Origin of the sequence: Paraniabella hibiscisoli, assembly GCF_022512515.1 — a bacterium.
In the GTDB taxonomy this organism is placed as follows: Bacteria; Bacteroidota; Bacteroidia; order Chitinophagales; family Chitinophagaceae; genus Niabella; species Niabella hibiscisoli.
In genome coordinates this window covers 227201-341919 of the sequence record NZ_JAKWBK010000003.1, presented here as the reverse complement: position 1 = coordinate 341919, position 114719 = coordinate 227201, and the positions used below count along the sequence as shown (strand labels likewise).

129 protein-coding genes and 12 pseudogenes (2 of these 141 running past the window's edge) are annotated in these 114719 nt (G+C 41.7%); 94 read left to right on the top strand and 47 right to left on the bottom strand.

Features of this window, described 5'->3' with window-relative positions:
• From MKP07_RS40400 to MKP07_RS43315, 4 genes and pseudogenes are all read left to right on the top strand, one after another.
• Window positions 1-150, top strand: the end of a protein-coding gene (locus MKP07_RS40400) for an alpha/beta fold hydrolase (RefSeq protein WP_262920111.1). It extends 258 nt beyond the left edge of the window; 150 of the gene's 408 nt are visible here — the last part of the coding sequence; the start codon falls outside the window, past its left edge; it ends in the stop codon at window positions 148-150.
• A gap of 44 nt (window positions 151-194) precedes the next feature.
• Window positions 195-407, top strand: a complete 213-nt coding sequence (locus MKP07_RS32980; RefSeq protein WP_240852311.1) for a hypothetical protein — start codon at window positions 195-197, stop codon at window positions 405-407.
• The gene (locus tag MKP07_RS32975; protein ID WP_240852759.1) at window positions 311-1450 is read left to right on the top strand and encodes a homoserine dehydrogenase; all 1140 of its coding nucleotides are present in this window, start codon (window positions 311-313) and stop codon (window positions 1448-1450) included. Before MKP07_RS32980 ends, MKP07_RS32975 begins: the two co-directional genes overlap by 97 nt.
• Window positions 1451-1648: 198 nt before the next feature.
• Window positions 1649-2877, top strand: a pseudogene (locus MKP07_RS43315) (proline dehydrogenase family protein).
• On the opposite strand, the gene MKP07_RS32960 reads toward MKP07_RS43315, so the two are convergent.
• On the bottom strand, window positions 2874-3314 hold the full coding sequence (locus MKP07_RS32960) for a DUF6526 family protein (protein WP_240852308.1): 441 nt from the start codon (window positions 3312-3314) through the stop codon (window positions 2874-2876). The pseudogene MKP07_RS43315 and the gene MKP07_RS32960 overlap by 4 nt on opposite strands.
• Window positions 3315-3518: 204 nt before the next feature.
• Between MKP07_RS32960 and MKP07_RS32955 the strand changes: the two are divergent.
• The 35 genes and pseudogenes from MKP07_RS32955 (at window position 3519) to MKP07_RS32795 (ending at window position 34058) form a co-directional block, all read left to right on the top strand.
• Window positions 3519-4312: pseudogene (locus MKP07_RS32955) on the top strand (thymidylate synthase).
• Window positions 4313-4347: 35 nt separating this feature from the next.
• Window positions 4348-4728, top strand: a complete 381-nt coding sequence (locus tag MKP07_RS32950; RefSeq protein WP_240852307.1) for a four helix bundle protein — start codon at window positions 4348-4350, stop codon at window positions 4726-4728.
• A 44-nt stretch (window positions 4729-4772) separates the two neighbouring features.
• On the top strand, window positions 4773-5192 hold the full coding sequence (locus MKP07_RS32945) for a dihydrofolate reductase (protein WP_240852306.1): 420 nt from the start codon (window positions 4773-4775) through the stop codon (window positions 5190-5192).
• A gap of 214 nt (window positions 5193-5406) precedes the next feature.
• A complete protein-coding gene (locus MKP07_RS32940; protein ID WP_240852305.1) occupies window positions 5407-6129 on the top strand; it encodes an O-methyltransferase in 723 nt (240 codons plus the stop codon).
• Window positions 6130-6224: 95 nt separating this feature from the next.
• Entirely contained in the window at window positions 6225-7604 is a 1380-nt protein-coding gene (locus MKP07_RS32935) for a methyltransferase RsmF C-terminal domain-like protein (protein ID WP_240852304.1), read from the top strand.
• A gap of 239 nt (window positions 7605-7843) precedes the next feature.
• Window positions 7844-8383, top strand: a complete 540-nt coding sequence (locus tag MKP07_RS32930) for a TonB-dependent receptor (protein ID WP_240852303.1) — start codon at window positions 7844-7846, stop codon at window positions 8381-8383.
• Window positions 8374-8736 (top strand): hypothetical protein, encoded by a 363-nt coding sequence (locus MKP07_RS32925; protein WP_240852302.1) that lies wholly within the window; start codon window positions 8374-8376, stop codon window positions 8734-8736. Before MKP07_RS32930 ends, MKP07_RS32925 begins: the two co-directional genes overlap by 10 nt.
• Before the next feature lie 86 nt (window positions 8737-8822).
• The gene (locus MKP07_RS32920; RefSeq protein WP_240852301.1) at window positions 8823-9239 is read left to right on the top strand and encodes a hypothetical protein; all 417 of its coding nucleotides are present in this window, start codon (window positions 8823-8825) and stop codon (window positions 9237-9239) included.
• Window positions 9240-9458: 219 nt separating this feature from the next.
• Window positions 9459-10388, top strand: coding sequence for a SusC/RagA family TonB-linked outer membrane protein (locus tag MKP07_RS32915; RefSeq protein WP_240852300.1), 930 nt, complete (start codon window positions 9459-9461; stop codon window positions 10386-10388).
• Between the two features lie 56 nt (window positions 10389-10444).
• Window positions 10445-10807, top strand: coding sequence for a hypothetical protein (locus MKP07_RS32910; RefSeq protein WP_240852299.1), 363 nt, complete (start codon window positions 10445-10447; stop codon window positions 10805-10807).
• 46 nt (window positions 10808-10853) lie between these two features.
• The gene (locus MKP07_RS32905) at window positions 10854-12401 is read left to right on the top strand and encodes a RagB/SusD family nutrient uptake outer membrane protein (protein WP_240852298.1); all 1548 of its coding nucleotides are present in this window, start codon (window positions 10854-10856) and stop codon (window positions 12399-12401) included.
• Between the two features lie 37 nt (window positions 12402-12438).
• Window positions 12439-13143, top strand: coding sequence for a fasciclin domain-containing protein (locus tag MKP07_RS32900; protein ID WP_240852297.1), 705 nt, complete (start codon window positions 12439-12441; stop codon window positions 13141-13143).
• Between the two features lie 44 nt (window positions 13144-13187).
• Window positions 13188-14222, top strand: coding sequence for a DUF5007 domain-containing protein (locus MKP07_RS32895; RefSeq protein WP_240852296.1), 1035 nt, complete (start codon window positions 13188-13190; stop codon window positions 14220-14222).
• 39 nt (window positions 14223-14261) lie between these two features.
• Window positions 14262-16217 (top strand): TonB-dependent receptor plug domain-containing protein, encoded by a 1956-nt coding sequence (locus MKP07_RS32890; protein WP_240852295.1) that lies wholly within the window; start codon window positions 14262-14264, stop codon window positions 16215-16217.
• A 71-nt stretch (window positions 16218-16288) separates the two neighbouring features.
• The gene (locus tag MKP07_RS32885; RefSeq protein WP_240852294.1) at window positions 16289-17359 is read left to right on the top strand and encodes a SusC/RagA family TonB-linked outer membrane protein; all 1071 of its coding nucleotides are present in this window, start codon (window positions 16289-16291) and stop codon (window positions 17357-17359) included.
• 86 nt (window positions 17360-17445) lie between these two features.
• Window positions 17446-18675 (top strand): RagB/SusD family nutrient uptake outer membrane protein, encoded by a 1230-nt coding sequence (locus tag MKP07_RS32880; protein ID WP_240852293.1) that lies wholly within the window; start codon window positions 17446-17448, stop codon window positions 18673-18675.
• The gene (locus MKP07_RS32875; RefSeq protein ID WP_240852292.1) at window positions 18675-19004 is read left to right on the top strand and encodes a RagB/SusD family nutrient uptake outer membrane protein; all 330 of its coding nucleotides are present in this window, start codon (window positions 18675-18677) and stop codon (window positions 19002-19004) included. The genes MKP07_RS32880 and MKP07_RS32875 overlap by 1 nt, the downstream gene beginning before the upstream one ends.
• A 109-nt stretch (window positions 19005-19113) precedes the next feature.
• Window positions 19114-19248 (top strand): hypothetical protein, encoded by a 135-nt coding sequence (locus MKP07_RS40390; protein WP_262920110.1) that lies wholly within the window; start codon window positions 19114-19116, stop codon window positions 19246-19248.
• Between the two features lie 221 nt (window positions 19249-19469).
• Window positions 19470-19823, top strand: coding sequence for a hypothetical protein (locus MKP07_RS32870; protein WP_240852291.1), 354 nt, complete (start codon window positions 19470-19472; stop codon window positions 19821-19823).
• Between the two features lie 30 nt (window positions 19824-19853).
• Window positions 19854-21497: a DUF5008 domain-containing protein gene (locus tag MKP07_RS32865; protein WP_240852290.1), complete on the top strand. Its 1644-nt coding sequence runs from the start codon at window positions 19854-19856 to the stop codon at window positions 21495-21497.
• A 54-nt stretch (window positions 21498-21551) separates the two neighbouring features.
• Window positions 21552-22436 (top strand): alkaline phosphatase family protein, encoded by an 885-nt coding sequence (locus MKP07_RS32860; RefSeq protein ID WP_240852289.1) that lies wholly within the window; start codon window positions 21552-21554, stop codon window positions 22434-22436.
• 50 nt (window positions 22437-22486) lie between these two features.
• A complete protein-coding gene (locus MKP07_RS32855; RefSeq protein WP_240852288.1) occupies window positions 22487-23290 on the top strand; it encodes a LamG-like jellyroll fold domain-containing protein in 804 nt (267 codons plus the stop codon).
• A 71-nt stretch (window positions 23291-23361) separates the two neighbouring features.
• On the top strand, window positions 23362-24912 hold the full coding sequence (locus MKP07_RS32850) for a M60 family metallopeptidase (protein ID WP_240852287.1): 1551 nt from the start codon (window positions 23362-23364) through the stop codon (window positions 24910-24912).
• A 30-nt stretch (window positions 24913-24942) separates the two neighbouring features.
• Complete coding sequence (locus MKP07_RS32845; protein ID WP_240852286.1) at window positions 24943-25389, top strand: discoidin domain-containing protein; 447 nt, start codon at window positions 24943-24945, stop codon at window positions 25387-25389.
• A 64-nt stretch (window positions 25390-25453) separates the two neighbouring features.
• Window positions 25454-26905: an alkaline phosphatase family protein gene (locus tag MKP07_RS32840; RefSeq protein ID WP_240852285.1), complete on the top strand. Its 1452-nt coding sequence runs from the start codon at window positions 25454-25456 to the stop codon at window positions 26903-26905.
• On the top strand, window positions 26902-27198 hold the full coding sequence (locus tag MKP07_RS32835) for a DUF4983 domain-containing protein (RefSeq protein WP_240852284.1): 297 nt from the start codon (window positions 26902-26904) through the stop codon (window positions 27196-27198). The genes MKP07_RS32840 and MKP07_RS32835 overlap by 4 nt, the downstream gene beginning before the upstream one ends.
• A gap of 122 nt (window positions 27199-27320) precedes the next feature.
• Window positions 27321-27719, top strand: coding sequence for a cysteine peptidase family C39 domain-containing protein (locus MKP07_RS32830; protein WP_240852283.1), 399 nt, complete (start codon window positions 27321-27323; stop codon window positions 27717-27719).
• A gap of 133 nt (window positions 27720-27852) precedes the next feature.
• Window positions 27853-28400, top strand: a pseudogene (locus tag MKP07_RS43310) (ABC transporter transmembrane domain-containing protein).
• The gene (locus tag MKP07_RS32825) at window positions 28339-28569 is read left to right on the top strand and encodes a 6TM ABC transporter family protein (RefSeq protein WP_240852282.1); all 231 of its coding nucleotides are present in this window, start codon (window positions 28339-28341) and stop codon (window positions 28567-28569) included. Before MKP07_RS43310 ends, MKP07_RS32825 begins: the two are co-directional and overlap by 62 nt.
• A gap of 26 nt (window positions 28570-28595) precedes the next feature.
• A complete protein-coding gene (locus MKP07_RS32820) occupies window positions 28596-29606 on the top strand; it encodes a peptidase domain-containing ABC transporter (RefSeq protein ID WP_240852281.1) in 1011 nt (336 codons plus the stop codon).
• Complete coding sequence (locus tag MKP07_RS32815; protein WP_240852280.1) at window positions 29606-30931, top strand: HlyD family secretion protein; 1326 nt, start codon at window positions 29606-29608, stop codon at window positions 30929-30931. Before MKP07_RS32820 ends, MKP07_RS32815 begins: the two co-directional genes overlap by 1 nt.
• Before the next feature lie 85 nt (window positions 30932-31016).
• Window positions 31017-31415: a hypothetical protein gene (locus MKP07_RS32810; protein WP_240852279.1), complete on the top strand. Its 399-nt coding sequence runs from the start codon at window positions 31017-31019 to the stop codon at window positions 31413-31415.
• Window positions 31416-31567: 152 nt separating this feature from the next.
• Complete coding sequence (locus tag MKP07_RS32805) at window positions 31568-31882, top strand: hypothetical protein (RefSeq protein WP_240852278.1); 315 nt, start codon at window positions 31568-31570, stop codon at window positions 31880-31882.
• Between the two features lie 209 nt (window positions 31883-32091).
• Entirely contained in the window at window positions 32092-32805 is a 714-nt protein-coding gene (locus tag MKP07_RS32800) for a hypothetical protein (protein WP_240852277.1), read from the top strand.
• Window positions 32806-33065: 260 nt separating this feature from the next.
• Window positions 33066-34058: a glycosyltransferase family 4 protein gene (locus tag MKP07_RS32795; RefSeq protein WP_240852276.1), complete on the top strand. Its 993-nt coding sequence runs from the start codon at window positions 33066-33068 to the stop codon at window positions 34056-34058.
• 118 nt (window positions 34059-34176) lie between these two features.
• Here MKP07_RS32795 and MKP07_RS32790 read toward each other — a convergent pair whose 3' ends face one another.
• Window positions 34177-35031 (bottom strand): type 1 glutamine amidotransferase, encoded by an 855-nt coding sequence (locus MKP07_RS32790; protein ID WP_240852275.1) that lies wholly within the window; start codon window positions 35029-35031, stop codon window positions 34177-34179.
• Between the two features lie 81 nt (window positions 35032-35112).
• Window positions 35113-35634, bottom strand: coding sequence for a DUF4251 domain-containing protein (locus MKP07_RS32785; protein WP_240852274.1), 522 nt, complete (start codon window positions 35632-35634; stop codon window positions 35113-35115).
• A 122-nt stretch (window positions 35635-35756) separates the two neighbouring features.
• On the opposite strand from MKP07_RS32785, the gene MKP07_RS32780 reads away from it, so the two are divergent.
• Together MKP07_RS32780 and MKP07_RS32775 are read left to right on the top strand one after the other, a co-directional pair.
• Complete coding sequence (locus tag MKP07_RS32780) at window positions 35757-36212, top strand: nuclear transport factor 2 family protein (RefSeq protein WP_240852273.1); 456 nt, start codon at window positions 35757-35759, stop codon at window positions 36210-36212.
• Between the two features lie 32 nt (window positions 36213-36244).
• Window positions 36245-36694 carry a hypothetical protein gene (locus MKP07_RS32775; protein WP_240852272.1) on the top strand — a complete coding sequence of 150 codons (450 nt, stop codon included), beginning with the start codon at window positions 36245-36247 and terminating at the stop codon, window positions 36692-36694.
• Between the two features lies 1 nt (window position 36695).
• On the opposite strand, the gene MKP07_RS32770 is transcribed toward MKP07_RS32775, so the two are convergent.
• The 6 genes from MKP07_RS32770 to ahcY all read right to left on the bottom strand — a co-directional run bounded on the left by MKP07_RS32770 (window position 36696) and on the right by ahcY (window position 40257).
• On the bottom strand, window positions 36696-37082 hold the full coding sequence (locus tag MKP07_RS32770) for a hypothetical protein (protein WP_240852271.1): 387 nt from the start codon (window positions 37080-37082) through the stop codon (window positions 36696-36698).
• A gap of 144 nt (window positions 37083-37226) precedes the next feature.
• Window positions 37227-37589, bottom strand: a complete 363-nt coding sequence (locus MKP07_RS32765) for a hypothetical protein (protein ID WP_240852270.1) — start codon at window positions 37587-37589, stop codon at window positions 37227-37229.
• Between the two features lie 139 nt (window positions 37590-37728).
• Window positions 37729-38028, bottom strand: coding sequence for a hypothetical protein (locus MKP07_RS32760; RefSeq protein WP_240852269.1), 300 nt, complete (start codon window positions 38026-38028; stop codon window positions 37729-37731).
• A 333-nt stretch (window positions 38029-38361) separates the two neighbouring features.
• Window positions 38362-38604, bottom strand: coding sequence for a hypothetical protein (locus tag MKP07_RS32755; protein ID WP_240852268.1), 243 nt, complete (start codon window positions 38602-38604; stop codon window positions 38362-38364).
• Window positions 38605-38627: 23 nt separating this feature from the next.
• Entirely contained in the window at window positions 38628-38822 is a 195-nt protein-coding gene (locus tag MKP07_RS32750) for a hypothetical protein (protein ID WP_240852267.1), read from the bottom strand.
• A 106-nt stretch (window positions 38823-38928) separates the two neighbouring features.
• Window positions 38929-40257 (bottom strand): adenosylhomocysteinase, encoded by a 1329-nt coding sequence (ahcY, locus tag MKP07_RS32745; RefSeq protein WP_240852266.1) that lies wholly within the window; start codon window positions 40255-40257, stop codon window positions 38929-38931.
• A gap of 164 nt (window positions 40258-40421) precedes the next feature.
• On the opposite strand from ahcY, the gene MKP07_RS32740 reads away from it, so the two are divergent.
• Window positions 40422-40898 (top strand): Lrp/AsnC family transcriptional regulator, encoded by a 477-nt coding sequence (locus MKP07_RS32740; protein ID WP_240852265.1) that lies wholly within the window; start codon window positions 40422-40424, stop codon window positions 40896-40898.
• A 410-nt stretch (window positions 40899-41308) separates the two neighbouring features.
• Here the strand turns inward: MKP07_RS32740 and MKP07_RS32735 are convergent, their stop codons facing one another.
• The 4 genes from MKP07_RS32735 to MKP07_RS32720 form a co-directional block, all read right to left on the bottom strand.
• Complete coding sequence (locus MKP07_RS32735; protein ID WP_240852264.1) at window positions 41309-41971, bottom strand: hypothetical protein; 663 nt, start codon at window positions 41969-41971, stop codon at window positions 41309-41311.
• A gap of 14 nt (window positions 41972-41985) precedes the next feature.
• Window positions 41986-42423: an SH3 domain-containing protein gene (locus tag MKP07_RS32730; RefSeq protein ID WP_240852263.1), complete on the bottom strand. Its 438-nt coding sequence runs from the start codon at window positions 42421-42423 to the stop codon at window positions 41986-41988.
• A 203-nt stretch (window positions 42424-42626) separates the two neighbouring features.
• Complete coding sequence (locus MKP07_RS32725) at window positions 42627-43370, bottom strand: polysaccharide deacetylase family protein (RefSeq protein WP_240852262.1); 744 nt, start codon at window positions 43368-43370, stop codon at window positions 42627-42629.
• Window positions 43371-43845: 475 nt separating this feature from the next.
• Window positions 43846-44601, bottom strand: a complete 756-nt coding sequence (locus MKP07_RS32720; protein WP_240852261.1) for an FKBP-type peptidyl-prolyl cis-trans isomerase — start codon at window positions 44599-44601, stop codon at window positions 43846-43848.
• A 148-nt stretch (window positions 44602-44749) separates the two neighbouring features.
• On the opposite strand from MKP07_RS32720, the gene MKP07_RS32715 reads away from it, so the two are divergent.
• From MKP07_RS32715 to ypfJ, 3 genes are all read left to right on the top strand, one after another.
• The gene (locus tag MKP07_RS32715) at window positions 44750-45190 is read left to right on the top strand and encodes an acyl-CoA thioesterase (protein ID WP_240852260.1); all 441 of its coding nucleotides are present in this window, start codon (window positions 44750-44752) and stop codon (window positions 45188-45190) included.
• Window positions 45191-45193: 3 nt separating this feature from the next.
• A complete protein-coding gene (locus tag MKP07_RS32710) occupies window positions 45194-45877 on the top strand; it encodes an endonuclease/exonuclease/phosphatase family protein (protein WP_240852259.1) in 684 nt (227 codons plus the stop codon).
• Between the two features lie 231 nt (window positions 45878-46108).
• Window positions 46109-47011 (top strand): KPN_02809 family neutral zinc metallopeptidase, encoded by a 903-nt coding sequence (gene ypfJ / locus MKP07_RS32705; protein WP_317236195.1) that lies wholly within the window; start codon window positions 46109-46111, stop codon window positions 47009-47011.
• Between the two features lie 118 nt (window positions 47012-47129).
• Here ypfJ and MKP07_RS32700 read toward each other — a convergent pair whose 3' ends face one another.
• The 13 genes from MKP07_RS32700 to MKP07_RS40375 form a co-directional block, all read right to left on the bottom strand.
• Window positions 47130-47783 carry a hypothetical protein gene (locus tag MKP07_RS32700; RefSeq protein WP_240852258.1) on the bottom strand — a complete coding sequence of 218 codons (654 nt, stop codon included), beginning with the start codon at window positions 47781-47783 and terminating at the stop codon, window positions 47130-47132.
• Window positions 47784-47796: 13 nt separating this feature from the next.
• Window positions 47797-48432: an AAA family ATPase gene (locus tag MKP07_RS32695; RefSeq protein ID WP_240852257.1), complete on the bottom strand. Its 636-nt coding sequence runs from the start codon at window positions 48430-48432 to the stop codon at window positions 47797-47799.
• 177 nt (window positions 48433-48609) lie between these two features.
• Complete coding sequence (locus MKP07_RS32690; protein ID WP_240852256.1) at window positions 48610-49017, bottom strand: GxxExxY protein; 408 nt, start codon at window positions 49015-49017, stop codon at window positions 48610-48612.
• 86 nt (window positions 49018-49103) lie between these two features.
• Window positions 49104-49394, bottom strand: coding sequence for a vWA domain-containing protein (locus MKP07_RS32685; protein ID WP_240852255.1), 291 nt, complete (start codon window positions 49392-49394; stop codon window positions 49104-49106).
• A complete protein-coding gene (locus tag MKP07_RS32680) occupies window positions 49391-49798 on the bottom strand; it encodes a vWA domain-containing protein (RefSeq protein WP_240852254.1) in 408 nt (135 codons plus the stop codon). Before MKP07_RS32680 ends, MKP07_RS32685 begins: the two co-directional genes overlap by 4 nt.
• A complete protein-coding gene (locus MKP07_RS32675) occupies window positions 49738-50199 on the bottom strand; it encodes a vWA domain-containing protein (RefSeq protein WP_240852253.1) in 462 nt (153 codons plus the stop codon). Before MKP07_RS32675 ends, MKP07_RS32680 begins: the two co-directional genes overlap by 61 nt.
• Window positions 50200-50360: 161 nt before the next feature.
• Window positions 50361-52667, bottom strand: a complete 2307-nt coding sequence (locus MKP07_RS32670) for a hypothetical protein (RefSeq protein ID WP_240852252.1) — start codon at window positions 52665-52667, stop codon at window positions 50361-50363.
• Window positions 52642-53898 carry a glycosyltransferase family 117 protein gene (locus MKP07_RS32665; protein ID WP_240852251.1) on the bottom strand — a complete coding sequence of 419 codons (1257 nt, stop codon included), beginning with the start codon at window positions 53896-53898 and terminating at the stop codon, window positions 52642-52644. The genes MKP07_RS32670 and MKP07_RS32665 overlap by 26 nt, the downstream gene beginning before the upstream one ends.
• A gap of 180 nt (window positions 53899-54078) precedes the next feature.
• Window positions 54079-54279: a hypothetical protein gene (locus MKP07_RS32660; protein ID WP_240852250.1), complete on the bottom strand. Its 201-nt coding sequence runs from the start codon at window positions 54277-54279 to the stop codon at window positions 54079-54081.
• Window positions 54195-54506: a DUF4294 domain-containing protein gene (locus MKP07_RS32655; protein WP_240852758.1), complete on the bottom strand. Its 312-nt coding sequence runs from the start codon at window positions 54504-54506 to the stop codon at window positions 54195-54197. The genes MKP07_RS32660 and MKP07_RS32655 overlap by 85 nt, the downstream gene beginning before the upstream one ends.
• A 16-nt stretch (window positions 54507-54522) precedes the next feature.
• Entirely contained in the window at window positions 54523-54801 is a 279-nt protein-coding gene (locus MKP07_RS32650) for a hypothetical protein (RefSeq protein WP_240852249.1), read from the bottom strand.
• Between the two features lie 127 nt (window positions 54802-54928).
• Window positions 54929-55330 carry a DUF92 domain-containing protein gene (locus MKP07_RS40380; RefSeq protein WP_262920184.1) on the bottom strand — a complete coding sequence of 134 codons (402 nt, stop codon included), beginning with the start codon at window positions 55328-55330 and terminating at the stop codon, window positions 54929-54931.
• A 20-nt stretch (window positions 55331-55350) separates the two neighbouring features.
• Complete coding sequence (locus MKP07_RS40375; RefSeq protein ID WP_262920109.1) at window positions 55351-55641, bottom strand: DUF92 domain-containing protein; 291 nt, start codon at window positions 55639-55641, stop codon at window positions 55351-55353.
• A 315-nt stretch (window positions 55642-55956) separates the two neighbouring features.
• Between MKP07_RS40375 and MKP07_RS32640 the strand changes: the two genes are divergently transcribed.
• The 13 genes and pseudogenes from MKP07_RS32640 to bshC all read left to right on the top strand — a co-directional run bounded on the left by MKP07_RS32640 (window position 55957) and on the right by bshC (window position 65940).
• Window positions 55957-56838 (top strand): prephenate dehydratase, encoded by an 882-nt coding sequence (locus MKP07_RS32640; protein ID WP_240852248.1) that lies wholly within the window; start codon window positions 55957-55959, stop codon window positions 56836-56838.
• Window positions 56829-57983, top strand: a complete 1155-nt coding sequence (locus MKP07_RS32635; RefSeq protein ID WP_240852247.1) for a pyridoxal phosphate-dependent aminotransferase — start codon at window positions 56829-56831, stop codon at window positions 57981-57983. Before MKP07_RS32640 ends, MKP07_RS32635 begins: the two co-directional genes overlap by 10 nt.
• Window positions 57984-58118: 135 nt before the next feature.
• Entirely contained in the window at window positions 58119-58868 is a 750-nt protein-coding gene (locus MKP07_RS32630; RefSeq protein WP_240852757.1) for a prephenate dehydrogenase, read from the top strand.
• Between the two features lie 119 nt (window positions 58869-58987).
• Window positions 58988-60073: a chorismate mutase gene (locus MKP07_RS32625; protein WP_240852246.1), complete on the top strand. Its 1086-nt coding sequence runs from the start codon at window positions 58988-58990 to the stop codon at window positions 60071-60073.
• 141 nt (window positions 60074-60214) lie between these two features.
• Window positions 60215-60580, top strand: coding sequence for a hypothetical protein (locus MKP07_RS32620; protein ID WP_240852245.1), 366 nt, complete (start codon window positions 60215-60217; stop codon window positions 60578-60580).
• Complete coding sequence (locus MKP07_RS32615; protein WP_240852756.1) at window positions 60489-61229, top strand: 3-dehydroquinate synthase; 741 nt, start codon at window positions 60489-60491, stop codon at window positions 61227-61229. Before MKP07_RS32620 ends, MKP07_RS32615 begins: the two co-directional genes overlap by 92 nt.
• Before the next feature lie 114 nt (window positions 61230-61343).
• Window positions 61344-62123, top strand: a complete 780-nt coding sequence (locus tag MKP07_RS40370; RefSeq protein WP_262920106.1) for a 3-phosphoshikimate 1-carboxyvinyltransferase — start codon at window positions 61344-61346, stop codon at window positions 62121-62123.
• A 14-nt stretch (window positions 62124-62137) separates the two neighbouring features.
• Complete coding sequence (locus tag MKP07_RS40365) at window positions 62138-62686, top strand: 3-phosphoshikimate 1-carboxyvinyltransferase (protein ID WP_317236194.1); 549 nt, start codon at window positions 62138-62140, stop codon at window positions 62684-62686.
• Window positions 62687-62759: 73 nt separating this feature from the next.
• The gene (locus MKP07_RS40360; protein ID WP_262920105.1) at window positions 62760-62999 is read left to right on the top strand and encodes a chorismate synthase; all 240 of its coding nucleotides are present in this window, start codon (window positions 62760-62762) and stop codon (window positions 62997-62999) included.
• A gap of 61 nt (window positions 63000-63060) precedes the next feature.
• Window positions 63061-63309 (top strand): annotated as a pseudogene (locus MKP07_RS40350) (chorismate synthase); the annotation flags it as partial.
• A pseudogene (locus tag MKP07_RS43300) lies at window positions 63306-63748 on the top strand (chorismate synthase). The pseudogenes MKP07_RS40350 and MKP07_RS43300, both read left to right, overlap by 4 nt.
• Before the next feature lie 112 nt (window positions 63749-63860).
• The gene (locus MKP07_RS32590) at window positions 63861-64121 is read left to right on the top strand and encodes a GlsB/YeaQ/YmgE family stress response membrane protein (protein WP_240852243.1); all 261 of its coding nucleotides are present in this window, start codon (window positions 63861-63863) and stop codon (window positions 64119-64121) included.
• A gap of 215 nt (window positions 64122-64336) precedes the next feature.
• Window positions 64337-65940: pseudogene (bshC, locus tag MKP07_RS43295) on the top strand (bacillithiol biosynthesis cysteine-adding enzyme BshC).
• On the opposite strand, the pseudogene purE reads toward bshC, so the two are convergent.
• A pseudogene (gene purE, locus MKP07_RS32575) lies at window positions 65937-66397 on the bottom strand (5-(carboxyamino)imidazole ribonucleotide mutase). The pseudogenes bshC and purE overlap by 4 nt on opposite strands.
• A gap of 282 nt (window positions 66398-66679) precedes the next feature.
• Here purE and MKP07_RS32570 point away from each other — a divergent pair.
• The 10 genes and pseudogenes from MKP07_RS32570 to MKP07_RS32530 all read left to right on the top strand — a co-directional run bounded on the left by MKP07_RS32570 (window position 66680) and on the right by MKP07_RS32530 (window position 72235).
• Window positions 66680-67417, top strand: a complete 738-nt coding sequence (locus tag MKP07_RS32570) for a murein L,D-transpeptidase catalytic domain family protein (protein ID WP_240852241.1) — start codon at window positions 66680-66682, stop codon at window positions 67415-67417.
• A gap of 343 nt (window positions 67418-67760) precedes the next feature.
• Window positions 67761-68156 (top strand): hypothetical protein, encoded by a 396-nt coding sequence (locus MKP07_RS32565; RefSeq protein ID WP_240852240.1) that lies wholly within the window; start codon window positions 67761-67763, stop codon window positions 68154-68156.
• Window positions 68156-68413, top strand: a complete 258-nt coding sequence (locus MKP07_RS32560; protein ID WP_240852239.1) for a hypothetical protein — start codon at window positions 68156-68158, stop codon at window positions 68411-68413. Before MKP07_RS32565 ends, MKP07_RS32560 begins: the two co-directional genes overlap by 1 nt.
• On the top strand, window positions 68404-69138 hold the full coding sequence (locus MKP07_RS32555) for an anthranilate synthase component I family protein (RefSeq protein ID WP_240852753.1): 735 nt from the start codon (window positions 68404-68406) through the stop codon (window positions 69136-69138). Before MKP07_RS32560 ends, MKP07_RS32555 begins: the two co-directional genes overlap by 10 nt.
• Before the next feature lie 43 nt (window positions 69139-69181).
• On the top strand, window positions 69182-69541 hold the full coding sequence (locus MKP07_RS43290; protein WP_394803742.1) for an anthranilate synthase component II: 360 nt from the start codon (window positions 69182-69184) through the stop codon (window positions 69539-69541).
• Window positions 69542-69555: 14 nt separating this feature from the next.
• A complete protein-coding gene (locus MKP07_RS43285; protein ID WP_394803741.1) occupies window positions 69556-69750 on the top strand; it encodes a glutamine amidotransferase-related protein in 195 nt (64 codons plus the stop codon).
• A gap of 11 nt (window positions 69751-69761) precedes the next feature.
• Window positions 69762-70519 (top strand): annotated as a pseudogene (gene trpD / locus MKP07_RS32545) (anthranilate phosphoribosyltransferase).
• Complete coding sequence (locus MKP07_RS40340; protein WP_262920103.1) at window positions 70501-70770, top strand: hypothetical protein; 270 nt, start codon at window positions 70501-70503, stop codon at window positions 70768-70770. Before trpD ends, MKP07_RS40340 begins: the two are co-directional and overlap by 19 nt.
• A gap of 51 nt (window positions 70771-70821) precedes the next feature.
• On the top strand, window positions 70822-71610 hold the full coding sequence (gene trpC, locus MKP07_RS32535; protein ID WP_240852237.1) for an indole-3-glycerol phosphate synthase TrpC: 789 nt from the start codon (window positions 70822-70824) through the stop codon (window positions 71608-71610).
• Window positions 71607-72235, top strand: a pseudogene (locus MKP07_RS32530) (phosphoribosylanthranilate isomerase). The gene trpC and the pseudogene MKP07_RS32530 overlap by 4 nt, the downstream one beginning before the upstream one ends.
• 51 nt (window positions 72236-72286) lie before the next feature.
• Here MKP07_RS32530 and MKP07_RS41670 read toward each other — a convergent pair.
• Both MKP07_RS41670 and MKP07_RS41665 read right to left on the bottom strand, forming a co-directional pair.
• Window positions 72287-72835, bottom strand: coding sequence for an AMP-binding enzyme (locus MKP07_RS41670; RefSeq protein ID WP_394803757.1), 549 nt, complete (start codon window positions 72833-72835; stop codon window positions 72287-72289).
• Between the two features lie 57 nt (window positions 72836-72892).
• Window positions 72893-74127 (bottom strand): annotated as a pseudogene (locus MKP07_RS41665) (AMP-binding protein); the annotation flags it as partial.
• A 307-nt stretch (window positions 74128-74434) separates the two neighbouring features.
• Between MKP07_RS41665 and MKP07_RS32515 the strand changes: the two are divergent.
• Entirely contained in the window at window positions 74435-75298 is an 864-nt protein-coding gene (locus tag MKP07_RS32515; protein ID WP_240852236.1) for a glycoside hydrolase family 78 protein, read from the top strand.
• Window positions 75298-77226 carry a family 78 glycoside hydrolase catalytic domain gene (locus MKP07_RS32510; RefSeq protein ID WP_240852235.1) on the top strand — a complete coding sequence of 643 codons (1929 nt, stop codon included), beginning with the start codon at window positions 75298-75300 and terminating at the stop codon, window positions 77224-77226. The genes MKP07_RS32515 and MKP07_RS32510 overlap by 1 nt, the downstream gene beginning before the upstream one ends.
• 56 nt (window positions 77227-77282) lie before the next feature.
• Here MKP07_RS32510 and MKP07_RS32505 read toward each other — a convergent pair whose 3' ends face one another.
• From MKP07_RS32505 to MKP07_RS32470, 8 genes and pseudogenes are all read right to left on the bottom strand, one after another.
• Complete coding sequence (locus MKP07_RS32505; RefSeq protein ID WP_240852234.1) at window positions 77283-77738, bottom strand: hypothetical protein; 456 nt, start codon at window positions 77736-77738, stop codon at window positions 77283-77285.
• A gap of 92 nt (window positions 77739-77830) precedes the next feature.
• Window positions 77831-78394: a cob(I)yrinic acid a,c-diamide adenosyltransferase gene (locus MKP07_RS32500; protein ID WP_240852233.1), complete on the bottom strand. Its 564-nt coding sequence runs from the start codon at window positions 78392-78394 to the stop codon at window positions 77831-77833.
• A gap of 123 nt (window positions 78395-78517) precedes the next feature.
• Window positions 78518-79179, bottom strand: a pseudogene (locus MKP07_RS43280) (ABC transporter ATP-binding protein).
• 102 nt (window positions 79180-79281) lie between these two features.
• On the bottom strand, window positions 79282-79473 hold the full coding sequence (gatC, locus tag MKP07_RS32490; RefSeq protein ID WP_240852232.1) for an Asp-tRNA(Asn)/Glu-tRNA(Gln) amidotransferase subunit GatC: 192 nt from the start codon (window positions 79471-79473) through the stop codon (window positions 79282-79284).
• Between the two features lie 137 nt (window positions 79474-79610).
• Window positions 79611-79967: a helix-turn-helix domain-containing protein gene (locus MKP07_RS32485; protein ID WP_240852231.1), complete on the bottom strand. Its 357-nt coding sequence runs from the start codon at window positions 79965-79967 to the stop codon at window positions 79611-79613.
• Between the two features lie 12 nt (window positions 79968-79979).
• The gene (locus MKP07_RS32480) at window positions 79980-80318 is read right to left on the bottom strand and encodes a type II toxin-antitoxin system HigB family toxin (RefSeq protein ID WP_240852230.1); all 339 of its coding nucleotides are present in this window, start codon (window positions 80316-80318) and stop codon (window positions 79980-79982) included.
• 39 nt (window positions 80319-80357) lie between these two features.
• A complete protein-coding gene (locus tag MKP07_RS32475) occupies window positions 80358-80720 on the bottom strand; it encodes a riboflavin kinase (protein WP_240852229.1) in 363 nt (120 codons plus the stop codon).
• Window positions 80666-81298: an adenylyltransferase/cytidyltransferase family protein gene (locus MKP07_RS32470; RefSeq protein ID WP_240852228.1), complete on the bottom strand. Its 633-nt coding sequence runs from the start codon at window positions 81296-81298 to the stop codon at window positions 80666-80668. The genes MKP07_RS32475 and MKP07_RS32470 overlap by 55 nt, the downstream gene beginning before the upstream one ends.
• Window positions 81299-81463: 165 nt before the next feature.
• On the opposite strand from MKP07_RS32470, the gene MKP07_RS32465 reads away from it, so the two are divergent.
• The 4 genes from MKP07_RS32465 (at window position 81464) to MKP07_RS32450 (ending at window position 84962) form a co-directional block, all read left to right on the top strand.
• On the top strand, window positions 81464-81871 hold the full coding sequence (locus MKP07_RS32465) for an AIR synthase related protein (RefSeq protein WP_240852227.1): 408 nt from the start codon (window positions 81464-81466) through the stop codon (window positions 81869-81871).
• Window positions 81872-81882: 11 nt separating this feature from the next.
• Window positions 81883-82632, top strand: coding sequence for an AIR synthase-related protein (locus MKP07_RS32460; protein WP_240852226.1), 750 nt, complete (start codon window positions 81883-81885; stop codon window positions 82630-82632).
• 162 nt (window positions 82633-82794) lie between these two features.
• Entirely contained in the window at window positions 82795-84162 is a 1368-nt protein-coding gene (locus MKP07_RS32455) for a PAS domain-containing protein (RefSeq protein WP_240852225.1), read from the top strand.
• Window positions 84153-84962, top strand: a complete 810-nt coding sequence (locus tag MKP07_RS32450; protein ID WP_240852224.1) for a sensor histidine kinase — start codon at window positions 84153-84155, stop codon at window positions 84960-84962. Before MKP07_RS32455 ends, MKP07_RS32450 begins: the two co-directional genes overlap by 10 nt.
• Before the next feature lie 8 nt (window positions 84963-84970).
• On the opposite strand, the gene MKP07_RS32445 is transcribed toward MKP07_RS32450, so the two are convergent.
• The 4 genes from MKP07_RS32445 to MKP07_RS32430 all read right to left on the bottom strand — a co-directional run bounded on the left by MKP07_RS32445 (window position 84971) and on the right by MKP07_RS32430 (window position 88895).
• Window positions 84971-85744, bottom strand: a complete 774-nt coding sequence (locus MKP07_RS32445) for a response regulator transcription factor (protein WP_240852223.1) — start codon at window positions 85742-85744, stop codon at window positions 84971-84973.
• Between the two features lie 130 nt (window positions 85745-85874).
• Window positions 85875-86702: an ATP-binding protein gene (locus tag MKP07_RS32440; protein WP_240852222.1), complete on the bottom strand. Its 828-nt coding sequence runs from the start codon at window positions 86700-86702 to the stop codon at window positions 85875-85877.
• A 157-nt stretch (window positions 86703-86859) separates the two neighbouring features.
• Entirely contained in the window at window positions 86860-88332 is a 1473-nt protein-coding gene (locus tag MKP07_RS32435) for a ligand-binding sensor domain-containing protein (protein ID WP_240852221.1), read from the bottom strand.
• Between the two features lie 77 nt (window positions 88333-88409).
• Window positions 88410-88895 (bottom strand): ligand-binding sensor domain-containing protein, encoded by a 486-nt coding sequence (locus tag MKP07_RS32430; RefSeq protein ID WP_240852220.1) that lies wholly within the window; start codon window positions 88893-88895, stop codon window positions 88410-88412.
• Window positions 88896-89102: 207 nt separating this feature from the next.
• Here MKP07_RS32430 and MKP07_RS32425 point away from each other — a divergent pair, with 207 nt between their 5' ends.
• From MKP07_RS32425 to MKP07_RS32335, 18 genes and pseudogenes are all read left to right on the top strand, one after another.
• Complete coding sequence (locus MKP07_RS32425; RefSeq protein ID WP_240852219.1) at window positions 89103-92288, top strand: SusC/RagA family TonB-linked outer membrane protein; 3186 nt, start codon at window positions 89103-89105, stop codon at window positions 92286-92288.
• Window positions 92289-92323: 35 nt separating this feature from the next.
• Window positions 92324-94141, top strand: coding sequence for a RagB/SusD family nutrient uptake outer membrane protein (locus MKP07_RS32420; RefSeq protein WP_240852218.1), 1818 nt, complete (start codon window positions 92324-92326; stop codon window positions 94139-94141).
• A 33-nt stretch (window positions 94142-94174) separates the two neighbouring features.
• Window positions 94175-95277, top strand: a pseudogene (locus MKP07_RS32410) (family 43 glycosylhydrolase).
• 165 nt (window positions 95278-95442) lie between these two features.
• The gene (locus MKP07_RS32405; protein ID WP_240852215.1) at window positions 95443-96597 is read left to right on the top strand and encodes a glycoside hydrolase family 2 protein; all 1155 of its coding nucleotides are present in this window, start codon (window positions 95443-95445) and stop codon (window positions 96595-96597) included.
• Window positions 96560-97285, top strand: a complete 726-nt coding sequence (locus MKP07_RS32400; protein ID WP_240852214.1) for a glycoside hydrolase family 2 TIM barrel-domain containing protein — start codon at window positions 96560-96562, stop codon at window positions 97283-97285. The genes MKP07_RS32405 and MKP07_RS32400 overlap by 38 nt, the downstream gene beginning before the upstream one ends.
• A gap of 23 nt (window positions 97286-97308) precedes the next feature.
• Window positions 97309-99240, top strand: coding sequence for a beta-L-arabinofuranosidase domain-containing protein (locus tag MKP07_RS32395; RefSeq protein WP_240852213.1), 1932 nt, complete (start codon window positions 97309-97311; stop codon window positions 99238-99240).
• A complete protein-coding gene (locus MKP07_RS32390) occupies window positions 99237-99386 on the top strand; it encodes a hypothetical protein (RefSeq protein ID WP_240852212.1) in 150 nt (49 codons plus the stop codon). Before MKP07_RS32395 ends, MKP07_RS32390 begins: the two co-directional genes overlap by 4 nt.
• Window positions 99387-99601: 215 nt before the next feature.
• Window positions 99602-99883 carry a hypothetical protein gene (locus tag MKP07_RS32385; protein ID WP_240852211.1) on the top strand — a complete coding sequence of 94 codons (282 nt, stop codon included), beginning with the start codon at window positions 99602-99604 and terminating at the stop codon, window positions 99881-99883.
• 76 nt (window positions 99884-99959) lie between these two features.
• Entirely contained in the window at window positions 99960-100730 is a 771-nt protein-coding gene (locus MKP07_RS32380) for a cellulase family glycosylhydrolase (RefSeq protein ID WP_240852210.1), read from the top strand.
• Window positions 100731-100774: 44 nt separating this feature from the next.
• Window positions 100775-101251 (top strand): family 43 glycosylhydrolase, encoded by a 477-nt coding sequence (locus MKP07_RS32375; protein WP_240852209.1) that lies wholly within the window; start codon window positions 100775-100777, stop codon window positions 101249-101251.
• Window positions 101212-101703, top strand: coding sequence for a family 43 glycosylhydrolase (locus MKP07_RS32370; protein WP_240852208.1), 492 nt, complete (start codon window positions 101212-101214; stop codon window positions 101701-101703). The genes MKP07_RS32375 and MKP07_RS32370 overlap by 40 nt, the downstream gene beginning before the upstream one ends.
• A 69-nt stretch (window positions 101704-101772) precedes the next feature.
• Complete coding sequence (locus MKP07_RS32365; RefSeq protein ID WP_240852207.1) at window positions 101773-102780, top strand: glycoside hydrolase family 43 protein; 1008 nt, start codon at window positions 101773-101775, stop codon at window positions 102778-102780.
• 511 nt (window positions 102781-103291) lie between these two features.
• A complete protein-coding gene (locus tag MKP07_RS32360) occupies window positions 103292-103699 on the top strand; it encodes a carboxypeptidase-like regulatory domain-containing protein (protein WP_240852206.1) in 408 nt (135 codons plus the stop codon).
• On the top strand, window positions 103687-103938 hold the full coding sequence (locus tag MKP07_RS32355; RefSeq protein ID WP_240852205.1) for a TonB-dependent receptor plug domain-containing protein: 252 nt from the start codon (window positions 103687-103689) through the stop codon (window positions 103936-103938). The genes MKP07_RS32360 and MKP07_RS32355 overlap by 13 nt, the downstream gene beginning before the upstream one ends.
• Window positions 103892-104458, top strand: a complete 567-nt coding sequence (locus MKP07_RS32350; RefSeq protein WP_240852204.1) for a hypothetical protein — start codon at window positions 103892-103894, stop codon at window positions 104456-104458. The genes MKP07_RS32355 and MKP07_RS32350 overlap by 47 nt, the downstream gene beginning before the upstream one ends.
• A 166-nt stretch (window positions 104459-104624) precedes the next feature.
• Window positions 104625-105950 (top strand): TonB-dependent receptor domain-containing protein, encoded by a 1326-nt coding sequence (locus MKP07_RS32345; RefSeq protein ID WP_317236226.1) that lies wholly within the window; start codon window positions 104625-104627, stop codon window positions 105948-105950.
• A 38-nt stretch (window positions 105951-105988) separates the two neighbouring features.
• Window positions 105989-106213, top strand: coding sequence for a hypothetical protein (locus tag MKP07_RS32340; protein ID WP_240852203.1), 225 nt, complete (start codon window positions 105989-105991; stop codon window positions 106211-106213).
• A 42-nt stretch (window positions 106214-106255) separates the two neighbouring features.
• A complete protein-coding gene (locus tag MKP07_RS32335; RefSeq protein ID WP_240852202.1) occupies window positions 106256-107923 on the top strand; it encodes a RagB/SusD family nutrient uptake outer membrane protein in 1668 nt (555 codons plus the stop codon).
• Between the two features lie 66 nt (window positions 107924-107989).
• Here MKP07_RS32335 and MKP07_RS32330 read toward each other — a convergent pair whose 3' ends face one another.
• The 5 genes from MKP07_RS32330 to MKP07_RS32310 form a co-directional block, all read right to left on the bottom strand.
• Window positions 107990-109243 carry a Glu/Leu/Phe/Val family dehydrogenase gene (locus tag MKP07_RS32330; protein WP_240852750.1) on the bottom strand — a complete coding sequence of 418 codons (1254 nt, stop codon included), beginning with the start codon at window positions 109241-109243 and terminating at the stop codon, window positions 107990-107992.
• A 410-nt stretch (window positions 109244-109653) separates the two neighbouring features.
• Window positions 109654-109818, bottom strand: coding sequence for a CcmD family protein (locus MKP07_RS32325; RefSeq protein ID WP_240852201.1), 165 nt, complete (start codon window positions 109816-109818; stop codon window positions 109654-109656).
• Window positions 109819-109826: 8 nt separating this feature from the next.
• On the bottom strand, window positions 109827-110519 hold the full coding sequence (locus tag MKP07_RS32320) for an ABC transporter permease (protein ID WP_240852200.1): 693 nt from the start codon (window positions 110517-110519) through the stop codon (window positions 109827-109829).
• 132 nt (window positions 110520-110651) lie between these two features.
• On the bottom strand, window positions 110652-111215 hold the full coding sequence (locus MKP07_RS32315) for a heme exporter protein CcmB (protein ID WP_240852199.1): 564 nt from the start codon (window positions 111213-111215) through the stop codon (window positions 110652-110654).
• Between the two features lie 84 nt (window positions 111216-111299).
• Window positions 111300-111875 (bottom strand): thymidine kinase, encoded by a 576-nt coding sequence (locus MKP07_RS32310; protein WP_240852198.1) that lies wholly within the window; start codon window positions 111873-111875, stop codon window positions 111300-111302.
• Between the two features lie 311 nt (window positions 111876-112186).
• Between MKP07_RS32310 and MKP07_RS32305 the strand changes: the two genes are divergently transcribed.
• Window positions 112187-112918, top strand: coding sequence for a hypothetical protein (locus MKP07_RS32305; protein WP_240852197.1), 732 nt, complete (start codon window positions 112187-112189; stop codon window positions 112916-112918).
• Here MKP07_RS32305 and MKP07_RS32300 read toward each other — a convergent pair.
• Window positions 112899-114146: a 3-deoxy-D-manno-octulosonic acid transferase gene (locus MKP07_RS32300; RefSeq protein WP_240852196.1), complete on the bottom strand. Its 1248-nt coding sequence runs from the start codon at window positions 114144-114146 to the stop codon at window positions 112899-112901. The genes MKP07_RS32305 and MKP07_RS32300 overlap by 20 nt on opposite strands.
• Before the next feature lie 82 nt (window positions 114147-114228).
• On the opposite strand from MKP07_RS32300, the gene MKP07_RS32295 reads away from it, so the two are divergent.
• On the top strand, window positions 114229-114719 hold the beginning of the coding sequence (locus MKP07_RS32295; protein ID WP_240852195.1) for a DegT/DnrJ/EryC1/StrS family aminotransferase. It continues 640 nt past the right edge of the window; the window shows 491 of its 1131 coding nt (coding positions 1-491); it begins with the start codon at window positions 114229-114231; the stop codon falls past the right edge of the window.

Below are 114719 nucleotides of genomic sequence, written 5' to 3'. Positions count from 1 at the left end.
GAATTTATAGCCAGCCATATTCCTGATGCGCATGTGAAGTTGATCCTGTCCGATTACGGACATGATGGGTTTTTATTGGAGTTTGAGCAATTGACAGAAGCGATCAGTCATTTTTTGACGAAAGAGCAGGTCGTGATGAGCAATGAGTAAGGACCGGGATAAAAGATTATTTTGAAATTTACAATAATAATATAATGAGCAAACATAGACAATTGGTAATAGGGATGTTTGGTTTTGGTGTGGTAGGAGAAGGGCTTTACAAAGTATTGAAGCAAACACCATCTTTAAGCGCTTCTATAAAAAAGTATGTATCAAGAATCCGGGGAAAAAGCGAAATGCCCCGGAAGAACTTTTTACTACTGATAAAAATGATCTCCTGGAAGATAAGGATATCAATGTTATCGTAGAAGTGATTGATGACTCGGTTGCTGCTTTTGAGATCGTAAAGACAGCCCTCAAGAATAAAAAAGAAGTAGTCAGCTCCAGCAAAAAGATGATCGCTGAGCACTTGCAGGAACTGTTGGATCTGCAGCAAAAAACCGGTCGTTCGTTTTTGTATGAATCTTCTGCCTGTGCCTCTATCCCTGCCATCCGCAACCTGGAAGAATATTATGATAATGATCTGCTGCATAGCATACGCGCAATCGTAAACGGCAGTACCAACTTCATTCTAACAAAAATGTTTGATGAGAATTTGGGTTTTAAAGAAGCGCTGCTGCTGGCACAACAGTTAGGTTTTGCTGAGAGCAATCCCACCTTAGACGTAGAAGGATTTGATGCATTGAATAAATGGGCTATTTTCCTTTGCCATGCCTACGGAATTGTGGCTACGCCCGACCAGATATTGTTTACAGGCATTCAGAATATTCACAAGTCGGATGCCGCTGTTGCAAAAGCGCGCGGACAACAGATACGTTTGGTAGCCCAGGCTAAAAAACTAACCGATGGAGGTGTTGGTGCTTTTGTATTGCCGCAGTTTGTTACCGCTGATAATCCGTTATCATTTGTAAAAAATGAGTATAATGGGGTTGTAATTGAAAGTGGCTTTGCAGACCAGCAGTTTTTTTACGGGAAGGGCGCCGGAAGTTTTCCTACTGCTTCTGCCGTTTTGAGTGACTTGTCTGCTTTAAGATATGGTTATAAGTATGAGTATAAAAAGCTATACCACCATGAGCCTAATCAATTGAATGATGATATCTATTTGAAGGTTTATGTGAGTTTTAATGATGTGAAGAACGTGCCTACAGAAGATTTTGAATGGGTTGAACAATGGCATGCTCAGGAAGACCGGAAGTACCTGTCTGGTGTGATAGCGCTACAAAAGTTGAAGAATAGTAGCTGGTGGAAAGAGAACGGTACTTCATTGATATTGGAGCCTGATCCAATACTCGAAAGTATTGAAGAGCGGAAACTAAGAAAGAAAAGCCTGGAGTTAGCAGGTTTGTTATAATAAGAGCGTATCTGTTTTATTTGTTTTATTGCCATGTGTAAAAGCATGGCATTTTTTGTTGCCGTTTATATAAAAGGGTTGCCGCACATCAGCAAAATGCTGCGTCAGTGGCTACAGAAGGGGCGATGGGGGATATGATCAAACGTTTGTGCAAATAATTGCTTTAAAAATAAAAAGCTTCATACTATTTTTGTCGCCATGAGCGTACCCGGAATTTCATTTAACAATACAGAATTTGCTTTTCAATATAAATCTAATAAGGAGCTGAAAGCGGCCCGTACCTTATTTGGTTTAATGGGCAATCCTTTACTGGTTCAATTAGGTACGCGACTTACGCCATGGGCCATTAAGGCAAAATTGCCGGTGAAAGGTTTAATACGTGGAACGATCTTCAAACAATTTGCAGGCGGCGAAACGCTGCAGCAAACAGCAAGTGTGGCGCAGACTTTGGGTAAGTATCATGTGGATGTGATACTCGACTATGGTGTAGAAGGTGGCGAAGGAGGTGATGCTGAATATGATCAGGCTGCCACAGAGTTTATCAAAGTGATCGATTATGCGGCAACTCAGCCCAATATTCCTTTCATGAGTGTGAAAGTGACGGGACTCACCCGTTTTGCTTTGCTGGAAAAATTAGATGAGCTTATGCACCAGAAGCATGGGTCGCTCATTAAAAAATACCTGGCAGCTCTTGAAGACCTAAGTACAGAAGAACGTGAAGAATGGCATCAGGTTCGATTAAGAATGATGCGCGTTTGTGAAAAGGCAGCCGAGAGCAATATTGGTATGCTGGTAGATGCAGAAGAAACATGGATCCAGGACCCGGTAGATGCATTGGTGATGTTGATGATGGATTCGTTTAATAAGGAGCGCGTAGTAATTTATAATACGGTGCAGCACTACAGGCACGACCGGTTACAGTTTTTAAAAGATTGTATTGATGCAGCCAAAGAAAGAGGGTTTGTGCTGGGGTGAAACTGGTGCGTGGCGCATATATGGAAAAAGAAAGAAAACGTGCGGAGGAGAAGGGTTACCCGTCACCTATTCAGCCCGATAAAGCCAGCAGCGACCGTGATTTTGATGCAGGCGTATCGCTTTGTATTGAAAATTTAGATAAGGTAAGCTTGCTGGTAGCTTCTCATAATGAACACAGCAATATGCTGGCAGTGGACAAGCTTAAGGAGTTAAACATCCCACTCAATCACTCCCATGTGAATTTTAGTCAATTATATGGAATGAGTGATAATATTACTTTTAACCTGGCTGAAGCAGGGTGTAATGTAAGCAAATACCTTCCCTTTGGACCCATCGAAGATGTAATTCCCTACCTGATGCGCCGTGCGCAGGAAAATACTTCAGTAAAAGGTCAAACCGGCCGCGAACTGGGATTGATTCAAAAAGAACTCGAACGTCGCAAACATTCTTAAACCCTTCTTTCGTCTGCCTTCCAGTTAATAATGCTTTCTTTTATAGTTTTGGGTGAGAGATTTTCCTTAACCGTTTTTACTACTAAAGGAACTAATTCGTCATCTGAGGCAAAACGCAAGGCTGCAATCTGGCCAAAGGATAATTTTGATTCCATAGGTTCAAAGTCTTTACCGGTAAGCATGGAGTACTTGTGACGCATTTCCAGTCGAACCAGGCGGTTTTGCAACGTTAAAGCATAATGCTGGCGCAGTAGAAATGACACCCAGATAATAAGGACCAATATCAGTGTAATAAATAACCAAACAGATTGGAGCTCGCCTTCAGCCTTAATAGATTTGTACCCGGCTAAAAAGGTCAATACAAGCGCTACCGGGTAAAATACAAAATGATGTGCAGGATAATACCGTACGTGATTTTTATAATTCTGAGATTTCATTATAGTTGATTTCTTTCTGTGGTGAAGGTATAAAAGTTGTAATTGCAATGATAATCAATGTTGTTATAAAGATAACAAGACCCAGGTTTTTTACGGGAAGTTAATATATGAATAAAGCAAGTTTCAGGCCCTTTTTAAATTCACGTGTTTCGCACATCCTGTGCCGTTGATTTTTATGGAAACGATTATTGCCTATCTTGCACTATGCAACAGTATTTAGATCTACTTCAACATATCCTCGATAACGGTACACAAAAAACGGATCGTACCGGCACCGGTACCATCAGTACTTTCGGGCATCAGCTTCGCTTCAATCTGCAAAAGGGATTTCCCCTGGTGACTACTAAGAAAGTGCACCTAAAAAGTATTATTCATGAGCTGCTTTGGTTTTTAAAGGGCGAGACCAATATCGCTTATTTAAAAGAGCATAATGTGCGTATTTGGGATGAGTGGGCAAATGAAGACGGAGAGCTCGGCCCTGTGTATGGTAAGCAATGGCGTAGCTGGGAAGGAAAAGACGGGAAAGTGATTGATCAGATTGCTGACCTGATCAGCCAGATCAAAAAACACCGGATAGCCGCCGGCTGATTGTTAGTGCCTGGAATGTTGGTGAATTGCCTGAGATGGCCTTAATGCCTTGTCACACATTATTCCAGTTTTATGTAGCTGACGGGAAGCTCAGTTGCCAGTTATATCAACGGAGTGCCGATGTATTTCTCGGTGTTCCATTCAATATAGCATCTTATGCATTATTGACCATGATGGTAGCGCAGGTTTGTGACTTAGAACCCGGAGATTTTATACATACTTTTGGCGATGTGCATATTTACAATAATCATATTGATCAGGTAAATCTTCAGCTCAGTCGTGAACCGTTTCCGTTACCGGTGATGAAGATCAACCCTAATGTGAAAGATATTTTTGGTTTTCAATTTGATGATTTTAAGCTGGAGGATTATCAAAGCCATCCGGCTATTAAAGCGCCTGTTGCAGTTTAAATAATAAATGTAAAATTTCCAATCTTAAATATCGAATGGAAACGTCGCGGAAATATGATTTGGAGGACAGATTGGTGAAATTTGCAGTTATGGCACTTAATGTTTGTGATATACTTCCCAATACCAGAACTGGTGGGAATTTAGAGCATCAATTATCAAAAAGTGGTACTGCGCCTGCATTAATGTATGGAGAAGTACAAGCTGCCGAATCGCAGGCAGATTTTATTCATAAAATGAAATGTGCCTTAAAGGAACTGCGAGAGACAAGAGCCAACTTGAGGATAATAAAAGAGAAACCAGTTATTGTGCATGATAGTATTGAAGTGGCTTTAAAAGAATGCAATGAACTAATTGCAATTTTTACAGCTAGTGTTGCCACAGCGAAGAAAAATCAAACTCTGGCAGGGCGCAAATAGAATTTTGCATTTATCATTTTTTAATTTATCATTTTTAATTTTCTATGATCATATCTCTTGTAGTTGCAGCATCTAACAATAATATAATCGGCAAAGACAATCGCCTGGTATGGAGCTTACCCGATGATATGAAGCATTTTAAAAATGTAACCTGGGGTATGCCCGTAGTAATGGGGCGTAAAACTTTTGAAAGCTTTAAACGACCATTACCAGGGAGAAAGAACATCGTGTTGAGTAATCAAAAAGGTTTGAAGATTGATGGTGCTATTGTATTAAATAGTGTGAAGGATGTTGCCTTTATGGTGAAAGAGGCTGATGTAAAAGAGTTGATGGTAATAGGTGGGGGCGAAATATATAAAATGTATTATCCTAAAGCCAACAGGATTTATATGACACGCGTGGATACAGTGATTGAAGGGGATACACATTTTCCTGTGATCGAAGAAAAGAGTGGAAACTGGTAAGCTCTATAAAAAACAAAGCTGATGAAAAACACGCATTTGATTATACTTACGAAGTTTGGGAAAGAAAGTGAATAGCTAATAGTGATTTGAAACGTTCATAATCAACCATCCTGTATTCTGCATCTAAAATCTTTTCTATGGTTTATTCTCCTTTACAAGCTGCTGCCAAGTATTTTAAATATATGTTCATGCTGCCAACAGTAAGGGGCATGGTATGCATTCTCCCTTCGTATATGAGTTCATCACCAAGGTGATGAATGATTTTACAAAGTATGAAGATTATGAAAAAGTAGAGCAACTAAGAAAGCAATTGCTGGGCGACTCTGCCGAATTGCTGATTGAAGATATGGGTGCAGGATCAGCGACTACCTCTTCCAATAAAAGAACGATTGCCTCCATAGCAAAAAATGCTGCTAAGCCGAAAAAGTTCGGGCAGCTATTATACCGGATGGCGAAATTTTATCAACCTCAAACTATAGTTGAACTAGGTACTTCATTGGGTATTACCAGCAGTTACCTCGCTTTGGGCAACCCTTCGGCCAAAGTGATTACGATGGAGGGCGCATCCAGTGTAGCAGATAAAGCCCGGGAAAATTTTCAGCAATTAAATATTCGTAATGTAGAAATAGTCAGAGGTAATTTCGACTCTACGCTGGCTGACGTACTAATGGCTAATCCTCTTATTGATCTGGCTTTTATAGATGGTAATCACCGGCAGGAACCTACGGAGAGATATTTTCAACAGCTGCTGCCGCATATACATAACGATAGTTTATTAATATTTGATGATATACACTGGAGTAAAGAAATGGAAGCTGCCTGGAAAAATATTGTTCAGCATGAAGCCGTGACCTGCGATATTGATCTGTTTTATATTGGTATTATTAGCTTCAGAAAAGAGTTTAAAGAAAAACAGAGCTTTAGCGTAAGGGTATAGCTATTGACAGAAAGATAGCTTATTTTTTACGCTGATAAATTACAGAACCCTTCATTAAACAAGGTTTTTCATGGAGCTTTGTTTATTTTTGCAAGGTGCAATTACCTTCGTCTTTATTACAATCTTTACAAGGCCTGGCCGGCTTTGATGAACAGCGTTTTGTAAATATACACAACTCCAACACATCTGTTACGTCTATAAGATTAAACCCGGCAAAATCAGAAACGGTGCTTAGGTCCTTTGGGGAACGAAATGTTGATTGCACTCCCATACCCTGGACCCGTAATGGATACTATTTATCCGAACGTCCTTCCTTTACTTTCGATCCTTTATTTCACGCAGGTTGTTATTACGTGCAGGAAGCCAGTAGTATGTTCCTGGAGCAGGTTTTGAAGCAAAGTGTAGCTTTGGATCAACCTCTGAAAATTTTAGATCTATGCGCTGCGCCGGGAGGTAAGTCCACACACTTACAATCATTGATATCTCCGGACAGCCTGTTAGTGAGCAATGAAGTGATCCGGCAACGGGTTAACATACTCAAGGATAATATGGTGAAGTGGGGAAGTAGCAATGTAGTAGTTACCAATAATGATCCCAAAGATTTTTCAAAGCTAAAGGGCTACTTCGACGTAATAGTAGTGGATGCTCCTTGCAGTGGCAGTGGCTTGTTTCGAAGAGATGAAGCGGCTATCAGTGAATGGAGTGAGAATAATGTAGTGCTCTGTAGTCAGCGCCAGCAAAGGATTTTGGCGGATATACTACCCACACTTAAGGATGGTGGTGTATTAGTCTATTCAACCTGTTCTTATTCTCGACAAGAGGATGAAGATATTGCTGATTGGTTGACAACAACTTTTCCGTTATCCAACATTCCGCTAAATGTCAATGCAGACTGGAAGATAATAGAGGCAGTCACTACTTCAGGAAATAAAGGTTATCGTTTTTGGCCACATCTTGCTAAAGGGGAAGGTTTCTTTTTGGCAGCTTTTAAATTGAATGACGGCGATACTTACAAGAATAAAAGCAAGTCAGCCGTAAAGCCTCTAACTAAGCAATTGTTACCGCTGGTATCTTCCTGGGCTGCATTAGCTAACAGTGAGTTAATACAAGTGAATGATAAAGTGTATGCCTGGCCTTCAGTTTTATTGGATGATTTTGATGTGTTACTACAACATTTAAAATTAATATACTCAGGTACTTTACTGGGCGAGCTCGCACATAAAAAACTAATTCCTGATCACGCTTTAGCTATGAGCAAAAAAGTTGCAGAAAGCATTGTCTGTGCGGATTTAGGGCTACCTGAAGCAATAGCCTATCTGCAAAAAAATACCATTGAAAATACCGGCTTATCAACGGGTTGGCAGCTTGCACGCTACAATAAACAAGTTCTGGGATGGATGAATGTATTATCCAATAGAATTAACAATTATTACCCCAAGGAGTTACGGATTTTAAAGCAAAAAATTAACAACTGAATCGTTTTTGCTTAACCTATCGTTATTATCCCAATATTAAATTGCTAAATCTTGCGCATACGGTTGCGCATCAATTTCCGCATTTTTAGTCTATAAATTTACACTGTGACCAGGAAAGGTTAGCATTTGCTGTACAGTACCTAACGATGTTCGAATTACCTTCTTTGCAAATGTTAAAAATAACTGGCCCATAAAATTTAACAACTCTTCGAAAAGAGGAAAACTAAAATTTTAACTTGATGAGACTAGTTAATAGCCTGAAGTTATTACGAAATTGTGTTTTACAACTAACCTGCTTGGTATCGTCGCTTTTTGCAGCTGCGCAGGATATTGATACAGCACAAAGTGTCGAAGATACTCTATTGGCTCCTGCAACGAATGGTGTAACCCTTATGAGAGTAGGAGACAAATTTAAAGGAAGCTCAATTAATGAAGTTCCTTTAAACTATGTAATACGTCAGCCCTACATTTCAGTGCAACAGTATTTGAAGGGGAATGCAGCAGGTGTGTATGTTCAGGAAACATCGGGAGAGCCGGGAACAGAACAAAATATGTTTATCCGTGGTATTTCGGCTCCGTTGTTAAGCAAAAGAGAGTTGTTTGATCAACAGCCAACTGTCTTTGTCAATGGCGTTCCCTTAACACAGGATAATCCATTTGCTTATGAAATTCAGAAATATGACTTCAATCGCATTGGGCCAGCAACCAACCTGTTGGCTGCTTACAACCAGGATAATATAGAATCTATAGAAGTAATTAAGGGGATCCTGTGGCTTTAGCTTCTTTGGGTTCAATGGCGGCGAATGGCGCTATCTGGATTACCACAAAAAATGCTAAGTCGGGCTTTAGAGAAATTACTATCAATTCTTATTTCGGATATGCGGCTAAACCTAATACTTATGCTACTAATGCTGCATTTGAAGATAAGTTCAGGCAGCCATTTTATAACCGTTACGGTACTGTAAATGATCGGTTGAATTATCCGCCGTACTTACGTGATTCTACAAATGTCGATTATTATGGCCCATCTAACTGGACCGACCTGTACTATAAATATTCGCCTACTTATAATGTGGATGCAAGCATCAGTGGAGGGTCAGATCGTGCTAACTTCCGTTTTTTGCAGGTCTGACGGAAAATGCTAACCCGGCAGATGCCACAGCTTTTACCAGATACAACGGCTCTTTTTACATCAATGTTGCTCCTGTAAAATGGATCATGGTTTCGAGCATGATTGGATATACTCGTCAGGAAAGAGATCGGAACAGAAATGTGCGGGACAGGTTGGCAGAGCAACGCTATATTCCTGATCTTACGAATCCCCTCACTCCCAATAAAAATTTATATAGCAACTATTTGTTGCAATTTGACAAAGATTATGCAACCGGTGCTATAGATGATAACGTTAATAATTTAATACAAGGGTACCTTGCTATTACTGCTAACCCCTATAAAAAGTTGAACTATATCGGTCGCATAGGTTTTGATTACAACGAAGGCATCAGGGATGTATTCTGGCCCAGAACACTCTTGGAGAACAATAACTTTGTTTCCAACTATTTTGGTTATAACCAGCGATTGGTGGTAACAAATAGTATTGATATGATCTTGACCTGGGCGAAAAAGGAAATCTGAATATTCGCGGTGGCCAAAATTTTATTTCCGATGTATATAAATATGCATATGCTTATGCTAATAATACGCCAAACGATTTTATTAAAATAAATGTGGTAAACGGTAATGCTAACGATGCAGATTATCTTACGCCAAGAGGGTTCCTGGTGAATTATTTCCCGGTAAAATGGATACCCGCTTACTTTCTTTTTTGGAAACGCAGTATACACATATGATGAAGTGTTGAAGTTAAGCGCAGTTGTAAGCAGGGAAGGTTCTTCTAACATGCAGGCAGATAACCGTTGGTTTACCAATTATTCTGGTGGTCTTGAGTATGATTTTAAAAGAATGTTAGAGGGGGCCAAAACCTTAAGTTCTTTTTCAACCAGTCTTTCTTATGCTCACATGGGTAAGTTGCTGAGCGATGACCGCTTTAATGCCGGACCTTCTTACCGTGTAGATCTGGGATTTACAGGTGAGCCAACTTTAGGTTCTTACTCAGGCGTCGGCGGGTTAACAAGACCTTACAGTTCTGGCTGGGTGGGTTACGGTATTCCATGGGCATATTCTGATCAGGTAAATCTTGGTGTACGTTTTGGTTTGTTAGAAGATCGTTTGCGATTTGCCATCGATGGTTACAGGAAGGCAGATAAAGATATGCTGTTACCTGTTCCTGTAGCTGCGGAGTGGGGTTATACAGGGGCCTACAAAAATGGCCTGGAAGTAAATAATACCGGTGTGGATGTTTCTTTGGCTGCGCAGATACTACCTGCGGCCAGGCAAAAGCTTAGCTGGTTGTTTACAGCCAACCTTAACTATAATAAAAATAAACTGGTTGCACTACCTGATGGCTTAGATAACGTGGAAATAGGCACTACCAAATTGGAGGTAGGTAAATCAATAGATGCGTTCTGGATATTAAAGAACAATGGCATTTATAATAGTGATGCCGAAGTGCCTGTTAATCCCGCTACTAATAAACCTGTTACTTATAAAGGTGTGGCTCTTAAAGCGGGCGACCCACGGTGGGCAGACGTGAACGGAGATTATGTTATTAACGATAACGACAAAGAGTTGGAAGGGAACTATATGCCGAGGATAAGCGGTGGCTTTGGAAGCAGCCTTAATTACCAAGGATTTTCACTTGATTTCAATTTTATTTTGCCCTGAAAAGAAATGCTTTAAATCAATATGCGTCATCAAGACTGGATTTCATCAATACTGAAGTGAATAATAACATCAATTCGGTTAAAGAAATTACTTTCTGGGAAAGAAAACAAGATTTAGCTGATTACCCAGTTTATAATCCCTGGAGTCCTGTAGTTCCTTACAGGTTAGAACAGGATTTGTTCCTGGATAATGCATCCTACTTAAAGTTGCGTTCAGTGTCCTTAGCTTACGATTTAAGCCGCGGTGGTACCAGAACCGCATTTAGAAACTGCACGCTCTATATAACAGGTACCAACTTATTAACTATTTCTCCATTTAAAGGCGACGATCCTGAGCTGGTTAATTATAACGGTATTTACAATGGTTATGGTTTGTTGAATCCGAAATCTTTAATTCTTGGAATTAGACTCGGTTTCTAACTCGAACGAGGACATCTTTTAAAAATACTATCATCTAAGAATTGTTATGAAAAAATATTTCTACAAATGGCCTGTTGCTGTTATTGTATTTGTCGTGGCTATTATTTCCAGCTCGTGCAATAAGCAATTAGATGTTTCTTCAACACGCCAGGCATCGGAGGAAGGACATTGGACAAAGTATGAAGATGCAAGAGCCGGGTTAATAGGTATGTACGGTCTATTTCGAGCAGCACTGGCAGACAATAATGCTTATTGGATTTTGGGTGAATTACGAGGTGGCGATTTTCAGGCAGTAAGCCGTCCCGATCTGAAGGCTGTGATAGACGGCAATCTGAATGCATCCTTTCCATTAATCAATGAGGTAACTAACTGGCGCAGGTTTTATGCTATTATTAATGCCTGCAATGTTTTCATAGAAAGGGCAGAAGGCTGCCTGGCAGATCCGCGCTATACACAATCTTACTATAAACTGGATATTGCACAGGCGCGTGCTATTAGAGCCTTTGCTTACTATATGCTGGTGAGAACCTGGGGTGATGTTCCCTTAATTACGGCCACCGGTGAGGGTAATTTTGAAAACCTGAGCCGCACCAATAAAGATGCAGTACTTGGTTTTGCAAAGAACGAGTTAATGGATGTAGCCAATCGTTTACCCTACCAGTATTCTACGGTTGATGCTGATTTAGTATATCCTCCCAACTATTATGGAAAGGCTGCTGCAGACTGGAAAAATACTTTGTTGGGCAGACTGTCTGCTTATGCCATCTTAGCACATATTGCTGCTTTACAGGGCGATTATATTAACGTAGCTGTGTACAGCCAGTTTGTTTTGGACAATGCAGCGCGTGCCCGTTTAACAACGGTAACTACTGCACAATTGATTGGCGAGTTGTTCCTTTTTAATACCTCCAACGTAAGCTGGAACCAAATGATTGGGTTCAATTTTATTTACGAACGTGGGGAGTCTACAACATCTGGTCATATAGAGCAGTTGACGTTGGCAAACACTACGGCTTATCCTATGTCCAGGCAGCTACCTGATATGTATGTTAACAAAGATAGCATCGCAGTATTGTTTCCGCGTAACAATGGAAATGACCAGCGTTTTGGGTTTAACCCGTTAAATGGGCTGGCCACTGAGGCCTATTTTGAAAACTACTCCTCCGCAATTCCCGTATTTAAAAAGATAAGAGTAGTTGATGGGGGTGGAGGCGACGGAACCTTTGCGAAGTACAATTCTTCAATAGTTTTCACCAGGTTAGAAGAACTGACACTTTTAAATGCGGAAGCTCTAACGGTATTGGGTCGTGGCGAAGAAGCTATTCAAAAGTTAAATGCAATGCGTTCTAACCGTGGTATTTCGGGACTTAATTATACACCAACTCTGGATTTGCTTAAGGAGATTTTTGCTGAAAGAAGAAGAGAATTATTGGGCGAAGGCTGGCGCTGGTTTGATCTGGTACGATATAACAAACTGAAAAGAGACAATCCCGCTTTCAATGATCTGATTAGCAGAGAGGGTATTTACTGGCCCATTGCGCAGGATGTACTTAACAGAAACCCGAGCATTCAGCAAAACAGCTATTGGAAATAGTCATTCACAAAGTTAGCATCAATAAGATTACTATATTATGAGAAATAAATTTGGTACAAAGAATTTGCTTATACAGTTTATCATGCTGTTAAGTATAGTAGCGGTTCTTCAGGCATGTGAAAAAGATGATAGTCCTTATGTAGATTATAAGAATAACGCTGCAATTTATAACGGAGACGCTTTATCTTATTTACAATCTAAACCTGGCCTGTATGATTCCATGCTGCTGGTAATTAACAGAATACCTGGCGCAGCAGATTCTTTAAGGACGGGTAAGTACACAGTATTTGCCACCAGCAATCGTTCGTATAGCATCGCCTTGCAAAATATTAATAATGCACGCAAGGATTCTGTGCCAAGCCTTCCGCCGGTTTCTTTCAGTACTATGAACTTAAATGTGCTGGATACTTTCTTTAGTAAATACATTATTCCTGGGCAAATCACCACACAGGATTTGGCAAGCAGGGCTGATGGTTTAAAATTCCCTTCAATGAAATATGGGTATGATATGCATCTGCAATATGAAACAACCAATGCTTCCGGCTATTTAGGCGGCGGTCCTAAAGCGATTTTATTTAGTGATACTCGTGGGTCGGTATTCACTGTAAACTGGATCAGGGTATATACTAATACGGTGGATATTAAAACAACCAATGCCGTTGTACACGTTTTAGACGCGGGACACAACTTCGGCTTCGGTAACGATCTTATCAGAGCATTGAACAGGTCTGTCACTAATTAAATCCTACTGTTATTAACTATCACATGAATAATTATACTAAAAATATGAACCGTATTTTCAGCAGAAAAGCTTGCTATGTGCTTGTTTTATTGGTTGCATCGGCAATTGCCTGCAAAAAATACCTGCCACAGGAGCGTAATACCATAGGCGCCGATTCTCAGTTTACCATTGACCTGTACGAACCATACCTGGGACGTACGACCTACTTTACTAATAATTTTTTTAAGGGTAGCACGACCTTTCCTGCGGATTTTAAAATTGTAAATGTGCGCAGGGTTACAGGTGAGGATGCTCCTGAACTCACAGAATCATTCCCGGTAAAGGTTTGGAAAGCATCTTATACCGGTCTCGAAACTTCTTTGGCAGAAATAGAAGCAAAAAGAGTAATAGAATACCATCCTATTCTCGAAATGAGCCCTCATACAGGTAATATTACTTTTTGGGCAGCAGGCAAGTCTAATTTTATACAACCGCAACCTGATTCAGGTTATTTATTTGATGTTGAACTAAGCAATTCAGGGGGACGTAGATTTTTTAGAAATTTGAAATTAAAGCCTCTTCGTGAAAGTCCGACCATTCCTACCAATATTAATGCTTTAACAGGTCAGCCTACCAGGGAAAATTTCGGAATTTCTGAAATAAGCAACATTGTGGGTGCTAAGGACGATCGTCGTAGCCTTGGGTCTGGAGATGTGGATGTTTATATCAGGAAGATACAGCCTTCAACAGGCAATACATTGACTTTCCGGTTTCTTGATACCTTGTTTCGCCCATTAAATCCTGCAATTTTCAATACTACAGATTGGGTCAATCTGGTGCACGGCTTTGATATGCAGAAAACCGATACTTATGTTAAGTATAATGTGGCTTATCCCATTCCTCTTACTAATACACCAACCAAATATACAGCAAGTGGTGCCAATACAGCAGCCGTTAGATTTACCTATTCCCGCATAGGTTTTGGAGGCGCCAGGATTAACTCTGTGTTCGGGTTGAATTTTGCCATATTCGATCCGGGCGACTGGGAAATAGTATTTGCTTTTAAAACCGATGTGCCTAAAACCTCTGATGATATTTAAAAAAGGGCTATGAATTTATTAAAGTCAAAATTGAGTGAAATGAGATTACCTTATCTGACATTTTTATTTATATTGGTTGCAGGCCTGTGGAGTAATGCCGGAGCTCAGGATAGCGTTCGCGTTAGGCTAAAAGGACGTGTATTAGATAAAGACCTTCATACCGGTAAAACTAATGTTACCATATCTTCGGGCAAACCACCAAAGGCTATTGGGATAACCGATGAAAACGGTAATTTCAATTTTAACGTAGCTTTAGGAAGTAACCTGGTGTTTAGCCATACCGGTTATACCGCTTATACTCATATTGTAACAGCTGCTGACAGCACATTGGAGATTTTGCTTGAGCAAAGTGGAGGCGGGTCTATGCAGGAGATAAGAGTAGAAGGTTATCGTAATAAAACCAGGGATGTGGCTACAGGTTCCAGTGCGTCTGTTAGTGGTAAAGCTTTACAGGATGTACCGGTATCCAACGTTGTAGAATTATTACAAGGTAAAGTGGCTGGTTTGGATGTACAGAATAATAATGGTTCGCCAGGCGGTATGGGTACCATAAACCTGCGTGGTTCTTCCAGTATTAATGTAAGTGCAGATGGATTTTTAACGCCAACTTCTCCTTTATTTGTTGTGGATGGTGTACCTATTGATGTAAACTCCGGATATGACTATGGTTTTCAGAGCAGCGGTCCCGGTATAAGCCCAATAGCCTTAATACCACCGGAAGATATCCAGAAAATAGATGTATTACGCGACGCATCGGCAACAGCCCAATATGGTTCCCGTGCTGCTTATGGTGTGATCATTATTACCACAAAACGAGGACTCTCTAAAATACCAATCGTACAATACAGCGGCCAGTTTTTCTTAAACACGCCTCCTAAGTTGCGTGACGTAGTGGGAGGTTTGGAAGAACGGATGAGACGTGTAAACGCCATCCTGCAATATGACTCTTCTTTAGCTTCAGCTATGGCCTTGATCAATATCAATACCCCGTTATCTGATAGTTTAAACCCTTATTATAATAATTCGACCAACTGGCAGGATTTATTTTACCGCACTACGTTCAACCAAACACATACTGTACAGGTATACGGAGGAGATAGAAACTTTAATTACAAAACGAACCTGAACTATTATTCCCAGGATGGTATTATACAAAACACAGGATTTAAGCGCTATACTTTAAGTATGAATGCACTGTATCAGCCATCTGAATCTTTTAGGGCATTGATTAATTTGCAGGGTGCGTTGGGGCAAAGGCAGGCAGGTAGTGGCGCCAATTTAACGCAGGATGAACTGAATAGTGCTGTTAGGTCTTCTTCTTTGTTGCCAGCTTCCATTTATTCCGGTGCCGGATCTGTGTTTAATTTTGATGCAATACGAAGTAATAATAAGTCGGCTAATATATTAGGATCGCTCGATATCCAGTGGCAATTTGTAAAGGGCCTGACTGCCAGGAATAACTTTAGCTATAATTTTAATTCGGGTACAGAAGATGTGTATGTTCCTTCTTATATTAATAATAATAATGCCGAAGGCACCACACAATACGACCGGCGCTATGTATTAAATAACCGCTCCAGCCTTGATTTCGTACAAATGATAAAAGAGGTGTTCCAGATTTCTGCGGGTGGGTTCAGTGAGATAAGTGCAGAAGGACTTCGGGCCAATCGTAGCGTTTTATCCGGTTTTCCGAATGATGATATAGAAGGCCCCATCGGTTATAATCCACAATTATCAAGAGGTGGAGTGTTAAACAATTTGTTTGACAAAAGATTACATGGCTTTGGCGGTTATGCTACTTTTAACTGGGACACGAAATATGTTTTAGACTTTAACTACAGGAGGGACGCTACTTCTACCAATGGTGCCAATGCAGGGTATACGGTAAATCCGGCTATCAGCGCCCGTTGGAACTTTGCCCGTGAAAAGTTCATCGCCAATAACCTCGGGTTTATTAAATTCGGTGCCTTCAGGGGAAGCTGGGGAAAAATATAACACCTACCGGCAGTATTTTCGATGTATATGGTCGTTACGTAGTAGGGCAACAGTATAATAATAATCCTACTGTGTTTATTGATCTGGACAGGGTTCCCAACACTAATTTTCTTCCTTATACTAAAACGTCCACCAATTTTGGGGTAGAGCTGGGATTGTTTGATCAGAACAGGGTAGAAATCAACTATGATACTTATTATGAAACCAATGATAATGAACCTCAGATCATTCCGCTACCGAATACCAGCGGTTTCAGAAACCTGGCATCCAACGAAGTAAGTACTGCTAAATACGGACATGAGCTTACATTAACGGTAAGGGTATTTAAAAGTGAAAATCCGGTGCAATGGACATTGATAGGTACCGGTGCATTAAACCGTAGGGTAGTTACCCGCCTTCCCGGTGGTGTGCGCGAATATATATTTAACGTAACAGATAATGGAACGAGTATTCCTGTGGTTTATAGAATTGGTCGCGACCTGTCACCTTTACTATATTATAACCGCGGTGTATATGCCAGCTCAGCTGATGTTCCGGTTAACCCGGCAACAGGTTTGCGTCAGCAATTGGGCAACCAGAGCTTTTATTTCCAGGGTGGGGATCCTAAATGGGTAGATGTAAATGGAGACTACGTTATTGATGACCGTGATATGTTACCGTTGGGTAATCCTTTCCCAAGAGCAACGGGTGGTATTGTATCCAACGTGCAATGGAACGGCTTTATGCTGATTACGCAGGTAAATTATACATTAGTTAGGGACGTGTTGAATGCAGCTTCGGCAAGCGATCTGGCAAACTTTAGTAATAATATTTTTGGTGGTACAGCCTTACCTCCTATTGAAAATTATAACTATTGGAAACCCGATGCCGTTGGAAGTTATAATGGTACAGTAGGTGCGGTATATCCTAATCCTTTTGATTTCAGAAGAGCAGGAGTATTGCAACCCTTCCGTACCAATCAATCTTTGTTCCTGGAGGATGGATCTTATTGGAAAATAGGTCAGATAACGCTTTCTTATAATTTCCAAAAAGAACTGATAAAGAGGTTCGGCATGAGTCAGGCGCGCCTGGCATTGACAGCGGCCAACGTATATATTTCTCGCGATATACCGGCCCTGACCCAGAGTTGGTTTCCGCATTAGGTCGTGATAATTCGAATGGTTATCCTAATGCCCGCACCTTCTCTATGTCACTTAATGTTCAATTCTAAAAACTAATGATGTACATCATGAAACAGATATTTTATTTCTTCATAGCAGTTTTTATTGTTACATCTGTAACCGGATGTAAGAAGTTTCTGAATGTGGATCCACCTAGTGACCTGTCGGGTAACAATTTCTGGCAAACCAGACAGGATGTGGAGAATTTTACCAATGGCAACTACGAACTGTTCCGTCAGTCAACCACACGCCCCAATATGCAGGCCGGTGCCGGTACTGCAGAGTATCCGTATCTGCCTTTTGCCGGGGAGCTCAGGGGCGGTATGGTTAAGGAAAATACAGAGTTAGGATGGGGCAGGGGCTATATCGCTGACCTGGCTAACAACAATATCCGCCGTTTCGTAGATTTCATTTATACGGGGAACAACTGGCGTGCGCTTTTCAATCACGTTCGCTTTACCCAATGGGACCGTTATTACAGGTGTATAGCCGCCGCTAATATAGCGGTAGACCGAATTCCTGGAGTACCAGATCCTGCTATGACGCCGGCTTTAAAAGCGGCCTACCTGGGCGAAGCGGTTTTTATCAGGAACATGGCCTATTTCTTTATGGTGCGCCAGTTTGGAGATGTAGCTTACTATACTCAACCCTATTTTTCTGATCCGCTGAAAAGAATGCCAATGATTGAGGTGCTGAAAAACTGCATTGCAGATATGAAGGCTCATTATAAAGGGATGGCATGGACTTATGATGATCCCTTTTATGTAGGTATACGGGGTATGAGAGGCGGTGCTATTGCCCTGATGATGGAAATGAATATGTGGCTGGCAGGTTTTGATACACCTAATCGCGAAATCTATTTCAAGGAGGTGATTGCCCTGGGAGATGAAGCAAGAAATGAAAACGGTGGCGCTTATGAATTACTTCCTATCGAGAATTATATTGAAATATTTAAAGGAAGAAGCAAGGAGAATCTTTTTGGGATTCCTCAAAATCGTAACTACGGTGAGCGTTTTGGCTGGAGCGATTTTTTCGACCAGGTAAAGTACGATCCACTCAATCCTACAACAGCGAGTATCCCGTATATGAGTTATACGGCTGATTTTATGAGGGCTTTATACCCTGAGGGAGAAGCCGATCAACGTTTGCAGTTATGGTTCAATCCGGCTACTGTTTATAATGCTAACAGAACTTTCCAAATGAAAAAGTTCCTGGTGACGGCTGATCCTAATTCAATTGACTTTAATGATCGTAACGATGCTACGCAATGTATTTACAGGTACCCCGATATTTTTTAATGCAGGCAGAAGCGTATGCCGAATTAGGCAATGAAGGCGCGGCAAAAACAGCAGTAGGAGTTGTAAGAGAGCGTGCCAAAGCTGCCCCACTTACTCAAACAGGAAATGAATTAAAAGAGCAGATATTTTTAGAACGTTCCCGCGAATTTATAGGAGAGGGGCATTACTGGTTCGATTGTGTTAGAAGCCGCAGGATTATTGATATTAGTTATAAATATTGCTATCATTCTACAGTAGAGCAATTTAGAGCCGGAGCATGGACCTGGCCTATAGATCGCTCAGCTTTGATAAATAATCCTGAAATGACTTTGAATAACTATTGGGAATAATTAAAATTTAGCCGGGAAGATAGTTGAATGAGACAAAGCATAATATAGTTAAAAAATAAGATTGTTGACATAGCTTTTACTTCTACAAAAAGCAATAAAAAATATACGGATGAAAAAGAGAATTAAAATATTAACCTTGCCCCTGGTGTTGCTGCTATTGCTGATGGGCGCTTGTAAAAAGATTATTTTACAGATACAGGTGTACAGCAAGGCGAATTTAACGGCACCGTGTTGGATTACCTGAAGTCTAAGCCGCAGTACTTTGATTCACTGGTAAAGATTATAGATTACGCAGGTATGACGAATACCTTTCAAAATGAAGAAATTACTTTTTTGCTCCTGCCGACTCCAGTTTAAGAAGTACATACTTGTTGTGTAATACTATTCTCAACCAACTGGGCCGTGCGCCTATTACCCGCTTTCAGCAAATAAAACCTTCGGTTTGGCGGGAAGCACTATCCAGGTATGTGTTTAAGGGGGCGATCTCTAACAGATTTTCCCCAGATCGATTTTGCCAATATTGCAGCTTACCCGGGACAGATTTACAACTCTTATGACGAACTGATCATGAATGTAGGTGCCATATATAACTCCGGAGGAGGTGTTCCGTATGCAGGTTACCGGCAACTGGTACTTTCTTATATCCCTTCTCCTTCATCAGCCAGGGATTACCAGACATGGACAACAGCCACTGTTTCTTCTGTAAATATAAAACCAACCAATGGGTATGTACATGTTCTAAGATACCCTACACATTACTTTGGTTTTGATCCGATTAAGTTCCTGGAAACAGCGATTATAGCAGGAATAGAGAATTAATGATCATTTATTATAATTATTTTAATTAGTATGATACATATTAAAAATAAGTTAGCCGGTTATTGTTTGCTTTTGGCGTTTCTTTCAACAACGATAGTATCCTGTACGAAAGATATGGTGAGTGAAGAACCGCTTTATTCGGCTTCTCCTAAAGGACTGATTGATTTTGAAGATGTACCACCTACACCAGCTATTGCGGCAGAAGGATCTATTGTTACAATTAAGGTAAATGGATTAGGCGGTAAACAGGGACAATTTCGCTTTTACATTAACCAAACACCTGCTGACGTCGTTTCAGTTACAGATACTGAAGTGCGTATCCGTATCCCTATAACAGCCAGCACCGGAACCTGTGCAGTAGAGATTAACGGTCAATTTTATTTTGGTCCTATTATCGATATCAGGGGTAAGCTGAATATAGATGCCACTTTTAATACCACAACAAATATTGCGACAGGAGAAATATTGGGAATAGATCCAAGGCCGCTGGGAGGGTATCTTATTTACGGATCTTTCAGGAATTATCAGAACCAGTCCAGCGCAGTGGCGGCAATTACAGGTCTGGCATTTATTGACAATAATGGTGCCTTACAAACCACTGGTAGTGGTTCTAGCCTAAGGCCAGCATTTAATATTGGTATTACGGGGATGAATGGTACCATAAATACGGCCGTTTTTACATCAGATAATAAAGTAATAGCAGGTGGAACGTTCAGTGCTGTCAATGCAAGAGGTAATATCAGTAACATTACAAGATTTAATGCAGCAGGTTCGCTGGATACCCTCACCTATGATATAGCTGGTGGCGGCTCACTTCCCCAGACGGTAGGTCCGGCTTTTAATGGTGGTTTTACCGGCGTCGTTACAAAGTTATTCAATACAGCCGCAGGTATAGTCGCTGTAGGTAATTTCTCTGACTATAATAGTATTCTTTATGAGCGATCAACGGCTGACGCTCCTTATGTAGATAAGATCAGAATCAGCCAGATTGCAAGGATAAATATTGACGGCGTAATCGACTCATCTTTTAATATTAACCGAGGCATCAGGCCTATAGAAGGATACACTTCTGCGAACGGATTTATTTACGACGGTGTGGAAATGCCCAATAATAAACTGTTGTTGGTTGGTAATTTTACGGTTTTCGAAAACCAGCAGGCTTTGCGTATCGTACGTATAGATTTGGCTACAGGTAGAAGAGATCCTTCTTTTGTTGCCGGCGGAGCTAATGGTGCCATTACTAAAATAACCTATAACAGCACCACTCGAAAGTTATTGATTACCGGGCAATTTACTTCTTATAATGGTCAACCTGCTAACGGTATTGTGATGTTGGATGAAAACGGGAATAACGATAATTCTTTCAGGTTCAGACCCGTTGAAGGCGGTATACCCAACTTCGCAGGTCAGCTGAAGGATGGAAAGGTGATGGTTTCGGGTACTTTTAATAAGTATGATGGCATAGTAAGAGCAGGCTTTATGATGCTGAATGCTGATGGCTCATTAGCAGTAGGCTATAATAATATCGGGTTTTTTAATGGTCGCGTAAATGACTTTGTTGAGTATCCTAGCGATACAGACCCTTCCATCACCTATGTAATGTTGGTTGGAACGTTTACCCGGTTCGATAGTAAAACAGTAGGAAATATTGTAAAGATTAGGGTGCAGAATTAGAGATAAACGGGTTGTTGGACAGCTATTTAGTAAATATTCTAATAAAGAATTAACATGAAGCATAAATTTTTGGGAAGTATCGGTTTAATCATTGCATCAGGTTTATTGGTGTTCACTGCTTGTAATAAATCAGTACAAAACAATTTGGGAGCAGAAGGCAGTGCGGACACGACTACTGTAAAAAATAAAGTACTGTTTTTGGTAATTGACGGCGCGGTAGGAGACGAGGTAAGAAAAGCGCAGGCTCCAACATTGGTGAATATGGCCGATAATGCTATTTACTCATGGGACGCCTTGAGCGATTTTGAGAACAATGCCAATGGAAGTTATTTGACCTGGACCAATCTTTTAACCGGCACTACATCTGCAAAACATGGGGTTACAGGTAATAGTTTTTCAGGTAATAATTTTGCTACTTACCCGAGTATTTTTACAATTAAACAGGCTAGACCAGGCATGAAGTCTGCAGCATTCACCGCATCCCAGGCTTTGGCAGATAATCTTGCAGCAGACGCAGTTGTAAAACAATCTTTTGAAAACAATGATGCGGGTGTAATTAATGCCACCAAAACAGAATTGGCTTCAGCCAATGCTGCCGATCTGGTTTTTGTTCAATTGCGTAATGTGGAGAATGTAGGTGCAGCCAGCGGGTATAGCGCAGCAAATGCCGCGTACAAAGATGCTATTTTAACGGTCGATAATCAATTGAAAGACCTGATGAATACCATTGCCGCCAGGCCTACTTATTTAAAAGAAAATTGGCTGATTATGGTGTCATCCAATAAAGGTAGTAACACTCCTTTTGTTCCAGGTGCCGGTGAAATATGGTCGGCTTTCAGGGATACCCGGCACAACACAATGTTTATGGCTTATAATTTTACCCCGTACCCAATTTCAGGATACAGGCAGCAGCAAAGCCAACGGTTATTCCGTATATAGGTACAAGTACCTTCTATAGCGGCACACTTTCTCAGAATAAGCGCGCGAGAATGATCAATAATACTTCGATAGGAAATTTAGGTACTACAGGTAGCTATACTATTCAATGCAAAGTAAAACTTCCTGCTGCTAATGCAAATTATCCGGCTATACTGTCTAAAAGGGCCACGTTTACTGGGGGCGTTGTAGGTTGGGTGTTTTTCCTGGAAGATGGTGACTGGCAGATTAATATCGGACAAACCGGATTTGGAAATACACAGGTTAGGGGTACTAAAGTTTCTGACGCGCAATGGCACACGTTAACTGCTCAGATCACACAGGTAAATGCCACTACGCGAACCGTGTATGTATTTACTGACGGGCAAAAATCAACCGCCAGCAGCAATATAGCAGATAGAGGGAATTTGGATTCTCCTAGTCCGTTAACTTTTGGCAATAATAATAATGATAATAATACAGGTTTAGGTAACTATATGATCACAGATGTGAGGATTTACAACACTGCGCTATCAGACGCCTATATCCAGGCCAATTATTGCAGAACCGATGTGGCCGACGATCAATATAAAGCAAACCTGGTAGGTTTTTGGCCTTCCAATAATATAGGAGCAGATAGAATAATAGCGGATGAAAGTGGTAATGGCAACAACCTCCTGGTGCAAACTTTAGACCCGGCTATTTTCAATGATGTCTCTACCAAAGTTTGTCCGCAAATTGTACCGGCAGTATACCGTTCGGTTCCCAATTCAGTTGATGTAGCCATGCAGGTGTACCAATGGTTGGGAATAACTACACCTACTTCGTGGGGACTGGATGGTAAAACATGGGTGCCCCAATACATTAATGTTAGATAAGCAGGAAGCATAAAGTATAAACCAGGGAGAAGTTTGAGCAACTATGCTCTCCGAAAATTAAAAGTGTACTAATGAAGAATAAATTTTTATTACCGTTTTTAACCACTGTTTGCAGTATGGCTATATTGCTTACAGCCTGCAAAAGAGACCGTGACTTTGGTTTCGTTGATGGTGTGCCTGGAGACGGGTCTGATGCATCAGGGGTAACTATCGATACCAGTGTTAAAAATGTAGATGCCAGCAAATATGCTAAAGCGCGTATATTCCCGGGTTTAGTATGCAGTAGCGAACCTCGTCTCAATAACGTTACGGTGAATATGAACTTTAAATACTTCCCGGCTGATAAAGATCAGTTGCGCATTTCTCAGCCACCGATTGTATTGAATAATTTTGGTAATCCGGTGGGGCCCATTGTGAGTACTGGTTATTATGCTGCTCCCGGGGAGTTGGTAATAATAGATGTACCGGCAGGTCAGAACTCATTGCTGGTGCAAATCGGTGCGTGGACTTATGATGCTTCTGCGGTACCCAATTCGCAGCGGGATCCAATAATTTATTCTAAAACAAGCCTTTCTCCGGGGCGTAATTATTTACGTAACCTGTACGGCGGACCTATTTATATTATTCCGCAAATGCCGCAAAGTACACCAGTTCCTATCACTTTCAGCAATGTGGTTAAAATGCCTGATTTTATTTATGGGCAAACCACTGAAGCAGCGTTTCAGGCGGCTATCAGGAGTTCTTGTACACCTTGGCTGGAGCTGCGTAGCGAGAACATTATATTTACACTGCCACGACAGTTTTTTATTGACAGGAACGTAACCGATATTACTGGTTTAATGAAGGAATGGAACGACGCTATCAGATTTGATTACTATGAATGGGAGGGCTTAAAAGAAGTATTAGGAGCTAATGACGATCCGGTAGATCAGGCGCCTTTGTTGCCATGGAGAGTAGTACAGGATATTACCTTGCCACCGGGTGCCGGAGGTGTATCGGGTTACCCTTTCAGAGCCCAGTACGGCTATGACTGGTTTGATGAGTTTACCGACCATGATTATTTAAAAAATGCAGCCAGCTGGGGTACTTTTCACGAAATTGGCCACAATAACCAGCAGGGACAATACTGGAGCTGGAGTTCTCTGGGCGAAACTACCTGTAACCTCTTTATATTTAAGAATTCTAAGCGCCTTGGCGTTTACCCCGCCAAACATACTTTTCCTGTAGATGATCTGGCAGGCAAAATAACACCCGCTGTAGCCTGGGCAACCGGTGCAATAGGAACGCGCAACTTTGATGGTACGGATGCGGCCATCAACGATCCTTTCGCGCGCCTGGCACCCTTCCTTCAGATATTCAATAAAATACCAGCAAACTGGGGCTATCAAGGTCAACCTTGGGGATGGGACTTTATGCCTTATCTCTATAGAAGGGCAAGACGAGCCGTGCGTATCTCAACAAGTGATCAGCAAAAAGAGATTTTCTCTTTGAAGCGATTTGCGACTATACAAAAAGAACTGGTTTCCTTTCTTCAGGCAATGGGGCATAGCTGTAAGTACGAATCTGTCAGGCAGGATGGCTCTTCAGTACCCACTAATGGCTCAAAAAGTGTGGGAATATAATCCAATTACCCAAACAGGGGAGATGGCGCTTTGGATCCTAAATCTTTGTGGACGATCACGACGAATTCGGCTCAGGCTACCGGCGAAACCGCACCCAGCGGTCCGGCAGCAGCAGCCATAGACGGAAATCTTGCGACTTATTGGCATTCACAGTACTCTCCAGCGGCTATCGCTTTGCCATATAACTTAACAGTAGATATGTTTATAGCTACTAATATCACTGCGCTTAAATTTGCACTCAGGTCAGCGCTTTCAAGACCAGTTAAGAGAATTCGCCTGGAAACCAGTTTAGATGGGTCTTCATGGACTGAGGTAGGCGGTAGTCCCTTTACAGTACCTCAGGTTGAAGGGTTACAGACTTTTACATTGACAAATCCCGTCACAGCTCGATACTTTAGGGTAATAATTCCTTCTACGGCTGATACCGATGGAACAGGTAATACTTCTATAGCTGAACTGGATATTGTACGTCAATAATTTAATAATTTTTGAAATTTATGAAGAAGATATATACTTTGTTAGCGGCGGCGTTATTAGTAACATGTATTATGAACTCCTGCAAAAATATGCTGATCCACCACCCTATTTTGAGGACGACCTGGATAGCTCTAATGCCTTAACCAGCCGTAGGGTGCTCCTGATTGGAATAGATGGGGCGGTAAGTAGCGAAGTAAAAGCTATCGCTCCGGCTGCTTTAACCGGAATGCTGGCCCATGCTAAGTTTCAATGGGATGGAGTATCGGATGAGATAAGCACAGACGCTACTTCCTGGAAATCGTTGGTAGCAGGTGTTTCTTACGGAAAGCATAAGATTGCCGATAGTTCCTTCATTTTTACTCCTGCCGAGGGTAGCGATCCGCATGCGGGTCTCCCGCCTAACTATCCGTCTATGTTCTCCTATATTCTTTCTTCGGCTACAAAAAGTAATATGCGAACGAGTTTTATCTCTTCGTGGAATACCCTGGTAGACAGGGTGGTTCCTGAAATACAGGACCCGGTAATTACTACAGGCGATCAGGCAGTAAAAGATTCTGCTTTAGTAAGAATTAAAACACGCAATCCAGAATTCCTGACGCTCCACTTTAATGGTCCTTCTATTGCAGGTAAGGCTGGTGGCTTTAACCAGGGAAATGTAGCTTACAAAGAAGCAATTACAAAAGTAGATGGATACGTTGGCGAAATCATGACAGCGTTAAAAGCACGTCCCGAGTATAACAAAAAAGAAGAATGGTTAGTGATTGTTGTTAGCACACATGGAGGTGCGGGCAATAGCTATGGTGGATCAAGTGGTGCTGAAACCCAGGCTTTTCAAATGTTTTACAATGAAAAATTTAAGCCCTTGGAGTTTACAACACAAGGCGCTTTTTATGGTGTGCGTTTTGCTGGCGGGCAAACAAATGCTGTCAGGGCTATTATGGAAGATGCCAATGCTTTTGATCCGGGTTCGGGTCCCATTACTTATGAAATGAAAGTAAAAGGAACCAGAAGCGGTAGTTTCCCACTGTTTTTCAGTAAAAAAGGACCTGTTACAGGCAATATGTTGGACTCCGGAGATCCAGGATTTGCGTTGTTTACGGGCGGCAATAACAATTTCAACCTGGAAGTGAGAGGAGGTACTACCAGAGCCAGACCCGGTGGTGGTCCCGCAATATTCGATGAAACATGGCATACCATTTCTGTTGCTTTTGCCGACAGTGTTGTTAGTGGTGCTACAAGGCGTTTTGTAAAAGGATATGCGGATGGTCTTAAAGTTACAGAAACAGATGTGACAACCTGGACATTATCCGGAGGTACAGCAGGTTGGAACGCATTTAAATCGCCTAGACCGTTAATATTAGGTTGGACACAAGGGAATGCCAGTGATGCCTCAACATCGCATGTAGCATTAAATGTAGCTGATATAAGAATATTTAATACAGGATTAAGCTCGGCTGAAATTGCGGCCAATGTGTGTCTCCGGATATTACAAAACACCCTAAATATGCTAATTTGATAGGTTATTTTCCTGGTAATGATGGAACGGGCGGACGCTTAAAAAATCAGATACCAGGATCATCTGGAAGAGACTTTATTTTGGAACGTAATTTTCAATGGAGCTTGATTCCGGCTTTTCCCTGCAATGCTCCGGTAACCGGAGTTCCTGCCGGAAAAGTGGTTCAATTACAAACCAGCGGTAGTGTTGCCCGAACAGCTTTTTATTGGCTTCGGGTTCCGGTACAGGATTCCTGGTCTTTTGAGGGAACCAATTGGTTAGCTAATTATGAATCAGAATTTGTTTCATTTTAATTGGAAAAAGGATCTGAAAGTTCCTGACAAGTAGGGCATTTTCAGATCCTTTTTTAAGATAGCCTCCCTAACCACAAGTTTGTTGCTTAATTTTTGAAATCACGTTAATAACCTATTTTGAATTGAAACGTTTTCCTACTGATCGACAGCTCGATTTAATGGATTGTGGCCCCGCTTGTCTCAAAATAATTGCCAAATACTATGGAAAGTACTTTTCCTTGCAATATCTGAGGGATAAATGTGGTATTACAAAAGAAGGTGTATCTTTTTTCGACATTGGCCATGCGGCAGAGGCAATTGGTATGAGAAGTCTTTCAGTAAAGGCTTCGGTCGAAGACCTACTGCATCGCTTACCTTTACCAGCTATCGTACATTGGGACAATAACCATTTTGTAGTAGTCTATAAAACCAATATCAAACGAAAAGTTTTTTATGTTTCTGATCCTGCCAAAGGATTGGTGAATTATAAACAAGACGATTTTGAAAAAAATGGTTACATGCCGAGGCAACCAAAGGGGTAGTAATGGTTTTAGAACCCAGGCCGGAGTTTTATGATAACAGGGTAATGGATCATACCAATAGGAAAAAACATTTTCCAACTTTATAAGCTATTTCAAACCCTACAAGAAAAGCTTTGTAACACTGGGTATTGTCATGCTTATTGTTACGATCCTTCAGGGATTTCTACCTTTCATTTCAAAGGCAGTGATTGATGTAGGTATTCAAACAAGGGATGTTGACTTTATTAACCTTGTGTTGGTTGCAAATATTACCATCTACGTCTGTATTTTACTGTCAAATATTGTACGCGACTGGATTTTGCTGCATGTTACGTCTCGGGTCAATATTGCGATAATATCCGATTATCTAATTAAGCTGATGTTATTGCCCATTACTTTTTTGAAAACAAGTCTACCGGCGATATTTTGCAAAGGGCAAATGATCATGAGCGGATCAGGAGTTTTATTATGAATAACTCGTTAAACATGATATTCTCCACGTTAACCTTTATCGTTTTTGGGATAATTCTCTTTTTCTATAATAAAATTGTGTTTACCATTTTTTTGGGAGGAAGTATTCTGTATGTATCCTGGGTTTTTGCTTTCCTTGCTATAAGAAAAAAGTTAGACTGGGAATATTTTGAGTTGGTTTCTAAAAATCAAAGCTATTGGGGAAACAATAGGAAGTATTCAGGATATTAAGATTAACAATTATGAAAAGGATAAGCGATGGAAATGGGAAAATATACAGGCTGCATTATACAAGGTAAACGTTCGATCCTTAAGTGTCACTAATACGCAGACATCGGGAGCTCAGTTCATTGACAATATCAAAAATCTGGCAATTACTTTTTTTGTGCCCAGGCGGTAATTAAAGGGCAGATAACCTTTGGAGTAATGATATCAACGCAGTTTATAATAGGTATGCTCAATGGGCCTGTTCAACAGTTTATCCAGTTTATTATTGCATTTCAATTTGCAAAAATTAGTTTTCTGCGATTGAACGAAATACATGAGTTGAAAGATGAGCATCAGGATGTGGGGAGCAATCCCATTGATCTGCCGCAAAACAAAAGCCTTTTACTCAATAACGTAATGTTTCAGTACGCTCCCCATAGTCCGTTGGTTCTAAAAAACATTCAACTTCATATACCCGAAAGAAAGGTGACCGCAATCGTTGGTGACAGTGGAAGCGGGAAGTCTACATTGCTAAAGTTACTGTTAAGACTGTATAAGCCTAGCCATGGCGACATTATGATGGGGAGCATGAATATAAATAATATTAGCCTGAAGCAATGGCGGGAAAAGTGTGGAGCTGTAATGCAGGATGGAAAAATATTTAATGATACGATCTTAAACAATATAGTTCTTGATGATGAGAAGGTTGATTATAAGAAGCTGAGAAATGCTTTGGACGCCGCTAATATTGCTGCAGAAATAGAAAAATTGCCATTAGGTTATCAAACTATGATGGGGGAGCAGGGGCGTGGCTTAAGTGGAGGACAGAAGCAAAGAATATTGATAGCCCGAGCCCTCTATAAAGATCCAGACTATCTTTTCTTTGACGAAGCCACAAATGCGCTGGATACCGTTAATGAGCAAAAAATAGTAATGGCTCTGGACAAAGTTTTTAAAGATAAAACAGTAATTGTTGTAGCCCATCGGCTCAGCACTATTAGAAAAGCCGATCAGATTGTAGTAATGCAGGACGGACGTATAGTAGAGATAGGTAATCATAATTTTCTGATGAAGCATCAAAAGCAATATTACCAGTTGGTTCAGGCGCAATTGGATGGCGCAGCCAATTTAGATAACCCAATACAAGACGAAGAAGCGAAGCCAGGCATGGCTTTGACGCATACCAAAGGCACTGTAAAACATGCTGAAGAAAGTAATGATCCTAAATAATGGCTAGTATTGAAACTATTGAAATAGGAACAACTCAGAATCGTACTGAGGAGGTTCAGGACATTATTGACAGGATGCCAACCAAATTTGGCTACTGGGTTGCCTTTATTATAGTATTTATTGTTCTGAGTATGACAGGTCTGGGTTTTCTTATTAAGTATCCGGATGTGATTGTGGGCAGGGTTACCATTAATACCAGCACGGCTCCTATCAAGTTGGTGGCAAATACAAACGGAAAGTTGATATTGAATGTTAAAAACTCCCTTGATCCTATTAAAGAAGGGGAGGTCATTGCTTACATTGATAATCCTGCAATCTACGCCGATATTGTACTCCTGAAAAAAATGCTTCAACAATTCGACCCGGAAAGATTCTATTATAGTATCGATGCGAAGAAGTTCTCCCATAACTTTTCTTTAGGAGTCATCTCATCAAAATATTATAATTTTCTCAATGCTCTTAACGAGTATAATAGTTTTTTAAATGATAAATTGTATGACAAAAAAATTACAGAATTAAAGAGCCTCGAAGTACATCAGACTAAAGAGTTGGATAATCTGGTGGATAAGGTTGTTGCCACCAAAGAATACATAGAGAAAAGCAGAAGCTTATTTAAGCGAGACTCGCTGCTTTATGCCGAACGAGTATTGTCAGCCGGGGATATCGAAAAATCTAAACTTAATGAGATATCAGGCAAAACTGGCTATAATAATATAACTGCTGAAAAACTCCAAAAAGAAAAAGAGCAATTACAAATTCATAGCCAGATAACGGAAACAACCATCGAAAGAAACGAAAGGTTTAATGAGTTAAGATTAAATCTGGTAGCCTCCTATAATGATTTGAGGGAAAATATAAATGGATGGGAGCAAACCTATCTGGTAAAGGCGCCATTTAACGGGCAGGTACAATTTTTAAAGTTTTGGACCTCCGGGCAATTTGTACAAAGTTCAGAGCCTCTTTTTACAATGTTACCTGCTCAGCAGCAACCCTATGGTCAGGTTATTATTCCTGCAAATGGGGCAGGTAAGGTACAACAAGGACAAGAGGTTGTAGTAAAACTTGATAATTATCCCTACAATGAGTACGGGGCGATACAGGGAAATGTGGCAACTATATCTAAAACAACTAACATAGAAAAGTCGAAAGATGGAGATGTCGAAACCTATTTGGTAACAGTGAAATTGAAAGAAGGGTTAATAACCAATTATGGGAAAAAGCTGGCTTTTATTTATGAAGGAAAAGGAACTGCAGAAATTATCACAAAAGACAAAAAGCTGATTGAACGATTCTTTGATAACTTAAAATACACGGTAAATAAATAGCGCAAACGTTTGCATGATCATTACTTCATGCCATTTTAAGACATAATTTTAAAAGAATTAATTATTCATATCTAAATCAACATCTATGCGGATCAAAACACTTAACGAAGTCGAAACATCTTTCGAAGTACTATCTTATGAAGACTCAAAAGCTATCACCGGCGGGCGTCAATGGGCCATCATATGGACGCTCGGCACCAACCCTAACTCCGATGTTAACTGGGTAATTGATCACGAGTTTTCCAACACTAGTAACAATGTAAGTAGCTTTGTAGATGACAGTAATTCCTCCACAATAGGAGGAGGTTCTTTTAGCTATTATGATGCTAATAACGATTATATAACGGTGTCAACTACCGGTTATGGCGATCCAAACTATAGCAACATTGTTTTTGCTGGTATAGATCTCAATACCGGGTATCCTCTTTATTGTGATGTGAACGGGGATACATTGCATTTAATGATGCATCCAGTATTGAAATAACAAGTGTAAATGGAAATACTACTACTTATTTTGATAAAATAACAGGCGAGTATTATAATGTAAATCCGGGAGAACTGTCATACCCTTCTCCTTATGGATATGCAACATTTTACCAGGATACAGATGCGTACGAAACCGGCGGTGGAGGATATTTGAGATATTTGGATAGCAACGGAAATCCTCACGAAATATATAGTAGCCCTTTCAATGGACCGGATGGCGACGCAAATTTCTCCTTCTATTCAGCTGATCCGCTTGCTAATACTATAACTTATCGTGTTACGAATTCCAGTAACGATTTTCTGGTAACCATCAGCGACAGATCTAACCTCATATTTGGGCCATCATCTGGCGTGAGCGGATACCAGGATTGGGATTCATCAAACCCGGGCGATGAAATGGTATATTTTGATACGCTAACAGGCGGCTATATTATGACCAGACTTGATGGGTATCTGCTTAGCTAATAGATAACATGCACTATTATATAGTTGGAGCATTCTCAATGAAGAGTGCTCCTACTATTATTTTGTAGAAACTTAAAGTAAATGATTCTTAAGTTTCTGTAAAATGCTCTTGCTAACAATATGTATATCAGGATAGAGCATAAAAATCGAAAAAGGTTTTACAGGAACTTGTTTTCTGCTAGGTTAGTTCGCGTTTTAAATAATTCAATTTGATCAGTAATATAAATCGTCTGCTGCTGAAAAGCCCACAAATAGCAGTGAAGAACCTGGACGTGTATTTGAGCTATGTACAAATAGTATATGCATATGCCGATAAGGATGATAATGAGTTTTATAATCACTATGCGTTTGAGCTTACACAAGCGTTGATTAAGTTGTTAAATGTGAATAAGACACAGCATCCTGTACATTTATTATATATCACTCAATTCTTAAATCTTTCTATAAGCAGTGGGTTTGTTAATGCCAATCTTGAAAACATTTTTACTAAAGTAGATAGCTTTATAAAGGACGAGTTTCAAAAGGAAACGATGGATAGGTCGCTTTTAGTTCAGGGGCTTTTTTACATTGTAAGCCGGTTTCAAAATACGACTTATAGTACTCAACATAGAAATGACCTGATTGGTTGTTACGAGGTTGGGCTGGATAAATTAGAAAAAGCTTCTGGTGATGTAGTAACTGGCCGATTTACATTGGAAAACTTCTTACCTAAAATAAATGTAGCTAATAGTAGTAAGTATTTCAATTCCTTCTTATCGAGTGAGGAAAACAAAACTCGGCTGAAAGCTGCTTTGTTGGGAAAGCTTGAAAAAGATAGCGAAAATGAACTTAAAAAACTTTTACTAATTACTTATGATGAGGTAACCAACCATGCAGAGCTATACATTCCCCAGTTGGTTTTTTATTTAAACCTGATAAGATGAGGAAGATTTTTTTATCGAAACTCCATCAAGCGCTGTACAACATGGAGTAGGTACCTATGCTGCGAATCTTATCAACTCACTGGTCGTATACGAAGACTGCATTATTTACTACGTACAAATTAAATTTGGTAGTAAAATAGAGTTTTCGAGACACATGAGAAGGAAAGGTTTTTAAAATTCTGATACAATTCGAAGATCCCGTTGTCCAGAAAAAGCAGGAAACCGCTATTCATCCTTTACAGGCAAGAGTTATCTTCTGTATGCTTTCAAAATACTTTACTGGTGAAGGCTATAATATTCTACACTTAAACTCTTTATTACAAAGAACTATAGGTGACCTTGCAAAGGAGTATGATTATAAAATAGTACTTACGCTGCATGTCTCATTATGGCGTGTCTTTTTCAATAATAACAAACAAAGCTTTATTGAAAAGTGGGCCTCAAAAAACTTTGCTGACCAAAAAACAGCAGGTCTGTTATCTATGAAGGAAGAGGAGAAAATGTGCCTGGCTGCAGATCGTATTATTTGTTTAACTGAAGAAAGTAAGGAGTTTATAAGTGATTATTATAAGGTGAACGAGTGTAAAACGAAGATTATTCCTAATGGATTAATAATGAGTAATACCGCGGAAAAGAACGAGATGGGTGAAATGCGAAGGTCTTTGGGTTTTGCGCCGACTGATTTTATTTTTATCTATGTAGGGAGGCTTATCGAACAAAAGGGGATTGGCGTATTATTGGAAGCATTTAAAAAAATAGCAAAGAGATCAGGTTCAATTAAACTGTTGGTTGTCGGTAGTGGCAATACAGACACATTTCTTTCCCGGATTTTTGAGTGTTGTGGTCAAATAACTTTTACCGGATATCAGCCTGTAGAGAACCTGTCTAAACTCTATAAAATTGCGAATTGTGGAGTCATGCCTTCCACTACAGAACAGAGTAGCTTTGTAGTACTCGAAATGCTGAGTAAGAAACTACCTGTTATATTGTCTGATATTAGTGCTTTCAATAAGTTTGAGCATGAAAAGCATGTAACCAAGGTGAAAACTGATGACAGAGGATATGTATTTGTTGATCTTCTTTACAAAGCCATGAAACATATTTTTGAAGATGCAACGTATAAAGCCAGAATAGCCGGAAACGGCTATCAGTTATTCCTGGATCAATATCAGGCAAGTACTATGGCAGAAAAAACATATGATGTATATAAACAAGTGATTGCCTTAGCGCCAGTTACGAACTCGATTCAATAAGTGATTTGCCCCAACTATCTATTGACCTGTATCCAGAATATACAAAGAAAAGCTCCGCATGTTCCTCTTACTTCAACAACTAAATGAGAAGAATATAAACTTCAGTAATCAAAATCGCCTACGCCTCCACCAGCTCCTCCACCATTAAATGACTATAAGCCTCATTTAAAAAATTAGGGATCAGGTTTTTATTGGTCCAGTGAATTTTATCCGGATCTTCCAGGTGCTCCAGCATACTGGTCAGCTTGGCCTCTCCATGGTTTTGGATCACCATTTCGCGCTTCTCTTCATTTTGAAAGTGCTGGCTCATACCGGTGGCATCCGCTTCCGGATGAAACTGGGTGCCGAACATATATTCACTGAAACGAATGCCCATTACCGCCCGCTCATAAGGAACATGGGGACGCTCTTTTTCGATACAGGTAATATAAGCGCCCATATCATGCAACATATCCAGGTTGGGCTGTATTAATTGAAAATCGCGGCTATCTACACCAAAGAAAGGATTCTTCAAATTCCTGAACACAGGGTCACCAATAGCTTCCGGCATCACATGCATAGGGAACACGCCGAAAGAGGTAGATTTACGTTTGCATATCAACCCGGCATTAAAATGGCGGCAGGCCATCTGAAAGGAATGACAAATTAAAAAGACAAACTTTTTGGTGATATTGGAAGGATTATCGTTCCAGCGTAGAACATCGCTAAACCAACGGTTCCAGTTAATATCCCAGTCATCAAAACGGGTACTGAGTGGATCTCCGGGACCTCCGCTGGATATATAAATATCATACGAAAGGTCGGGTAACTCGTTTTTCACGCGCACATCAAAAATATCGTAAGTAATCGAATAGCTTTTTTGCTCGGCCCATCTATGCACGATCTCATTAATACACCTCATTCCCTGGTTGGGATATCCCGCATTTAAATCTAAAACCGCAATACGAACCTGCTTTTTATCTAAATCAACCATCCGGCAAAATTACAACCTTTTATTTTTATGGGAGTGCCGGAGCCGGCCAGAGTTACTAACAGCTGTTTATAAAACGCTTATTTATTGATCTTTCTCAATGATACCGTTAAAAGATATCGGCGTTTTATTCATACTTAATACTTGTACGTAAGCATAACCCGAAGGTGTAATAGTAAGGAACAGGCTTCTCACTTCACGGTCATCCTTTGGTGTAATCGTGATCTGGTAGTTCTTTTTCTTTATCGATTGTTTATAGTCAAAATCGGTAGAGGTAAACCGGATACCTCCTTTGGTTGGATCAACGGGAGCTGTAAACGACCGGCCAAAGAAAGGCAGGTAAGCGATCACGGAGTCGGGCGTGATCTTTATATCGTAGCCAGAACTAAGCTGGTAGAGATTATTGCCATTAGGGAACATGAACCTTGGATTAAACCGGCTATCTTCCGTAGGAATAACCGTTTGAGCCTTAAACGTAAACCTCCGGCTGTCGATCAAGGCGGCATAATCCGGTTCGGATCCAGTCGCCGTTTTCTGAGAAGCGCAGGACGAAAAGGTCAATACCATCAATATTAGAAGTGAGCCTGTGTGTAATATATTTTTCATCTTTCGTATTTTTATTAAAGATTAATAGTTGGCGGAAATTGCATAACGAAACAGCACCTTTTATTAGACGATAATTTGATGCCAATTGTACCATTTGTAGCACATCTTTAACAAAATGAACGATGAAACACTGTCTTTTAGCATTGTTTATATTGAATTCTTATTTAATAAAAGCGCAAAGCAGCAAAGATTCGGTAATAAACGTGGTTAATAACCTGTTTGATGCCATGCGCAATGCAGATGCAAAACAGCTTAAAGCCTGCTTTACAGACAGTGCTATATTGCAAACAATCGTACCATCGGCGCCTGGCACAGTTAAAGTGCGTACGGATAGGGTAGATGATTTTGCCGAATTTTTAAGCAACGAAGCTAGGGGCAATGCAGATGAAAGGATACAATTGGAGGCTATTCATATCGATGGGGCTTTGGCCAGCGTATGGACACCCTATGCTTTTTACTACAAAGGTAAATTCAGCCATTGCGGGGTGAACTCGTTGCAATTGGTACGATTAGGATCTGGCTGGAAGATCCAGTATTTAATAGATACCAGGAGGAAAGAGGGGTGCAGTGGCAATTAAAAAGCTTTATATTTATAACTTAAACAGCTACTATGAAATATCTCCTGCTCACCATTATCGCCTGCATGTTTTATTTTACATTGCTGGCCCAAAAGCTTACAACAGAAACCCTGGCAGGTACATCATCCTTATATGAAACCTATATCAAAAAATCGCAGCGTAAGTTAAAAGCCGCTCGTACACTTAAATACACAGCTATCGGATCGGCAGTTACCAGTGGCATCTTTTTCTTAATAGCAGCCAATAAAAGTAAAAATAATGCAAATGAAATGTTTTCCGGATTAGTAGAAGGAATAGTTGGATTTGGTTTTGGAGCCATTGCTGTAGGCTCTGGACTTACCTCCCTATTCCTGAGCTCGTCAGCTAAGAAATATAAGAAAGCAGCTTTAAGCCTAAAGCCTGTAGTAAAAGTACAATCAGTATCAGTGCCTGGCCTGGCTATACGAAACCAGGCGGTAGGCTCGATTGTATTATCATTTTAAGTTAACGGCGCTCAAATACGTAAGTAACTACATTTAGCCCATTTCTTACTTTAGCCTTAAACCGGTTGGTATTACCAAAGCGCGGAATTTCGAAGCGGTCAAATTTCATGCTCCTGCCATCGCCTACATCAACGCTTAATATAAAGTCGGTTTCAGAATCTCCTTCATCATCGGTATAAACATAGGCATCAATATACCAGGTACCCGTAAACGAGTTGTTATTGCGGTCATAATACATAGCCGTATTATTACTGTTAAAAGTAAAATACCCGCCATTAAAAACAATATTGCTGCTGCCTAATCCGAAAGTATTGACCTCAACCAGCTGCCAGCTACCTACGATACGGGTGTTAAACTTTGCCAGTCTGTTTTTGGTGCAACCAGCCATTACCAGGGGAGGATTAAAAATAACAGGGCTCTCATAAAAGGATCATTTTTAATTACTTGACGTGTCAGGTTTTTAAAAAGTTGCAGGCAAATAAAAAGACCGCCCTGAGGCAGTCTTTTTACTAAAACTTCAATATTGAAGGGATTACATCTTGCTTTCGATCGTAATCATTTTTTTCTTCAAATCCTGTATTTCTACATTTTGTTTTTTGATAGAAGTTACCATTGCAGGGATCAGCGCTTTTTCATCAATTACTTTGATCACTTTGGTACGATAAGCATTTTTTCCGAAACGTTCACTAACCCTTTTCTCTTTTACCAGCGAAGGGAAAAGCTCTTGTAAGTCTTTAGCCAGGAATCCATATTCTTTTCCGTGTTCCAGGCTCAATTCATTAATAAAATGAGCATCAGTCCCCAGTTTAATCACTTTTTGAGGATCGGTTACCTGAGCAAAAGCTGCAGAAGCTGATAATAAAATAGCTGCAAATGCAATAAATACCTTTTTCATAATTATAGGTTTTATAGTAGTTAATATATGTGAGTACAAGGTCCTTTACAGGCCGTACTTATTTTAGTAAATTAGATGGAAGCAGTAAGCCTTACTGCAAGAGGGGCTATTACTTAAGTAATAATAGCAGGAAAATAAACTATGTCGTCTTTGGAGGAGGAACTACAATTCCGAGTTCAATGGCAGGTATATAGGGAGCCTTATAGACAACTTTATCAAAAAGGGTACTTACTAACGGTAAAGGAAGCGATGGAGAGATACCCAGTAATTTTTGCTCCTGTTCGAAGCCCCTTTCTTCAGCGCTTTTCTCGCTGCTCCTGGACTCGCAGTTGTCGCAAATTTCTTTTTGTTCAGCATGAATAAGGCGAACATCTGCAATAACCTCTTTCGATACAAATACCGATAAAAGGAAACAAGCAATGATATATAGATACCTCAATTTCATGTGTAGCGCAAAACTACAAAATAGGCTTTATTTCACCTGCATTTGCAGATTAGAATTTTATTAGAATAACAATATAATAACAAAAAACAAGGTGTTTAATCTTTTGAATTAAAGATATTTACAAACTCGTATTGTTTATTATTTTAATTTAAATAAAATTTTTATTTGAAATAAAAATTTGGTTTGCTTCAAAAAGGAATGTTGCATTGGATATGCGTATGAAAGATAAAGCGTAGTTAGTTTAATTCTTTTTATTCAGTGTGTATAATCAGAACTAAAAACTAATTAATATGTATAAAGCATTGACTTATTAAAGTGCCTGTATTACTATCGTTTAAATTTATTTACGCTACTATAATCTGTAAATTTCATTTTATTTTTTCTGGCATACATCATTTCCATTGTTACACCCGGTTGAAATACCGGCATATCACCATTGAAAGAAAGTGATAGTTTATGAATGCCGTACTGGAGGGCGTTGTACCCACCTTCAGTTGATGGATCAGTCCAATCAGAAGATGTGGAAATATCCCAGTACCCTGTATATCGTCCATGTTTGTTTTGATACATAAACCGGTTATTAGGGTAGAAGGTTATAGTGCCTCGGGGTAGGTTTCTTTGCCTGACCAGGTTATTACCAGGTTTAGAGAGCGTTTATTTACTTCCCATTTGCCCAGTAAAGCATTATATAGCTTATCAGTTCGTTTATTAATTTGTTGATACGGTGAGCAGGAACTTATCAAGGTAACCAGTAGAATAAGTAGAATCGTTTTAGTGGGTGGTTTCATTATGGGAATTTCTATTTCGGACGAATGTTGAACAACGATGGTTGCATTAAGGGCATGCAAAAAGCCGCCCGGTAAAGGCGGCTTCGATAATAGTGAAATTAAGATCTTAGTATCTGTACAACTCAGGCTTAAATGGTCCTTCTACAGGAATGCCTAAATAGGAAGATTGTTTCTCTGTTAAAACATCCAACTCTACACCAACTTTAGCAAGGTGTAAGCGGGCAACTTTCTCATCCAGGTGCTTAGGAAGCACGTATACATTGTTCTCATACTTATCGTGGTTCGTCCACAATTCGATCTGAGCCAGTGTCTGGTTAGTAAAAGAGTTACTCATTACAAAGCTGGGGTGACCAGTAGCGCAACCCAGGTTCACCAGGCGGCCTTCAGCCAACAAGATAATATCTTTACCATTAACATTATAAATATCAACCTGTGGTTTGATGGTGTCTTTGGTGGTACCATAGTTATCATTTAACCAGGCAACATCAATTTCAATATCAAAGTGACCGATATTACAAACGATGGCTTTATCTTTCATTGCCTTGAAATGCTCTCCTGTGATCAGGTCTCGGCAACCTGAAGCCGTTACAATAATATCAGCTTCTTTTACTGCATCGATCATTTTCTTTACTTCAAAACCATCCATAGCAGCCTGTAAAGCACAGATAGGATCGATTTCAGTTACAATAACACGGCAACCGGCGCCAGCTAATGAAGCGGCAGAACCTTTACCTACGTCACCGTAACCACCCACAACCGCAATTTTACCAGCCAGCATTACATCAGTAGCGCGACGGATAGAATCAACCAGAGACTCTTTACAACCGTATTTGTTATCGAATTTAGATTTGGTAACAGAGTCGTTAACGTTGATAGAAGGAACCGGTAAAGTACCTTTTGCAACACGCTCGTATAAACGGTGAACACCAGTAGTAGTTTCTTCGCTGATACCTTTTACATGCTGTACCAGTTCAGGGTAAGTGTCTAATACGATATTGGTCAAATCACCACCATCATCCAGGATCATATTCAGCGGACGATCAGCAGCGCCAAAGAATAAAGTTTGCTCAATACACCAGTCAGCTTCTGCCTGAGTCTGGCCTTTCCAGGCAAATACACCAATACCCGCGGCAGCAATAGCAGCAGCAGCATGGTCTTGTGTAGAGAAGATATTACAAGAGCTCCATTTTACTTCAGCACCCAACGCTATCAGCGTTTCAATTAAAACGGCAGTTTGAATAGTCATGTGCAGGCAGCCAGCAATACGTGCGCCTTTTAAAGGCTGAGATGCTGCGTATTCGCTGCGGATGCTCATCAGGCCTGGCATTTCAGCTTCGGCAAGACGAATTTCTTTACGGCCCCATTCAGCCAGCGAAATGTCAGCAACCTTGTATTTCAGGTCAAAATCAATCTGAGTTTTTGTAACTGTAGACATATTTATTGTTTATAATTTGAGATGAATAAAGTTCATAATCCATTGTTGGCAGCCTATGAACAGGAGATGCAAAGGTAGTTTACAGGATAAAATAATAGGTTAAAATTAATATTTCAGGATAAAATGTTTTATAAATTATCTTTGATAGTATTAAATGCTATTTTATGGCGGTAAATAAATATGCAAAAGAAAAACCAACTGCTTTATCAGTAACGTTGGATGCAAAGGACCTGGAGATACTCAGAATGCTGCAGCAAAACGGGCGGGTAACGGTAAAGGAAATAGCCGATTCGGTGCATTTAAGCACCACGCCGGTACATGAGCGGGTAAAGCGGCTGGAGCAGTCGGGCATCATCTCGCACTACACAGCGATATTGGATGCGGCTAAGCTGGGCAAAAAGCTGATGGTGATTTGTCATGTTTCTTTAAGGGAGCATAATAAGATCGCAGGTTCGAAATTTATTAAGTCAATACTGGCTATGAACGAGGTATTGGAATGCTACAGTATCTCAGGCGAGTTTGACTTTTTACTGAAAGTGCTTACCGAAGACATGGAAACCTATTACGATTTTCATGTGAACAAACTTAGCCAGGTAGAGAATGTGGGGCATGTACAAAGCACTTTTGTAATGGGGTGGTAAAGCAGACGAATCAGTTGTTGTAGGGAGAAGTTTAAAGGCACAGACGGTACAGTTTCCTGTTTTTTCCCTGGAAACTTGAAGACGCGTTTTAGGGGAATTGGGATTTACTATCCTTCAGGTAAATAAACTCAGCGCATTGGTATTAAACCTGACATTATTGTCAAGCCGGCTATAAGTGATATTGCCAATGACCGGGATGCAGTATTGGACGATGCCGTTGAGTTATTGTCAAAAACTGTACAAGACAGATCGTATTAGATAGTTCGATGAGAATGCTAGCATGACGATAGCCATTCTAAAACGTGTTAATAGCCTTTGTAGATATAAGATAGAGAAGGACGTAAAATATCATTGTACGGAGTCTAATGTGTTGCGCGTCGTACATCGTACACAGTACATCAAACAGCCCCCTAACAATAAAACCAATACTCGTACAAAACCGCTTTGCCATTTTTAAAGGTTAATGCTAATACATCGCCATCCCCGCTGATATAATAAACATGTGGCTTATCCAGCCAATCGTAGGTAACAAACTTGCCCAGCTTTTTCAGGAATGCTTCTTCCGTTGTGTCTCCATCAATCGCAAATCCGGCAATGGTAATGGCGATCTCTTTTTGATGAAACCGGATTTGGGGAAAATAAGTGAGTGTTTCAGTTTGGCTATGAAATACTTTAAAATGATCAAATGCGTACTCTTTAGTTACTTCAACACCACACTCCGGATAACCGGTCCCGTTGGTGATGATCTTCCTTGAAAGCGGGATGTCTAATATATCTTTTTCCGAAAAATCTACCGGCAGCATTTTCCCTAACACAGTAAATCTTATGGGCGATTGCTCAAAGGCATGTGTATCTTCTTTACCTGCGTCCAGGGTAGCTTTCAGTAGGAATTCATCGAAGGCCAGTTGCTGATACAATGTAGTATTACCTGTTTCTTTCAGATGACTGCGAAATAGCTGAACGCCCTGTAGGTTGTTGATTTTCTTTTCCCGCCAGCTCATTTCGTAGATCCTTTCTACCAGCATTTTTCTTTTTGCAGTATCTGTTTTAGATAATGCCGTATAATCACTCACTACTTTTTCAAAACTCAGTTTACGACCCAGGAATTTCTTTTGTGTAAAAAGCCAGCCTTCTTTGTCGTTCGCATAACCTGATCCCCGATCTTTACCAGTTTATTTTCGTCATAAGGGATATAACTAACACTTACCGGTTCGTTGGTGCGGTATACTTTGAGGATGGGTTTACTTTTTGCAAAGATAGCCCGCGCTTTTACGCTTGCTGCTGTAACAAACAAGTGGGGGCTGCCGTATTCCGCATCTGCATCGCCTGGTAACACAAAGTCCGCGGGGTCTTTTTCATAGCTATCGTTTGCATTGAGGCTGGAGGCCAGCAGCCGGGAAAGGATATAGCCTTTTTCTCCGTTTTCTACGAGTATCTCGCTCCAGCCATTATTAAACTTCTTCAACTCTGTGGCCATGCCTCCTCTTGCGTACACGCCAATCGCTTTGGCTTTTGGGCTAGGCATATCATATACTTTAGACGTGCTCAGGATGTGTAAGAGACTGCCGTTCTGAGCTTGTACATAATAGAACGAACAAAGCATCAGCAAAAGAAAAACAGGATATCGCATGCCGCTAAGATATTAGTTTTTTGAGCTAACCGGTATATGAATTCTTGCCGGGTTTTGTTGATCAATTCCTGATCTAAAAATATTTTTACGGGATCCTATTAGTTTTTACTTAAGCCCGGATAGTTTTTGATCAGTTCCAGTTCGTAATTATCATCCTGCTTTAAACTGCGTACCAGTTTTTGCAATTCTTCAATATTAGAAGGGCTTCTGTAAGCCTGGTCGTGTGCTAGTATCACCAGGTGGTTTTCCTGCTTTACTTTGTTGCGCATAAACAGGCTATCGATCTGCATTTTTAATTCGGTAGCGGTTTTGGTTAGCTGCATGGTTTTAGGTTCGAAATGCCATTCCATATCCCATCCTACCAGCTTGTAACCATATTTCTGTAGAGTGTCAGCGGCAGCCCTGCTGGTTTTAATGTCCGTACCATGAATGCTATCAATACGCCAGATATTGCGTCCGGGTGTGCGGGCGGTCATGCAATCGAGTTGTAGAATGGCACGGGCTTTATCAAAGTCGGCCAGTACCGAATCGGGTTGCATATAAAACTTGTCGAACTTATTATGTGCGTGCGAATAGCTGTGATTACAGAGCTCGATGGTTTGCAGGCTTCTTAAGCTATCCATAAGCTCTTTTTGTTCTGTGCTGCCAATAGCGTGCTCACCCACCAGGAAGAAAGTAGCCGGTATTTGCTCTTCCTTCATAATGTCTAATACAGTACGGGTTCCTTTATTAGGGCCATCATCGAAAGTGAGGTAGATCTTTTTTCGTTTAGACAGTTTCTTTTGAGGAATGCTGCAGGCAATAATTTCCGTTTTGGATAAAATAGCAGAATCTCTAAGCATAGGTGCTGTAGCAGGGGTATGTGTTTCTTTTTATACTGGCAGGCAGCTAAAAATAATAACACCATTAGCGTGGTGTAGGTAAAGGCTAATTTGGACGGAGGCTCATCAACAGGAAAAACAGATTTCATTGTGGTAATGTTGTAAGGATAATGGGGGATTGTTTATAAAGTTTGTTCGAAACGATACATGAAAGCACAGAAAAATGTGCCCGATGAAAACTATGTAAGAGAGGCTAAGGCGCGGGTAAATGCGTAACGGTTAGCGTATCTAAAAATGAAGTGTATAGGTTAAAAAAAGAGCTTCCGAGGGAGGCTCATCAATTGAAATGTGTGTTTCCATAAACGGCGGGGGTGAATTTTTATTAAAGTTAATATGAAGTAAATCTCATTTCCAAATTTTAATTCATATTTATTTTTTAAAGAAAAAGCGGCAACATAATTGGATATGTTGCCGCTATAAAAACTAGGAGAATAGCTTATTGTCCCTTCTTCACTTCCAGTAATTCGATGTCGAAAATTAAAGCGCTGCCGCCCGGTATGGTTGAAGAAGCGCCTCTTAATCCATAGCCCAACTCCTGTGGAATATAGAACCTGTATTTGGCGCCTTCTTTCATTAACTGTAAGCCTTCGGTCCATCCACGTATCACGCCTCCATCAACTGCGATGGTAAGAGGCTCGCCGCGATCGTAGGAGTTGTCGAATTGAGTACTGTCTAAAAGCATACCCATATAGTTACAAACAACGGTATCGGTAGCCGTAGGTGTTGCGCCCGTTCCCTCTTTAATAACTTCGTACTGTAAACCACTGGCGGTAGTTTTTACACCCGGCTTTGTTTTATTCTTTTCAAGAAAAGCGCGGCCTGCTTCTACTACGGCTTTCGATTGATTCTCTTCTTCAGACCTTGAAAATTCGGTGAGTATTGAGCGGATTGCATCTTCGCCAAACTTCGCCTCTTTACCATCAAACACCGTTTTAATAGCCTCGATAAAAGCTTGCTTATTCAGGTTTTTTAAATCTTTGGTTATGGATTGAGCCAGGTTTTGCCCGATTGCATAACTCGCCGAATCTGCCAGATTTTTTAAAGGTGTGGATTGATTGCTAACTGCCGGTGCAGCTATCGTCTTTTTAACAGGCGCAGCGGGTTTAGGCTTTGCTTTTGTTTGAGCATTGGCACTAAGGGCTACTACGCCAGACAACACTATCGTTGCGATCTTCTTCATTTCTTTGTTCATTTACTTTTTAATTACTTAACTAAATGGCCGGTAAAGGGTTGCCGGGCATTTCCCTAATCGATATATGCTTTCGGGGAGGTGCAAAAATAGTCGTATCATTGTTACGGAACTGATAAACGCAATTTTTACCTGTTTAAAATGATTATCAATGGCAGCTTTTATCAAACAAGTGCAGATAAGATGGTCCGATCTGGATGCCAATGCACATCTACGTCATAGTGTTTATTATGATTGGGGCGCCTACTGCCGTATAGAATTTCTGCTGGAGCATGGGCTCTCTACGTCCAAAATGCATGAGTTACAGATTGGCCCTGTTCTTTTCAGAGAAGAGTGTATATTCAGAAGAGAAATCAGGCAGGATGACTCCGTTACGATCAATGTGGAGCTTACGAAGGCTAGAAGAGACTTTAGCCGTTTTTCGATGCGGCATACTATCATTAAAAATGGCGACACTGTAGCAGCTATTTTAAACCTGGATGGCGCATGGATGGATACCGCCAGGCGAAAGTTGACTACTCCGCCGGAGCTGGTAGTGAATACTTATGATGCAATGCCTAAATCGGAGGATTTTGAATGGTTAAACCCCTAAGATATGCGTTTGATTAAGTGTTTGTTGATTTGTATCGCATTGTTTACTGGTTTTATTGTATCCGCGCAAACCCTTACTGTGATGAGCTATAATATTCATCATGGTGCGGATAAGGAAGAGAAAGATCAGCTTGCAGCAATGGGTGCATTCATTAAAGCATCGGGTGCCGATATTGTAGGCTTGCAGGAAGTCGACAGCGTTTGTACCCGAACTGCCGGAGTTGACCAGATGAAGGTACTGGGACAATTAACCGGGATGCATTATGCTTTTGTACGTCATTTTGATTACCAGAGAGGGGCGTATGGTATGGGTGTATTGTCGCGATATCCCATTATACAGGTGGAGAATAAAAGAATGAGCTTATTGAAAAGCAAGAATCCGTCTACCGCAATGATCAGTGCTGTGATCAGTATATCCAAGAAAAGAAAGATCAGGTTTGCCTCAGCCCATTTTGCGTTGGATGACTCTTCACGGATGGTGCAGGCACAGGAAGCAGTAAGATATCTGGATGCTGATCCGTATCCGGTGATATTAACAGGTGATTTAAATGCAACTCCGGAAGCCCCGAGATACAATACCTCGAAGGTTATTTTATTGGAACGGATCCTAAACAAATGGAAACTTATCCTGCGCCGGTTGCTACCAAAAAGATCGATTATATTTTTATACGAAAGAAAAACCTCGTAGATGTAGAGCGGCATTCGGTGCCCGTTAATAGTTTGTCCGATCATCTGCCGGTAATTGCTACTATTGAATTAAAATAGCCTCAAATCCGGTGGCATACCCAACGCCGTATATTTCTGCTTACTACGTGCCAGTTTTGGAATATTACCCCTAATTAGCAACTTCGCAGCATTTAATGGCACGATATTTAAGAAAATAATATAAACTATTATTCATTAGTGTAAATCAGCATTTATGAAATGGAGAGGTCGGAGAGAAAGCTCTAACGTAGATGACAGGCGCGGCATGTCTGGCGGAGGACTTGCTGTAGGCGGAGGTATTGTGGGTCTTATCGTTTATTTATTATACAGTTTTTTGGGCGGCAGCGGTGAGCCTCCTGTAGTACCCGATTTGAACCGCGGTACAATTAATAATGCCCAAAGTGAACAAAGGCTGAAGCAGGAGGAAGAGCTGACCAGTTTTGTAAAAGTAACTTTGGCCGATACTGAAGATGTTTGGGGGCAATTGTTTGCTCAGAACGGGCAGCGTTACATAGAGCCTTCGTTAGTGTTGTATTGGGACAAAACTGAATCTGCATGCGGGTATGGTACTGCAGCTTCCGGCCCGTTTTATTGTCCCGGCGATAACCAGTTATACATCGATCTGTCTTTTTATGAAGAAATGCAGTCCAAACTGGGGGCAGGCGGCGATTTTGCCCTGGCCTATGTACTGGCGCATGAAGTGGGCCATCATATTCAAAATTTGAACGGGACTGCTGAAAAATTACAGCAAATGCGCGGGCGGCTAAGTGAAGCGGAATTTAATAAATACTCCGTAAAGATGGAATTGCAGGCAGATTTTTTAGCGGGTGTATGGGCGCACCATGCGCAGCAAACTAAAGATATCCTGGATGAAGGAGATATAGACGAAGCGCTGAACGCTGCTAACGCAATAGGGGATGACAGGTTACAAAGAATAGCACCGCACTGTAGTCCCGGATGCATTTACGCATGGCACGTCAGCGCAAAGAATGCACTGGTTCAGGAAAGGATTTCAAACCGGCGATATCAGGCAGGGAGACACGTTTTCAGATCCCTCTCTAAATTGACAGGCACAGGCAGGAGAATATCAGGAAAGACGTTTCAGTACGAATACTGAAACGTCTTTTAGTTTGAATACTATTGTAATTGGAAGGGAACAAATTTTCGTACGGTATTGTTTTACGCTTCTTCATCAAAACCCAGTTCTTCATCCTGTTCATCATTCCCCATATTCATCATGCTTCCAAACAGGTCTTTAAATTCGATCTTATTTTCAAATAGCTTTTTACTAATGGAGGAGTAGGAGGCAAGGCCATGCAGTACGAACTCCATGAGTAAGCCAGACTGCAGATCATTGGCTCCGGGGAAGTATTTTTCACCAGCGCATGTAAGCCATCCACACCGTAGAGCAGCTGTATTTTTTGCTCATCTTTGGTATTAAAAGGAATATTTAGTTGGTTGCCTTTGTCGAACCATGCTGTAATGGACCGGTAAGGGTTCTCGTCTGCTTTTTGTTGGGCTGATGGTTTACCGGTATTCCTGCGTTTTTTCAGCTGATCGGGATCAGGGAAATATTTTACGAACTGTGAGCGAATGGCTTTATCCACCAGGTTCATGGCTACCTGGTAAGGCCCTTCCTGTTCTCCTTCGTATACCAGTTCTACCTTACCTGTTATAGAAGGGATGATTCCAGCAAGGTCCGATATCCAAACCTGTGTGGTCGACTCGCTATTGATCAGCGCTCTTCTTTCGGCAGCGCTTACTGCATTCTCCCTGGCAGATATGGTAAGGCGCGCACTTACGCCACTTTTCTTATCTACAAATTCACTGCTGCGGGCTTCAAAGGCAACCTGCTCAATTAATCGTTTTACCAGGTCGCTAATAAGCACTTTATCTACTACATCACCATGAACGAAAGCTTCCTGCTCTGTGATATCCAGGGCCTGTTCCAGTGTTCGGGGATAGTGGGTTAATATCTGTTTGAATACGGTCTTTGAGTGGTGTAACGATAGAGCCGCGGTTGGTATAATCTTCAGGGTTCGCGGTGAATATAAAAAGTATATCCAGCGGCATTCTTAATTTAAAACCACGTATTTGTATATCCCCTTCTTCCAGGATATTGAATAAAGAAACCTGTATACGTGCCTGCAGATCCGGTAATTCATTAATAACAAAAATGCTTCTGTTGCTACGCGGAATGATACCATAATGCAACACGCGTTCATCTGCAAAGCTGAGTTTGAGATTGGCCGCTTTGATGGGGTCGATATCACCAATAAGATCGGCAACGCTTACATCGGGAGTAGCTAGCTTTTCGCCATAACGCTGGCTCCTGTGCAACCATTCAATAGGTGTGTCATCTCCTTTTTCAGCAATCATATCCATTGCATATTTGGAGATGGGGTTGAGTGGATCATCGTTGATCTCACTACCCGCAACAAAAGGTATATATTCATCCAGCAGGTCGGTCATCTGTCGGGCCATACGCGTTTTAGCCTGTCCACGTAAACCCAGTAAAAGGATGTTGTGCTTGCTCAATAATGCCCTTTCTGTTTCAGGTATTACAGAGTCTTCATAACCTACAATACCGGGGAAAGTAGTTTCTCCTTCTTTCAGCTTTTGTATCAGGTTTTGTCTTATCTCTTCTTTTATCGATTTGGATTGGTATCCGGATTTTTTAATTCTCCGATTGTATTGACCATGATTGGGGTGGATTTATGGATTTAATGGATTATTTGAATCTCTATATTTCTGATTTTCCAGCCTTTTGAACTGAAGGCTTGTGCTGCCAAAATTGATAAGCAAGCCTACCTGCATGTTATAAGCTTCCAGGTAATTTTTAGCCTGCGCGAGGTGCACATTTTCCAATTGAATAATTGCTTTTAATTCGAGCATTATTTTATCTTCTACGAAAAAATCTACCCTTCTTTCACCAATCATTTTTTCCTTGTAAAAAATGGGCATGTTCATTTCCCTGACAAATTTTATCCGCCTGTCTTCAAATTCAATTTTTAATGCTCTTTGATAAATTACTTCCTGAAAACCGTTTCCTAAAGTTGCATGAACAGACATCGCTGCACCTATTATTTTTTCGGTAATTTCTTTGAATTTATAATCTGGCATAATTCTAAGTATCTGATTGCCAATTTACGACCTGGGCGGCATGTTTAAATCTTCTAAAAAATCTTTTAATCTGCCCAAATCATAGTTCAGACAACGGTCTTCGACTTACCGCTTTCAAAGTCTTTAAAGATAAAACTTCCCAGGTTGTCTAAGGAAGCAAAGTAGGCCTTGCCGTGATTCATTTCTGTAAATTCCTGTACAAAGCGCTGCAGGTAGGGGTCGGTTGCGATCATAAATGTAGTAATAGGAATTTTGTTTTTCTTGCATTGTGCTGCCAGGTTCATACAGCGGTTAACTACTTTACGATCCAGTCCGAAAGCGTTTTTGTAATAGCGTTTGCCTATTTTAAGACAGGTAGGTTTGCCATCGGTGATCATAAAGATCTGCTTATTAGGATTTTTCTCCGCCTAAGGATGTCCATGGCAAGCTCTAAACCCGCTACGGTGTTGGTATGATACGGGCCTACCTGTAAATAGGGAAGGTCTTTGATCTCCACCGGCCAGGCATCGTTTCCAAAAACTACGATGTCCAATGTGTCTTTCGGATAACGGGTAGTGATGAGCTCACTCAATGCCATGGCTACCTTTTTAGCCGGCGTGATCCGATCCTCTCCATAAAGGATCATGGAGTGGGATATATCGATCATTAGTACCGTAGACGTTTGGGTTTTGAAATCTGTTTCCCGGATGCTAAGGTCATCTTCACGAAGGGAGAAGCTATCTACCCCGTGATTGATCTGGGCATTACGGATGGACTCGGTGAAGTCGATCTGCTCCAGCATATCCCCGAATTGAAAAGGCCTGGTTTCTGGATTGATCTCGTCGCCCTGACCTGGCTTGAAGGTTTTATGATCACCTGCCTGCTCTTTTTGAGCTTACCGAAAATCTCTTCCAGGCTCTTTTTACGAATGCCCTGCTCTGTTTTAGGAGTGATCTTTATCTCTCCTTTTTGCTGATCTTCACTGATGTATCCCTTCTGCTTCAGGTCTTCTATGAAATCTCCCATTCCATATTCACCATCTGTCAGCTGGTATTGCTTATCTAATTCATTTAGCCATTCCAATGCCTCGCCCACATCGCCACTGGTGTAAGTGAGCAGCTGCATAAAAATGTCTAAAAGCTTTTCGAAGGGAGTTTTCCCTTCCTGGTTACTGTCAAATTTTGAGAAATGAAACCCACGCATATATAAATATAACGTTTTACTGGTTGATTGGTTGAATGGTGAATGGTGAATAGTGAATAGATAATAGTGAATGGATCATGGTGGGGGAGGGAGTAAGAGGCGGGCTCAAAAAGGCCGTCCGGTTAGGGACAGCCTTTCACTAAAATTCAGATTTGTAAATATTATTTAGCCGAATCAGCAGCAGTTGCTTTTTTCGCGCTATCAGCTGCTTTTAACAAAGCTTCAGGTGTTATTTCCTGTGCCGGATTTTTAGCTGCTTTTTTAAGCGGATCATACTGCTGCTCTACCTGTCCTAATACTTCATTCATTATTTCGTTCAGTATTACTTCGGTATGCTCCAGACCAGCGTAGAACTCTGGTTTTTCAGCCTTCAGGTATTCATAATAACTTCTCTGGCTGGCGATATCCTTTTTGATATCCTCTGCCACTTTGCGGGCCTGGTCTAATTTGCCAGCCTTGTAATACGCTTCGGTTAATAAAATACCAGTTTGGTTATGCTGGCTGTAGCGGCTCGTCATTCCATAAGGTAAATTCTCAGGGCTTATACCTGCAGCTTCCCTGTTCAATAACTTAACAGCTTCGTCGGTTTTACCTGCATCGGCCAAATTACCCGCAGCTTCCGCAAAAATACCCCTGATATTCAAAAGGTATTGACGGTTTACTTCATCAAAATAAACGCCTTTTTTATTAGCGCCACCAAATTCGAACTTTTGAAGATTCTCAAAAATAGCTTTAAGATTATTGTCCTTTACAGAAGAACCACCCGCTCTCATAGCTCTCATGGCCTGGTCAGTAACCCAGTTTTGCTGGGGTGCTTTAGCCTGGAATGGAACAAGTCTGTAAGCAAGTCCGTCCTTACGCAGGTGCTGCCCAAATCCTAATTCACCATACGCTGCAGTGAAATAAATAGGCCTTTGCCATTTATTGGTAGCAATGATATTCAGCATAATGAGATCGTTACGTGCAATAGCACCCGATGGAATTTCAAATGCCATTTGGTCCACCACGCTATCAGCAGGTGTTGCCGTACCATTTTTATATACCAATTGTTTATCTACCGGTACAAAGAATTTTTTGAAAGGCATAGTGTTCGGGCCTACATCGTTGCCATCTTCGTCTTTCACTTCCTGACCTAAATAGTCCTTCATAATATCATACAACGGGTAGAAGGCGTTCGCATCTATAGCCTGTCCCTGTTGCTGTTGTCCCAGGCGAATATATTCCCTGTTATGCCCTTCTATTTGTTCAGGCGACCAGATCACATCCACACCATCTGCTTTGTTGATCTTATAACGAAGCTGGTTGATATACCAATCGATACCCAGTAGGCTGGTATTGATAATCCGGATGTCGGTTCTGATACCTTCAACCTCCTGTGCATACCAAAGCGGGTAAGTGTCGTTATCGCCAAAAGTGAACAGGATGGCATTAGGTGCACAGCTTTCCAGGTAATCTTTAGCCAGGTCTGGAGCTAATGTTTTCTGGCTACGGTCATGGTCATCCCATTCCTGCTGGGCCATTAATACGGGTACCAGCAAGCAAATAGCACCTGCTGTTATACCAGCCATTTTTAGATTACTGCCCTTGCCGGAAGCCGCTTTTACAATATAAGTAACAGCTGCTACTACTGCAACGAATAAAATGGCAGCTACCAGGCTTGCCATTATGGCTCCGCTGGCAGATCCTGTAAGACTGCTGATGATCGTAACCAGGAAGGTAAGCGTAGCGCCGTATATCAATACCTTTTTAAATAGCTCTTTATCTGTTTTTTCCAGGGCTAGTTTTACAAACGCCAACACCGAAATACCGATCCAGATAGCAAATACATACATGGCGCCTACAAATACATAGTCCCTTTCCCTCGGCATATTACCTGGTGCATTAAGGTATAATACAATGGCTTCACCCAGGAAGAAGAAAAGAATGGCGGTAACAATAAAGTCATTTTTGTTTCTCAATAACTGGAAAACAAATCCCAGTACCCCTAAAATCAGCGGCAACATAAATAGCTTATTGTTCGCTTTGTTAACCTTTAAGCTATCTGGCATTTTGCTCTGGTCTCCCAGACGTGCATTATCCATCAGGCTGATACCCGAAATCCAGTTGCCATCTCTCTTATTTCCAAATCCCTGCAGGTCATTCTGACGTCCTGCAAAGTTCCACATAAAATAACGCATGAAGAGGAAATCTGTCTGGTAGGTAAGGAACCAGTTAATATTTTGTCCGTAACTGGGTGCTTCATACTTCGTTTGACCGGTATTGGGATCCTGCTGCTGGCCTATCCCTAACCAATCGGCATAGAACTGCGCATGGTTCTGATCATTACTGGAGTCCCAGATACGCGGGAATAGCATTTTATCACCGCTTTGATACCGCACTTCTCTTGCAGGACCTGTTTGAATATATTTCTCTTTTCCTTTGGTATATTTCATCTCTCCTAAGCTATAGGAGAGAACCATTTTCATCATAATCTACTTCTGCTGCAAAATGCGGCCCGTAAATAAGCGGAGCACTGCCATACTGTTCACGTCCGAGGTAATACACCAGGTTGATCGGGTTGTCTACATTGTTCATATCAATGCCTGGGTTGGCATGGCTACGAATCAGGGAAGTGAAGTACATAAAATACCCCAGCATCATAAATGCATAGCACCAAAGCGATAACTTCAGCACTTTTAGAGCAGATGTTTTAATGAAATATCCTAAAACAGCACCAATGATCAGGAGTAAAATGATCTTAAAAGCGGCCATGGTACCTGAGAAGGCGAACGGTAAAAAGGCTAATGCAAAGAATAAAGAAGTCCAGGCAATTATTTTTCCTTTAGAAACATTGGTTTTGAAGGTTAAAGCCCACCCAATTAAAATTGCTATGATGATAAAGTAAGCTGCAAAACCAGAGAAGAAAGGCATGCCAAAACTGTTTACAAAAAGAATATCAAACCAGCCTGCAGCCTTCATACTATACTGAATTACGGCAACCTGTACAATACCCGTAATTACACATCCCACTAAAAAAGCAATAACGGCTCCCTTGGTAGTGGGTTTGTATCGACGATAATAGTAAATCATTACAATCGCCGGTATGGTTAATAAGTTTAATAAGTGAACGCCGATAGAAAGTCCCATCATGAAGAAAAGGAAAATGATCCATTTGTCAGCTCTAAGTCTACCGGTTTCGTCATTGCTGGCATGTTCATCTGCATGTTCCCATTTCAGCATGATCCAGAATACAAAAGCGGTGAAGAAAGATGATAAGGCGTATACTTCGCCCTCAACAGCACTATACCAGAAAGAATCAGTAAAGGTATAAGCTAATGCACCCACTACGCCCGATCCCATAACCGTGATCATTTGTGGTTGGGTAAGCGCTTCGCCCGCCTTTACAAACATTTTACGTGCGAAATGGGTGATGGTCCAGAACAGGAACAGGATAGTGCCCGCACTTGCCAGGGCGCTCATAAAGTTCACGGCGTTACCTGCGGTTTGCGGGTTGTCTCCAAATAAAACTATAAAAAATCTTCCCAGTAAAGTAAACAAAGGTGCGCCGGGAGGGTGGGGCATTCCTAATTTAAAGGCACAGGCCACAAATTCACCGCAATCCCACAAAGAGCCCCGGGCTTCTCTGGTTAGTGTATAGGTAAGCGTGGCTATCGCAAAAACCAGCCAGCCGGTGATGTTGTTTACTTTTTTAAAATTCATGTGAAAATTTAGTTTATAACGCTCGCAAAAATAGGGATAAAGCCTGCATTTACAGTTTTTGGCGTTAGTATTAGGAGAAAATTATCAGCAGGCCAAAAAATACTGCAAATCGTTGATGTTGATGCCGGCAGAGGCATTGCCTTCACCCAGGTGATTTATATAATAAGAATAGCCAGCGCCCTACTGCCTGATATAATTGGGATTCTGATAAGGATTATTATACCAGCTGGCGTCAATTTCTCTTACAAAATTTTCAATATCCCGGTCAAAATTGTCCTTTAGGTTATAATCCTGTTTCAGGCTACCGCCATAAAAAATGCCACCGTTTGATAGATACGGGCATTCAATCCCCCTTTGTATTCTTTTAAAATTTCGTAGCAATTGTTGCCTGTTTGCCGGTTGATCAGCTTCATTAATACCTTTCCTTGGTATACTGACAGGTTGGTAAGCGGGTCGGCAAATTGCTTCTTTAACTCTTTTTCTTTAGCTTTTATAAGCGCCTTCTTATCCTTTTTCTTGCCGAGCGCCTCAGCGTCGCGGTTGATCTGGTTGATCGTATTACCAGCAATACGGGCATACGGATAGCAAACATATACGGCATTTCTCAGCCGGTTATACTCTTTTTTACCTGCTCCAGTTTGGCCGGGGGAGTTTGGATATCCATATATTTTCCTCCTCGGTGAAAGGCATCATTTTAAACGAGTTATAGTCTGTTCCGTACCAGATAGCGCCTATTTTGGTAAGGTCATTAGGCCCCCAGTCTTTCATGATCTGCTCCATGGTCGGACGTGGAGGAATGCGGATGCTGTCGGCTGCAGGAGCCGTTTGCGCACGGGCATACATTACAAAAGCTGTAGCAGTTAGTGCGCAGAACCCATATTTCCAAAGGTTTTTCAACTTCACAAAGTTAGTTGCAATTGGGGTAATTAATAAAGCTCAAAGATGTAAAATAGAACAAAATAATACTAATGGTTTTAGTTAAAGTATGGTTTCTCTGTTTTGATTGATGTGATTGAATGGCGGATAATCGTCAACGCAGTAAATTCAGTATCAACACAAAAATAGCTGCTGCAATCGTGTTGAGGAAGTTAACTGCGTTATTACTAATATACCTCTTGTTTTCTAAGGCAGCTCCAAGGATCGAATCGATGAGATTGCCTACGATACCCGCACCAACGATAAGTAGCAGGTCCGTATTCCAACCCTGCCAGAAGGAATATAGGAGCGCAATAACCAAACTGCCTATGCATCCGGCCAGCGTTCCCTCTATACTGATAACGCCGTTAGCTCCTTTTACTCCTTTTCTAAAAGAGAGTATATGATAGAAGCGCCTGCCATATACATTACCTAGCTCCGAAGAAACCGTGTCGGCCGTGGCAGAAGCAAAGCAGGCTGCTATAATCAATGGTGCGTGTAAATGTAACTCAGGCAGTATCCAGGCAATCAGGCCGGCTATAGCGGCGGCACCGCATTGGCGAAAACCTGCGCTGCCGTTCTTTTGCCCTTTTGAGATTCGGCTAAACCCTCCGCTATTTTCTGATTCATCTTCCAGGAGGTAACGAGTACGCCGAGTAGGAAAAATACAGCCATCAGGGTAATGCCTGAAAACCCGGCTCCCGCATAAATACAACAGCTTAATATACCACCTGTAATGGCCGCTAATAGTGTGAGTTTTTTGAACAAAACACTCGCTGCCATACCCAACGATATGATCAGTAAAAATATGCAGAAGTCTGGATGCATTATTATGCAAGATAGGCCACTGTACTGCATTTTAAACTACCGGTTGTTAGTTTCTGAGGTTAATATATTGCTCAAACGTTTGCATAAAATATATTTGTTTATTTGATTTTATCTTTTAAATTTGCGGTATAATGACAGCAACTCGATTTTTTACCGGTTTTTATTTTAGCTTCTTTTTTGAAATGAAGCCGGGAATGCTTTAGTTGAAACGAAACAGATAAAAATAATTCAACATAAAAAGAATCCTGGCAAAATAAAGCCGGGATTTTTTTTTAGCACTTACCCGGTCTTGCCAGGATAAGTAAAAGTTTTAAAATGGTGCCAAAAGCCGACAGTTCGCAGGAACAAACAGTAAGTAAACCAAACAGCAGCCCTCACATGGCCATCCAGGGTTTTGAAGGATGTTTTCATCAACAGGCCGCTAATCACTTCTTTAATAAAAATGTAACGGTGGAGTGTTGTACCACTTTTAAAGATGTGATGGTAGCCGCAAAAGACGCTAGTCGTACTGACGGTTGTATCATGGCCATTGAAAATTCAATAGCCGGGAGCATACTGGCCAATTATAATTTAATACAGGGGAGCAACCTGAAGATCGTGGGAGAAGTATATATGCAGATCCACCAGAACCTGCTGGTAAACCACGGTGTAACTTTGGAAGATATTAAAGAAGTGCACTCTCACACCATGGCTCTGCAACAATGTTATGAATATCTCGACCAATACAAATGGAAGCTGGTGGAGAGCGATGATACTGCCTTGAGCGCAAAGCATATTGCTCAATATAAAAGCAAGCATACGGCTGCTATCGCCAGCAGCCTGGCTGCCGAGATATACGACTTAAATGTTATAGCGCCGAAGATCCAGACATTGAAAAAGAACTATACCCGTTTCCTGGTTTTAAAAAGACCGGAAGATATTGAGGAGTCACAAACGGGTAATAAGGCGTCGATCAATTTTCAAACAATACATAAAGAGGGAGCGCTGGCGAGGGTTTTGGGCGTAATGGCCATACATAAAGTAAATATGTCCAAGCTGCAAAGTTTTCCCATTCCCGGCTCAGAGTTTAAGTACCAGTTTCATGCAGACCTGGAATTCGATAATATTAAAACCTTTGAAAGGGTAATTGAGAAACTGAAACCATTAACAGAAGCGATTAAAATTTACGGCATTTATAATAAAGGTATATGGAAGTAGCAAAAAGATTGCAGGGCGTAGGAGAATACTATTTTTCTCAGAAGCTGCGGGAGATCGATGAGCTGAATAAGCAGGGCAAGAATATTGTAAACCTGGGCATAGGTAGTCCGGATCTGCCTCCACACCCTGATGTTGTAAAAGTTTTGTTTGAAGAAGCTCAAAAGCCCAATGTGCACGGTTACCAGAATTATAAAGGCAGCCCGGTTTTAAGAAAGGCTTTTGCAGACTGGTACCAGAAATGGTATGGAGTATCGTTAAATGCTGATACAGAAATTTTACCGCTGATCGGGAGCAAAGAAGGCATCATGCATATTTGTATGACCTATTTAAATGAAGGCGATGCGGTGTTGGTGCCTAATCCTGGTTATCCTACCTATCGTAGTAATGTAACCATCGCGGGTGGTGTTTGCATCAACTATGATTTGAAAGAAGAAAATAATTCCCAACCCGATTTTGATGCGCTGGAAGCAACGGACCTGAGCAAAGTGAAATTATTCTTTGTGAACTATCCGCAAATGCCTACAGGACAGCAACCAGATAAGGAGGTATTTGCAAAGCTGATCGCTTTTGCACGTAAACATAGTATCTTAATTGTACATGACAATCCGTACAGCTTTGTGCTGAACGACGAGCCTGTCAGCTTATTAAGTATCGAAGGAGCGAAAGATGTGGTAATCGAATTGAACTCACTTAGTAAGTCTCACAATATGGCCGGCTGGCGGGTAGGTGTGCTTTGCGGTGCCGCAGAAAGAATTAATGAAGTGCTGCGCTTTAAGAGCAATATGGATAGTGGCATGTTCCTGCCTTTACAGTTGGCTGCTGCGAAAGCATTAACATTGGGTAAGGACTGGCATGATGAGGTAAACGTCATTTACAGGGAAAGAAGAGAAAAGGTTTTTCAATTACTGGATCTGCTAGGTGCAGTGTATTCGAAAAACCAGGTGGGTATGTTTGTATGGGCTAAAATACCCGCGGGTTATAAAGATGGTTACGCAATAGCAGACGATGTGCTATATAAAGCCAATGTATTTATTACCCCTGGTGGTATTTTCGGAAGCGCCGGGAATGAATATATAAGAATAAGCCTTTGCGGATCGGTGGAACGATTTGATGAAGCAATTAAAAGAATAAAAGCAGGGTTGTAAATAAAGGCTGCATAGCAGCGAAATGTTTAGTGGCATGAACAGTCGGAAAAAAATAGCAATTGTAGGAGTGGGACTCATTGGTGGATCAATGGCTTTGCAGTTGCATGAAAAAAGCTTTCCTCCCGTTTGATTGGAGTGGAAGCCAGTGCGCAACACGCCGAGCAGGCATTGGAGTATGAACTGGTGGATGAAGTGTTACCATTGGATGAAGCTATTGAGGCTGCTGATGTAATTATACTATCCGTTCCGGTGAATGTGCAGGTAAACCTCCTGCCGCAGATACTGGATAAAGTAACGGACCAGATCGTTATGGATATGGGCTCAACCAAATCTGACCTGATTGCCGCGATACAAAGTCATCCCAATCGCGGACGCTATGTGGCCACACATCCGATGTGGGGAACCGAGTACAGTGGCCCAACTGCAGCAGTAAGAGGCGCATTTGAAGGAAAGGCCGTAATCATCTGCAATCGTAGCGAAAGTGATGCAGATGCGGTAGAATGGGTGGATAAAATGTACCAGAAAATTGGTATGCGGGTAGTGGATATGGATGCCCGTGCGCATGATCTGCACGTAGCCTATGTAAGTCATATTTCTCATATCACGTCTTTTGCACTGGCTAATACGGTCTTGGAAAAGGAAAAGGTAGAAAGCGCCATTTTCCAGATTGCATCAGCCGGTTTTGAAAGCACGGTGCGTTTGGCAAAGAGTAACCCGGCTATGTGGGTGCCCATTTTTCTTCAGAATAAAGAAAATATACTGGATGTATTATCCGAGCACATCGATCAGCTCACAAAATTTAAAGAATATATCGCCAATAGCGACCAGGAAAACTTACAGTCGTTAATATCAGATGCCAATAAAATAAAAAGAATCATCAAATAAACAATTAAATTTGCCGGATGGAAAATTGATTAAAAACTATTCAATGTTTTCATTATAAATGAATAAATTTTAAAACAAACTCTTTCGGTTATTAAATAAACATCAATAATTATATTTCAATGAGCACTCAGCAGGTTTCATCAAAAGAAAAAATCCAGGAACTATGGGCTAAAAGGCCGATTATCGTAAGCGGTCCTTGCAGCGCCGAAACGGAAGAACAAGTGTTGGCTACAGCACAGCAACTAGCAGCCACCGGTAAAGTAGATATGCTACGCGCCGGCATCTGGAAACCACGTACCAAGCCCGGTATGTTCGAGGGAATCGGGGCTAAAGGTTTACCCTGGCTTCAGAAAGCAAAACAGATCACAGGTTTACCTACAGCTATCGAAGTAGCTACTGCTAAACAGGTACAGGATGCTTTAACTTTTGATGTTGATGTGCTTTGGATAGGCGCCCGTACTACAGTGAACCCTTTCAGCGTACAGGAAATTGCGGATGCTTTACGGTGTAGATGTACCGGTATTGGTAAAAACCCGATCAACCCTGACCTGGAATTGTGGGCAGGTGGTGTAGAAAGGATCGCCCGGGCAGGTATTAAAAACCTGGGTTTAATTCACCGTGGGTTCTCTTCTTATGGTAACACACAGTACCGTAATGCACCCATGTGGCACCTGGCTATTGAAATGAAATTAAAATACCCTGAGCTGCCGATCTTTAACGATCCTTCTCATATCTGCGGTAAACGCGATAACCTGTTAGAGGTTTCTCAAAAAGCAATTGACCTGGACTACGACGGTTTGATGATCGAAAGCCATATCGATCCGGATAATGCCTGGAGCGATGCTAAACAGCAGGTAACTCCGGCTCGTTTGAAAGAAATGATGGAAGCCATCATCTGGAGAAAAGAAGATGTAGATAATAAAGACTATCACCAGGCCCTGGAAAAATTACGCCAGCAGATCAATCACCTGGATGATGAAATGCTGCAAATCTTATCTCAGCGTATGAAAATTGCTGATCAGATCGGTCAATATAAAAAAGACAATAACATTACGATTTTACAGCCAGGCCGTTGGCAGGAAATTATTGAAAAGACAGCTGCCCGTGGTGAAAAACTAGGATTAAGCCGCGACTTTTTGAATAAATACTTAGATGCGGTTCACCTGGAAAGTATCAACCACCAGAAACAGGTTTTAGACGCCTAAGTGGAAAGTACGATATTAAAGGTACGATGTACGAATAGATGATAAGGTCGTACATCGTACATCTTACATCTTACATCGTACATGGTGTACGTTACATTGTACGCTTTTGCTTATTTCTCCATCGTCTAAAACTTTTCAACTTTGGCTCAGACCATTAAATTCTCCAACGCTTCTACCGATTTTTATTTTGACAGTTCTTTAAAAGAGCTGGGAAAAATAGTGGATAAGAGAAGTGCCATTGTTATTACTGATGAAAATATTTTTAAAGCTCATGAGGCTAAATTCAAGGGCTTTACTACCATCGTAATTCCTCCCGGTGAAGAGCAGAAGAACCAGTCTTTGGTGGATGGTCTTATCGGTCAATTGATCGAAAAAAGCAGACCGCAAATCGGTATTGATTGGTGTAGGTGGCGGCGTGATCACCGATATTACCGGGTATACAGCATCGATTTATATGCGCGGGATCCGCTTTGGTTTTGTGCCAACAACTATATTGGCCCTGGTTGATGCATCTATCGGAGGCAAAAATGGGATTGATGTTGGTGTATATAAGAATATGGTTGGCATTATCCGGCAGCCTTCCTTCCTGTTGCACGATCTTTCTTTATTACAGTCTTTGCCTGAAAAGGAGTGGCAAAACGGGTTTGCCGAAATTATTAAACATGCCTGCATTAAAGATGCCGCTATGTTTAAGCAGTTGGAGCAACATAGCCTGGCTGATTACATGAAGGATAAAAAGCTGGTGGCTGAATTGGTTCAGCGCAATGCCCTGATCAAAACCAAAGTAGTACAAAAGGATGAATTTGAAAAAGGGGACAGGCGTTTATTGAACTATGGTCATACCATCGGGCATGCTATTGAAACGCAGTATGGTTTAATGCATGGCGAGGCAGTTGCCATAGGTATGGTGTATGCCAGCCAGATCTCCGAGCAATTATTGGGTTTTGACGCAAAAGAAAGAGTGAAGGCGTTGATTGAAAAATACCAGTTACCAACTACTATTTCTTTCGACGCTAAAAAAGTATTTGAAGTGCTGGCAATGGATAAGAAACGTGTTCAGAAAGAAATGAATTTTGTGCTGTTGAATAAAATAGGAAAGGCCATAGTACATCCTATTCCGCTACAGCGCCTGGAAAAAATAATTAATAAATTGTAAGAAGGCGATAGATGGTCCTCGTTTTCTAAAGATTTGCGAAGTGTCCATGACTGCCGTCAGGCAGGTTCGCTGCGAATCATTAGTCATCGTCTTTGGCGATGGAAAAATTAACACATGAATGTAACGATTTCCCCCTCCGTTTTAAAAGGTGATATTTTAGCTCCGGCTTCCAAAAGCTCCATGCAACGTGCTTGTGCAGCGGGTTTGGTGGCTGCAAAAAGATCTGTAGTATATAATCCCGGACATAGCAATGATGACAAAGCCGCGATGGGTATTATACAGGCTTTAGGTGCCATTATTGAAAAGGGAAATGAAGAAATTACGATTGATAGTACTGGTTTTTCTCCGGCTGCTGAAGTAGCATTTATGAATGGCGACCAGGGTGGTACTATTAATTGCGGTGAAAGTGGCTTAAGTATTCGGATGTTTACTCCGCTGGCCGCATTAACCAGCAATAAAATAACGATCAATGGCGAAGGAAGCCTGGTTACAAGGCCGATGGATTTCTTTGATGAGATCCTGCCACAGGTGGGAGTTACGGTGGCGTCTAACGGTGGTAAATTGCCATTGGTGATACAGGGCCCTTTACAGCCTAAAAATATAACTATTGACGGTTCTTTAAGCTCTCAGTTTTTAACAGGATTGTTACTGGCTTTTGCGGTAGCGCCGTTCGAAGGAGACAGTGTTTCCATAAAGGTGAATAACTTAAAAAGCAAACCTTATATCGATCTGACTTTAGATGTTATGAAGAAATTTGGTTTGAAAGTTCCTGAGAATAAAAACTATGAAGAGTTTATTTTTCATAAAGATGCTGTTCCTGCTGAAGTAACTGCTAACTATACGGTAGAAGGTGACTGGAGCGGTGGAGCCTTCCTGCTCGTAGCCGTGCGATAGCTGGCAATATTACGGTGAGAGGTTTAAGCACTGCCAGTACACAGGCTGATAAAAAAATTACAGAAGCTTTAATGGCTGCTAATGCTGGTATCGCGATAGATGCGAAAGGCATTCAGCTGCATAAAACGGAAATGAACGCTTTTGAGTTTGACGCTACAGATTGCCCGGACCTGTTCCCTCCATTAGTAGCTCTGGCTGCTTATTGTAGTGGTATAACCAAGATTAAAGGAGTGAGCCGCCTGGCGCATAAAGAAAGCGATCGCGGTATTACTTTACAAGAGGAGTTTGGTAAAATGGGATTGAAGGTTGATCTCGATGGAGACCTGATGCATGTACACGGCGGAAATGGATTAAAAGGAACCCTGGTGCATTCTCGTCACGATCATCGTATTGCCATGGCTTGCGCTGTTGCTGCATTAAGAGCAGAAGGCGATACTACCATTGAGGAAGCTTATGCGATCAATAAATCCTATCCTGATTTTTATGATCATATCAAAACATTAGGCGCCCAGGTAAAAGGAGGAATTGATTTGTCGGCATTAAAAGAAGGGTTTAAAGGCTAGATTTTTGGCGCGCTATAAGCGCATTGCACATCATATGACGTACCTCGTACCTCGTACATAAAATATAATTATTATGAACTCTTTTGGCAGAATTTTCAGAGTGCAGATATTTGGTGAATCTCATGGAGATGGCGTGGGAGTAGTAATAGATGGCTGCCCGGCCGGCCTGGATATTCCGGTAGAGGATTTTCTGCCCGATATGGAACGCCGTAAAGGGGGACGCAAAAAGGAGCTACGCCCAGGAAAGAAGATGATATTCCTATTTTCAGGAGCGGTAATTTTAATGGAAAGACGACGGGCTTTCCTATTATGATCTTTTTGAAAACAAGAATACACGTAGTGGCGATTATGAAAAGCAACGCAGCTTTCCGCGTCCGGGTCATGCTGATTTTGTAGCCCATAAAAAGTTTGGAGGATTTGAAGATTATCGCGGGGGAGGGCATTTTAGCGCCCGCTTAACTACCGGGTTGGTTGGTGCAGGTGTTATCGCCAAAAAACTATTAAAGGGTATTACGGTTGAGGCCAGGCTTACCGAGATTGCCGGGGAAACCGACCTGGAAAAAGGGCTACAGAAAGGCATTGATGCGAAGGATTCCGTGGGGGTATTATTGAATGTCGCGTGAACGGCTTGCCGCTGGGTTTAGGCGAACCGCATTTCGATTCAGTAGAGTCTTTACTAGCCCATGCGATGTTCTCGATACCGGCAGTTAAGGGAGTAGAGTTCGGAAGTGGTTTTGCAGCAGCCAAAATGTTTGGTAGCCAGCATAACGATGCTATTGAAAATATGGAGGGGAAAACAACCACTAACCATGCGGGGGTATTGTAGGTGGCATTACCAATGGCAACGAATTAGTATATCGTATAGCTGTAAAACCCACAGCATCTACACCTAAACAACAACATAGCTTAAACTGGGAGACCGGTCAGGCTGAAGATTTTTCGGTAAAAGGTCGCCATGATCTTTGTGTAGCTCTAAGGGCGCCGGTAATTGTTGAAGCTGCTACAGCCATAGTTTTGGCAGACCTGATGATGCAGGAGCAAAAAATTCCACGTATAGTTTAATATTTTTTATTGTGCATTAGGATGTGAATAAAAATAGTTTAGGTAAATGCTTTGGCATGTTTTTTAATAGTAAATTGGTAATAAATTTTACCAACCTTAAAAAATTAAAACTATGAGCATTTTGTCCTGGATAATTTTTGGATTAATCGCTGGCGCAATCGCCAAGGCATTACATCCCGGTAAAGACCCTGGTGGTTGGATTGTGACCATTCTGATTGGTATTGCCGGCGCTTTTGTTGGTGGATGGATTGGCACACAGGTTTTAGGTGTTGCTATCGATGGTAATTGGTCGTTCAAAGGATTTGCATTTGCTATTGGTGGCGCCATATTGCTGCTTTGGATTTATAGCATGGTTACCCGAAAACGAGCATAGGTTTTTGATCAGCTTAAGATATTGCCACCCTTTTAAGGGTGGTTTTTTATTTTACGGGACTGCCAGCTTAAAAAACTATTTCAAAATAAAAGCGTTATAGTACTTTCATCCATGTATTTTTATCTTTTTAATAGTCAGTTCGAATTCGCCAAAGTAATCGCTCCTATATCAGGTGAGTGTTGCAGGCGTATTTCGTTTGGTAAGCTAAAGACGATATGAACTTCAAAGCAACCGGAATTCCTTATGGACAAACACATTCATTTTCCAAACTTGCTTTGGATTATTTGAATGACTCTGAGGCGCTGCAGCCATTCTATCAGCAATTTCCCCGGGCTGAATCTTTAGCCGCCACTTTAAAGGCGAAAGGTGCTTATGAGCAAAACAGGCAAATTCTGGTTGATGTATTAACGGCTCAGTATCAGAACCTCGATCAAACAGAAGCGCTGGTGAAAAGTATCGGGTTGTTAAAACAGTCCAATACCTTTACGATCACTACGGCTCACCAGCCCAATATCTTCACAGGTCCTTTATATTTCGTTTATAAAATTCTACATGCCATTAAGCTGGCTGAATATTGTCATACACTTTATCCAGACTATAATTTTGTACCGGTTTATTACATGGGCAGTGAAGACGCTGACCTGGATGAATTGGGGCATATTCATTTGAACGGTGAAAAGCTGGTTTGGAACACCAGGCAAACCGGTGCGGTAGGTAGAATGACAATAGACAATGATCTGTTAAAGCTGGTAGACCGGATTGAGTCAGAAATAGGAGTGCAGCCTCACGGAATGGATATCATGAAGGCTGTAAAAAGTTTTATGTAAAAGGTAATAATATACAGACGGCTACACTTGGGTTGGTAAACTACCTGTTTGGGAATTATGGGCTGGTAGTAGTGGTACCTGATAGCCCGGTATTAAAGTCGGTTGCTATAGATCTTTTCAAAGATGAATTGCTGCATCAGCGTTCTTCAGGTATTGTGGGAGAGACGGCACAGAAGCTGGTAGAAGCGGGCTATAAAGCCCAGGCGCATGGGAGGGATATTAATCTTTTCTACCTGAAAGATAACGGAGAGCGGTTGCGAATAGAAAGAGATGGTGATAGCTGGATGGTATTAGACAGCGATATAAGGTTTACTGAAGAAGCCCTTCTTAACGAATTGGCGTCGCATCCTGAAAGATTTAGTCCGAATGTTATCCTGCGTGGCCTTTTCCAGGAAATGATCTTGCCGAATATTATTTTTGTTGGCGGAGGAGGAGAGCTGGCTTACTGGCTGGAATTAAAAGGTATATTCGATCACTACAAAGTGCCTTATCCGCTGCTGGTATTGCGCAATTCATTTCTTATCATCAATCGCAAGCAGGTAGAACGGATAACTAAGTTGAATTTTACCCAACAGGAACTATTTCTAAGCTCACTGGGTTTAAAAAATAAATGGGTAAAAGCAAATAGTCAGCATGATCTTTCCACAGAACAGGCGCAGCTTACTATTAAAAACCTATTCGAGTCGCTGGCTGACCAGGCAGCACCTATCGATCCCACATTGAAAAGACATATTTACGCACTTCAAAAACAGGAAGAAAGAAATATCGTTGAGTTGGGAAAAAAGTTTCTGCGGGCTGAAAAGAAGAACTATAACGATGCCATGCGACAAATTGATAAGCTAAAACAACAACTATTTCCCAATAATAATCTGCAGGAGCGGGTAGACAATATATTACCTTACCTTGCCTGTTGGGGGCCCGGGCTCATTGATATTCTTTACCAAAACTCTTATGCTTTTGAGCAGCAGCTCGTAGCTATTGCAGAGCACTAATCGAAAGTATTGGCATATCCTTTTTCTTTCAGGTTGTTTACCTTTACCAGCACTTCTTTTTCAAGGTTTTCCTTATAGCTTTCCACGTTGCCACCTACCTGCTCATTAGTAATACCAATAATTTGTGCTGCCAGTATGCCTGCATTTTTTGCGGCGTTTAAAGCAACAGTAGCTACAGGTACGCCATTGGGCATTTGTAAAATGGAGAGAACACTATCCCAGCCATCGATCGAATTACTCGATTTAACCGGAACGCCTATCACCGGTAAAGGGGTGATAGACGCTACCATGCCTGGTAAATGAGCTGCACCACCGCACCAGCAATAATTACTTTTAAACCTCTTGATTTCGCCTGCTGCGCATATTCAACCATGCGCAGGGGAGTTCTGTGTGCAGAAACAACCGTTAGTTCGTATTCAACACCCAGGTCTTTTAAAATATCTGCTGCAGCCTGCATGATGTTTAAATCGCTGTCGCTGCCCATTATTATTCCTACTTCTATTGCCATGCTGCAAAGGAACAATAAAAACAATTGGCAGGCAAAAACTATTGAAACTGATTATCAGATAATTGTGAAAATTACAATTCTTTGAATGTTAAAATTTTCTTATTGCAGGAATAAGGAGGCAATAATCGCTTTTTATTCACGTTTATAAAGTCCCCTACCGAAAATTCTACACGTTCTTATAGAAAGACATACTTATAATTTTTAATATAAAAAAGAATTAAAGGAGAGCGTATGCAATTAAAAAAATATTTGCGGCTATTGGGATTTAGTGTGTTGTCAGTAGCTTTTTTGTCCTGGACGATTAATAAAATAGAAACAATTAATAAGCCAGAAGTAGAAACAGATAATAAAGTTTTAAACGAAGCCGATAATGAGGCAAGTACACTTGAATTGGTATATGATAGTCTTGAATTAGATGAGCAGGGATTATCGCATGATGCATTTACTTATGCGATGAATGGCTTTAAAAAACTAGATGAAGAAGGGGTTTTGCAAAATGACTCTGTGCTAACGATTATCGATTTTGATCAGCCCAGCAGCCAAAAAAGGATGTATATTATCGATGTAAAGAATTATAAAATGTTATTCAATACCTGGGTGGCCCATGGCCGTAATACGGGTAAGGAAATGGCTGAATTCTTCAGCAATACCAATGAATCACATAAAAGCAGTTTGGGCTTTTATATTACAGATCAAACCTATAGCGGAAGCAAAGGCTATTCACTAAAGCTGAAAGGCCTAGAGCAAAATCTGAATACCAATGCGATGCGTAGGGCGATTGTAATTCATGGTGCTCCGTATGTAAGCCAGTCCTTTATTGATGCACAGGGATATATTGGCCGCAGTCATGGTTGCCCTGCTATTCCAACAGCGCTTACAAAGCCGATTATACAAACTATAAAGAACGGCAGCTGCTTGTTTATTTATAATAGGAGCTATAAGCCATCGCCACATTTTTCAGTTGGATAAACTCTTTAAACCGGCATTGCCGGTTTTTTTGTATTAAGGATATGATGATTGAGTGGTTATCATAAAATGATCGAGGAGCTTGGGATGTTCGCACAAATAAAAATTTGTCTGCAATCAATTAACTATTATATTTGTGACCATGAAAAATGAAAAAAATCTTTTTGGTGGTGGCACGCAAACTCTAATGGGGTATTGTAATGCTGCGCATCATAAAGATGAATGATATACAAGAACCCCGGTACTACCGGGGTTTTTTGTTGGTTTCCATTTAAATAAAAATATTAGCCTTTGGCCTTAGCTTGATAAACATGCAAAAATAACAATTAAAACTACCGTTACCTCCATGCTGGCTGATGTGTTTACGCCAGTAGGAATTTACCTGCGTTTGAGGGACAGGTTTAGAGACACGATCCTGCTGGAAAGTACAGATAATCATGTGGCCGAAAATAGCTGGTCTTTTATAGGAGTAAATGCCATCGGAGGCATTGAGATTTCATCTTCTGAGAAGATGGAAATAAAGCTTCCCGGACACACTGCCGAAACATTTCCATTTCAACAGGGGGATTCTATTACCGATGTGCTGAATGGATTTATGCAGCGTTTTGATATAGAGGCATCGGCTCATAAGGTAGCTGCTTATGCGCAGGGACTTTATGGTTATACTTCTTATGATGCGATCCGTTTTTTGAAACAATCCCGGGCGCTGTATTCCAGGTGGATGAAGAGGCGATCCCATTGATGCGCTATCGTCTGTACCAATATGTCATAGCCATTAATCATTTCAGGGATGAACTGTTTATATGCGAAAATGAAATAGCAGGGATCGACAGTGACAAAGCTGCATTAATATCGCTTATTCGCGGAAAAGATGTTCCGGTATATCCTTTTAGCACCAATGGAGGAGAAAGCTCCAATATGAGTGATGATAATTATCGCAATATGGTGAAACAGGGTATTGCCATTGCTACCGGGGCGATGTTTTCCAGATTGTTTTAAGCCGAAGGTTTCAGCAATCTTTTAATGGCGATGAGTTTAATGTATATCGTGCATTGCGCAATATCAATCCCTCGCCCTATTTGTTCTTCTTTGATTATGGCGATTATAAGATCATGGGATCATCTCCTGAATCACAGCTGATCATTAACAATGGCCAGGCGGTTGTACATCCTATAGCGGGTACGGTTAAACGTACCGGCGATGATAAGCAGGATGCTGCAGAAACGATACGATTGGAGAACGATCCGAAAGAAAATGCAGAACATGTGATGTTGGTAGACCTGGCCCGTAATGATTTGAGCCGCGGGTGCTACGATGTTAAAGTGGCGCATTTCAGGGAGACTCATTTTTACTCTCATGTAATACACCTGGTAAGCGAAGTAGTGGGTACTGTAAATAATACAACCAATGCATTTGAACTGTTAGCGAAAACTTTTCCTGCAGGTACATTGAGTGGTGCTCCTAAAATTAAGGCCATGCAGCTCATCAACCAGTATGAGCCTACTTTACGTAGCTATTATGGCGGCGCTGTTGGTTTTATGGGCTTTAACGGAAGCTGCAACCAGGCTATTATGATCCGCACTTTCCTTAGCCGTAACAATACATTGTATTACCAGGCCGGCGCCGGTGTGGTAGCTGCCAGCATTCCCGAAAGTGAACTGCAGGAAGTTAATAACAAACTGGGTGCTTTAAAAAAGGCAATAGAAGTAGCTCAAACCATCTAATCGCAGGTACATTCAATATTAATTATCTACATTTTTATTTATAATGAAACTTCTCGTTTTCGATAACTACGATTCTTTTACTTATAACCTCGTTCACCTGGTTGAAAAAATATTACATCAAAAAGTAGAAGTGTATCGCAATGACCAGATAACACTGGAGCAGGTAAAAGACTATGATAAAATCATTCTTTCCCCGGGCCCTGGTATACCGGAAGAAGCAGGACTATTATTGCCGCTGATCAAAGAATATGCTGCGTCTAAATCCATATTGGGTGTGTGTTTAGGCCAGCAGGCTATCGGTGAGGCTTTTGGCGGGAAGCTGACTAACCTGTCGAAAGTATATCATGGTGTGGCCACTCCTTGCAAGGTTGTAAAAAAGATGTTGAACTCTTTGCAGGGTTAGGTGAACAATTTGATGTGGGGCGCTATCATTCATGGGTGGTGTCAAGGGATGGGTTTCCCGAGGAGCTGGAAATAACTGCTGTGGACGAGAATGACATGATCATGGCATTGCAGCATAAAACCTTTGATGTACGTGGCGTACAGTTTCACCCCGAAAGTGTGTTGACCCCGAAAGGAGAGCAGATATTAAGAAACTGGTTGAAGGCCTAGTACATAGATTTTTGACCATTAATATTTCAAATGAAAAAATATTAAGCTCATTATTTGAGCATAAAACATTAGACAGGCAAACGGCTAAGGAAGCATTGGTGAACATTGGGAAAGGTGTTTATAACGAGCATGAAGTTACTGCCTTTATGACCGTGTTCCTGATGCGTAGCATAACCTTACAGGAGTTACAGGGCTTCCAGGACGCTCTTTTAGAGCTTTGTGTGCGCGTGGATTTTAGCGGACTGACCACGCTTGATATAGTAGGTACCGGTGGAGATGGGAAGAATACTTTTAATATCTCTACCTTATCCTGTTTTATTGTGGCAGGTGCAGGTATAAAAGTAAGTAAGCATGGTAACTACGGTGCATCAGCAATTAGTGGTTCCTCCAATGTAATTGAGTCCATGGGCTATCGGTTCAAGAACGATGGCGATGCGCTTCGGAAAGAATTGGAAGAGGCTAATATTTGTTTTTTGCATGCACCGCTATTTCACCCGGCATTAAAAAATGTAGGGCCCATACGGAAAAACCTGGGCATGCGTACTTTTTCAATATGCTTGGACCGTTAGTAAACCCGGCGTTTCCGGCTTACAGCATCATCGGCGTTTATAGCCTCGAGATGGCGCGGTTGTATAACTATCTTTTGCAACAGCAGTCTAACAAGTTTGCCATAGTGCATGGATTGGATGGTTATGATGAAGTATCGCTTACCGGTGATAGCAAGCTCTTAACTCCGCAGGAGAAAAGATATTGTCGGCCTTTCAGTTAGCCGGGCTGGAAGTGAAGCCTGAAGCCATTTCGGGCGGTAGCACCGTGGCCGAAGCTGCTCATATCTTTAAATCTATTTTAGAAGGTAATGGAACTCCTGAGCAAGAAGCTGTAGTGTTAGCTAATGCGGCTATTGCTTTGCAGGTGACGGAATCGTTTGCCAGCTATGCTGATGCGTTTGCCGCTGCAAAAGAAAGCCTGAGGTCTGGTAAGGCCAATGCCTGTTTGCAAAAATTAATTTCTTTACAGTAACGGAGCATGTATAAAACCTATTTTTTGATACTGTATTTTGTATAAAAGATCATGAATATTTTAGATACCATTGTAGCACATAAGAGAACAGAAGTCGCGGATAGAAAAGCCCGGACTTCTATAAAAGAACTGGAAGCCAGACCGGCTTTTGCTTTACCGGTTCGATCTTTATCTGATTCTTTGTTAAAGCCAGATGGTACTGGTATTATTGCTGAGTTTAAAAGAAAGTCCCCTTCAAAAGGATTCATTAAGCAAGATGCTAATGTAACAGAAATTACAGCTGCCTATACACGTTATGGGGCGGCCTGTTTATCGGTGTTGACAGACGAAAATTTCTTTGGTGGTTCGGATGCCGATTTAATTGAAGCAAGAGCCAATGAAGTGCCGATATTGAGAAAGGATTTTATTGTAGACGAATATCAAATAACAGAAGCTAAATCAATTGGTGCTGATGTTATTTTGTTAATTGCTGCCTGCCTCACACCTGCAGAAGTGAAGCACCTTGCTGAATTCGCGGCCTCATTGGGATTACAGACTATACTGGAGCTACATGCGGAAGAAGAGTTAGAGCATATTTGTGACGCGACAAAAATTGTAGGAATTAACAATCGTGATCTTAGAACCTTTAGTGTAGATATTGAACGCAGCCTTCGTATGGCTGAAAAATTACCTGCCGATAAAATAAAGATTGCAGAGAGTGGTATCGATAAAATTGATGATATTTTGATCTTTAGACAAAATGGCTTTAAAGGGTTCCTGATTGGAGAATATTTTATGAAGCAACCTGATACGCCTGCAGCGTTTCAAATATTTGTGGAACAACTAAAAGCGGCAGAATGAACCAACCCCGGATAAAAGTATGTGGTATGACCTCCATGCAACAGGTGGAAGAGCTGGCTGCTTTGGGGGTTGATTATGCAGGGTTTATTTTTTATGAAAAATCGCCCAGGTTTGTCGGCAGCAAAGTAGTCGCAGCAAACTTAAAAGCTTTTAGCGGTATACAAAAAGTTGGCGTTTTTGTAAATGAAACAGCGGAAAAGATTTTGCAAATAGTTACTGATTATGGGTTGGACGCTGTACAGCTGCATGGCGATGAAACACCAGAACATTGTAAGGCCTTATCGGCTGAAACTACCGTTATTAAAGCCTTTCGGGTGAAGGGTGATGAAAATTTAAATGAAGTGCTTGCTTCTTACGAAGACTGTGTCGATTATTTTTTATTTGATACCAAAGCGCAGGAATATGGCGGCACAGGGAAGAAATTTGATTGGTCGGTTTTAGAACGAACTTCAATCAATAAGCCTTATTTTTTAGTGGTGGCATCGGTGTCGATGATGCAGCGCAGTTGAAAGAATTTATATCAGTAAATCATGTTTTCTCACTGGATGTGAATAGTAAGTTTGAAATGGAACCTGGTGTTAAAGATATGGAACAGGTGAGGCGATTTGTGCGGGATATTGTTTAAACAAACAGGCCGTGGTTTCAACTACGGCCTGTTTGCAGATATAGATCAAAATTATATTTTACCTTCTTTTATTTCATCTACTACTGCAGGGTCCAACAGGGTCGAAGTGTCACCCAGGTTTTCCAGCTCGCCTTCAGCTACCTTGCGTAAAATGCGGCGCATGATCTTACCACTTCGGGTTTTAGGCAGCGCGCTCACAAATTGGATTTTGTCTGGTTTGGCAATCGGACCAATAATACGGGAAACGGTTGCTAACAGATCCTGCTTGGTAAGTTGGTCATCTTCTTCGTGCCGGTTACGTCCATCCAGTACAACGTATGCATAAATACCCTGGCCTTTTAATTCATGCGGATAACCTACTACCGCACTTTCTACAACTCCTGCCATCATATTAATGGCATTCTCCACTTCAGCGGTGCCTAGCCTGTGCCCGCTTACATTCAATACATCGTCTACGCGCCCGGTAATACGGAAATTACCTTCTTCATCTTTAAAAGCGCCATCCCCGGTAAAGTACTTATTTTCATAAGTGCTGAAATAGGTTTGTCTGCAACGTTCATGATCACCCCAGGTGGTGCGGAGTATTCCCGGCCAGGGCATCGTTAAACAAAGATTACCGCTATAGTGGGTGTCCGTTAATTCGGTTACTTCTTCACCTTTTTCGTCTACCAGTACTGGTTTTACACCCGGCAATGGAAGCGTTGCCCAGCTTGGTTTTGCAGGTGTTACACCAGCCAGGTTTGATATTAATATACCACCTGTTTCTGTTTGCCACCAGGTATCCACTATCGGGCATTTTTTCTTACCGATATGTTCATCATACCAGTGCCATGCTTCCTCGTTAATAGGCTCGCCAACGGTTCCTAATACTTTCAGGCTGGACAGATCTTTATCTTTCAATGGATCCAGGCCATAGCTCATTAAAGAACGGATGGCTGTAGGAGCCGTATAAAGTGTATTTACTTTATGCTTGTCCACAATTTCCCAGAACCGGCCTGCGTCAGGCCAGGTAGGGATGCCTTCAAACATCAGGCAGGTAGCGCCAGCTAATAACGGACCATAGGCGATATAGCTATGGCCGGTAATCCAGCCAATATCTGCAGTGCAGAAAAATACATCTCCCGGGTTATATTGAAAGACATTCACAAAAGTGTAAGTAGTCCATAACATATAGCCGCAGTGGTATGCACTACACCCTTAGGTTTGCCCGTGCTACCTGAAGTGTATAAGATGAACAAGGGATCTTCAGCATCCATTTCTTCTGCAGGTACCTTTAATACTTCCTCACTCATGCTTTCTACTACATCTTCCACCTCATCTCTCCACCATACATCACGCCCCTTGATCATACTTACGGGAGTACGGGTACGGGTATGCACAATCACTCTTTTAACGTTACGGTTGCCAATTAAAGCATCATCTATAATTGACTTTAGAGGAATGTCTTTTGCTCCGCGGAAAGCGCCATCGCAGGTAATAATAAACTCGGCTTCCGCATCATATAATCTGTCGGCGATGCTCTGCGCAGAGAACCCTCCGAATATTACGGAGTGAATGGCGCCTATACGGGCACAACCTAAAACTGCTACAACAAGCTCGGGTATCATGCCCATATAAATACAAACACGGTCGCCTTTTTTAACCCCGTTGTTGCGTAATACCTGTGCAAATTCGCATACCTTTTTGTGCAATACTTTATAGGTAAGTGTTCTTACTTTTTCGTTGGGATCATTAGGCTCCCATATGATCGCCGGCCGGTCACCTATAGATTCCAGGTGCCTGTCAAGGCAGTTCTCTGTTATATTCAATTTAGCGCCTTCAAACCATTTTACAGAAGGTTCTGTAAAGTTCCATTCCAGGCCTTTTTTGCTGAAAGGCTGTTTTTTCTCCATTCAAAACTGTCGGCTACTCCGCTCCAGAAACCTTCAGGGTCTTCAAGGCTTTTTTATAATCGGTATGATATTGTTCTAAAGATGTAATCTGAAAAGGATATGACATTGCAAATAGTATTTTGAGGGGCTAATATAATGAACTATTCCTTATTTACCGGCTAAATGCGCAACCGATTGTTTTAAAAAATAGTTATGAATCCCATGAAACTGAATATAGTAGCGGCCGGTAACGTTCTCGTATTAAGATGGACAATGTTGAAAACGGTGTATATTTATAGCTTATTACCTGTTTGCCAAAAATCCCGGAATGAACCATAAACCGATTACTGTATTATTGTTGCTGCTCATTATAAGTTTTAGTTCTTTTGCTGTTCCCAATAAAAAGGAAAGACTCGGCTTGTACGACCTGACCTGTGAATACCTGAAAAGTCCAAAAGGTATCGATGAGCAGCAACCACGTTTGGGGTGGAAGCTAAGATCGCTTAGGGATGATTTGTATGCCCAACGCCAACAGGCTTATCGTGTTATTGTTGCCTCAACGCCTGAGTTGCTTCAAAAAAATAAAGGTGATGTATGGGATTCCAAATGGGTGACCTCATCGCAAACGCAGCAGGTGCCTTACGAGGGGCGGCCTTTAATGTCTGACAGAACTTATTACTGGAAGGTTTGTATAAAGGATGAAGGAGCCCGGGTATCTGCATGGAGCGATGTGAATAGTTTTACAACCGGTTTTTTTGACCAGAAAGAATGGAGAGGACAATGGATCGGGGATGATCAGCGTTTTATCCCTGGTAGGGCTGATTGTAATATATGGGACCCCTGGCTGAAGAAGACATTTACACTTAAAGAGCAAACGGGGCGGGCGTTTATATATATAGCATCAGTGGGCTATCATGAGCTGTATGTAAATGGTGTTAAAGTGGGAGATGGTATTCTGGCTCCCGCGGTAACAGATCATACCAAAAGAGCACGTTATATCTCTTATGATATCACGCAACTTGTTCGCAAAGGCGAAAACATAGTAGGACTTTGGTTGGGCACATCATGGTCTGTTTTTGGACCTTATCATCTTGAAAATAGCGGTCGTCCGCTAACGCCTATCGTTACTGCACAGGCTTTTTTTACAAGAGTAAGAATCCGTCTACAACAGATGCTCCTTTTGATAGTTTGATGACCGACAAGGAATGGAAGACAAAGAGTCCCAACAAATTATTAGGTGTATGGGATTTTTCAAATATGGGCGGTGAGCTGTGGGATGATCGCCGGTTTGATAAGGATTGGAATGTAGAGGGTGATGCTATGAATGGTTGGAAGCATGTGGAAGTGTATCGTCCGCAATTGTTAGTGTCCGCTCAAATGGTTGAAGAGAACAGGCTGCTAACGCCAATCAAACCAATAGGCATAGAACACAGGCCCGATGGGAGTTACCGGGTTGATTTCGGAACTAATTTTGCCGGCTGGACAGAAATACCTGTAAGCGGTCAGCCTGGTGATACCATCCGTTTTAATTTTTCCGAAAGAAAGGAGATGGAGACCACTTTTAATATCAGGAGCAGTTTTATTATTGGTAAAACTGGTAAAGGCATTTTTCGAAATCGCTTTAATTATAGCTCTGGCCGCTGGGTAACTATAAGGGGGCAAAAAGAAGCGCCCAGGCTTGAAGACATTACCGGCTGGTTGGCAAGAACGAACTATGAAACAGCCGCTACCTTTAAATCCTCGGATACATTAATGAATTGGATTTATGATAAAGTTCGCTGGACTTTTGAAAACCTGTCTTTAGGCGGCTATGTTGTAGATTGCCCGCAGCGGGAACGTATGGGCTATGGTGGCGATGCGCATGCGACCAGCGAAACCGGCATGTTTAATTATAAGCTGGGAGCATTTTACACCAAATGGATGCAGGACTGGCGCGATGTGCAGGGGACGGAATCGATGGTGGGAAATATGTATGACAGCAAAACGGCGCGCAAGGCTGTGACCCGCGGCCGTTTACTCAATAATGGTATTTTGCCGCATACAGCACCCACGTACTGGGGTGGCGGCGGACCTGCATGGGGTGGTATTGTAGTTTCGTTACCCTGGTATGTTTATGAGTATTATGGAGATAAGAAGATCCTTGAACAGAATTATCAGCTGATGAAAAACTGGCTGTCATTTTTGGATACCCAGGTAGAAAATAATATGCTGAAAAGATTTGGCGGTGAGTGGGATTTTTTAGGAGATTGGCTGTGGCCCAATGCCACCGCTGAGGGTATGAATAATGATAAACCGCAAACGCTGTTCTTTAATAATTGTTACCGGATTTATAATCTAAGAACAGCTCAAAAAGTAGCGCAGGTTTTAGGACAGGATAAGGATGCGTTGGAATGGGAGCGTAAAGCCAATAGTGCTGCCGACGCCATTCACAGGAAGTTTTTTAATGCTGCGGCAAATACGTATTCAGATGGTAGTCTCGCTAACCTCGCAATGGCTCTCTTATCAGAAATGGTACCTGCTGAACTTCGTACTAAAGTGATGCAGTCTTTGGAGAATGAAATTCTCATAAAAAGCAAAGGCAATGTATCCGCCGGCATCACTGGTGGTACAGTGCTTTTTAAGTTGCTGAGGCAGGAGCAACGTGATGATCTTATTTTTACGATGCTGTCCAAAACTAATTATCCCGGGTGGGGATATATGAAAGAAAATGGTGCCACTACAATCTGGGAAATGTGGGAGAAAAATCTGCCGGGTCATTCTTTATTACATAGTTCCTTTTTATTTCCCGGGGCCTGGTTTATTGAAGGGCTTGGAGGGATTAAGAAAAGCGGACCGGGATTTTCCCATATCATTATTCAGCAACCCAACCTGGGCAACACTAAATTGTCGTGGGTGACTGCCAGCTTTGACGCACCTTCCGGTGTAATTGAAACCTACTGGAAGCGTAGTGCCGGGCAGTTACAATTAAAGCTAACCGTGCCACCTAATACTACAGCTGTTTTGAAAATAGGCGACAAGGAAAATATATTAATCAGCGAGGTGAAAGGGCGCATTCAAAAACTTTCCAATGAAAACGGGTACAGGGTTTATGAGTTGCAATCGGGCAGCTATTCTTTTTAGCAATCGATATTACTTAACTGTTATCAGTGAAAGGATACCTCAAAAACCTGAGGTTTTTATTTAATGGTGTATAATAAAGATTGCCCAAACTTCGAAAATGGTCCTCCCGATACCTTTTGCGATTTGCCATAGGAATTCCTGGAGTAAGCAATTGTTTTTTGAGTGCTTGTAAATATCACACTGTCCATGGACTGGCTTGTGCTCCAGCTAACATCTATTGCAGCTGTGCTTTTAGGTGGCAGCACCAGTTCGATAACATTGGCGTTTAATTTTCTAAAGTGAAGCGTATCGTTTAGTCGTTCGTAAGTAGCTTTGTTCACTTTTTTGATAACAATATTGCTGTAACGAATTTCTTTTTTATAACGTAAATGTTCCCCGTCTGAAAATTTTATACGGATCGTGCAGGGCTCATCTAACGTATTGGTAGCATAATATAAAACAGCCCAGGAACAGCCCGATAACGGGACCAATACAATGAAAGCGAATAAAATGGAAAGCAGTAAGTTTCTCATAAATTTAGTTCATTTACTAAATTATAAAAAGCTCGGATAAGCGATGGCTTTCAAATGTTAATATTTGCGTAAGTGTTTTTGGGCTCGTGTGATTAGCTAGTTATTCCCGGTTTCCAGGGTATATCAGCAACGTTTAACAGGTGTCCTGAATACCTGGCCAGCACAAATAAATAATCGCTCAGCCGGTTCAGGTATTTTAGGAGGAGTAGATCAACGGTGGTTTCATTAGCCAGACGTACGCAGCAACGTTCTGACCTACGGCAAACAGTGCGTGCTATATGGAGCTGTGATACCGTTGGGTGTCCACCCGGCAGAATAAAGGTTTTTAGCGGTTCGAGCTTTGACTCCATCCGGTCGATCTCTTTTTCCAGGAGTTCAATATCAGTTTCGTGCAGGTCGGGGATTGTTACTTTAGTGGTTTTATCCGGATCGCAGGCCAACTCGGCCCCGATAGTAAAAAGCCGGTCCTGTATTTCCTGTAATGTTTGTACGCTTGTGGCATCCTGTAATAGATCTTTACATAAACCTACATGAGAATTCAACTCATCTACCGTTCCATAGCTTTCAATGCGGAGGTCACCCTTCGAAACTTTTGTGCCGCCGATCAACGAAGTTTTACCCTTGTCCCCGGTTTTTGTGTAGATCTTAAAAGCCATTATTCAAAATGTTCAGGATTAAAAATTTGAAGTTTGTTTTTGAGGGGACCTCCGTATTTAATATCGTTTGGAATGGCAAATATGAGATACAACCTTGAAGTTGCAATCTTAAACTTCTGGTTTCTAAATTTTGGCAAGGGTAGGACTTTCGACCCTTTTGTCGGTTTCAATTAAACCATCTCTTAAACGTACAATCCGGTGAGAGTGTTGCGCGATATCTTCTTCGTGAGTAACCAATACCACCGTGTTACCTCCGGCGTGTATTTTCCCAAATATGTCCATGATCTCGTAGGAAGTTTTGGTATCCAGGTTGCCGGTAGGCTCATCAGCAAGTATAATGGATGGATCATTCACCAATGCCCTTGCAATAGCCACGCGCTGGCATTGTCCGCCGCTCAGCTCATTAGGTTTATGATGGCTGCGATCGGTAAGATTCACTTTTTCCAATACCTGCATGGCTTTTTCATTGCGTTGGTTTTGGAAACGCCCGCGTAAATAAGCGGCAGTGCTACGTTTTCAAGCGCGGTTAAGCGGGGCAGTAGGTTGAACTGCTGAAACACAAACCCAATCTCTTTGTTACGCACTTCGGCCAGAGAGTTGTCATGCATCTTGCTTACATCATGCCCGTTTAAAATATAAGTGCCTGCGGTAGGACTATCCAGGCAACCCAGTATATTCATCAGCGTACTCTTGCCGCTACCGGAAGGTCCCATTAAAGATACATACTCGTTTTTGTGTATATCCAATGAAACGCCTTTCAGCACCTGCAGTTCCTGCTGGCCCATAAAATAGCTTTTACACAACTGTTCAATATGGATAATGCCTGGCAAAGGATTGAGCTTTATTTTTTATTGATAACTGATTACTCAGTATTGATCATTCTTCACTCACTTCTTAATCACTTTAGGCACCAGGAAAAACCGGCCGTCGGTTTCCGGTGCATTTTGCAGCGCTTCGTCGCGACTGGCAGATCCTTTGATCTCGTCTTCGCGAAGTACATTGATCTCTTCACTCATGTGCATTAATGGTTCCACATCTTTCAGGTCCAGTTCATTCAACTTCTCCACAAAACCGATCATGTTTTGAAGATCCCTGGAAATATCTTTTTCTCCTGCTCGGTAAAAGTCAGTTTCGAAAGATGTGCTAATTTATCAACCAATGCGTCATTTACTTCCATATATCAAAAATAGTTGAAATGTGCGAACAAGACTATTCCTTAATTTGCGGATAAAAATAATTCGGCCGGTAAATTGAAAAAATCGCGAAGACGTTGAGCCATTTTAAGCGTGATCTCTCTTCTTCCCGAAAGTACAGAAGACACATGTCCCTTGCTGCCGATAAATGGTTCAATATCTTTGTTTTTCAACCCCTGCTCCTGCATTTTATCTTTTATCACTTCCAATATGTCTACCTGTGGCATTTTAATGGTTCTTTCCTCATAATCTTTTATAAGCACAAGCAACACACCTAGTTCGTCGTCTTCGGCTGTGCCGGGTTCAGCGTGAAAGATCTCCATAGCTCTTTTTACAGCTTTTCGGTGTTCATTTTCTGTTTTTATAACTTTCCAGTTCATGATGTTTGAGTTTTACAGATCCAGGTCATAAGAAATAGTGAATACATCAATTTTATTATACTCCTGGTGTGTACCGAACCAAATAGTGTAGCATGCTTTTCGTAGAAAATTAATAGAAACTACCAGTCGGTACTCATTGCCTTTAATATTAAAAACTACCCGCTGGTTATTTACGATGCTTGCATTCCTATACTGTTCCTTCAACTGATTAAAATTATCAAACTCCTTTTTTAACATTTCGGTGTACCATGTCAGCAGTTGATTTTTAGCTTTAGGATACCGTTCAGAATAGTAGATAATTGTTTTTCGGTTGATGATGTTCACTCCATAAAGATACGAATTTGTTTTCAAATTGAAAACAAATGTAGTGGCAATAGATGGTGGGGTATCCTACAGCACTTTCAGGCTTTCTTCCTTATCGTTGTCTATTTTCTTCACCAATGCCTCCAGGCTATCGAATTTTTCTTCCGATCGTAAATACTGCTTTACATAAACCCGAAGGGTTTTGCCATAAATGTCGGCCTGGAAATCAAAAAGATTTACCTCAACCACTCTTTTGGTGCCATCAACGGTGGGGCGGAAGCCAATACTCATCATCCCTTTAAAAATGGGGCCATAGTTGCCTTCTATATTTTTTACCGAGGCGTAAACAGCGTATATGCCGTCGCAAGGCAGTATTTTTTCTTCGTTCTGCACTTTCAAATTGGCCGTAGGGTAGCCCAGCTCTCTCCCCAATTTGTCGCCATGTACCACTTCGCCTTCAAAAAGAAATTATATCCCAACAGGTGATTGGTAGTAGCCGTATCCCCGTTAAGAATAGATTCGCGTATTTTGGTGGAGCTGATGCCTATATGATCCAGTATGTGTTTGGGAATCTCTTTAAGATGGTATCCGTATTTCTCCTGGTAGCTTTCTAACAGCTTGTAATTGCCCTTTCGGTTTTTTCCGAAATGATGATCGTAACCAATGATAATGGTGTGCGGGTGGAATTTATCGATCAGGAAGTCTTTCAAATAATCTTCCGGCTCCTGGTTTGCAAAAACCTCCGTAAAAGGCGTTATTACTAAGTGATTGATTCCCAATTGCTCCAGTAATTCGGTTTTTTCACTTAAGGTATTAATTAAACGAATGCCGAGTATGGAGGAGGAAACGATTTTACGCGGATGAGGGTGAAAGGTGATAATAACGGACTCTCCACCCGCTTGCTGCGCTGTTTTAGTCAATTGGTCGATTATTTTCTTATGACCTTCGTGTACACCATCAAAAGTGCCGATGGTAACCACCGCGTTTTTAAAAACCGGCAACTGATTAATATCGTAATGAATTTGCATGAAACGCAAAAATAAGTTTACCGGTTGAAATGTTGAAAAGTTCGCGGAGAAGGTGCGCAATAAGCTGTTATTAATGAACCTCCTTTTGTTTTATCTTCGCGGCGAACTGAAATAGGTTCCAACAGGTAAAATGTTAGAAGCAGGTTTAATAAAATAAGTAAAAGAATGTCGTTATATTCCAAAAGAGGTGTGTCTGCCCAGAAAGAAGAAGTACATGAAGCGGTAAAAAAGCTGGATAAAGGTCTCTACGAAAATGCTTTTTGTAAAATTTATGCAGATGTATTGGTAGGCGATCCTGATTGGGTGAACGTAATGCATGCAGATGGAGCGGGTACTAAAAGTATTCTGGCCTACCTGTATTGGAAAGAAACGGGAGATGCGGGCATCTGGAAGGGGATTGCCCAGGATGCTATTGTAATGAACCTGGATGACCTGCTTTGTGTGGGGATTTACGATAAACTGGCCTTTTCTTCAACAATAGACAGAAACAAAACCCTGATACCTGCCGAAGTGTTGAGTGAAGTGATCAATGGTAGTCAGGAGTTTTTCGATGCGATGAAAGCCTGGGGGTAAATATTACTTTCATGGGTGGAGAGACGGCTGATGTGGGAGATGTGGTACGCACCATGGCGGTTAATGGTACGATGGTGGCAAGATGGCCTAAAAACAAACTGATCACCAACGAAAAAATTAAACCCGGCAATGTAATCGTAGGCCTTGCGTCTTTTGGTAAAGCCAGCTATGAAACAGAATATAACAGCGGTCTCGCGAGTAATGGCCTCACCAGTGCGAGACATGATGTGCTGAATAAATTTTATGCAGAACAGTATCCTGAAACTTTTGAGCCGAAGCTGAGCGATGAAGTGGTTTATATTGGTAAGCACAGGCTTACAGATGTCATAACAGTTGATGGCGTTGATACTACAGTTGGAAAGCTGGTTTTAAGTCCTACACGAACCTTTGCGCCCGTGATGAAGATATTATTGGAAGAGCATTTTGATGCCATCAACGGATTGATACATTGCAGCGGCGGCGGGCAAACCAAGTGTATGAAGTATGTGCCCGATAATGTGAAGATTGTAAAGGATAACCTGTTTACGCCTCCCGTTATTTTTGATATTATCCAGGAAGCAAGCGGTGCCGACGCCCGCGAAATGTACCAGGTATTTAATATGGGCACACGTCTTGAAATTTACACCAATGAAGCCGATGCTGCAGCAATGATCAGCGTTGCGCAAAGTTTAGGTGTGCAGGCGCAGATAGTTGGTCGTGTAGAAGCCTCTGCAACCAAATCTCTTGAGATTATTACGCCTGAAACATCTTTTATTTTTTAGGGATCACATATATGCGGCAGGCCTTCTGCTCAAGTTTCTTTCTTAACTTTATTTCATGGATAGTGACCCTGTCGATACCAGTAGGGAGCCCGTTATAAAGGCATTTAAAAGTTTTGCATTCCGCATTTTTGAGGTTTCAAGAACCGAGGAGATTACGAATGTATGGGCACAAAAAAAGAAGATGAAGAACAGGGGCGCGCCCTTTATTTGGGATTAAATGCTTCTGATATTAATAACGATGCCATCATCAGAGAATGCGTTGCTTCTATAAGGAAACTTTTCGAACTGGGAGAGCCGCAATTTTTTGAATATAATATTACTTTACACGGCAAGGCCGTTAAGTTCCAGATTAAAATAATACCCGCTTCTTACAGTGATGAATTTGCTTTGGTAGTTGTAGAAAAGACCGACGTAAAAGAAATTGTAGACGATCGCTGGAGCCTTGCGTTGGATGCAGTAGGCGATGGCATTTGGGATGTAAACCTGCAAACAAACAGGATTTTCTTTTCTCCCAAATGGGAAGAGATTTTTGGCTATTCGCAAAAAGAGATAGTTACAATCGATGACTGGGGAGCTAAAATACACCCGGATGACCTGATTGCTTCCGCAGGTATCATGAAAGACTTGCTTGCCGGTAAAATTCCTATTTATACATCAGAGGTCAGGTATCGATGTAAGGATGGTAGTTATCGCTGGATATTAAGCAGGGGAGTGGTGGCTACTTACAGCGAAGATGGCAAGCCGTTGCGCTTTATTGGAACACATAAGGATATTCATGAGCGAAAATTACAGGATCTTGTTCATATTGAAGACAAGATGCGTTACAAAATAATATTTGACAATAGTCTCGGCATTATTTGTACGCATGATCTCCAGGGTAATATCCTCAACATAAACCCTTACGCAACTTCAGTATTTCAATATACTTACGATGAGTTGATCGGCAAGAATATTGTTGACCTGGTTCCGGCGAAAATTAAGAACGAGGTACAGTCGCAGTACCTTGATCTTATCAAAACAAACCCCACTGCGGAGGGAGAGCTGAGTATTGTTGCCGGTGATGGCAGTATCAAGCATTTACTCTACAAGAATTACCTTTTTAATAATCCGGATGGAGAACAATATGTTATAGCTTTTGCGCAGGATATTACGGAACGTATACATACTGAAGCTGAGTTGCGAGCGAGTGAAAAAACTTTTGCTACGTATTTTAATCTTTCCGGTACGGGTATGGCTGTTGTTAGTCCCCAGGGTAAATGGAATGCGGTAAACGATGCGTTGTGTAAGATGTTAGGATATACGCGACAGGAGTTTTATGAGCTCACATTTCAGGATATTACTTATCCCGAAGACCTGGATCGAGATTTGGACCTCATGCAAAAAGTTTTAAACAACCAGGCCGATAATTATAGTATAGAGAAAAGGTACATTACTAAAAACGGAAAAGTTACCTGGATGCTGCTGACCACTTCGGTAGTGAGAGATGCGGCTATGCAACCGCTGTTTTTATATCCCAGCTGGTGGATATAAGCGCAAGAAAAGCGCTCACCCACGAGTTGAGAACCAAGAATGTTGAGCTCAGTAGTACCCAGAACAAGCTATTAAGCAAAGTGAAAGAATTGGAAGAGATAAGCCATGCTATAGCACACAACCTGCGTGGACCTTCCAAAAATATTAATTTGCTGACAAAAGTATTATTGGTAAAATGTGGTGTAAGTTCTGACCTGGAAGAAGCCAATGTGCTGGCGGAAACATTCACTATAGATGAGTTGGCATCATTGCTGGATACGATTGGTATATCTATGACCAATAACCTGGAGACCTTATTAAATATTGCGGAGATCAGGTTAAACAGGGAACTGCCATTGGATGAGTGTGACTTTGAAAGCACTATTAACGGCGTTATAGGACAGCTTACCGGCGATATTCTGGGAAAGAATATTACTATTCAAAGAAAGCTCGACGTGACAAAAATACACTACCCTTTACCTTATCTAGAGAGTATTTTGTACAACCTTGTGAGTAATAGTATTAAGTACAGGAGCCTGGTTGCCGCCACCCAAATACAGATCAAGAGCAGCCGGGACGAAGAAGGGATTATTACATTACAGGTTAGCGATAATGGTGTGGGTATAGATATGGATAAATTCGGCGATAAGGTATTTAAGCTAAACCAGGTGTTTCATCAGGGAAGGGATAGCAAAGGAGTTGGCTTGTACCTTATTAAAACGCAGATAGAAGCTTTAGGCGGATCAATACACGTTGAAAGTAAAGTTAATGAGGGGAGCACCTTTACAGTTATTTTCGGAAACCCCGGCGAAGTAGCTTAAACCATCATTTACTTTTTCAGTTGCAGGTATTCGCTGGGTGTAAGCCTGAATTGTTTCTGAAAATTTCTTCCCAGTTGTGTTAAAGTCTGATAGCCTACCCTCTCGGCAATTTCGCTTAAAGGAAACATGCGGGTGTTCATTAGTTCAACTGCTTTTTTCAACCTCGATATATTGATCATTTCATAGGGTGAAAGATTGGAAATAGATTTCACCTTTCTATAAAACGTAGCACGACTCATATTCATGGCAACTGCCAGATGATCTACATCTAATGCGGTATCTGAGATATGCTCCACTATAAAGTTGTTCATCTTATCCAGGAACTCTTCGTCCATTTTGGAGTGCGCTATACTCTTAATATGGGCAAAGGGTGATTGGGCAAAATACTCTTTTATTTTGTTACGGTTGTTTAAAAGGCTAAGCACCTGGGCTGCCACATGCTCGGGAGAAAACGGTTTTTCAATGTAAGCATCAGCGCCTGTATTAAGCCCTTCAATTTTTGCCTGCAATGTGTTTTTAGCCGTCAGCAAAATAACTGGAATATGGCTGAACTCAAAATTGGATTTTATTTTTTCGCATAGTTCAATACCATCCATTTCGGGCATCATCACATCGCTGATCACCAGCTGTACTACCTGCTCATTTAAAACAGACAATGCCTTAACCCCATCGGGTGCCGTAAATATCGTGTAGAGTTCGCCGAGATCATCCTTTAAGAAATCAAGTATGTCTTCGTTGTCATCTACAATTAGTATAGATGGCTTTTCAGAGTTGGGTTCCATTATTTACACTTGAGTGGGCAATTTAAGCACAAAAACATTTAAAATATTCGTTACATGCATTGATAAGCTGCCTCCCTGCAATTCTGCCAATGATCTGGATAAGGCAAGCCCCAGGCCTGTGCCTGTAATTTTATCTGTTTTTTTGATCTGAAAAAAGGTTCAAATATTTTTTTCTTAAGTCTGCTGGTATCAAAGGCCCGTCGTTACTAACTTGTATCGTTGCAAAACCATTTTCATCTCCGGTAACAGATACTTGTACCACGCTGTTGCAATACTTTATGGCGTTATCCAGCAGGTTGCTGATGATCTTGGTAGTAGCTTCTTCATCTACCTTGCAGGAATACGAGCGCTGCGCTTCGAAGTTTATTTTTATCCCTTTGCTTTCAGCTAATGGAAGAAAATTGTTCCAGATGTTTGTAGCGAGATCATTGATATTTCTTTCTTCGAGTGATAAGGTAAAAGCACCTGCTTCCAGGCGGCGAAAATCGAGCAATTGATTGGTGAGGTCCAGTAGCCGGTCCGTGTTCTTATTCATAACGGCCAGGTACTTTTCTTTTTGCGGTGCGGAGGTCAGTCCCCGCATCAGTTTTTCCAAAGGTGCTTTAATAAGCGTCAAAGGCGTTCGTATTTCGTGTGCGATTTTCGTAAAAAAATCTATCTTAGATTCATACATTTCCTTCTCTTTAATGCGCTCAAACACTTCCATGCTTCTCTGCTGCTTGTCCAATTGGCGGTTATGATAAAAGGCAACAATACCCCAAACACCTAAGGCTGCCAGTGCAGAGTAAATGAAATAAGCCCAGTTCGTACGCCACCAGGGAGGGAGGATTTGTATCCGGAGCGTTTTTTCATTGGGTGACCATTTGCTATCACCGTCGGTAGATCTCACACGGAACAGGTAGGAACCGGGTGATAAATTGGTAAAATACACCCGCCTGCTTTTTTTATATAGTTCCATTTTTTATCCAGGTATTCGAGTTTGTAGGCATACTCAATATTACCGGGCGATGTGAAGTTAAGTGCAGCAAAATCTATATGAAATGTTGATTGATCATGCGGCAATACTATCTCATCAGTAATAAGTGCTGATCGGCGTAATGGTCCTTTTTCGGGGTTTACAGATAGTGAGTTATTGAAAAAGATATACTGGTTATGTAAACAGGTGGCGTGTAATGCTCCATTTTTAAATCCTCCGGGTTAAAGCTAACCAGTCCTTTTACACTTCCTAAATAAATGGTGCCGTCTTTAGTTTTATAGCAGGATGAGTAATTAAACTGATCATTGAGGAGCCCATCCATTTTAGTGAAAATGCGTAATATTTTGTATTGAGGATCCATTAACACCAGTCCTCTTGAGGTAGTGATCCATTTGTTGTTACTGCCGTCTTCCGCAATGGTATATATCATATTACTGGGCAGCCCGGTGCTGGTTGAAAAGATTAGCACATTATTGGTTTTCGTATTTACGTTGTACAATTTATCTTCCGAAGCGATCCATATAGTTTTATCCTTCGCTTCAAAAAGGTAAGTAATGCGATTTTCTGCAAGGAGGTTGATATTGTTTTTTATGATTTGAATACGACCGTATGTGTTTCGCAATGGCGAGTAATAATGCAGGCCATCCTGGAAAGTACCCGCTATAATCGATCCATCCGAAAGCTCAAGGATCGAAGAATAAAAAGCATCTTTAGGGAAATAATCGGGTGTTATAAAATTGTTTTCTTTTTGATTGTAAATGTAGATCCCGTTCGAAGTGCCTACCCATAAGTCATCCTTCACCGTTTTATATAAGCTATGTATAAAGTTACTTCTTAGCCGGGTGGTTAGGTTGCTGGTGTAGTGCGATGCAACGGTGCCTGAAGGCAGATTCATAGCGTTGAGGCCATGCTCAAATGTGCCGATCCAAAGTTTGTTTTGAGCGTAGGCAAGGCCATGGATATTGGTATGTGCAATGCTTTGTCCCTTCTGCGTTGGTTTGTAGTTAGAAAAGATTCCTGTTTGGGGATTGAATTGATACAGCCCATCATCTTCGGTACCGATCCATAAATTTTCCTTATCATCTGATGTGATCTCCCGTATAGCGTTTGCTTTAATAGTGCCGGTTCCGAATTGAGGAAAATACTTTTGAAAAACCAGACTTTTATTGGGAAGATAATTAATCCCACCAAAATAAGTGCCTATCCAGATGCCTCCCTGTTTGTCTTTGCAGAAAGAATAAACGGCATTGTCGCTGATAGCATAAGGATTTTGATAGTCTTTTCTTAAGTTAACGAAGGTGTGATGCGTAGTGTTGTAGATGTAAATGCCACTTTCGGTTGCGATCCAATATTCATCAGGTTTTATCTTCAGAAAATCACGGGCGAATATTTCTGTATTGTCGGCGTTATAGATCAATACATCCTCGTAAGTGTTATTTGCCAGGTCGAGTTTTTTTATCCCCTGCGTAGCGGTGCCTATCAAAAGATAGCCTTCTCCGCTGTCGAATATTCGTTCAAGCCACGGAGATACCGGCGCGGGAGAATGGTTAAAGAGCGAATAGAATTGGAATTTTTTATCTGTTACATTAAACCGGCCAATACTGCCATACATAGTAGCTACCCATATTTCTTTTTTGGTAGAGAGCGTTAATGAAGTACAAAAATCAAGTTGCTCTCCCTGTATAGCGGTTACTTTTTTGTTTTAGCAGACAACATGTAGAGCTTGAAGTTGATGATAAACCACATATTCCCATCTGAGTCTTCAACCATGGCTCTAACCAGTTGTTTAGGTGTGCCTGCTGCATGTGAAAAAGTTTCCAGTTCAGGGTCGTAAGCAAAAACGCCATGTTCAGTTCCTACCCAGATGGTGCCATCGCTGCTTTCAAACAATTTCCATACGGAATTATTGCCTAAGCTGGCACTGTCATTTTTTTCATGTCTGAATACTTTGAAAGTATACCCATCAAAACGGTTGAGCCCATCTTTAGTGCCCACCCAAATAAATCCTTTTTGATCCTGTATCACACAGCTGGCGGTATTATTGGAAATACCCTGCTCTACCTGGTAGTGTTCAAAATAATAACGCTGGCCATAAGAGCGATGGCTAAAAACGCCGATATTAATGCAAAGGAATATGATAATGAAGAAGGATCTCAATGCAACCTGTTTAATCAAACATACAATTTTTTTCACAGATGCCCGAAGGTTTAAGGGGCTCAGAACAAGCATGTCTCATTTTATCATAATAGTATAATCCCGAAGGCCCGACTGACCGGACGGGTAGGGATGATATTTTATTCAAAGACAACACTGTTACATCGCAACAAGAAATAGTGTTTCAGCAAGTTTTTAAAAATTGAGACGGTTTGATGAAAAAATGAGATGAAATTTCGGGAAGAGGTTTATGGTGAAAAATATATTTGTGCATCATTTAACGAAAAATTGTTTGCCATGTTCAAAAACCGGACAGTTGCTTATGGTGGCATATTGCCATTACTATCGCCCTTTGCATTACATCCTGCAAAGCGAAGGGGGCGTGTTTTAATCGTTCTGTTACTCTTTATCTCGTTAGGAAGTAGCGCACAGTCTTATGTGCTGAATGGCTATGTAAAGGATGGAAATGGAAATGTGCTGGTGGGGGCTTCAGCATTAATACCGAGAACCAATAAGACAGCCATTTCAGATGCAAACGGTAAATTTTTGCTGGAAGTAAATGACCCTAATGATAGCCTTATTATTAGTAATATAGGTTATATCACGCTTCGTGTATTGACGGGTAGCGAGGGCGAAAGAACATTCACATTGATCTACGATGAGAATCGGGCCAAAATGGATGAGGTTGTAGTAGTGGGTTTTGGCCGCCAGAAAAAGACCACACTTACCGGCGCCGTATCCTCTGTTAGTATGAAGGATATCGAACGTTCGGCGGTAGCGCAGTTATCGAATGCTATAGGCGGAAGGTTGCCTGGTATTATAACAAGGCAATCCAGCGGCGAGCCGGGTGCTGATGCAGCCCAGGTATTTATAAGGGGTGTTGCCACATTTGCAGGAGCCAGCACGGCGCCACTCGTTTTTGTAGATGGTATCGAGCGTCCCTTGAATAATATCAATGCAATGGAGATAGAAACATTTTCTATTCTTAAAGACGCGTCAGCTACTGCTGTGTATGGAGTGAGGGGCGCCAATGGTGTTATACTGATCACTACCAAACGTGGTAAAGCCGGTAAACCCAGAGTTGTATTACGTTCAGAGTACGCCAATTTGTATGCCCAGCGCTTACCTGATTATATAAATGCCGGAGAGTATGCTACGCTGATGAACGAGGCGCGTACGAATGTAGGTAAGGGGCCAGAGTATACCGCCGAAGAAGTGAGAAAATATTCCGATGGTTCCGATCCTTATCTGTTCCCCAATGTAGACTGGACAGATGTCGTAATGAATAAAAGAACATTTCAAACCATCAACAACCTGAATGTTTCGGGTGGCGGTGAAACAGTAAGGTACTTTGCTAATATCGGTTATACAGAGCAAAATGGTATCTGGAAAAAGCCGGAAGATAGCAAGTACAATACTAATGCTAATTTCAGGAGATATAATTTCCGGACGAATATTGATATGAACTTATCGAAAAGCTTTGTATTGGAATTGGGACTGGGAAGTATTATCGAAAGCCAGAACTACCCAGGCACATCGAGCGATGGTATTTTGGGCGCGCTTCGCAAAGTTACCCCTATGAACTTCCCCCTGTATAATCCCGATGGCTCTTTAGGAGCAGGTTCTGCAGTAAATGCTAATCCATGGGGCCTGGTAGGATATTCCGGCTATACACAACAGGATAAAAGTACTCTTCAGGGTACCTTGTCTGCTAAGTGGGATCTGTCAAGGCTCGTTACCAAAGGGTTAGAAATGAGCGGAAGGTTTGGTTATGATAACTACTACTTTGCTAATAAAGTACGTGCAAAAAATTTTCCAATGCGGAGATACTATAAAGAAAATGGTCAGGATAGATACCAGGTTATAAGGGAAGAAACGCCGCTCGGTTTAAGTGTTGGAAACACAGCCAATAAAAATATCTACTATGAGGCGAAGCTAAATTATAACCGGAATTTTGGTGTTCATGGCGTATCTGGATTACTGCTTTTCAATCAAAATGAATTTAATGATATTACAACCACTGATCGAATTAATAGTGTGCCTTACCGGAGACGCGGCTATGCAGCAAGGGTTACCTATGATTATATGGAGCGTTATTTAATTGAAGGTAATTTTGGTTACAATGGTTCAGAGAATTTTCCTCCCGGGCAGAAATACGGCTTCTTTCCTTCTGTTTCTGCAGGCTGGGTAGTATCCAGGGAAAATTTCTGGGGTGATAATAACCCTATTTCCGTGCTGAAAATCAGAGGCTCTTACGGAAAAGTGGGTAACGATGCCATTGGCGGATCCCGCTTCCTCTTCCTGACATCTGTAAATACATCTACTGCACAGTCTTATATGTTTGGGAGTGATATGATCAATTATCCGGGTATCGATGAGAATAGGATTGGCAATCCCAACGTTACCTGGGAAGTTGCTGACAAGACCAATATAGGTTTGGATGTAGAGTTGTTGAAAGGAAAGATAGTGGTGCAGGCTGATTTCTTTAATGAAGACCGTTCGGCGATCCTGATACAAAGGGCAGATCTTCCTTTCTTTACGGGTATTTATCCGTGGACCATTCCTTATGGTAACCTGGGCAAAGCCAATAACCGGGGTTTTGATGGTATGATCGAATTGAAAAATACTACATCTTACGAACTACAGTATTCTTTAAGAGGAACCTTTACCTATGCAAAAAATAAGGTGATAGAATCGGCTATTCCACCTACCCGCTTTCCTTATCAACATCCCAATGGTACGATGATCGGGCAACCTTATGTGCTGGAGGCCATTGGTTTGTTCCAGAATGAAGAGGAGATCAAAAACAGCCCGGTTCAGACCTTTCAATCTACGGTGCGTCCTGGTGATATCAAGTTCAGGGATGTAAATGGCGATGGTAAAATTGATGCCAATGATAGAGTTTACACCGGCTTTGCACGTACTCCGCAAATGATCTTTGGTTTTGGTGGTACCGTTGTTTACAAAAATTTTGACCTGAGCATGTTCTTCCAGGGAGCAGCAAAAACCAATATTTTTCTGCAAGGTCCATCAATGTATGCCTTTAATGAAGGCTTTGGTGTAAACAACGTTATCAGGGAGTATTATGATAACCGTTTTATACCAGGTGCAGACAATTCAGGGGCAAAATATCCGCTGGTGATAGATATGATCAGTGAGAATAACTACAGGTGGAGTAATACCTTGTATATGGTGGACGGTAGTTTTCTTCGCCTGAAGAATGCTGAAATAGGTTATACGCTTCCGCAGAGTTTAATGGGTAAGTATAAAATTTCAACTGCAAGGTTTTTTGTAAACGGGTTAAACCTGCTTACCTGGGATAAAGTGAAGATCATTGATCCCGAATCGGATAATGGAACCGGGCGTTACCCGCTTACACGTAACATCAATTTTGGTTTGCAGGTTAACTTCTAACGCTGCTTCATCTTATCGCCAATAAAAAGAAACATATGAAACAATATATAAAAATTATACTAACGGTTTTTCTAGCCTCAGCATTATTAACCTCTTGCAAAAAAGGGTTCCTTGATAAAGTATATGATGAGGATCTGACAATAGATTCTGTATTTGCCAATGCTCAGTATGCGGAGCGTTTTTTAACTTCTGCTTACTTTTCTCTACCAGAAGAGTCTGAGTGGATAGAATGGTGGGGACGTAATCCATTCACCACCGCTTCTGATGACCTGGAGTGTACCTGGGGTGTATTCGGAAACCAGATGAATACAGGAAACTGGAATGCTGCAACTGTAGAGCAAAACATCTACCGCGTTTACTGGGAAGGCATTCGTAAAGTAAATATATTCATAGAGAACATTGATAAGACCGATTTTTCAGACCGTGAGATTGTAGTAGGTAGTAAAACAGGAGAACAGCAAAAGCAGGAGTTTAAGGGAGAAGCACATTTTCTTCGCGCATTCTATCATTTTATTGAAATGCGCGTACACGGACCTGTTTCTATTCTAAACAAAGCGCTTACAACAGCTGATGATTATACCTTAATTAAAAGATCGCCGTATGACGACTGTGTCGCTTTTGTGGTTGAAGAATGCGACAGGGCTGCAGCTTTATTGCCTACAAGAAGAGAAGCTGTGGAGCTGGGGCGTGCTACTAAAATGGCGGCTTTGGCGCTTAAAGCGCGGGTGTTGTTATATGCTGCAAGTCCTCTGTACAATGGCAACTCCGATTATGCCGCGTTTAAAGACGATCAGGGACGTAACCTTATTTCGCCCAATTACGATGCTAACAAATGGCAAAAAGCAGCAGATGCAGCAAAGGATTGTATGACACAGGCTGAAGCCGCAGGCTATCAGATCTATAAGCCAACCAGCGATCCTTATCAAAACTATTACAGGCTGTTTATTGACCGTTGGAATGATGAAGTGCTTTTTGCAAGAAACATGGGTCGTTTTAACAGGCTGGAGTATGCATCAGGCGCCAAGGGAATGGGCGGCTGGAGTGGTTATTGCCCAACGCAGGAGTTGGTAGATGCCTTCCAGATGGCCAATGGCACAACGCCTATTACAGGCTATAATACAGATGGCAGCCCGATCATTAACGCCGCTTCCGGATACCAGGAAACAGGCTATGCCGCGGCCGCTGGCGCGAATTACCCGGCGGGCGTAAGAAATATGTATGTAAACAGGGAACCCCGTTTTTATGTAAGTGTCAACTTTAACGGGCAAAGATGGAGAGGCAGACAATTGGAACTGCATAATTCTGGTCGTGACGGACGTGCGGTGGGTAATGGTCAGGACTACCCGGTAACCGGCTATCTGCTCCGCAAGTTTGCCGATGAGCAGATCAACCTTACACAATCGGGAACTTTTACCAATAAAACCTGGATCTATTTCCGGATGGCGGAAGTGTATCTGAGCTATGCAGAAGCGCTTAACGAAGCACAAGGCCCAACAGCTGATGTATACAATAGCGTGAACAAAGTAAGAGAAAGAGCGGGCCTTCCTGCTTTAGCGGCTGGCTTATCGCAGACGCAAATGCGAGAACGCATCCGGCACGAACGCAGGATTGAGCTGGCTTTCGAAACACAGCGCTATTTCGATTGTAATCGCTGGAAGATAGCTCCCGAAACCAGCAATAAAAATTTCTACCGCTTAAGTTATGAGAAAGGAACTTCCATCCAGGACGATGCTTTTTATCAGCGTGTGCTTTTGAAGAAAAGAGTCTTCGAAGCTCCTAAGCATTATTTATGGCCAATCCCTCAAACAGAGATAGACAGGGCTTTATGGGTGATGCAAAACCCGGGATGGTAGTAAGATGAGTTCATTCATTTATTCGAATTATTGATGATGATTAAAAGCAAACAGGGAATGAAGCGATTTAGCTGGAAGTTTTATGGAGTGATAGCTGTATCGGCCATATTGTTAGGTTGTTCAAAGGCCAAATCTCAAAATGAGAAGCCTGCGCCCGAACCACCTAAACCGGTGACGGAATACCGCAATCCTGTATTCACGCCCATCCTGGCAGATCCTACTGTTATCAAGGACCCTAACTCGGATTATTATTATGCCTACGGAACAGAAGATTTTTGGCATACCGATAATAAAAATCACCTGGTAGCGGTGGTGCGTTCGAGAGACCTCGTTAACTGGACTTACGTAAGCGATGCTTTTACAGTTAAGCCTAACTGGAAGTCGGCCGGTGGTATATGGGCGCGGATATAGCCGTCGTGAACGGCAGGTATCATCTGTACTACTCTTATTCAACATGGGGCGATGCGGATCCGGGAATAGGGTTAGCGATCTCTTCTTATCCGGCGGGGCCGTTCATTGATGCGGGGAAACTGTTTCTGTCTTCTGAGATCGGTGTTCCTAATTCTATCGATCCATTTTACTATGAAGAAGGCGGAAAGAAATACCTGTTTTGGGGAAGCTATAATTCATTAGCCGCCCAGGGAACTTATGGGGTAGAATTGACTGATGACGGACGACGGGTAAAAGATCCGGCTCAGAAAATAAAAATAGCAGCTGGCGATTTTGAGGCTGTTAATATTTTTAAGAAAGACGGGTATTGCTATTTTTTCGGATCTAAAAATAATTGTTGCGATGGGGCGGCCAGCGTGTACCAGGTACGGGTAGGAAGGTCGTCCAACCTGATGGGGCCTTATGTAGATAAGGCCGGTAAGAACTTAACCGAAAGGGGTGCCGGCACATTGGTGTTGCAGCGAAATTCAAAGTTCTCCGGGCCCGGACATAATGCGCGGCTGATCACGGATAAAAAGGGCCAGGATTGGATGTTGTATCATGCTATGGATGTAAATCGTGCAATGATCAATACGGTAAACCAGCGGGCCTTAATGCTTGATAAAATCAATTGGGGTACTGACGGCTGGCCCCTCGTTAATGATGGGACGCCATCTACAGATAAAATGAAGATGCCCGAGTTGTAGCAGGATGCAAATTAAATTACCCGTTATAAAAAATAAACCGGCCCTGAGTCTTTAAATATGGTACAAAAAGTATAATTTTTGAAACAAATTTGAACTGCTTAGTGATGAGCAGATGTTATGTTTGCCATATTTAGATTTATTGCCATTTTTTACTAAAAATTAATTATGCGAATTTTATTTTCATGCCTGGCGGCTGTCGTTGTTTCCATGGTGGCCAATGCTCAAGGTACCTGGAAAATTGTTCCCGGTAAACCGCAAACCCCCTGGGTGGCCGATGTTAATCCGGCTAAGACCCTGCCAGAGTATCCCAGACCCCAGTTAAAAAGAACTAACTGGCAAAACTGGAACGGATTGTGGAAGTATGCAATAACTCCGGCATCGGAAGAAAATATTCCTGCCTCTTTCCAGGGCGACATATTAGTGCCTTACCCGGTAGAATCTGCTTTATCGGGTGTTGGAAAAACGGTAGGTAAAAACCAGGTGCTTTGGTATAGTACCAACATTACCCTCTCTAAGCCCTCGGGAATGAACCAGGTGATGCTGAATTTTGGCGCGGTAGACTGGCGATGTGATGTTTTTGTAAATGGTAAAAAAGTGGGAAGACATGAAGGTGGATTTGATCCGTTTTCTTTTAATATTACCAGTTACCTGGGTAAGGGAAAACAACAGGCGATAGCATTGCGTGTATGGGATCCTACTGATGATGGACCTCAGCCCAGAGGTAAACAAGTGAAAAAGCCGGAAGGTATCTGGTATACTCCGGTAACAGGTGTTTGGCAAACAGTTTGGACAGAAGTATTGCCTGCTACGCATATTACCTCAACCAAACATACACCAGATGTTGATGCCGGTCAGCTGCGGGTATCTGCACTTGTTGAAGCTGCCCAGGCTGGAGATATCGTCAAATTTGTTGCATTGGATGGTGCACAGCAAATAGGAGAGGTAACAGTTCCTTCGGGAGTTGATGCAGATATTAAAATCGAAAATGCAAAATTGTGGTCGCCTGCATCTCCGTATTTGTACAACCTTAAAGTTTATTTATACAGGGCCGGCAAACAAATCGATTACGCAGAAAGCTATTTTGCAATGCGTAAATCATCCCTGGTAAAAGATGCGGCTGGTGTCAACCGCATGGCATTGAACAATAAAATATTATTTCAGTATGGCCCCTTAGACCAGGGTTGGTGGCCTGATGGTTTGTTCACGGCTCCAACAGATAAAGCGCTTTTGTTTGACATTGTTAAAACAAAAGAAATGGGCTTTAATATGATCCGTAAGCATATTGCTGGAGCCGGCCCGCTGGTACTATTACTGCGATAGCGTAGGCGTATTGGTTTGGCAGGATATGCCAAGCGGTGACCTGGGTGGTAATCATTGGGACATGCGGTCGGGACAGGTATCCGGCTTTAATCGCGATAAGCAAAGAAGCGCCGAGTCAGAAGGTTATTACAGGAAAGAGTGGAAAGCTATTATGGATGCGGCACACAACTTCCCTTCTATCGTTTCATGGGTGCCATTTAATGAAGCATGGGGACAATTTAAAACAAAGGAAATAACCGAGTGGACGATGAAGTATGATCCATCGCGTTTGGTAAACAGCGCTAGCGGTGGTAACTTCTTTTATACCGGTCATATATTAGATATTCACCACTATCCCGATCCACAGATGCCCGATCCGGAAGTATTTGGAAAAAGCGGGCAGGCATTGGTATTAGGAGAGTTTGGTGGTTTTGGTTTGCCAGTAGACGGTCATACCTGGCAGGATAAAAACAACTGGGGATACCAGAGTTTTAAAAACAAGGAAGAGCTGTTGCAACGCTATACCAGATCCATGAACGATTTGAAAAAACTAATTCCGCTAGGTCTGTCTGCAGCTGTATATACGCAAACGACGGATGTGGAAGTAGAAACCAATGGTATACTTACTTATGATCGTAAAGTAATGAAAATGCCGGAGCAAACATTAAAGCAGCTTCACCAGCAATTATATGATGTTACCGTTAAATAAGCGCAAATATTAATTAATCAACAATGAGCTTATTCAGATCAACAGTAAGAGGCGGCTTGTTTTCCTTCTGCTTGGCAGGTAGTTTGCTGGTTGCCGCGCAGACGGGCAAAACGGTAACACAAAAAATTACAGAGGTACAAAAGCCAGACAATAGCAATACGAACAGGTTTTATATTTCCAATAAAAAACCGTTGCAACAATTGTACTTTATAAAGCTGCCGGTTGGATCGATACAGCCACAAGGCTGGCTGCGAAAATACCTGGAGCTGCAACGTGATGGCCTTACGGGGCAATTGGGAGAAATCAGTGCCTGGCTGGCCAAGAAAAATAACGCCTGGTTGAGTACTGATGGAAGCGGCGATCATGGTTGGGAAGAAGTGCCTTATTGGTTGAAAGGTTATGCCAACCTGGGCTATGTGCTGAAGGATAAGAAGATCATTGATGAGTCGCGTATCTGGTTGGAAGCTGCCTTAAAAAGTCAGCGGACTGATGGTTATTTTGGACCGATGATCTTAAGAAATGGCAAGCCGGATATTTGGGGTAATATGATCATGCTTTGGTGCCTGCAATCTTATTATGAGTATAGCAATGACCAAAGAGTATTGTCTTTTATGGAAAACTATTTTCGCTGGCAACATAATTTGCCCGATAGCATGCTATTAAAAGACTACTGGGAAAACAGCCGGGGAGGGGATAATATGGTAAGCGTTTACTGGCTGTATAATCGTACCACCGGTGATAAACAATGGCTGCTGGACCTGGCTGCAAAGCTGCATCGCAATACGGCTGACTGGAAACAAAAAGATAAATTACCCAATTGGCATAATGTAAATATTGCACAGGGATTTAGGGAGCCTGCTACCTATTACCTGCAAACGGGTAACCGGGAAGATTGGGACGCCACTTACAATGTATTCCACCTGATACGGGAACGTTTTGGCAATGTACCGGGAGGCATGTTTGGAGCAGATGAGAATGCCCGGAAAGGCTATGTGGATCCGCGCCAGGGTGTTGAAACCTGTGGTATGGTAGAACAGATGGCTTCTAATGAAATATTGCTGGGGATAACCGGTGATCCATTTTGGGCCGATCATACCGAGAATGTTGCCTTTAACACTTACCCGGCAGCTGTTATGCCCGACTTTAAAGCCTTGCGTTATATCACCAGTCCTAATATGTCAATCAGCGATAGCAAAAACCATCATCCGGGTATTGATAATACAGGCCCTTTTGTAATGATGAACCCTTTTAGCTCGCGTTGCTGCCAGCACAATCATGCGCAGGGATGGCCCTACTATGCCGAACATGTTTTTATGGCTACTCCGGATAATGGTCTTGCAGCTATGTTGTATAGCGAAGCTGTTGTAAAAGCAAAAGTTGGAAACGGAACAGAGGTGAGTATCGCTTCAAGAGGACATTATCCCTTTGATGAAACTGCTGGCTTTACATTAACAATGGCAAAGAATACCAGCTTCCCCTTCTATTTAAGAATACCCGAATGGTGTTCCAATGCGCAGGTAAAGGTCAATGGAGCTTTAGTAAAACAAAGTCCTTCTCCATCTTCTTATGTAAGAATAGAGCGGCTTTGGAAGAGTGGAGATAAGGTAGAACTAATTTTGCCCATGCAGTTAAAAGTAGATACCTGGACTTCCAATAAGAATAGCATTAGTGTGAGCCGGGGGCCTTTAACTTATTCTTTAAAAATTAAGGAAGAGTATAAAAGAATGGACAGCAAAAAATCTGCTATAGGCGATTCTAAATGGCAGGAGTCTGCCGATGCAGATAAATGGCCTTCTTTTGAAATATTACCAGGTTCTTCATGGAACTACGGACTCTCTTATAATGACCAGGACCCGGCTAAGTTTTTTAAAGTGGTAAAGAAAAGCTGGCCAGCCAATAATTTCCCTTTACACAGGATGCGGTTCCAATCAGTATCACAACAAAAGGAAAGTTGATCAATAGCTGGAAGATTGACCAATATGGTTTAACAGATACTTTGCCTCAAAGCCCTGTGTCTGTCGATAGCAAAGAAGAGACTATTGAATTAATACCCATGGGCGCGGCCAGATTGAGGATATCTGCCTTTCCTGTAGTGAGATAAACAGCAATTTGTTACTGTAAGATTGTTTGTTTGATACATCAATAGCGAAAAATATACCAATTGATGGACAATGTAATCATCAATATAACTAAGATGCATCTTGTATGGAATGAATGAGCTCGAAACAATCACGTATTGCCTCAACAGCAGTTGGCTGGTTGCGCGCATATCCGGTGCATAGCTAACTTCTGAAGACTTAAATAAAAAACATGCACATGAAAAAAACAGTATTTTACCTGGCAGCTCTTTGGATGTTATCGCTGTATGCCTGCAATGATGCAGGTAATAATAAGACCGCAGCAAACGGCAGTGACACTACCGTTGCAGAAAAGTGGTCTGTAGAAAAAGCCAATCAATGGTATGCCGCACAGCCCTGGTATGTAGGCGCTAACTTTTACCTAGTTCGGCTATCAACCAGCTGGAAATGTGGCAGGGAGATACTTTTGATAGCACTACTATTGAAAGAGAGTTGGCCTGGGCAGAGTCTTTGGGCATGAATATCATGGGGTATACCTGCACGACCTGGCCTGGAAAAATGATGAACAGGGATTTTATGATCGTATCAATCAGTTTTTGTCGATCGCCGAAAGACATGGCATTAAAGTACTGCTGACCATTTTCGACTCCTGCTGGGATCCCTTCCCCGAGGCAGGTACACAGCGCGCACCGCAACCTTATGTTCATAATTCAGGATGGGTTCAAAGTCCCGGGCAGGTTATCTTAAAAGATTCCACTCAATATCCCGCACTCGAAAAATATGTAAAAGCAATTGTGGGGAAATTTGCCAACGATAAGAGGATTGTGTTATGGGATGTATGGAATGAACCGGATAATATGACGGGGCCTTCTTATGAAAAAGTAGAAGTGCCTAATAAAGTAGACCTGGTTTTGCCATTGCTTAAGAAAACATTTGAGTGGGCAAGATCGGCTAATCCAAGTCAGCCACTTACTTCAGGCATCTGGGCGGGTAACTGGGAAAGCGACAGCACTTTAAAGCCTATCGAAAAATTGCAAATAGAAGAATCAGATGTAGTGTCTTTTCATTGCTACGATGATTCGCTGACATTAGCTAAAAAGATCAACGAGTTAAAACGTTACGACAGGCCACTGTTCTGTACAGAATATATGGCAAGGCCTAATAAGAGTACTTTCCAAAGCTCGCTGCCGGTAGCTAAAGAAAACAAAGTAGCCATGGTGAACTGGGGATTTGTTGATGGTAAGTCACAGACCATATATCCATGGGATAGCTGGACAAAAAATATACATCGGAGCCTCCACTTTGGTTTCATGATATTTTCAGAAAAGACGGAACACCTTATAAGCAGGATGAAGTTGATTTTATAAAAAGATGACAGGCAAGTTATAGCTGTATATAAAGAAGCAGGATTATGATGTATTTCAGGAAAAGATGTTGGTTACATCTTATAGGTTTATTGGTACTGGGAATGATGTGTAGTACATCTTATGGGCAACAAAACAATGTCGAGAACCCCTTATTGGCCGATCCTACCATTTTTGTTGATAAAGGCGTTTATTACCTGTATGGGACTGGTGGCGGAAGGGGAGATAGCGAAGGGTTTAAAGTATATACGTCTACCGATCAGGTATCCTGGAAAGATGAAGGTTTTGCCCTGAAGCGCGGAGAAAGCTATGGGACCAAGGGCTTTTGGGCGCCACAGGTTTTTAAATATAAGGGCAGGTATTATATGGCTTATACCGCCAACGAAAATATTGCAATAGCAGTATCGGATAACCCTGCAGGTCCCTTTAAGCAGCAAACCCTGGCACCGCTGAAAGCGCCGGTTAAAATTATTGATCCTTTTGTATGGATAGATCCGTCAGAGTGGTATATCTTTATCATGTGAGGTTGCAGGATGGTAATCGCATTTTTGTGGCTGAGATGGATGCGTCTTTAAACGCTATGAACGAGGCCACACTTAAAGAATGCATTAATGCTACTGACTCCTGGGAAGATACGCAGCGTGTTCCATGGAAGGTAACAGAAGGTCCAACCGTGTTAAAGCATAAGGGCTTGTACTACATGATCTACTCTGCCAATGATTTCCGCAACCCGGATTATGCAATAGGTTACGCTACCGCTAAGTCGCCGGCAGGTCCATGGACGAAGTATAAAGGGAACCCGATTATTTCTACTAAAAATACCGGAGAGAATGGTACAGGTCATGGCGATGTGTTCACTGATCGTAAGGGGCATATGAGCTATGTATTACATACGCACAATAGCAGTACCAAAGTTGGCCCCGTAAAACAGCAGGCATACGCATCCAATTTGTTCCGCAAAAAAAGGTGCAGTTGATAAGATAGAAGCAATGCCGGGTAGCTTTAGATTTTTACTAAATAGTCTTTTTGATTACAATATTTTTTAATGATGAGAATAGTTGCTTTATTTTTCGTGACGCTGTTTTTCGCAGGATGCTCCTCCAACAGGGTGAAGCAACCTGCTGAGACCTTTAGCAACCCGGTATTGCCGTCAGGTGCTGATCCGTATAGTTTTTACAAGGATGGGTATTACTATTATACACACAGTGCCCAGAATAAGCTGATCTTATGGAAAACAAAAAGCATTGCTGATTTGAAAAATGCTGAAAAGAAAGTGGTGTGGACGCCTCCGGCTAATACTGCTTACTGCAAAGAATTATGGGCGCCCCAGATCCAGTTTATACATGGTAAATGGTATATGTATTTTGCGGCAGATGATGGCAACAACCATAACCATAGAATGTATGTTATAGAGAATGCTGCTGCTGACCCGATGCAGGGACAATGGGAGTTTAAAGGTAAAGTGGCGGATGCTACTAATAAATGGGCAATTGATGCAGATGTATTTGAGCATAAGGATAAGCTATACATGATATGGTCTGGCTGGGAAGGTAATGAGAACGGTCAGCAGAATATCTATATAGCCCGCATGAAAAATCCATGGACTATTGAAAGTGACCGGGTTAAAATTTCAAGCCCTGAATTGAAGTGGGAAACACATGGTCGCCTTCCGGGCCAAACACCCAACCAGGTGAATGTAAATGAGGGTCCCCAGTTCTTAAAACATAAGGATAAGATCTTTATCATTTATTCTGCGAGTGGCTGCTGGACAGATCATTACACGTTGGGCATGTTGTCTGCAACGGCCAATGCAGACCTGCTCAATGCCGCCAGTTGGAAAAAACATCCAGAACCTGTGTTTGAAGCGGAACCTGGTAGTGGTGTTTATGCTGCAGGTCATAATTCGTTTTTCAAGTCGCCTGATGGCAAAGAAGACTGGATCTTATATCACGCCAACTCCGCGCCAGGACAGGGTTGTGGCGGTCATCGCTCTCCGCGGGCGCAGAAATTCAGTTGGAAAAAGACGGCACGCCTGATTTTGGAAGACCTCTAAGTACAACAAAAGCACTCGCTGTTCCTTCAAAAAAATAATAAAATTTTTGTATCCCGTTAAGCCCACCTGCTTTAAAAAGTAGGTGGGCTTTTTCATGCTGATAGTCAACGGATCACGTCCTTTCTTTTAAAATATTTTAAAAAGTAAAGTGACGAAACGACTTTCTATGGCCAGGCCAGATCGCGGTTGAAAGCTCAAAGCGGTATATTATTTGTATACAATTAGCAGTTTACATAGAAAACCATTTCGGTTTACTAAATCATTGGATTAGTAAGAACGATAGTAATGTTTGCTGTATGCATCTGGCTATATAAGTGATAGATGTATACCTGGTTGGTTTATAAAGATTGCATTCACCATTTATTCCGGAGCCCGTTTGCAATTATAATACATGAGAACTTTTTTAAACCACTCATAATTTTTATCTATGATGAGAAGAACTCAGCGGCCCCCTAAAGGGCTGATTTTTAGGCAGAGCCGCAAAATCGTTTTTTCAGTTTTGTGCTTTTTGATGGTTACTCAGTTAAGAGCAGCCTGGTTTCAACAACAACCTGTAACTGTTACAGGTATAGTAGCGTCTATTACAGGCGATGCAATACCTGCGGCTACAGTAAATCAGAAGGGGACAAATGTAGCAACGGTTACCGATGTCCAGGGCAAATTTTCGATAACAGTATCCAGCGCCAATGCGGTATTGGTTGTCAGCTCTGTTGGATTTGCGCGCCTTGAAGTGCCTTTAAGCGGGCGTACGAATCTGGACACCATTAAACTATCGCCTGCCGCTGCTCAAACCAACCTCGATGAAGTGGTGGTGATCGGCTATGGTACTGCCCGGCGGCAAGACCTCACTACAGCCGCTGTTAGTGTAAACAGCAAAGATTTTTACAGGGCGCTGTTAACAATCCCATGCAACTTGTAGATGGTAAGGTAGCTGGTGTAACGGTTTCACAAACAGCCGTTGGTGATCCTAATGCCGGTGTTAGCCTGCAGGTACGTGGCGCCGGTTCATTTGCAGCAGGCAATGGTCCGCTGGTCGTAATTGATGGTATGCCGGGTGGGGACCTGAGGAATCTTTCACAACAAGACATCGCTTCTATAACAGTATTAAAAGATGCGGGTTCGGCAGCGATCTATGGTAGCCGGGGCGCGGTGGTGTGATACTGGTGCAAACCAAGCGGGGAAAGCAGGCCGTGTAATACTGAACTACGACGGCTTTGTGGATCATGATGTAGTAGCCAGGCGACCGGAAGTGCTGTCATCCCAGGAGTTTCTGGCTAAAGAGCGTGACCAGGATTTTGGTGCATCAACCGACTGGTATAACGAGTTGATCCGTAAAGGAAACTTTGGTCAGAATCATTACCTGGCTGCAAGTGGGGGTAATGAAAATTCACAGTTCCGCATATCCGGTAATTATAGAACCAAGCAGGGTATTGACATTGCTACAGATCGCAGGGAATATGGTTTGAGAGCGAATTTCCTGCAGAAAGCATTGGACGGTCTTTTAGAGATAGGTGGTAATTTCTCTTATCGCATAGCTGATGAAGATTATACCAACTATGCTGCATTTAAACAGGCTGTAAGACTCAATCCCACTATACCTGTAATGGACCCGATAACCCTCTTATGTATAACACACTGGAGGGGTATGATACTTACAACCCGGTACAGGATCTGTTGACAAGAATATCGCAGGCCCAACATGAGTACGCTGTGATCGATTTAAATGTAAAGCTGAATCTTACTAAAAACTCAATACAGTATTAAACTTTACCAGGCAGGGACATAGCCGGGAGTATGGCGGATACTGGAACGCGAAATCTGTAGAATCTGTTCAGGGTGGTTATATAGGAAGAGCAAGAATAGAAAACGAAAAATGGGCTGACTATAACCTGGAATGGTTAGGTAATTATGCCAATAAATTCGGTGACCATGACCTGCAGGTAGTGGGTGGTTATAACTACCAGGAGTTTAATAATAATATGTCCTGGTTAAGCAACAGGCGTTTTCCAACCGATTATTTTGGTTATGATAATATTGGCCAGGGTGATTGGAACAATGGTCAGCCCATCAATTTTACCGACGTAATGGGATCGAGCAGGAGCAAGGAAAAGAACATTGCCTTTCTTGCAAGAGCTCAGTACAATTACAATCAACGCTATTATCTAACATTGTCCGGCCGTTATGAAGGAAATACCAAATTCGGGCCTGCCAACAAATGGGGCTTCTTTCCTTCAGCTTCAGCTGCCTGGAGAATCAGCAATATGGAATTCATGAAGGATAACAACCTCTTCGATGATTTGAAGCTGCGATTTTCTTATGGTGTAACAGGGAGGTCTGGTTTTGGCCGGTATACGGCATTGGCAAGATATAGTCCCTATGGAAGGGCTTTGAACGATGACGGCCAATGGATAAGAGTATTTGGTCCAGGTAACAACTATAATCCCGATCTGAAATGGGAAAAGCAGATTGCTTATAACCTGGGTGTCGATTTTGCTGTACTGAAAAACAAACTATCTGGTAGCATAGATCTTTACTACCGCAAGGGTAGCGATCTGATCAACGATTACCTGGTTCCGGTACCTCCTTATCTGCACGACAGGATGTGGGTGAACGTTGGAACGCAAAGTAATCGTGGCGTGGAATTGACGTTAAACTGGAACGCGGTGCAAACGGAGAATTTTACTTACGCTACCAATCTTACTGCTTCTTATAATCGTTCCCGGATGGATGAGTTCTCTAATGAAAAATTTACAGCCGATCAGCGTACCTTATATGACCTGCCTTCGCCAGGTAACCCTGGTCCGGCCTTTATGTTGCGGGAAGGTTTTGATATAGGAAATTATTGGGGCTATAAATACGCAGGCACCGATGATAATGGCAATATTATGGTATGGAAAGATGCGATTGTAGGCGGGCAAATGATCAATGCCACTAATGAGGCCAGGGAAAGCGATAAAACGATTATAGGAAACGGGATGCCACAATATGAAGCTGCCTGGGGGCATACGCTGGGTTATAAAAATTTCGACATGGCATTGTTCTTCAGGGGTAAGTTCAAATACAAAATATTAAACCTGTACCAGATGTACTATGGCTTGCAGGCCGAGCCGGCGTTAACCTGCTTACAGATGCTTACGATAGAAATGGTCATATTAAATCAGGTAAAGTAATTACGGATTACTTCCTCGAAAATGGCGACTATCTAAGGTTGGATAATATAACATTGGGCTGGACAGCTAATCTCAACAGGGAGAAATACAGGATCAGCAATCTTCGCTTATATGGTACGGTAAGAAATGTTTTAACTATTACAAAGTATACCGGTTTGGATCCTGCTGCGGTTAATGTAACCGGATTGACACCAGGGGTGGGACCACTGGATCTATATCCAACTACCCGTTCGTTTACTTTAGGTCTGCAACTTAATTTCTAAGCCTTTAATCACTTTAAAATGAAAGCATTTAAAATAATTCAATTGCCGGTATTACTTGTCGCATTGCTCATAGCCTCCTGTACCAAACTGGACGAGGAAATGTTCAGCGATGTTCCGGCCGATCAATATTACGGCGATAAAAATTCTGTTATAGCTGCACTGCTAAGGCCTTATGAGCATGGCCATTGGTGCGGATGGGACGGTGACAGATGGCTTTTGCAGGAGCTTACAGCTGATCAGTTTGTATGGACACAAAAGGGTAAGCATGGTTATGATGATGGTCAGTGGATCCGCCTGCACGGCCACAACTGGGATGTAAGGCAGGGACAGGTATATGGCGGTTGGATTGGGCCATTCCAGGGTATTATGCAATGTATTGTGATAGGGGACGATATTGCTAAACTGGATTACACTACCATGGGGATGACTGCTGCGGATCAGAAGCAACACGTAGCGGAACTAAGAACGTTGAAAGCCTGGTTCTATATGTTCCTGCTCGACTTCTTCAGAAAAGTTCCTATAATAGAAAAAGCGGAAGAATCGAAACCCCAGTCAGAACCGGCAGAAGTATTTGCCTATATTGAAAAAGAGCTAAAAGAGTCTTTACCCGACCTACCTAAAAATGGCAATGTAGGCAGATGGGACCAGGCGGGTGCAGCTTCTTTATTAGTGCGTCTTTACCTGAATGCAGAGAAATGGGCAGGCACTGCCAAGTATACCGAATGTGCGCAATGGGCACAGGATATTATTAGTGGAAAGTATGGCGACTATAGTTTAGATGCCGATTACCGTGGGCCGTTTCGGTCGGGAGTGGGCGGTTACCGGTCGCCGGAGAATATATTTGAGTTCCCTCATAAACTGGATCTGTACAATTTCGGATGGATGTACAATGCGCACATGCACTATGCCATGCGTTATGCATTTGATAACGACTGGAGCTCCTGGAACGGTGTTCATATGACGCCTTCGAGAGATCTGGACGGAAATATCTACAACCACAAGCTGGGTAAGCCCTACGAGAAATTTGCAGCTGCAGATAAAAGAAAACAGAGCTACCGTACTACGTCGGCTAATGGTGACTATGAGGGCTTCTTTATCATAGGCCAGTTATATCAATTCAACGCAGCCAGGAAGTTTGGCTATGACAGTACTAAAGTAGTAAATGGCTCGGAGGAATACAATGGTAAGCCTTTGATTTTTGTAGACCAGGTAGGACGGTTCTCCGAAAAGCCAGGTGGTCGCTGGACAGAAGGTTCGCATGTGGCAACCGGCGAAGAGAACTCAGGTGTACGATTGCTGAAATTTCCATGGCTTCAAAGGTCGGCAGGTTTATTTATGGCGAACTCCGTTGCAGAAATTCGCCTTGCGGAAATTTATTATGCATTGGCTGAGTGTAAGTACAGGGCCGGAGATAAGGCTGGCGCGGCAACATTAATAGATGCAGTAAAGAAGCGTAATTTCTCCGAGGCCAACTGGCCGGCTCAAAGCTATGCTGCCAATATTGGTAAGCTCACCGATGATGAGTTTGTAGATGAGCTGGGACGCGAGTTTCTTGGTGAGCGTCATCGTCGTCCCGACCTGATACGCTGGAACCGTTTTGGAGGTGAATGGTGGGACAAGTCGGCTGATGCGGGGGATAAAACTGTTTTTCCTATACCGCAGCAAGCAATAGATGCTAATCCTGATTTCATAAAGCCCAATGGCTATTAAAACAGAACATGTCTGAATAAAAAGGGTCGCGCGAGCGACCCTTTTTTAGTAAATGTTATAAAGTAATTATGGAAAGATTCCGAGTTCTGCATAAGTAGTGGCTACTTTATTGATAGCTACCACATACGCTGCTGTGCGCATATCCGGGATATTGTCGTTATTCTTCCATTCGTTCATGATCTCACGTGTAGCGGTGATCATCGTTTCTTCCAGGCCGCTATATACCAGGTCTATTTCATCAGCACCATGTTTGATTAAAGAACGGTTTTTGCCATCCACTTTTTTGCCCGTCAGGTCTTCAATTTCCTGCAGAATTCTTTCGTTCATGGTTTCGTTAAACCGTTTTTCCATCCGGCCGTAACGAACGTGACTCAGGTTTTTCAACCATTCGAAATAAGAAACGGTTACACCACCTGCATTCAGGTACATATCGGGCACCACCAGTGCACCTTTTGCCAAAAGAATCTCATCTGCATCAGGCGTTAGCGGGCCGTTTGCTGCTTCACCAATGATCTTCGCTTTCACCCTTGGTGCATTTTCTTTGGTGATCACCTGCTCTAAAGCTGCAGGAATAAGAATATCGCAATCCAGTTCCAATGCCGCACCATTATGTTCGAGATTAATAGCGCCAGGGAAGTCTAAAATAGAGCCTGTTCTTTTTCTATGTTCAACCAGGGCCTCCACATCAATACCATCCGGCTTTGAGATAGAACCTTCAAATTCCGCAATACCTACAATTACTGCACCTGCTTCACTAAAGAATTTGGCTGAGTGGTAGCCCACATTACCCAGTCCCTGTACCACAATTCTTTTTCCCTCTACACCAGGAGTTAAGCCACGCTTCACCATTTCTTCTTCCATAGAGCATACTTCTTTCAAGCCATAAAAAACACCCAGGCCGGTTGCTTCTTTTCTGCCCCTTACACCACCCTGCGAAACGGGTTTGCCAGTAACACAACCAGCTGCATCAATCTCATGCGGGTGCATGGCTGCATAGGTATCCACGATCCAGGCCATTTCTCTTTCACCGGTGCCGTAATCGGGAGCCGGTACGTCCACTGCCGGACCAATAAAATTCTTTTTGATCAACTCCGACGTATAACGACGGGTTATTTTTTCCAGTTCGTATGGGGTGTATTTTTTAGGGTCGATTTTAATACCGCCCTTTCCACCGCCGAACGGAACATTTACAATGGCGCACTTATAAGTCATTAAAGCTGCCAGGGCCATTACCTCGTCCTGTGTTACCGCCATAGAAAAACGGATACCACCTTTACAGGGAGTTTTGTGGTGGGAGTGTTGTACGCGGTAGGCCTCAATTACTTCAATACTGCCATCTTCTTTTTTACAGGAAAGCGCATACGGTATACCGCGTTACAGGCGCTTATTTGCTCCAGCAAACCTTTGTCCCATTTGGTAAATTCAGCCGCTTTACTAAAACTTTTTTTACGGCATCAAAAAAGCTGTTGTCATCGTTATGCATAGATATAGGATTTTCAATGTTTTGGCAAAATAGAAATTAATCGTTATTTATAAGGTTAAGAAAATACTTATTTTGTTAACCGGCAGTAAACAGATATGGTCGGTACTTCCAGGTAATTTGGCAAACACAGAAGTAACTATTCATGGGTTCCGGCAATCAACGGTACCTATGATACACAGCAAAGCAAACAAAAATAAAGCGGGAGGGGAGGTTGTCTATCCGTTGGTGTTACCTTCTTCCAGCTTTTTTACCTTTTTTCAATTCTCACCAAATAAAGGATCAAACCGATAAGAATAATCAGTATTACGGCAATTACTACATATATCCTGCCACTGCTATACATCAGGTTTTCTTTGGCCTGCGCATTCGCCAACAAAGGAAGCAGGAATAGAACGAACATCAAAAACTTCATTGCCATCTTTATTTAATAAAATTTCTTTCTTTTACGTAGTTGAATCTTATTTTAAGCGTTGCAATCCATACACCTAACAATGCCCAGCCTATAAATGCGGGATACTGGATCATACGCATAGCCGGGCTGGAATCCTTAAAGTTCAACGCCGGATTTCCTTCCTGTCCGGGATGCAAGCTCGGCAACAACCGGGGCACCACCATAATAGTAGGGAAAAGCATTGCAAAAGCAAAAATATTGTATACAGCGCTGATCCGGGCTTTTTGGTCAATATCCTGGATAGAGCTTCTTAAAATAAAATAAGCGAAATAGATCAATAACGCTACTGCTGTGCCGATCAGCTTCGGTTCGCGTGCAACCGCACTGAAAGAATCAAAGGCCGGGTTGTTGGGATCGGCCCAGGTGTAGCTGGCCCAAACGGCGCCGGTAGCATAGCCCAAAAGACCAAATACGATGCCTACAGAAGCATATTGATTGGCGGCAATATCGTTCTTTAAATTGTTTTTACTTAAATAACGGATAGAATGTACCATGGAGCAGGTAAACAATACAAACATTGCCGACCACATGCCCACATGATAAAAAACATTGCGAATGGTTTCTCCCAGCACCGGCAGATTAGGTATCTTAATCAATAAACCACCTACCACCGCGTATACCAGTAATAGCACACAGAGAATCTTCCACCATGCTTTCCTCATACTAAAAACCAATTTAAACTGATAAACACAAAAGTAAGTGGAAAGTTGATAATGTGTAAGGATAATCTAAAATAGAAAGTGGCCGACTGATCTTCCCGCATGCTCGGGAGCATATGCCTGATATGCAAAAGATTAATCCCTCCAAAGAAAGGGGAACAATATAACAGATAAGAGTCCTACCAGGAAATCCAGGGCGATTAAGAGTAGTACATCGCTCCATTCAAATCCCTGTTGGCTGGTAAAGGCCGCTGCAGATAGCTTCATGAGCAGCATTAGTTGAGGCACAATAAGGGGGAAGCCTAAAACCGCCATAATAGCGGCATTTTGCCTTGCTTTAGCTGCAATAGCCGCCAGAAAGGTAAATACCATGCTCAAACTAAATCCACCCAACAGGCTTAACCCAATAAAAGGAAGCATTTTTTGAACAGGATTGCCGATAAATGCAAAAAACAACACCAGGCTGATCAGGGTCATCAGTAACATCAGCAGGCTGTTAAAAAGCAACTTAGCCACTATAAAATGTGATGGCGAAGAGATCGTATAAAAATAGAGCATTCGTGCCCGGCTCTCTTGCATAAAACTTTTTGCTACAGCATTAATACAAATGAACAGTTGTATCACCCAGAACAAACCATTCCAGATCTCTTTTTCGGGTTCCTGTATCGCCAGGAATAATACGAAAATAGTAGCGCCCATGTATAATAATATACCATAGAAGCTGTACTGCTGGCGTACTTCCAGTAAGAGTTCTTTTTAAATAAGGTAAGAATAGGTTTCAAATCAAGCTTCTTTTTTCTCGTTATAGCACACGCGGCAACGCGGCTCGTAGGCGTCCATCGCACCCAGCATCACCTGGTCTTCATCCGGTATTTTGCGATACGAGTAATTGGCAATATTGCCACATTTTACACAAATAGCATGGAGCTTAGTTACATAATCGGCCTTGGCCAAAATAAAAGGCATTTGCCCGAATGGCTTCCCTGTAAAATCCATGTCAAGTCCGGCTACAATTACCCTGATGCCCTGGTAAGCCAGCTTATCGCACACTTCGGGTAAACCATCGTCAAAGAACTGTGCTTCGTCTATACCGATAACATCTGCACCCTGGGCCATCAGTAATATTTTCTGCGAATTGTCAATCGGGGTAGAGTGGATAGCATTAGTATCGTGTGAAACAATATTTAGTTCATCATACCTTGTGTCAATTGCAGGTTTAAAGATCTCCACTTTAAGATTGGCAAATTTCACACGCTTCAGGCGGCGGATCAGCTCTTCTGTTTTACCACTAAACATAGAGCCGCAGATCACTTCAATCCAGCCGCGCCGCTCTCCGCTTAAATTGGGTTCAATAAACATTGTTAATATTTATACATTTTGTCGGCCTGCACAATATTTATTGTCCGTTGGCGTATTAGTTTAAAATTTCCCAAAAGTAGTATGTCTGTGTGATGATTAGCTGGATTTATTAAGATTTATGGGAAGTTCATGACATATAAAGAAGGTGAGCAAACCTACCTTTGGGTTGTAATGGGAAATTAACAGGTATTGTTTTTGCAGATTAAATGATTATTATGTGCCGATGCCCAATGTGTGACGATCTCAGTTAATGTTCCCAGGACAATTCTGATATTAATATATACTACTGCTGGTGCTATTAAAAAATGACAATGGAAAGAATCAGAAGTTTGATTGAAAAACTAAACATGCAATTTTCTCAAAAAGTACCATTGAGCCAATTGTTGAGTACGGTGCAAATGCTGCAGAATGAGATAGCCGGAACCATGCGTGAAGTGGATGTTTTAGGGACCAGCGGTATCTCGGTTATCGTTCCCAACGCTAAGCCAATGCCCGGTAGTAACACGCTTATCGATGATAAAGAACAGTCAAATGGAGATAGTGATAGTGGTGAGAAGGAATATTACGAACTGGTAGTGGAAGGAGCTGAGGATGAGGACAATTCGCCGGAATCGGCAAGGGAAATACCGAGCTATGAAGAGCTCATAAAATTACAACAGCAGTTGAAAACTATTGAGGGACAGGCAACGCTTAGCTTTAGTGAAAGCACTGAATTTGCGGATGATATGCCGACCTTATCCAGGCAAAACAGGGCCGGGGGATCTAAAGCGGCAAAACAGGCTTCTACTCCCAAGGCGGGTAGAAATGCGATTAAAGACCTGAATAAAGCTATTACAGCACAGGACCGGCTTGCCTTTGTAAGAGAGCTTTTCAGGGGTGATGAGATCATGTTTGAACGAAGCATCAAAACGATCAACAATTTTAGCTCGCTCACCGAAGCAGAATACTGGATAGAAAGAGAACTGAAGACGAAGAATGGCTGGATGCCCGGGCACCCTATAACCAGTCAGTTTGAACAACTGCTTAAAAGGCGGTTTTCTTAAGCCAGTTTATAATAAGGTTGGTTGCTCCGGTATGGGAGGCCACAAATTTACCGGCGTTATCGCTGTATTCCTTTAATAGATTTTCATTGGAAAAAAGGGATTGGGTCAACTGAATCAGTTCTGTATCAGTAGTATAGCTGTGGGCCGCTCTGTTTTTGATCAGGCCAGTAGCCTCCGCAAATTTCTGGTAATTAGGACCAAATAATACGGGTTTACCGTAAACCGCTGCTTCCAGCGTATTATGAATCCCTGATTTGTTAAATCCTCCACCGATATAGCTCACTAAACTATAATAGTAGAGTTTGGAAAGCATACCTATATTATCGATGATCAGCACGCGTTCGGACGAGATACCATTATTGGCTTTTAGCAATTCCGAATAAAATGCTGCTCCTGCAAAGGTTTCCCTTAAAAACCGGAGATGTGTGTCGGTAATTTCATGAGGTGCAATAATTAATGATAGATCCGGCTGGTTTTCGATCAGTTTTTTTAATATAAGTTCGTCCTCAGGCCAGGTGCTACCGGCTACCATTATTTTTTTACCCCCGATAAACGCTTCAATAAGAGGTAAAGGTTCGAAACTGTCTGCGATAGTTTTTACCCGATCGAAGCGGGTATCCCCGGCTAAAGAAACCTTCACGGCCGGCACTATCCTGGTAATACGGTCATAACTCTCCTGGTTCTGCACGAATAAATGATGAAAATAGTTCGCCATTTTTCGGTGTACACTGCCGTACCATTTAAAAAACGGTGCATTTTCCCTGAAAATGGCTGAAATAAGGATTACAGGAATGTTTTTTTGATGTAGTTTGTGGAGGTAATGATACCAGTACTCGTATTTTACAAAGATGGATAACGAAGGTTTTACTATATCCATAAATTTCCCGGCGTTGGCTTTCGTATCCAATGGTAAATAAAATACCCAATCTACTCCGGCATAGTTCTTCCTGATTTCGTAGCCGGAAGGTGAGAAGAAGGTAAGCAAAAGCTGGTGTTCAGGATATTGTAAACGCAATTCTTCCAATACCGGTCGTCCCTGTTCAAATTCTCCCAGAGAGGCGCAATGCATCCAGATGACTTTATTGCTTTTGCCAATCGCGCTTTGCAACTTGTTGAAAATATCTGTCCTTCCTTCCAGCCAGCATTTCGCCTTTTTGTTGAATAAGGAAGCGATTAAAATCGCCAGCTGGTACAGCCTTATTGAAATATTATACATTAAAACATCCACTGGTTTGCCTTTTCGCAAATGTAAAAGCAATCTATAATATTGCTTTTTATTTTATTACTTTTGCCCCCTTAAATTAATCCCTATGCGTCCTATCCAGATGGTTGATACCCGCAGCCAGTATCTTAAGATCAAGAATGAGGTTGACAATGCAGTGTTAGATGTGCTGGATAGTAGTGCGTTTATCAATGGTCCGGCGGTAAAAGAGTTTTCTAAAAACCTGGCCGATTATCTGGGTGCGAAACATGTAATTCCATGCGCTAATGGTACGGATGCTTTGCAGATCGCTTTAATGGCTTTAGGATTGCAGCCTGGCGATGAGGTGATCACACCGTCTTTTACGTTTATAGCCACTACTGAAGTGGTCGCTCTTTTACAATTAAAACCGGTGTTTGTAGAAGTTGATCAACACACTTTTTGTATCGATATTCATGAGCTGGAAAGCAAGATCACTTCTAAAACCAAAGTGATCCTTCCCGTGCACCTCTATGGGCAGGCTGCCAATATGGAAGCCATCATGGCTATTGCAGAGAAGCATAACCTGTTTGTTGTAGAAGATAATGCGCAGGCTATCGG

Bases quoted from the DNA above. Each gene is read 5' to 3' on its own strand.
- MKP07_RS32905 (WP_240852298.1), top strand. From the start codon at position 10,854: ATGAAAAAATATTTCTACAAATGGCCTGTTGCTGTTATTGTATTTGTC.
- MKP07_RS32355 (WP_240852205.1), top strand. From the start codon at position 103,687: ATGCAACTTGTAGATGGTAAGGTAGCTGGTGTAACGGTTTCACAAACA.
- MKP07_RS32315 (WP_240852199.1), bottom strand. From the start codon at position 111,215: ATGGGCGCTACTATTTTCGTATTATTCCTGGCGATACAGGAACCCGAA.
- MKP07_RS40390 (WP_262920110.1), top strand. From the start codon at position 19,114: ATGAAAAAGAGAATTAAAATATTAACCTTGCCCCTGGTGTTGCTGCTA.
- ypfJ (WP_317236195.1), top strand. From the start codon at position 46,109: ATGAAATGGAGAGGTCGGAGAGAAAGCTCTAACGTAGATGACAGGCGC.
- MKP07_RS32690 (WP_240852256.1), bottom strand. From the start codon at position 49,017: ATGCCAGATTATAAATTCAAAGAAATTACCGAAAAAATAATAGGTGCA.
- MKP07_RS32405 (WP_240852215.1), top strand. From the start codon at position 95,443: ATGCGAATTTTATTTTCATGCCTGGCGGCTGTCGTTGTTTCCATGGTG.
- MKP07_RS32425 (WP_240852219.1), top strand. From the start codon at position 89,103: ATGAAATTTCGGGAAGAGGTTTATGGTGAAAAATATATTTGTGCATCA.
- MKP07_RS32930 (WP_240852303.1), top strand. From the start codon at position 7,844: ATGAGACTAGTTAATAGCCTGAAGTTATTACGAAATTGTGTTTTACAA.
- MKP07_RS32395 (WP_240852213.1), top strand. From the start codon at position 97,309: ATGAGCTTATTCAGATCAACAGTAAGAGGCGGCTTGTTTTCCTTCTGC.
- MKP07_RS32775 (WP_240852272.1), top strand. From the start codon at position 36,245: ATGAAATATCTCCTGCTCACCATTATCGCCTGCATGTTTTATTTTACA.
- MKP07_RS32515 (WP_240852236.1), top strand. From the start codon at position 74,435: ATGAACCATAAACCGATTACTGTATTATTGTTGCTGCTCATTATAAGT.
- MKP07_RS32435 (WP_240852221.1), bottom strand. From the start codon at position 88,332: ATGTATGGCAGTATTGGCCGGTTTAATGTAACAGATAAAAAATTCCAA.
- MKP07_RS32440 (WP_240852222.1), bottom strand. From the start codon at position 86,702: ATGGAACTATATAAAAAAAGCAGGCGGGTGTATTTTACCAATTTATCA.
- MKP07_RS32770 (WP_240852271.1), bottom strand. From the start codon at position 37,082: ATGGCTGGTTGCACCAAAAACAGACTGGCAAAGTTTAACACCCGTATC.
- MKP07_RS32670 (WP_240852252.1), bottom strand. From the start codon at position 52,667: ATGATGAAAATGGTTCTCTCCTATAGCTTAGGAGAGATGAAATATACC.
- MKP07_RS32750 (WP_240852267.1), bottom strand. From the start codon at position 38,822: ATGAAACCACCCACTAAAACGATTCTACTTATTCTACTGGTTACCTTG.
- MKP07_RS40360 (WP_262920105.1), top strand. From the start codon at position 62,760: ATGAACTCTTTTGGCAGAATTTTCAGAGTGCAGATATTTGGTGAATCT.
- MKP07_RS32940 (WP_240852305.1), top strand. From the start codon at position 5,407: ATGCATTCTCCCTTCGTATATGAGTTCATCACCAAGGTGATGAATGAT.
- MKP07_RS32305 (WP_240852197.1), top strand. From the start codon at position 112,187: ATGGAAAGAATCAGAAGTTTGATTGAAAAACTAAACATGCAATTTTCT.
- MKP07_RS32510 (WP_240852235.1), top strand. From the start codon at position 75,298: ATGACCGACAAGGAATGGAAGACAAAGAGTCCCAACAAATTATTAGGT.
- MKP07_RS32765 (WP_240852270.1), bottom strand. From the start codon at position 37,589: ATGAAAAAGGTATTTATTGCATTTGCAGCTATTTTATTATCAGCTTCT.
- MKP07_RS32900 (WP_240852297.1), top strand. From the start codon at position 12,439: ATGAGAAATAAATTTGGTACAAAGAATTTGCTTATACAGTTTATCATG.
- MKP07_RS32840 (WP_240852285.1), top strand. From the start codon at position 25,454: ATGTATTATGAACTCCTGCAAAAATATGCTGATCCACCACCCTATTTT.
- MKP07_RS32500 (WP_240852233.1), bottom strand. From the start codon at position 78,394: ATGGCTTTTAAGATCTACACAAAAACCGGGGACAAGGGTAAAACTTCG.
- MKP07_RS32665 (WP_240852251.1), bottom strand. From the start codon at position 53,898: ATGAATTTTAAAAAAGTAAACAACATCACCGGCTGGCTGGTTTTTGCG.
- MKP07_RS32850 (WP_240852287.1), top strand. From the start codon at position 23,362: ATGAAGAATAAATTTTTATTACCGTTTTTAACCACTGTTTGCAGTATG.
- MKP07_RS32350 (WP_240852204.1), top strand. From the start codon at position 103,892: ATGCGGGTTCGGCAGCGATCTATGGTAGCCGGGGCGCGGTGGTGTGAT.
- MKP07_RS32365 (WP_240852207.1), top strand. From the start codon at position 101,773: ATGATGAGAATAGTTGCTTTATTTTTCGTGACGCTGTTTTTCGCAGGA.
- MKP07_RS32790 (WP_240852275.1), bottom strand. From the start codon at position 35,031: ATGGTTGATTTAGATAAAAAGCAGGTTCGTATTGCGGTTTTAGATTTA.
- MKP07_RS32465 (WP_240852227.1), top strand. From the start codon at position 81,464: ATGTCGTTATATTCCAAAAGAGGTGTGTCTGCCCAGAAAGAAGAAGTA.
- MKP07_RS40375 (WP_262920109.1), bottom strand. From the start codon at position 55,641: ATGCATCCAGACTTCTGCATATTTTTACTGATCATATCGTTGGGTATG.
- MKP07_RS32890 (WP_240852295.1), top strand. From the start codon at position 14,262: ATGAGATTACCTTATCTGACATTTTTATTTATATTGGTTGCAGGCCTG.
- MKP07_RS32860 (WP_240852289.1), top strand. From the start codon at position 21,552: ATGAAGCATAAATTTTTGGGAAGTATCGGTTTAATCATTGCATCAGGT.
- MKP07_RS32810 (WP_240852279.1), top strand. From the start codon at position 31,017: ATGCGGATCAAAACACTTAACGAAGTCGAAACATCTTTCGAAGTACTA.
- MKP07_RS32875 (WP_240852292.1), top strand. From the start codon at position 18,675: ATGCAGGCAGAAGCGTATGCCGAATTAGGCAATGAAGGCGCGGCAAAA.
- MKP07_RS32710 (WP_240852259.1), top strand. From the start codon at position 45,194: ATGCGTTTGATTAAGTGTTTGTTGATTTGTATCGCATTGTTTACTGGT.
- MKP07_RS32685 (WP_240852255.1), bottom strand. From the start codon at position 49,394: ATGATCACCGATGGCAAACCTACCTGTCTTAAAATAGGCAAACGCTAT.
- MKP07_RS32460 (WP_240852226.1), top strand. From the start codon at position 81,883: ATGGGTGGAGAGACGGCTGATGTGGGAGATGTGGTACGCACCATGGCG.
- MKP07_RS32565 (WP_240852240.1), top strand. From the start codon at position 67,761: ATGCTGGCTGATGTGTTTACGCCAGTAGGAATTTACCTGCGTTTGAGG.
- MKP07_RS40370 (WP_262920106.1), top strand. From the start codon at position 61,344: ATGAATGTAACGATTTCCCCCTCCGTTTTAAAAGGTGATATTTTAGCT.
- MKP07_RS32950 (WP_240852307.1), top strand. From the start codon at position 4,348: ATGGAAACGTCGCGGAAATATGATTTGGAGGACAGATTGGTGAAATTT.
- MKP07_RS32420 (WP_240852218.1), top strand. From the start codon at position 92,324: ATGAAACAATATATAAAAATTATACTAACGGTTTTTCTAGCCTCAGCA.
- MKP07_RS32780 (WP_240852273.1), top strand. From the start codon at position 35,757: ATGAAACACTGTCTTTTAGCATTGTTTATATTGAATTCTTATTTAATA.
- MKP07_RS32375 (WP_240852209.1), top strand. From the start codon at position 100,775: ATGATGTATTTCAGGAAAAGATGTTGGTTACATCTTATAGGTTTATTG.
- MKP07_RS32370 (WP_240852208.1), top strand. From the start codon at position 101,212: ATGGATAGATCCGTCAGAGTGGTATATCTTTATCATGTGAGGTTGCAG.
- MKP07_RS32865 (WP_240852290.1), top strand. From the start codon at position 19,854: ATGATACATATTAAAAATAAGTTAGCCGGTTATTGTTTGCTTTTGGCG.
- MKP07_RS32820 (WP_240852281.1), top strand. From the start codon at position 28,596: ATGATATCAACGCAGTTTATAATAGGTATGCTCAATGGGCCTGTTCAA.
- MKP07_RS32725 (WP_240852262.1), bottom strand. From the start codon at position 43,370: ATGCTTAGAGATTCTGCTATTTTATCCAAAACGGAAATTATTGCCTGC.
- MKP07_RS32960 (WP_240852308.1), bottom strand. From the start codon at position 3,314: ATGAAATCTCAGAATTATAAAAATCACGTACGGTATTATCCTGCACAT.
- MKP07_RS32945 (WP_240852306.1), top strand. From the start codon at position 4,773: ATGATCATATCTCTTGTAGTTGCAGCATCTAACAATAATATAATCGGC.
- MKP07_RS32740 (WP_240852265.1), top strand. From the start codon at position 40,422: ATGGCGGTAAATAAATATGCAAAAGAAAAACCAACTGCTTTATCAGTA.
- MKP07_RS32385 (WP_240852211.1), top strand. From the start codon at position 99,602: ATGAAAAAAACAGTATTTTACCTGGCAGCTCTTTGGATGTTATCGCTG.
- MKP07_RS32785 (WP_240852274.1), bottom strand. From the start codon at position 35,634: ATGAAAAATATATTACACACAGGCTCACTTCTAATATTGATGGTATTG.
- MKP07_RS32470 (WP_240852228.1), bottom strand. From the start codon at position 81,298: ATGCAAATTCATTACGATATTAATCAGTTGCCGGTTTTTAAAAACGCG.
- MKP07_RS32855 (WP_240852288.1), top strand. From the start codon at position 22,487: ATGATCAATAATACTTCGATAGGAAATTTAGGTACTACAGGTAGCTAT.
- MKP07_RS32870 (WP_240852291.1), top strand. From the start codon at position 19,470: ATGTGTTTAAGGGGGCGATCTCTAACAGATTTTCCCCAGATCGATTTT.
- MKP07_RS41670 (WP_394803757.1), bottom strand. From the start codon at position 72,835: ATGCCCTGGCCGGGAATACTCCGCACCACCTGGGGTGATCATGAACGT.
- MKP07_RS32640 (WP_240852248.1), top strand. From the start codon at position 55,957: ATGGTGCCAAAAGCCGACAGTTCGCAGGAACAAACAGTAAGTAAACCA.
- MKP07_RS32570 (WP_240852241.1), top strand. From the start codon at position 66,680: ATGCAATTAAAAAAATATTTGCGGCTATTGGGATTTAGTGTGTTGTCA.
- MKP07_RS32360 (WP_240852206.1), top strand. From the start codon at position 103,292: ATGGTTACTCAGTTAAGAGCAGCCTGGTTTCAACAACAACCTGTAACT.
- MKP07_RS32590 (WP_240852243.1), top strand. From the start codon at position 63,861: ATGAGCATTTTGTCCTGGATAATTTTTGGATTAATCGCTGGCGCAATC.
- MKP07_RS32755 (WP_240852268.1), bottom strand. From the start codon at position 38,604: ATGTATCAAAACAAACATGGACGATATACAGGGTACTGGGATATTTCC.
- MKP07_RS32815 (WP_240852280.1), top strand. From the start codon at position 29,606: ATGGCTAGTATTGAAACTATTGAAATAGGAACAACTCAGAATCGTACT.
- MKP07_RS32720 (WP_240852261.1), bottom strand. From the start codon at position 44,601: ATGAACAAAGAAATGAAGAAGATCGCAACGATAGTGTTGTCTGGCGTA.
- ahcY (WP_240852266.1), bottom strand. From the start codon at position 40,257: ATGTCTACAGTTACAAAAACTCAGATTGATTTTGACCTGAAATACAAG.
- MKP07_RS32675 (WP_240852253.1), bottom strand. From the start codon at position 50,199: ATGCGTGGGTTTCATTTCTCAAAATTTGACAGTAACCAGGAAGGGAAA.
- MKP07_RS32795 (WP_240852276.1), top strand. From the start codon at position 33,066: ATGCTTTCAAAATACTTTACTGGTGAAGGCTATAATATTCTACACTTA.
- MKP07_RS32920 (WP_240852301.1), top strand. From the start codon at position 8,823: ATGGTTTCGAGCATGATTGGATATACTCGTCAGGAAAGAGATCGGAAC.
- MKP07_RS32895 (WP_240852296.1), top strand. From the start codon at position 13,188: ATGAACCGTATTTTCAGCAGAAAAGCTTGCTATGTGCTTGTTTTATTG.
- MKP07_RS32715 (WP_240852260.1), top strand. From the start codon at position 44,750: ATGGCAGCTTTTATCAAACAAGTGCAGATAAGATGGTCCGATCTGGAT.
- MKP07_RS32880 (WP_240852293.1), top strand. From the start codon at position 17,446: ATGAAACAGATATTTTATTTCTTCATAGCAGTTTTTATTGTTACATCT.
- MKP07_RS32980 (WP_240852311.1), top strand. From the start codon at position 195: ATGAGCAAACATAGACAATTGGTAATAGGGATGTTTGGTTTTGGTGTG.
- MKP07_RS32635 (WP_240852247.1), top strand. From the start codon at position 56,829: ATGGAAGTAGCAAAAAGATTGCAGGGCGTAGGAGAATACTATTTTTCT.
- MKP07_RS43290 (WP_394803742.1), top strand. From the start codon at position 69,182: ATGAAACTTCTCGTTTTCGATAACTACGATTCTTTTACTTATAACCTC.
- MKP07_RS32320 (WP_240852200.1), bottom strand. From the start codon at position 110,519: ATGAGGAAAGCATGGTGGAAGATTCTCTGTGTGCTATTACTGGTATAC.
- MKP07_RS32325 (WP_240852201.1), bottom strand. From the start codon at position 109,818: ATGAAGTTTTTGATGTTCGTTCTATTCCTGCTTCCTTTGTTGGCGAAT.
- MKP07_RS32505 (WP_240852234.1), bottom strand. From the start codon at position 77,738: ATGAGAAACTTACTGCTTTCCATTTTATTCGCTTTCATTGTATTGGTC.
- MKP07_RS32680 (WP_240852254.1), bottom strand. From the start codon at position 49,798: ATGCTGGAGCAGATCGACTTCACCGAGTCCATCCGTAATGCCCAGATC.
- MKP07_RS32485 (WP_240852231.1), bottom strand. From the start codon at position 79,967: ATGAACTGGAAAGTTATAAAAACAGAAAATGAACACCGAAAAGCTGTA.
- MKP07_RS32310 (WP_240852198.1), bottom strand. From the start codon at position 111,875: ATGTTTATTGAACCCAATTTAAGCGGAGAGCGGCGCGGCTGGATTGAA.
- MKP07_RS32560 (WP_240852239.1), top strand. From the start codon at position 68,156: ATGCGCTATCGTCTGTACCAATATGTCATAGCCATTAATCATTTCAGG.
- gatC (WP_240852232.1), bottom strand. From the start codon at position 79,473: ATGATCGGTTTTGTGGAGAAGTTGAATGAACTGGACCTGAAAGATGTG.
- MKP07_RS32625 (WP_240852246.1), top strand. From the start codon at position 58,988: ATGAGCACTCAGCAGGTTTCATCAAAAGAAAAAATCCAGGAACTATGG.
- MKP07_RS32445 (WP_240852223.1), bottom strand. From the start codon at position 85,744: ATGGAACCCAACTCTGAAAAGCCATCTATACTAATTGTAGATGACAAC.
- MKP07_RS32455 (WP_240852225.1), top strand. From the start codon at position 82,795: ATGGGCACAAAAAAAGAAGATGAAGAACAGGGGCGCGCCCTTTATTTG.
- MKP07_RS32730 (WP_240852263.1), bottom strand. From the start codon at position 42,423: ATGCCTAGCCCAAAAGCCAAAGCGATTGGCGTGTACGCAAGAGGAGGC.
- trpC (WP_240852237.1), top strand. From the start codon at position 70,822: ATGAATATTTTAGATACCATTGTAGCACATAAGAGAACAGAAGTCGCG.